The sequence below is a fragment of the Gardnerella washingtoni genome (genome assembly GCF_049262705.1).
GTDB lineage: Bacteria > Actinomycetota > Actinomycetes > Actinomycetales > Bifidobacteriaceae > Bifidobacterium > Bifidobacterium vaginale_D.
Window position 1 is genome coordinate 288,358 of the sequence record NZ_CP058398.1, and the last position, 115,343, is coordinate 403,700.

Here is a 115,343-nt window from a genome sequence, read left to right on the forward strand (position 1 = left end):
ACTACACTGCCTCGGTAGCTCAGTGGATAGAGCACCACTCTCCTAAAGTGGGTGTCGTCAGTTCGATTCTGATCCGGGGCACTTTTATGTGTGGACGTTGTGCAGTTTATATTTGTGCAATGATGTTGTTCGCTGTATATAGTTTGCTTGTTTTTGACAAATATTAGTTTCTTTTGTAAAACGAGTATGTGGTGAAGTCAGACTGTGTCTGGTTCGCGAAGAGCCAATCAAGCGATTGATTGGCTCTTTGTGCATCTAATAGCGGGGGATTGTGAATTTAATTAGCAGATTATTATTTATTCACTGCAAGTGTCATGTGTAATCCGAGTGCTTTTAAAATTTTTGAGATTGTTGCAAATGATGGGTTTCCTTCTTTAGAAAGTGATTTGTACAGTGATTCGCGATTAAGTTTCGTTTCTTGAGCTAGTTTGCTCATTCCGTGAGCTTTTGCTATATCTCTTAGAACAAGTTGGACTGTTTTAGTATCTCCATCTTCTAGTGCAATAGCAAGATATTCATCAATTGCTTCCTGTGTGTCTAAGTATTTACTTGCATCAAACGTTGAAAAAGTAACCTTGTCCATCTTATTGTTCCTCGTGTAATTGTTGTGCCAATTTATGAGCTGTATGTATGTCCCTAGATTGACTTGATTTGTCTCCGCCTGCTAAAAGAAAAACTGTAAGTGAGCCGATTTGTGTGTAATAAATACGATATCCTGCTCCAAAATGAAAACGCATTTCGCTTACTTTATTACCAACGGATTTTATATCGCCAATCATTTGTCCATGTGCCTCACATTTTGCAATTGCGTATAAAATTCGCTTTTGCGCGTGTTTGTCCTTAAGCTTTTTAAGCCAGGTGTCAAATAAATTACTTGATATAATTTCCATTTACATAATTGTAGTCTAAAAGCTACAAATGTCAATTTATATTAGCAAAGTTGCTAATGTTAGGGGATAGTGTTAGATTATTCCTAACTTAAGCGTTGATCCGTTATCGGCGGGGAGTTTTCGGAAGAACGGCGAGGATTCGTAAGATTCTCGCTTATTAGAACCGACGGGGTTGGCCCGCACAGCCAAACACGAGAGGCTATAAGAATAGTTCGATTGCGTTTCGTACTTGCGTTTCGTACTTGCGTTACGTACTTACGTTACGTAATCATCTTATAGCAAGCGAGGTGGTACCGCGGCAGTAACTGTCGTCCTCGCAGGGAAATATTCACCCTGTTGAGCGAGGAGAGCACAGTGAGCGAATCCACTAATCCAGCAGCAAACGCGTCCGCAAATCACGTATATCCAAAGGTAAGTGTTTCTGCATCAACGCAAGCAACCGCCGACGCGCAAGTTGCCCCAAATCCTTCTTTCCCAAAGCTTGAAGAATCCGTTCTCCAATACTGGGATGCAAACAATACTTTCCGCAAGTCAATCGAATACCGCCCGTCCGGCAAGGGTAGCCAAAACGAGTTCGTGTTCTTCGATGGCCCTCCATTCGCAAACGGTCTTCCTCACTACGGTCACCTTCTCACAGGCTATGCAAAAGACGTTGTTCCGCGCTATCAGACTATGCGCGGCCGCAAAGTAAACCGCGTTTTTGGTTGGGATACTCACGGACTTCCAGCAGAGTTGGAAGCGCAGAAGGAACTCGGCATCGAATCGGTTGAGCAAATCGAAAAAATGGGCATCGCGAAGTTCAACGACGCTTGCCGTGCTAGCGTTTTGAAGTACACGAAAGAGTGGCAAAACTACGTGCATCGTCAGGCTCGCTGGGTTGATTTCGAGCGCGGCTACAAAACGCTGAACATTCCATACATGGAATCCGTAATGTGGGCATTTAAGCAGCTTTACGATAAGGGCTTAGCTTACAAGGGCTACCGCGTGCTTCCGTACTGCCCAAAGGACCAGACTCCGCTCAGCGCTCACGAGCTTCGTATGGACGCGGACGTTTACCAAAATCGCCAGGATACTACCGTTTCCGTCGCCGTTAAGCTTCGCGACGAAGACGATGCTTACGCAGTCTTCTGGACCACTACTCCTTGGACTGTGCCAACCAACTTTGCAATCGTAGTCGGTGCAGACATTGACTACGTGGAAGTTCGCCCAACCGAAGGCAAGTTCGCAGGCAAAAAGTTCTACATTGGCAAGCCTTTGCTCGGCTCCTACGCTAAGGAACTTGGCGAAAACTACGAGGTTGTGCGCGAACTTAAGGGCGCTGAGATGGCTGGCTGGCGCTACTACCCAGTATTCCCATACTTTGCAAGCGATTCTGCGCTCGCAGAGGGTGGCACTCCTGGTCCTAACGCTTTTACGATTTTCACAGCAGATTATGTCGACACCGCTGAAGGTACTGGTCTTGTTCACCAGGCTCCTTACGGCGAGGACGATATGAACACGCTTAACGCACACGAAATTCGCAGCGTTGACGTGCTCGACGCAGGCTGCAAGTTTACAAGCGACTGCCCAGATTACGAAGGCTTGTACGTTTTCGACGCGAACTTGCCAATTTTGCGCAACTTGCGTGCAGGAGACGGTCCGCTTGCTCAAATGCCGGAAGATCAGCGCGCGTTGCTGTTCCAAGAAAAAAGCTACGTGCACAGCTATCCTCACTGCTGGCGTTGCGCAACTCCGCTTATTTACAAGCCTGTTTCTAGCTGGTTTGTGTCTGTTACAAAGATTAAGAAGCGTTTGCTTGAGCTCAATCAGGAGATTAATTGGATTCCTGGAAACGTTAAGGATGGCCAGTTTGGTAAGTGGCTTTCTAACGCTCGCGACTGGTCAATTAGCCGCAACCGCTTCTGGGGTTCGCCAATTCCAGTGTGGGTGAGCGACGATCCAAAGTATCCTCGCGTAGACGTGTACGGTTCGTTGGAAGAACTTAAGGCTGATTTTGGCGATTATCCTCGCGATGACGATGGCAATGTGAATATGCACCGTCCATATATTGATCGCCTTACCCGTCCAAATCCAGACGATCCTACCGGAAAGTCGCAAATGCACCGTATTACGGACGTTCTCGACTGCTGGTTTGAGTCTGGTTCTATGCCTTTCGCACAGTTCCATTATCCGTTTGAAAATAAGGACTTCTTCGAAGAGCACTTCCCATGCGATTACATCGTTGAGTATATTGGTCAGACTCGCGGTTGGTTCTACACGCTTCACATTATGGCTACGGCGCTTTTCGACCGCCCAGCTTTTAAGAACGTGATTTGCCACGGCATCGTGCTTGGTTCCGACGGCCAGAAGATGAGTAAGCATTTGCGCAATTACCCAGATGTTAATGGCGTTTTCAACGAGTACGGTTCGGACGCTATGCGCTGGTTCCTTATGTCTTCGCCAATCTTGCGCGGTGGCAATTTGATTGTGACTGCCGACGGCATTAGGGATACGGTTCGTCAGGTTATGCTTCCAGTTTGGAGCTCGTACTACTTCTTCACTTTGTATGCGAATGCTGCAAACGGTGGCAAGGGTTACGATGCTCGTCGTCTTCGTGCGGATGAGGTTGCAGGACTTTGCAACATGGATCGTTATTTGCTTGCTCGCACGCGTTTGCTTGTTGAGCGCGTTGAAAAGTGCTTGAACGAGTTTGCTATTAGTGACGCTTGCGCGGCAGTTGGCGATTTTATTGACGTGCTTACGAATTGGTATATTCGCGGCAGTCGCGACCGCTTCTGGAATGAAGACGAAACTGCTTTCAACACGCTTTACACGGTTTTGGAAGTGTTCATGCGCACGATTGCTCCTCTTGCTCCTATGGAAGCTGAGGCTGTGTGGCGCGGTCTTACCGGCGGAGAATCCGTGCATTTGGCTGATTGGCCTTATTTGGTAGAGCCTGAAATGCTTTCGGATGGCGAGAAGAACCCTAAGGTTGGCGAAGTAACCGAGCTTGGTGCTGTTCTTGCGCATGACGATGCTTTGGTTGCTGCTATGGATAAGGTTCGTGAGGTTGTGTCTTCTGCGCTTTCGTTGCGTAAGGCGGAACAGTTGCGCGTGCGCCAGCCGTTGGCAAACTTGACGGTTGTTGCAGAAAATACTGCTGCTGTTGAGCCTTATGAGCAGGTGCTTGAGCGTGAGCTTAACGTGAAGAACGTTACATTCTGCACTTTGGAAGATGCAAGCTCTCACGGTTTGAAGATTGTTCATGAGCTTAAGGTGAATGCGCGCGCTGCTGGTCCTCGTTTGGGTAAGCAAGTGCAATTTGCTATTAAGTCTTCTAAGAGTGGCGATTGGCGTGTTGACGAGTCTGGTGCTCCTGTTGTTCAGACTCCAAACGGCGAAGTTGCGCTTGTTGAGGGCGAGTATGAGCTTGTGAATCGCGTTGAGTCTTCGGATGCTCAAGCAGCTGCGAATACGGCTTCTGCTGCAATGCCAACTGGCGGTTTCGTTATGCTTGACACCGCTTTGACGGACGATTTGCTTGCGGAAGGTTATGCTCGCGACGCTATTCGCGCTGTTCAGGATGCTCGCAAGGAGAACGGTTTGGACGTTACTGACCGAATCGCTTTGACTTTGAGCGTACCTAGCGCGGACGTTGCTAAAGTTAATCAGTTCCGCGATTTGATTGCGGAGGAGACTTTGGCTACGAGCTTCGAGGTTGTTGAGGCTGATTCTAGCGCAACTGAGCTTAGCGTAAGTCTTAAGCGTGCGTAAATCACAACTAACAGCTAACTAAACATATAGCTAACTTAAACAAAAACGTGCCGGTGTATTTCAATACGTCGGCACGTTTTTTGTTATTGCTTCGCTTGTATTTTTGTTTTTGTTTCGCTTGTATATGTTGAGGCTCGCCATTACGATAGTAAGCGTTTTTAGGAGGTAGTTTATGGCATCGTCGGCAGCAATTGGCGTTTTTGATTCGGGGCTTGGAGGTATTTCCGTAGCTCGTCAGTTGCATGCTAGTCTTCCGCACGAGCGAATCATTTATTTTGGCGACTCTGCTAACGCTCCATACGGCATTAAAACGCCTGAGGAAGTTAAAAAGCTAAGTTTCGCAATTGTTGAGCGATTCGTTAGTCTAAATGTAAAAGCCATCGTAATTGCTTGCAATACTGCCACTTCTGCAGCTGTGAACGATTTGCGCGCGAACTACAGCATACCTATCATAGGTATGGAGCCGGCGCTTAAATTAGCTTGTGATTTAGGCAAAGGTAAGCCTCAGCGCGTAATCGTAGCGGCAACTCCTCTTACTCTTCGCGAGCGCAAGTTTGCGGATTTGCTGCAACGTTTTTCGCAAGATAACACGATTTTTTCGCAGCCTTGCCCTGACTTAGTGCGTATTGTTGAGCGGGGGGAGCTTCATAATCGTGATGTAGTTTTTGCTGCTCTTCACAAGTATTTCGACGAGTATGATTTAGACAGTATTGATTCGGTTGTGCTTGGTTGCACGCATTTTGTGTTTTATAGGGATTATTTCCGTGAGTTTTTGCCTGTGCGCACGAATATTGTTGACGGCAATGAGGGTACGATTAACCATTTACACAAAATATTGGAACTTAATAATGAGCTTGCAAGCGATTCTCAAGAAGGCAGCATAACTCTTACTAATTCGGATACAAGCGAGCGCATGCAAAATCTTGCGAAGAGCTTGTGCTGAAGAGCTTGTGTTGGAAAAAGTTCGCGTTAAGATCTTGCGTTAAGATTTTGCGTTACAAATCGCTCTTACTCAGCCAAAAAATACTTTAGAATATTGGCACAAAATCAAAGTAAGCAATGCCGCAACCCAAAGCGCGTCTATGAGCAAGTCGTATCGCAAACGGTAGTAGCTTTCAACCAAGCTAAAACGCTTAACAAGCAACTTTTGTGAACTTACGCTTGCGTGCGTTAGCGCCATAAATTGCACAGTTGTGGAGAACATAAGCATAATGCACCACGGGCACAACGCGTGAATCACGAACATAGATTGCGAAAACAGCCAATAAGCGTAGGCGAGTGCGCACAAGCCACCAAGCCAAGTGCAGATTGCAAACCATCGCGGCACACGTACGTGAATCATACCAATAACAGCAAGTGTTACGAACACGCTTTCTGCGGCAATTCCAAAGAATGCGTTTGGGAAGCTTAATTCGCCGAATTTCACCATTTCTGCCTGCCAAGTTTGTGCTACGCGCGAACAGGAAACTACACTGTTAAAATCACAACTCAAGAGCTTTTTAGGAGCACGCGCTAAAGCAAGGGTTTCAGCAGAAAGTATAAGCGAAGTTACGAGCGCTACAGCAGAGAAAAATAGCATCACGCCATAAGTCCATACTGCAGAGTGCCTCCAGCCGTGGAGTGTTGTTTTGCAGTTTTCTTCGACTTCATTTTGCTGCATGACTGCTCCTCACTAATGTATTTGCCTACTTTTGCGTTATACGTAACACGCTTTACAGACTACAGTCTACGATAATTATATGACTGTAACGAGTAACAACACGTACGCGCACTTTTCGCACGATCATCATCGTTGGGATTTGCACTGCCATACTGTGTATTCTGATGGCACTGCAACACCAACTGATTTAGTTACGCAAGCTAAAATCGCTGGTTTGCAAGGGGTTGCTATTACAGATCACGACACTACTGCCGGCTGGGATGATTTTCGTCAAGCTGCTCATGCTGTGAATATGCCAGCACTGTTTGGTTCGGAAATTACTGCGGAAGATGCTGGAGTTTATGTGCATATGCTCGCATATCAGTATCATCCGCAGGATGATTGCATAGTAAGTATGTTTGCGTTGACTCGTAAGCGTAGGTTTGAACGCACAAAGCGTATGGTTGAACAGATGTCGTGTGATTTTCCTATTACGTGGGATGATGTTTTAGCTCAAGCTAAGCTTGGTGATTTGACTACAATTGGACGACCACATATTGCTGATGCTCTAGTAAAAGCTGGTGTGTTCCAAACGCGCTCCGAGGCTTTTGCTGGTCCTGTTTCTCCGCAAAGTCCATACTATATTCCTACGCCTTCGCCGAATGTGCGCGATGTCATTGATGCTGTTAAGCACGCTGGTGGCGTGGTTGTTATTGCACATCCAGCTGATCCTAGCCGTAACCGCGTGCTACTTTCGGATGATCAGATTATTTCTTTTGCTCAATATGGTCTTGATGGGTTAGAAGTGTATCATCGCGGAAATTCTCAAGATCAGCGCCGTCGTTTGCTTGCTTTGGCGCGTAAATGTGATTTGCTTGTTACTGGTGGATCTGATTGGCATGGACTTGGTAAGCCAAACCGTTTGGGTGAGGAAACAACAAGTAGTGACGTAGTATCTGAAATATTGTCCCGCGGTTATAAGCTATAGACTATAAATTCCGGCAAATGTTTCCACAAACAGCAATATTGGCAACAAATGCCGGGAATTAAGCTGTTGTCTTTTTTAATTGAGAGCTCCGAATCCTACTGCGTGCTTTGGCGTGTCACCAATGAGAGCGTAAGACAATGATGAGGAGGAGATCATAATGGTGCGACCATTTACATCAGTAAACTCAAGCATCTCCTTGGAATCATTGATTATGTTGCGAACTTCTTCAGAGCTCTGATTGGTTTCAAAATTAATTGAATCGGAAACGTTTTTTATACCGAGCACTACTCGCATATGTGTCCTCCTGTTATACTTATTGCCTTATTTTTGCGTTATTGTATTTCGTTACTGTATGTCGTTATTCACTTATAATTTTCACTTATATTGTATGGCACCTACTTATGTAAGTCTGCTTGCGCATCACGCATAGCACGTTCCTCACGCTCAAGTAGAGGAATAATTACAGTTTCAGGTTTATCATTATCTACGTTGGTGCTCACTGTTGACTCGGCTTCGTGATCGGATTCAGACTTTGTGTAAGCTATACTCTGTGATTCAGAAGCGTTATTTATCATCGCGTGTTCTGAATCGTCTGTATTGTTTGTAGATTCTGTATGAGTATCGCCATTATTGTGCTCTATACCTGTTGTTTTTTGTGCAATTGTTTCTGCTGTCTCATGCTGTGCTTGAGTTGTTACATGTGTAATAACCTGTGTTGCAGTGTCATCTGCAAGCTGTGCCTTTTTTTCAAGATGAGCGCTTGATGTGTAAGTGCCAGTATATTGCACTGTGTGTTCATGTGTACTATCGTTTGCTGTAATCTCATGCTCATTGGTTACATCTTGACGATTACTGTGCGTGGAATCGCCTTCAATAGTAATGTCGCGTTCATGAGTTTCATCACTAGTGTCCGTATTCGTCATATTATGCGTATGATTCGTAGTATTGACAGTATGGGCAGTGCCATTGTGTGCAATTTGGCGACTTTGTGTATTATCGTTTTCAAGCAATGAACCAACAGTAATCGTGGAAGCAGGATTGTTATTGTGATGTCCATTTTTTACTGATTGTGCATTGCTAATGCGCGTTAATTCGTGGGCTAAGCGTTCAACTTGTGCTTTAAACCGCATAATGCTCGTGGTGTCAGCCCGCTGTAAAGCTTGGATAAAATCGCCAACTTGTTCCATTTGCAACCACAAGTTCGCTCGTAACATAATCAAACTATCAAGGCGAGATCCCATCATGCGACCATACGCAGAAAGTACAGCATTCCTGCGTTGCTCATTAAGCTTTGCAAAAATCCAAGCTAAATCGCGTGCAGGATCATTAATTTGCATATTTTGCCAATTTGTTACAGCAGTGATAGTTGATCCAGTAAAAAGAATATCGCCATCTACGAAACCACCGTGTACTGGACATGTTTCAAAAGACCATAAACCTTCGGTTTCTAAGACTCTGGACCAGCTGTCAGTAATTTCTGTTGGAATATGTCCCGCTTGACGAAGGCGTTTAATCCAACTGGTTAGCTGCGCGCGAATTTGACCAGTTGTAAAAGCAGGATATTTACCGCGTGTCACAAAAGTAGTATGTAAACGATGAATAGCACCAATTGCTGTACCAACGTTAGTGCAATCTTCAGTAGTAAGAAGACGTAAGTCGCGTGCGCTACCTTCAAGGTGTTCGCAAATAAGTACCGTAGCATCATCATCTTTGTTGATAACAAGACTTGACATATTACGCATAGGTTGCTGCGTGTTAGCAACTTGCGCATTGTCAGTATTCTGTTCGGTATTTTCACGTTTTCCTGGAACAAAGGTAAGCATAGTATCGTAAGCAAATCCCAGTGCTGCTAAATCTTTGCTATGTTGCAATGTCCATGCTGCACGTGCTCGATCGTGCAAACGTTTGCGACCCTTACTCTCGGCACTGATAAAAACGTCATAAAGGCGACCAGAAACATCTTGTACGACTGCGTGAGAAATCCCTGCTGCCGTATCAGTGGTATTAACCTGCTCACTTTGGCGTGTTCCTGCAAACTGTACTTCGGGCATGGCTGCAGATGCCAGTGCTGCCAACTTAAATCTACTGAGTTGTGTCACACTCCCACAGTAATACAAAGCACCGAAATTTCGCCAATTTGTTATGGATATGGTTGGCAGTTTACTATCTATTATCTTATTGTTTTGGTTTTTACTTTTTGATAAAGATATGTTTTCGTATCGTCGGTCAATGTTGACTCATATTTCAGATCATTACTGAGGAAGTTTGAGAATAAATTTCAGCATTGTGCATTCTATTGTTAGCTGACGCATCCCTTAAGCAACACACAGTATGCAGCAGTAAAAACGTGTAAATATGAACTACCTACTAGTGCTCAACAGTAAACATACAGATTATATTATCCAAATTATCCACATATCTTTGTTGCAATTGTACAAGCGTCGTGAATACTGCAACAATAGTAAGTATGAATTCTTCACCTGAAGCGCTTTTAAATGGTCTGGATAATGCGCAATGTGCTGCAGCTACCGCTGTAGAAGGTCCAGTTCGCATTATTGCTTGCGCTGGAGCTGGTAAAACGCGAACTATTACACATCGAATTGCATATGCTTGCGCTACAGGTAAGTGGGATCCTGAGCGAGTGTTGGCTGTTACCTTTTCTGTAAAAGCTGCATCTGAAATGCGCTCGCGTATTGAATCGCTTGGAATTAGCAATATTGGTTGTGTTGCAACATTTCATGCGGCTGCTTTGCAACAGATTCGTGATGTGTGGAGTGAAATTTGTTCTGCGACTTTTCCATCTATTATGGACGATTCTCAGCAAATAATATCTTCCGCGATGAAACGTTACCCAGATTTTGTGGATATGACGTTATTGCAAACTCGCGATATTTTAGCGGAAATCAATTGGTCTAAAGTTTCACTGATTGCTCCAGATGATTATATTCGCGTGTGTGCTGCAACGCATCGTATGCCTCCAGCAGGATTAGAGCCGCAACAATTTGTTGACTTATACGAAGCTTACGAAACTGAAAAAAATGCGCGTAACTGTATCGATTTTAACGATATTCTCCTTCTTGCATGTCATATTTTACGAAATTTTCCTGATGCTGCCAGTCGTATTCGTCAATCAATTGGTTGGATTACTGTCGATGAATATCAGGATGTGTCACCTTTGCAACATGAATTATTGCGATTGTGGATGGGGAAAAATCGTGATATTTGCGTAGTAGGAGATCCTGCGCAAACTATCTACTCATTTGCTGGCGCAAGTAGCTACTATTTGCTTACTTTCCCGCAAGAATTTGCCCCCGTAAGTGCCGACATTAGTTTGAATACGGATTATCGTTCTACTGAACGTATAGTGGGGCTTGCTAATCGTGTGCTCGCTGCTTCGCCTTATAAGCGTGATTATGTAAAAGTTAAGGCGTTAACTAGGGGTGGTACTCGTGTTTCACAGCAAGTTTTTGCTACGGATATTGAAGAAGCGTTGGGTGTAGTTGAGCAAATTGCAAAATTAGTAAAAACTGGTATTGCTAAGTTGGGGGATTGCGCAATACTTACGCGCACTAATGCTCAGCAGCAAGTTATTTGTAGAGCGTTAAAAGCAGCAAAAATGCCATATCGCGTGAGAAGAGACGTAGGTTGGCAGCGTAACGTGCTAGAAGATGTGCAACATTCACTTGCAGCAAATGGTAATGGTACCTCGAATATTGTTGATATTTCAACGGTTACCGTTTCCACAATTCACGCAGTGAAAGGTCTCGAATTTTCTCATGTTTATGTTATTGGTTGCGCAGAAGGTCTTATACCATTCGGTTCTGCTTTTACAGACGAAGATATAGAAGAAGAGCGTAGACTTATGTACGTTGCTGTAACTCGAGCAGAAAAAACCTTACATCTTTCGTATGCATTACGTAAAGAAAATGGCATGGGTATGAATCGTGTGCCGAGCCGTTTTTTGGCTTAAATGATAACCTTTTTGCAACAACTTGTTGAAGCAGTGTCTCATATTGATGTTGCAGATTGCTGTTGCGAAAATAATGTTCAACACTGTTTATTTGTTCATACTGCAGTTGTGTGACTGCAGTATGAACAAATAATACTGTTTTATAAGGTGAAGTTGATTATTCAGCTGAATTGTTGTCGCCAGAATCCTCTTTATTGCCAGAAGGCCCTTCGTTGTCAGCATCAGTGTTGTCAGCATCAGTGTTGTCAGCATCAGTGTTGTCAGCATCGGTGTTGTCAGCATCGGTGTTGTCAGCATCACTAGGATTGTCGTCAGAGTTGTTGTTTTGGTTCTTTTGGCGCGCATCTTCCTCAAGCAGTCTACTAAGATCAGCATCCCAATCATTTCCACTTGAGTAATCATCAGCAAACTTACTGGAACTTTTGCTGTTCGTAACTGCTGTATCACTTCCGCTGTTCGCGTTCTTGTTGCTATGTTCTGTGTTGCTTGCACTAGTGTGCAAATCTGCAGAAGAATTTTCGGAAGATTCTGCAGGCTTACTGTTTGGTTCAGTGCCATTTGTAGTCTGCTGATTATGTGAATTTGTAAGTTTGTTCTGTTGATCAGTATCGTCAGGTAGTGTTGGCAGCAAATCTGGGTGGCTCCATAAGTTATCTCGCTCTTCAACACCATGTTCACGAGTCAATTTTTCCCATAATTGCGCAGCTTCACGCATACGACGAGGGCGTAGATGTAAGCCAAGTAGCGACTCAAAGGTTACTTCTGCCGGTCCTCCTGCAGCTCGTTCACGACGCATCATTTCACGAAGTTGTTCAATATGCTCAATATGAGCCATGCCTGCCTGCCATGTAACGCAATCAACCCAACCTTCAACAAGTGCAAGTAACGTTTCCAAACTATGTAATGCTTGACGCTGTTCTTCGGAATCGTTGCTGCCAATATTAGATAAGTTTACGGCACCAGAAATAGTTTCCGGATTCATTGTTTCTATATCTCGAAGCTGATCTTCCATAGCTTCTAAATCAATATTGATGCCGTTTGCATATTTAATAATCAGTGCCTCAAATCGTGGCATAAGCCATGGTACAGCTGCGAATAATCTTGCATGAGCAGACTCACGTAGTGCCAAATAGTTCATAACTTCACTCATATCCAGCTCCCACACTTTTGCGTATTCAATGCAATTGTATGGAATTAATCCACCGGCTGGATTTTGTAGTAAAGCAAGTCCTTGATCAAAACTGCCATGAACTTCGTGAGATAACGCACCAGCAGCTTGTCCTAATTGCATAGCAAAGGAAGTGTTACCGAGCAGCTTCATTAATTGTGCTGGATTATTCATTCCTTCTGGCATTGGAATTGGCACAACGCCAGCAAATATTCCTTTTACTTCTGCGTCGTCCACATCATGGAATCGTTCTTCAATAACGGAACTCAGTGCTTTGTTTACTGAATTTGCTACCGGATTAGCGAATTTTACCCATGCTTCCAAGGTTCCTTCTACCCAATCTGCTCGAGACAGTACGGCAGGAGTTCCTGGAGCAGGATTGAATTTGCAAGTGATATCTAGCCACAAATTTGCTTGACTTAGTGCGCGGCGAGCAGAGTCAGCGACTTCGGCGTTTACTTTACCTTGATCACCGGTCGCGTGTTGTAATGCAATAGACTGCGCTAATTTGCGATTAATTGGTCCCTCTTCAAGCGTTGCTTCCATTTCGCTTGGATTATTGAGACCGCCTGCGCTAAAAGCTTGCATCATGCTGCGAACTTCGTCTGGTTTAGGAAGCTTGCCTGGATTTTGATTGAGAATCTGTTCACGCAGCTCAAAAGGAAGCTGCTCAAGCTGTTTCCATGCTTCTTCGCCTTGTACTGGCCCAAAGCATTCAATAAGCCATTGGTGAATTGCATCATCGTTCATGAGGTCATCCTTTATGCTACGTGCAACGCACTCGTTACGCGCAAATTCGCGTACCGCTCAATACAATACAGTAATACAGTATATTCTACTCGATTGTACAGTTTTGTGTTAAGTCGTATAAGAAAACTATAGAGGGCTTGTGTCATGATACAAGCATGTCTAGGTTTACATTGCCTCAATTATTTCGCGCATGCGTTCAACGTTTTTTCACACTGTTGCGCAAAGTAGCTACGCACACGAGTTTGCACTCTTTACGCTATTATGCTGGATGTTTTACAGTATTCGTAGCATTAGTTGCATTACTGTCTCCGAGTGCTTACGTTGTTGAACAACCGGGACCTACACAGGATGTGTTAACTTCAGTGTCGAAAATCCCCGTAATAGACATGTCTGGTTCGCGCGTGAAAGAACACCACGATACTGGCAAATTATTAATGCTGACTGTTACTACTTTAGGTGTTAGTTGCGAAATTCCAACTTTTTACGCATTGCTATCTTGGTTTAATCCTCAATGGAAAGTGGTGCCACGTGAAGCAGTGGTGCCAGTTGGTCAAAGTGCAGATGACTATGAGCAGGCATCAGTACGTGAGATGAATGATTCGCAGAATGTAGCTCAACGTGTAGCATTGCAGTATGCGGCTAAGAAGCTGGGCATCCATACTGATGGAGTAAAAGTTCGTTTGCATATTGAGGATATTGGTGGTCCTTCTGCAGGAATGATGTATGCGTTGGGTATTCTTGATAAACTTACTCCCGAAAATGAAACAGGCGGTAAGGTTGTAGCTGGCACAGGAACTATTGAAAAATCACAAAAAATTGGTGCTATCGGCGGTATTCGTCTAAAAATGATTGCAGCTCAACGCGATGGTGCTACTTGGTTTTTAGCTCCCCAAGATAATTGTGACGAAGTAGTAGGGCATGTGCCGCAAGGATTACGAGTAGTGCGTGTAAGCACGCTTGATGAGGCTTATACAGCATTGAGAACTATTGGTTCTGGTCACAATGTACGCTCATTGCCAACTTGTAGTGCAAAAAATGCAAATGCAAAATAAGCGAATACAAATAAGAGAATCTAAATAAGCGAATACAAAATAAGCGAACCTAAATAAATGAATCAAATCGAATAGAAAGTGGGCGATGAGGGACTCGAACCCCCGACATCCACCGTGTAAAGGTGGCGCTCTAGCCAGCTGAGCTAATCGCCCGTTCGCAACAAAGTAAAAACATACATGAAGGTATGTACGAATGCAACGTGTGGCGCGCGTCGCAACAATCGCGTACAGTATATTGAATAAGAACATGTGCTCAGGAGGTCGATATTCGATGGCTCAAAAACCTGATACCGCTCGTAATGCTTCAGGAATGGAGCGTGTTGGTAAGCGTAAGTTAGGATATAACGTCGCACAGGTGAATGCTTTTCTAGAGCGTGCGCATACGTTGTATGAAAGTGACGATGATCGACTCACACAGCAAGACATTCAGGATGTTTCTTTTGATTTAGAGCGCAATGGTTACATTATTGGTCAAGTTGACGCGGCTTTATCTCGTTTAGAGCGTGCTGTTGTTGATAAGTGTACTGCACGAGAACTTGCACAATGCGGCAGAGTCGTGTGGAAAGCGCGTGCTGATGCTTTGTATAAGAAGCTTTTACAGCATGCGCAGCGTGATTATCGTAATCGTTTTGAAGGTGGTGCACCGCATCGACCATCTTATGCTCGTAAGCAAGTTGACATTATGGTTGATCAAGCGCTCGATAAAATTGCAGTGATGCTTGATCACGAAATTGAGTGGGAAACTGATGAAACAACATTAGCTGCTATTGATGCTTCCTATGTTTCTAATGTAATTTTTACGCAGCGAACAGGCAAGCGTGGTTATGATGAGCGTCAGGTTGATTATTATTTGAATGCATGCATTCGCTTACTGAGTAGTTTGGAATCTTTTGGTAGGGTAGCGCAGTATGTTGATACAGATAAACGTGATGCATACTCGCACGTTGCGTCGCCAATTACGTCTGCTCCTGCTCTTGCACATACGTCGGCACCTACTTCAGTTTCAGTTATGCCTGTAGTTCAACCTGTTGTTTCTACTCCTGCTCCAGCAGCTTCTGAGGCTTCAGCAACTCCTGCTCCTGTTTCAGCTGCGCCATCGTTTGCTCCTTCGGTGCAGACTGCTTCTTCGCATATTCCTGCATCTTCAGTAGTTGAAGATATCGTCGATGAGACTGTGGCTGCGGATAGTGTTCCTCATTTAACGAATATTCCTGTGGTTCCTCCTCAAGTGCCAAATCACGACAAGCAGAGTATTTTTGCTCCTGTAGATTATGACCATCAACGTGCTGATGATTCATTTGAATCATTGCATCAATCTGAGCGTGCGATTTTTACGCCTCATGTAGCAGTAAGCAATTCTTCAAATATTGATGATACTGATAGTAATGATGAGCTTTTGCAAAGTGCTACTGTAATGCATAATTCAACTTCTTCTGCGCCAGTGCCTCCTTCGTTTACGCCTGCAGCAACTCGCCATGATAATCCAGCGCCTGCTGCACATACGTCTACTGCTGTTCCGTCATTCCCTCCTGCGGCGCCAACCCAGCGCACGCATCCAGTGCAGCAGATGCCGATTACGCACTTGGCTCCAAGCAAACCGTTAAATTTGGACATTCCAGATCTTTCTTTCCCGATTATTGGTCATATTGATGAGTCCAATGTTTTTGATGATGATACACATAGTGCTAAGGATGCAAACGATACTGATCATGAGTAAATATTGCGCTTGTATACGCAAATGAGCTTAGTTTGATTCATGCCATTATACCGTGATGAAGCTGTGGTTCTTCGCGCCTTTCCTCTAGGTGAGGCAGATAGAATTGTGGTGTTGCTAACGAAGCAGCATGGTAAAGTTCGTGCTGTTGCTAAGGGTGTTCGTCGCCTTAAGTCGCGTTTTGGTGGTCGTCTTGAGCCTCTTATGCGCGTTGACGTGCTTTTGGCGCAAGGAAAGTCTTTGGATGTTGTATCTCAGGCTGTTTCTATTACTGCGTATGCTGGTGAAATTTGTGCTGATTATGTGTCGTACGAATACGCTAACGTCATGCTGGAAGTTGCGGATGCCTTAGTTTCTCACGAATATCTTGACGAATATATTCCTGAATATCAAGATACCTCCGGGCAGTATCGTTTACTTATTGCTGCTTTATCTTCATTGTCTCACCATAAGCATGCGCCGGTTGCTATTGGTATGTCGTATGTATTGCGTGCATTATCGTTAGCTGGATGGTCGCCGCGTTTAACAGCTTGTGTTGTTTGTGGAAAGACCGAAGACTTATGCTACTTTTCACCTACTGCCGGTGGTGTTATGTGTGCAAGTGATCACACTCCTGAGTCAATTATTTGCTCTCATGAAACGCGATTGCAACTATGTGCGCTTGCACAAGGGAATTGGTCTGTAGTAGACGGTACGTCGATTGACAATTCTACCGTGTGTTGTATTCAACAATGGGTTGAATATTATCTGGAACGTCCAATTCGTTCGATGGGGTTGTTACATTCGTAAGTATGGCTTTTGAAAATGTAGATTATACGTCGCTTGATATTCCAGCGGCTCCTTTTAGTGACCCTTCTCGTATACCAGATTTTCCTAAGGGTAAAGTTCCTCGTCATATCGGTGTGATTATGGACGGCAATGGTCGTTGGGCAAAAACGCGAGGAATGATTCGGACCGAAGGTCACAAAGCCGCAGAACCAGTAGTTTTTGACGTTATTGCAGGAGCTATAGAAGCAGGAGTTCGCTACTTAAGCTTGTACACTTTTTCTACCGAAAATTGGAAACGATCTCCGCAAGAAGTGCGATTTTTAATGGGATTTTCTAGGGATATTATCCATAGGCGAGTTGCGCAAATGAACGAGTGGGGAGTGCGCGTTCGCTGGGCAGGTCGTCGCCCACGTTTGTGGAAGTCTGTTATTGACGAGTTAGAAAAAGCGCAAGAAATCACCAAAAATAATAAAACTATTGACGTTGTTTTTTGCATAAATTACGGCGGTCGTGCAGAAATTGCGGATGCGTGTGCGCAAATTGCAAAAGAAGTTCGCGACGGCAAAATTAAAGGCGATCGCGTAAGTGAAAAAATGATTGCGGATCATTTATACAATCCAGATATTCCAGATTGCGATTTGGTGATTCGCACTTCCGGCGAGCAGCGCACGAGCAACTTTTTGCCGTGGCAAGCATCCTACGCGGAGCTTGATTTTGTGCCAGAGCTCTTCCCGGATTACGGCCGCGAAGCGCTGTGGAGATCAATCGACCGTTATGCGCATCGCGACCGCAGATTTGGTGGCGTCAAAAACGCTTAATCTTCGTTGTTTTTGCGTTCGTCGAGAATCTTATCTACAAGCGCACTTTTTGCGTCAATTTGATTGCTAAAACCAGGGCGAATATCTAACTTTAAGAGTACTCCAGTGCGGTATCCTTTGTTGACTAAAGCCATCGTAGCATCTTTTACTACACGCATAACGTCATCAAATTCGCCCTCAATATTCGTAAACATTGCGTTAGTTTCGTTCTTTAACCCGGAATTACGAATTACTTGTACAGCATCCGCCACGTACTCGCTTAACTCGTCACCAACTCCGCTTGGAGCAATGCATAACGCAGCAACAGTGTTAGTTTTGTGCTCGTTCGCATAGTCGTTTGTATTCGCGCTATTATTCTCACTCATAGTAACAATTCCTTTAAAATCGTAATCTTACGCAAATTTAGCAAAAACAATGCAACGACAAATAATGCGTCAACAAACCTATAAATTTGCGTTACTGTAACAGTTACTTTACTAATTTTACAAGCGTCACAGGGTTTTTCTATAATAGCAACGTTTTCACCCGAATTTTCTAGTTTTACGAAAAGGTGTATTGTGGCTGTTTCAAAGCTTGATGAAGTCGTCTCCTTGGCTAAGCGTCGAGGATTTGTGTTCCCAGCCGGCGAAATTTACGGTGGTACGCGTTCTGCGTGGGATTATGGTCCGCTCGGTGTTGCGTTGAAAGATAATATCAAGCGCGAATGGTGGCGCTACATGGTAACCACGCGCGGCGATGTTGTTGGCGTGGATACTTCCGTTATTTTGCCTTCTCAAGTTTGGGTTGCTTCCGGCCACGTTTCCGTGTTTAACGATCCTTTGATTGAGTGCTTGAATTGCCATAAGCGTCATCGTGCAGATAAGTTGGAAGAGTCTTATGCTGAAAAGCATGGCGACAAAATGCCAGAAAACGGCTTAAAAGATATTGCTTGCCCAGATTGCGGAACTCGCGGAAACTGGACTGAGCCTCGTGACTTCAACATGATGCTTCGCACGCATTTAGGACCTGTTGAAGACGAAAACAGCTTGCACTATTTGCGCCCAGAAACAGCTCAGGGCATTTTCGTTGACTTTAAGAACGTTATGACTTCTACTCGTCAAAAGCCGCCTTTTGGTATTGCCAATATTGGTAAGTCGTTCCGCAACGAAATTACGCCTGGAAACTTCATCTTCCGAACTCGTGAGTTCGAGCAGATGGAAATGGAGTTCTTCGTTGAACCTGGAACCGACGAAGCTTGGCACCAGTATTGGATTGACACTCGCGTTCGCTGGTATGTGGATTTGGGTGTGAAACCAGAAAACTTGCGCATGTACGAGCATCCTAAGGAGAAGCTCAGCCACTATTCCAAGCGCACTGTCGATATTGAATACAAATTCGGCTTCCAAGGTTCGGATTGGGGAGAGCTTGAGGGTATTGCAAACCGTACTGACTACGATTTGTCTGCTCACGCTAAGCATTCCGGCGAGGATTTGAGCTACTTCAACCAGGCTACTGGTGAAAAGTACATTCCTTACGTTATTGAGCCTGCGGCTGGTCTTACGCGTTCGCTTATGGCATTTTTGGTTGATGCTTACGACGTTGATGAAGCTCCAAACACTAAGGGCGGCGTTGATAAGCGTACCGTTCTTCGACTTGACCCTCGTTTGGCTCCTGTTAAGGCTGCTGTTTTGCCTTTGAGCAAGAAGCCAGAATTGCAAGCTGTTGCTCAAGATTTGGCTGCGGATTTGCGTCAGCATGATTGGGTTATCGATTACGACGAAGCTGGTGCTATTGGTCGTCGCTATCGCCGTGAAGACGAAATTGGTACTCCTTTGTGCGTAACAGTTGACTTCGATACTTTGGAAGACCATGCTGTTACAATCCGCGAGCGCGATACTATGCAGCAGGAACGTGTTTCTATCAACAAAGTTGCAGATTACGTTGCTAGCCGCATTAACGAAAAGCGCGTTAAATATCCGCAAGGTCCTGTTGAAATCGTTGGTACTCGTGCTGCAGATGGCGCTACGGATATTACAAAAGAGGCAGGAGAGGATGAATCTCAGCCTGTACAAATCGCTACTGCTGGCGGATTGTACTAATACGCGTTTGAGTGTAGCTTAAGTATCGCGTAAATGTCGCTTAAGCATTAATAAGCAAAATTATTACTAAAGTGAACGGAGTTAAAGCAATATGAATTTTTCTATAAAACCAGTAGATTTAGGGAAAGTTCATATTGCTACTCCTGTTGTCCTTTCTCCAATGGCCGGTATTACTAACTGGCCTTTCCGCGTAATCTGCCGTGAATATGGTCCAGATGGGTTGTATGTGGCAGAAATGATTACTGCACGAGCATTAGTCGCAAGAAATCCAAAAGCCTTGCGTTTATGCCGTTTTGCACCTAGCGAAAAAGTGCGCTCTTTGCAACTTTATGGTGTAAATCCTTCTATTGTTGAACAAGCTGCTCGAATTGTTGTTGACGAAAACATGGCTGATCACGTTGACTTAAACTTCGGCTGCCCAGTGCCAAAAGTGACGCGACGCGGAGGAGGCTCTGCTCTTCCTTGGAAAACTGATTTGTTACAAGAAATTTTGCATCGCGTTGTTTCCGTTTGCGAGCCAGCAGGAATCCCTGTTACAGCTAAATTCCGTGTTGGTATCGACGAGAGTCACGAAACGTTTATGGAAGCTGGACATATTGCTCAGGAGGAAGGGTGTGCGGCTGTGACTTTGCATGCCCGCACAACTGCAGAATATTACGGTGGTCATTCAGATTGGCAGCGTATTGCTGAGCTTGTAGAAGCGCTTCATATTCCAGTTTTTGGTAACGGTGATATTTGGGGTGCGAATGATGCGCTCGCAATGTTTAAAGAAACAGGTTGTGCTGGCGTTGCTATTGGTCGCGGATGCCAGGGTAGACCGTGGTTATTTGCAGATATTCGTAGCGCTTGTGAAGGTAGTAGTAGTCGCGTGAATCCTACCTTGGCAGAAGTTGGTTCTGTGATTTTGCGTCACTTGAAGCTTTTAGTTGAGTTTTATGATGGCGATGAGCGTATGGCTGTTCATGATTTACGTAAGCATGTTGCATGGTATTTGAAGGGTTTCCCTGTCGGTGGAGGCACGCGTAAAGCGTTTATGGAGTGTGAGTCCGTTGAGGATGTTCAGCGCAATCTTGACATGCTTGATGGTTCTCTTCATCTGCCAGAACAAATCTTAGACACGCCGCGCGGACGTGTACGTTTTGCTAAGAAAGTTCATTTACCATACGGTTGGTTAGATTCGCGTACTACTAGTCATGAGGAGCGCGAAGTTTTGTTTGGTGACGACCCGATGGATGCTAGTTACTAAGTTTTTCTAAGCTTTTTACTATTTTTGCATGGTGAATATTTAGTGAATCTGCGAAGAAAATTGCGCGCCATCTTTATTTGCATATAGCCCGGTGTATTATCAAAGCAGTGACATTTTTTCAGTTTATTGTTAAAACGTCGTCAGTATCGAGCGTTTTGCGCTAAAATATGGTGTAAACGTGCGTGAGTGACAGGAGACAACGGTGAGCGAGATTGCCCAGACTGACAATTTCAATGACAAAACTATCATCAAGGTAGTCGGCGTTGGTGGTGCCGGCGGTAACGCTGTCAATCGGATGATCAGCGAGGGTCTACAGAATGTAGAATTTGTGGCCATTAATACTGACGCTAAAGATTTGCTGCGTTCTGATGCTGATGTAAAGATTTCATTGTCTGATGCTTCAAGTCGAGGATTAGGCGCTGGTGCAGACCCTGAGAAGGGTGCTAAAGCTGCGCAGGATCATCAGTCAGACATCGAGGAGGCACTTAAGGGTGCTGATATGGTGTTTGTGACCTGTGGTGAAGGTGGTGGAACCGGTACAGGTGCAAGCCCGATTGTGGCTCGTGCTGCACATCAGCAAGGGGCTTTAACTATTGCAGTGGTTACGCGACCATTTGGTTTTGAAGGTCCGCAGCGTGCTGCGTCAGCTAAACTTGGCATTGAGAATCTTCGTAAAGAAGTTGATGCGTTGATTGTGATTCCAAACGATCGTTTGTTGGAAATTTCTGATCGTACTATTGGAATTATTGAAGCTTTTAAGACTGCAGATACAGCATTACTTGCGGGTGTTCAAGGCATTACAGATTTGATTACCATGAATTCTTATATTCATGTTGATTTTTCTGATGTTACTGCTGTTCTTCGTGGTGCAGGTACCGCGCTTTTCGGTATTGGTGCTGCAAAAGGCGAGGATCGTGCTACGCAGGCAGCTGAAATTGCTATTAGTTCCCCATTGCTTGAGGAAAGTATTGAGGGTGCTCATGGTGCTTTGATTAATATTGCAGGTCCAAACGATTTGAAACTTCAGGAAGCTTCTGCTGCAACTGAACTCGTTCGTAAGGCTATTCATCCGGAGGCTCAAATTATTTGGGGTCTTTCGTTGGATGATTCTTATGGTGATGAAGTGCGCGTAACTGTTATTGCTGCAGGTTTTGATTCCCATCCTAAGGTTGATGATACATCTGCTAAAGCTGGTCAGTTTGTAGACATGCAAGCTGATGTTAAGCATGTTGCTCCAGCGCAGTCTACTTCAACCGTGAAGGAAGAACATCAAACTGCTCCGCAAGTAGTTGAACAACCTGCTGCTGTGCCTTCAATGTTTGATTCTGCCATGAGTCAGCAATATACATCTACTGCAGCTCCTATTCAGCAATCTGCATCTGAACCGGATGAACTAGATATTCCTGATTTTCTGCGTTAAGCGTCACGAGGGGAGGGTTACTTCATGGCTGGATTTATGAAGAATGTGATGTCATATGTAGGTATGGCGGACGTTCCAGAAGATGATGATTATGTTGAAGCTGATGTTCCAGAAACATCGTTTGACAATGATCGTTCGGTAACTCCTGCTGTGTCGCAGCGTAATGATGACTCGCGAGCTGGTAACGTTTCTGCGCGGTCGAATATTAATCGCATGAGTCGTATTACTACTATTCATCCGAAGTCTTATGATGATGCGCAGATGGTTGGTCGCGCTTTGCGTGATGGCGTACCGGTAGTTCTGAATTTGACTGGTGTAACTGAATCTGTGGCGTATCGTATTGTTGATTTCTCAGCAGGTGTAGTATTTGGCGTGCGCGGCTCTATTGAACGTGTAACTCCTCGCGTCTTTTTACTGAGTCCAGCTCAAGTAAATATTAAAGTAGAGGATGCTCCGAACGGTAGTGCTGCTCGCGATTTATTCTCCTAAAGATTATATTCGTCAATAAAGTTTAATTAAGCAGCGTTTGTTGAATAACTTTCGCTGCTTTTTTATACTTTTTGGTAGCATAAAAACGATGCATACAAGTATGACTAAAATCATGCGAATGTAAACTAAAGGCATGTAGTCCAAATAACGAAAGTAATCTCATGAGCAGTGAAAATGAAAACGAAAACACTATGCAAGCCAAACAACGCACTGTATTGTCGTTTGTGCGTCGTTCTGGACGCTTAGATGCGCGTTTACAGCACGCTCAGGAGCGTTATGCAAGTCAGTACCTACTAGACGTTACTCAAGCTCCTGGCTCCTTTAGATTGCGCGAAAATTTGTTCATTACGCCTGATTGGATCAAAGATAATTGGGGCAATGATAATCCGCTTATTGTTGAAATTGGTTCCGGACAGGGCGAAAACATTGTTGCTGCAGCTGAACGTTTGCCAGAAACTAATTTCTTGGCGCTTGAAGTTTATGATCCAGGCGTTGCTCACACCATGCTTCTTGCTGGAAAGCAAGGTTTAACTAATCTTCGTATTGCGCAAATTAACGCTCCTGATTTCTTTGCTGCATGCGATTTAGGAGTTTTAGAAGAGGTTTGGACTTTCTTCCCGGATCCATGGCCTAAAATGCGCCACCATAAGCGTCGTATCGTGCAGCCAGAGCTTGCTTCTGAAATCCACCATGCATTGCGTAAAGAGGGCGTGTGGCGCATTGCTACAGATATTGAGGATTATGCTTTGCATGTTCACGAGATTATGGATTCTCGTAAAGATTTTGCAAATATTGGTGAATTAAAAGTAAGCCTTCCAACTGAGCACGTTGGAAAAGGTACAGCCGATACTGCAGCAACTCTTCCACACGCAGATTTTAGCGAATCTGAGCGTTTTGCCGGTCGTGTTCTTACGAATTTTGAGCGCAAAGGTTTGGATGCTGGTCGCACTATTCACGACTTTACTTACATAACACAATAATGCTCTGCAGACATCGATTTTTCTGTTGATTAGTGAACACTAGCATTCGCGCTGCGAAGACACGCTCGCGTGGGTAACGCGCTCGCTACGAAACTCGCGTTGGAAGTCCACTGGACTTCCAACTTAAGCGACTTTCCGCTCCGAGTTGCTTTCGCGCGCGCTGTGCTGCGCTCAAGCAGGTCGTCAGCGCACACTAGTCACAACCTAGTTTCTAAAGTACATCCACACTAATCTGCCTTGCCTTCGTCAATCGAGACGAAGGCAGACCTCGCTTGCGTTGAAAGCACACTTTGCTTTCAACTCTGAGCAAGCTCGGCGCTCCGAATTGCTTTCGCGCGCTAAATCGCAGCGCTCAGGCAGGTCGTCAGCGCACACTAGTCACAACCTAGTTTCTAAAGCACAGCCACACTAACCTGCCCTGCCTTCGTCAATCGAGACGAAGGCAGACCTCGCTTGCGTTGAAAGCACACTGTGCTTTCAACCCTAAGCAAGCTCGGCGCTCCGAATTGCTTTCGCGCGCTAAATCGCAGCGCTCAGGCAGGTCGTCAGCGCACACTAGTCACAACCTAGTTTCTAAAGCACAGCCACACTAACCTGCCCTGCCTTCGTCAATCGAGACGAAGGCAGACCTCGCTTGCGTTGAAAGCACACTGTGCTTTCAACCCTAAGCAAGCTCGGCGCTCCGAATTGCTTTCGCGCGCTAAATCGCAGCGCTCAGGCAGGTCGTCAGCGCACACTAGTCACAACCTAGTTTCTAAAGCACAGCCACACTAACCTGCCCTGCCTTCGTCAATCGAGACGAAGGCAGACCTCGCTTGCGTTGAAAGCACACTGTGCTTTCAACCCTAAGCAAGCTCGGCGCTCCGAATTGCTTTCGCGCGCGCTACGCTTTGAGCGCGAAAGCAGGTCGTCGCGCACGCCAAGCACTCCTATCTACGCACACCACCGCAGCTTAATTGCGATACTTTAGTTGCACTTAGTAAACCACGTACTTTGCGTAACAAACTCATAGACAATACGCAAGAACATCGAAAGAAAAAATAAAGCTAATCCTACAAACACACACGCAATTAAGTTGTACTTAATCTCGACACGCCGTGAGTTGCACTTCGTTGTTTAGAGTGTTATTATCATATGGTTTGGTTCGAAGCCCCCTTCGTCTAACGGTTAGGACACCAGACTTTCAATCTGACAACAAGAGTTCGACTCTCTTAGGGGGTACAAGTTGTTACGCCGTTGATTTTTCAGCGGCGTTTTTTTTTATTTGTGGATCGGTGGCAAGCTGGGGTAAGCGGCAAAAAGTGTAAAGCTAAGCTGCTGAATATTCTGTGGCATAAACCATAGCCTCAGCACTGTTAAAACGCAGTCAAGTATCTGAGAAAGTAACGGTCATATGTTACTTACGCAGTAGCTGATCTGCGTTAGTAACGAATAATTGCGATTTAGCGTTATTCGCGCAGTACGTAATCTGCATTAGTAACAGAGTTTGACGATTTATTGTTAAATATTCAGCTAATACCTACTTTGAACGTTGCTTAGCATACGAAATAGCCCACATTCGATATATCGCAAGCCTTACTGTCATAAGGGTTATGAGCCTATTTTTACACAGTTTTGTCCGTGTGACGAATGTGCAGAAAATAGATTCGATTACCGCAAAACGCTTGTATCGCAAGGCCTAAGACATGATTTCTTACACACTTTTCGACCTACAGCCGCCGGGTTGCATGTTGTATTTTGACCTATAACCTTTGTATTTTTTATAGATTGTTATAAGTTTCGTAAATATTACAAATATCACAAAACGTATGTTGTACTCAACATGAGTGATAGACTTACTCGTTGGTGCTTCTGCCCGGGCTGCGCAGGTCAGGGAGTGCTATCTCAGTAATGTACAATGCGTGGCAGTAAGATAAGGATTTCTTATGAGTGATATTTTTAACACTAATATTGATAACGATTCATTACCATCATCTACCCCTATAACAGATAAGGCGGATGCACTATCTAATACTGAGCCTTCTGTTGTTACTAATATGCGCTGGCGTATTGCTGATATTGCTTTAGGATCTGCTCTTGCTGCTGTTTTTGGTGTTATTCTATGCGGATATGGTTTGGTATTTATTCCATTAATTCGTACTTTGAATGCCGCTGTTCTTCCTGGTTTTGCTAGCATTACTCACGGTGTGTGGTATTTATCGGGTACTCTTGCAGTACTTTTGATTCGTAAGCCTGGCTCTGCTGTATATGTGAATGTTGTTGGAGCACTTGTGCAAGTGTTGCTTGGTTCACCATTTTCGTTTAATAGCACAATTGTTGCGGCATTGATGCAGGGTGTGTTTGCAGAGATTCCGTTCTTAATTTTCCGCTTGCGTAAGTTTAATCTTACTTTGAGCATTATTTCTGGTTTGCTTGTAGCGCTTGAATATGGTGTGTTCTTGACGTTTACTAAGTATCAGGCTAAGACTCCTGCATATATTACGATTCATATGATTACGGAGCTTATAAGTGGTTTCTTGCTTTCTGGCGTACTTGTGTGGTTTGTGTACTTAGCGCTGCGAGCAACTGGTGCTCTTGATAACTTCGCATCTGGACGCTCTGACCGAGCTTGAAATCATTGGGATTTCAAGCTCCTTCAGAGCGTCGAGCTTGCTCAGGTTGAAAGCACGGTGTGCTTTCAACGCAAGCGAGGTCTGCCTCCGTCGTTATTGACGGAGGCAGATTTTGGTTGGTGTGGTTTTGTGGTGGGTTTTGTTTTTGTTTGTTTGGGTTTTGACCGAGCTTGAAATCATTGGGATTTCAAGCTCCTTCAGAGCGTCGAGCTTGCTCAGGTTGAAAGCACGGTGTGCTTTCAACGCAAGCGAGGTCTGCCTCCGTCGTTATTGACGGAGGCAGATTTTGGTTGGTGTGGTTTTGTGGTGGGTTTTGTTTTTGTTTGTTTGGGTTTTGACCGAGCTTGAAATCATTGGGATTTCAAGCTCAGTAATTCTAAGCAAGCTTAAAAATTCGACTCACTGAGTTGGCGACGTTTATGGGTATGTGCTAATCTAGTCGTTGCTAACTTTGTTAGCGTGGGGCTTTAGCTCAGTCGGTTAGAGCAGCGGACTCATAATCCGTCGGTCCAGGGTTCAAGCCCCTGAGGCCCCACGAACTAAATAACGCCACTTCATAGTTTATGGAGTGGCGTTATTGATTTTATGAGTTAAATTTTATTTTTTATTTTATTTTTATTTTCCGGCTTTTGCTAAATAATCCGGTATTTGCTTTGGATACTTAGGCCATGCTCCTTCTTGAGTGCATACGAATGCAGCGGTATTAACGGCTGCTCGATGCGCCTCTTGCAAGCTTTCGCCTTTAAGAATATGTGCTGCGAATGTTCCTGAGAACGAGTCCCCAGCACCAACTGTGTCAAGAACTTCAACGTGTGGCGTTGGTATAGTAGAGCTTTCTCCGGTGCTAGTAGTAATCGTACTAAAAGTAGAGCCGCCTGTAAGAATCACATAATCTAGTCCGTAACGAGCTTGGAACCACTTGCAAGCTTCCTCGTCTGAAGTGTCGCGAATATTGAACATATCGCGCAATAAGAATAGTTCCGAATCGTTAAGCTTAAATACTGTGGCTTCTTGAAGTAATGTGTCAATAAGATCCTTAGAGTAATGGTCGCTTCGAATGTTTATGTCGAAGAACTTCATTGCTCCAGGCTTAGTATGCTTTAACAATTGTAAAATTGTGTCGTGAGTTTCTTGAGAACGTAAGCTTAGAGTGCCAAAGCATACCGCATCTGCTCGTTCTACTAAATCAATGAGTTCTCGAGTGTAAAGAATATGATCCCATGCTATATTTCGCAGAATAGTGTACTCTGGTATTCCCTTTTTTAGCGTTACTTCCACAGTGCTTGTTGGCCACGCGTTGCGTTGAATAATTGAAGTGATTCCAGCTTTGTTCACTTTGTCAATCAGCTCATCGCCGAGTTGGTCTTGACCAACAGCACTAATCATGCAACTTTGTGCTCCGTGGCACTGTGCATGATATGCAAAATTTGCTGGCGCTCCGCCAACACGTTTTCCGTGTGGAAGTAAATCCCATAAAAGTTCGCCGAGTGAAAGAACAATTGGCTTAGACATAACATTCCTTTCGCGCGCGCCAGTGCAGCAAGTAGTGCGTGCCTAACGTAATACACGAGCTACTAACTTGATAAAAGCATTTCGTGCAAATTTTGCTTATAAAATTGCTATATAAACAATTATGGTGCGCCCTTGCGATAAGTAACATGCATAATGCGTGTTACGTTTTACGAGAACGCACCATAAGCACTACTTAAACATGCAAACTATCAGATTCCACTAATAGGACACTGATTGCATGAGTAGCATATTTTCTATTGTGTAATTATTTTAATGGTTAAAAATGTCGTTTTTGCCAGCTTGCTCAGCCATCCATGCTTCTACGTCATCGATTTGCTTTGGAATGTCAATAGAAAGCCATTCTGGACCGTTTTCAGTCATCAGAACATCGTCTTCAATACGAATTCCAATTCCGCGCATTTCTTCCGGCAACATTAAATCGTTAGCTGCAAAATACAATCCTGGCTCAATTGTAAAGATCATGCCTGGAGTAATTTTTGCACCTTGATAAGACTCGTAGCGTGCTTGAGCGCAGTCGTGTACGTCTAAGCCAAGATGGTGAGCTACGCCGCAAGCGTGCCAGCGGCGATGTTGCTGGCCTTCTGGTGAAAGTGATTCTTCAACGCTTACTTTCAAAATTCCCCATTCATGCAAGTGTTCAGCTAATACGCGCATGCAAGCATGGTGAATATCGGAGTAGGTGGCACCTGGTTTAGCGGCCTCAAAACCAGCTTGTTGAGCGTCAAGAACGCACTGGTAAAGCTTCTTTTGCAAGTCAGTAAATTTGCCGTTTGTTGGGAAAGTACGTGTAATGTCAGCAGTATAGAGGCTGTTAACTTCAACGCCAGCATCAATAAGCAACAAATCGCCGCTAGAAACCACACCAGTGTTGCGCATCCAATGCAAAATTGGAGCGTGCTTGCCAGAAGCAACAATGGTGTCGTAACCGACTTCGTTGCCTTCTTCGCGAGCAACAGAATTAAAAGCACCCTCAATCATGCGTTCGGAATGTTCTTTTCCAAGCGCTTGAGGCAATCTCGTAAGCATGCGGTCAAAACCAAGCTTTGTTGCAGTTATGGCTTTGCGCATTTCTCGAATTTCGTAATCATCTTTAAGCATACGTGCTTCTGCAGCGAATTCGTGCAGCTTGTCATCAGCAGAAGTGTTTGCGTCTTCGTCTGTAAATCCGCTTGCTTCGCGCATTGTTTCAACTTTTGCGGTAAGCTCCGGGTCGGTTTCTCGAATAATTCGAACGCGAACGCCTTCGCCATTTGCGTCGTCGCTTACATTCTTGGAAATAGCATCGTCAAGTTCTGCAATATCGCGCGTTTCAATGCCGGTCATGGCTTTAAGCTCTTTTAAGCCTGCGCGTGGACCAACCCAGTATTCGCCGTAGTGAGGATCCTTATAGAAAGCTGCAGTGCTGTTATCTGCACGTGGAGCCACAAAAAGCTCTGGAATATGATTTTTGCCAGCTTTAGCTTCCTCACTGTCTTCGCTTACAGGTTCCATAACAAGTACTGCACCAGCTTCATAATCTTGACCTAATCCAGTGTAGTAAGCGAAAGTAGTGTCTGGACGGAAGGCGTAATCGCAGTCGTTATTGCGTACTTTTGGTTGTCCTGCAGGAATAACTAAGCGTTCGCCTGGGAAACGTTTGCTAAGAGCTTCTAAGCGAGCTGGAATGTACTTGCTGGACTCAAGTGGTTTAACTTCCGGTTCCTGATTATCCCAGCTGCTTGTCATAAAATCTTTAAAAGAATTACTATTTGGACGAAGAGAACGATTATTTACTCGATCTTCTGCTTTTTGTGTTCCATCAGCTTTTAATTCTTCGCCATGCTCTGTTGGCGTATATTCTGCCATTATGAGACTCCTTAACTCTTCTTTTCGCATGCAAAAAGTCAATACATGAGACAATATAAACTAACATAGTCTTATTTGCTATTTTATGCGAGTTTTTCATGGTGAAAGCGCAAGATTTTATATGTAATTTACAAAGCAAGTTGTTTTTGCTTGAATGATGTGAATATTGTCACAGTATATTCATGTGTGCGTGTGTTGTTGGTATCAACTAATCTAGATAGTTGGGAAATGAGTAAGCGAGCGTCATAAAAGGGGAGTGTAGTTATGTCTATGGAACATCCAAATCGTAACAATGAGCGAATTATTGATATTGAGCGCAATATTATGAGCCGCGCTCCTGAGCATAATAAAACTAATCTCGATCTAGACAGGATGCGCTTAATTCTCGATATTCTTGGGCATCCTGAAAAGTCTATGCACGTTATTCATATTACTGGCACGAATGGCAAGGGTTCTACTGCTCGCATGGCTGAGTCGTTGTGCCGAGCATACGGTTTGCGCACGGGGCTTTATACCTCTCCGCATTTAGAGCGCATAAATGAGCGTATTATGATTGACGGCCAAGAAATCAGCGATGACGATTTTATTGACGTTTGGGATCAAATGAAAGATATTATCGACATGGTTGATGCTCGCATGGAAGCTGACGGTAAGCCAAAAATGAGCTTTTTTGAAGTGCTTACGGCCATGGCGATTTGGGCTTTTGTGGATGCTCCTGTTGACGTTGCTGTTATGGAAGTTGGCATGGGTGGCGAATGGGATGCTACGAATGTTATGAATGCTGATGCTGCAATTATTGGGCCTGTGGATATGGACCACATGCAGTGGCTTGGAAACACTGTTGAGGAGATTGCTCGCACAAAAGCTGGCATTATTAAGCCAAATTGCACTGTAATTTTAGGTCCTCAACCACATGAAGATGAAGTTTTGCCGATTATTAAGGAAGTTGCTGAGCGTAATCATGCTACATTATTGCGCGATTCTTCTTATGGTGACGGCGAGCTTGAAGTTGTGTCTCGTACTCCTGCAGTTGGTGGCCAGGTTGTTACTTTGCGCACGCCTCTTGGTACTTATGAGGATGTGCCAATTGATAAGTTTGGTAAACATCAAGCGCATAATGCTTTGGCGGCGCTTGCTGCTGCAGAGGTTGTGCTTCCTATAAATGGTGCTTTGGACGGTGATTTAGTTGCGGAAGCTTTAAGTCAGGTTAAGGTTCCGGGTCGTATTGAGCAGGTTCGTACTTCGCCGACGATTATTGTTGACGGTGGTCATAATGTGAATGCTGCTGAGTCTCTTCGTGAAACTATTGAAGAAAACTATCATTTTGAGCAGCTTATTGGCGTTGTTGCAATGATGGCAGATAAGCAGGTTGAAGAATACTTGGGTGTGCTCGAGCCTATTTTGACGAAGATTATTGTGACTCGTAATTCTTGGCGCGACCGTGTGATGGATCCAGAAGATCTTGAGAAGATTGCTGTAGGCGTATTTGGTAGGGATCGCGTGATTCGTGTCGATGAGCTTCCAGATGCTATTCAGACGGCTGTAAATCTGGTTGATGAAGACGATGAACTTGGCGTGGGTTATGGTCATGGTGTGCTTATTTGTGGTAGCTTTGTTACGGCAGGAGACGCTCGCACCATGCTTGTTGAACATGTGAATCCGGACTTACAAAAACCAAAAGATCAGCGCGACGCAATTTATCCGAATATTGACGAATCTGTAAATGAAAACAAGTCTGTAAATCACACAGTGCAATAAATAGTTCATCTATTCAAAGCATTGCCCCAATTTGAAATTCTCCACAAGAATTGCCCCCAAGATTATGAATGTAAATAATCAAAGGGGCAATTTGCTACTGAGTCACGTTACTTGTTTATTAACTCACTTACGCAAAGATTGAGCTTTCTCTACAGTATTCTTTACTAGTACTGCTTGCGCATCGACTAGCGGAATTTGTGGAAGTGGGAAAGCTTCGTTCAGTACGCTCAACTCTGTGCATCCCAAAATAAGTGCGTCACAATGGAAGCTTCCTACAGGGTCGAGCATTTCGCTTAATACCGATTCGTAACGGTGCAAGTCAAGGTCTCCTGTGCCTTTTACGTCGTCATAAATAAGTGAAGTAATACGATTTTGTAAATTATCGTCCGGTGCTACAAACGTGTATCCTGCTTCTTCAATAGCGCGTTGGTACACGCCTGCTTTACGTGATCCTGCAGTACCTAGGAATCCAATACGATTGCATTGAGACTTTGGGTAACGTTGAGCAACTTCAGCTACAGCACCACGTGGCATATGCATAATCGGCACAGTAGTAAGCGCTTGGAATTGGTCATAAAAGTAGTGTGCAGTATTGCACGTAAGTACAATAAAAGCAGCCCCCATTGCTGTTGCTTTAGCTATGTCATCCGCAAGAACAGGGAATGGGTTCTCTGCTGATTTGCCAATAATATATGCTGTTCTATCTGGCACAGAAGCGTCATTAAATACTACATAGTCTAAAAATTCTTGATCATTATGCGCATGTGTTTCTTTGTTCAGTAAACGAATATAGCTTTCTGTTGCAAGAGTTCCCATGCCGCCAAGTACAGCAAAAAACGGACGTTTCATTGTCTCATATTCCCTTCAAAGTTACGCAATAATTTTCACGCTTTATTGCGGAAAAATTCTGCGTAACGTTTTGTGTAAATTGAAAACATGTGGCGAATCATCAACCAACGTAGCAGATTCATATCCTTCTTATATTCTAGCGTAGTGCCCCAATCGCCTTGACGAATCATATGGAGACCGCGCGTTTTTTCATCGCCCTCTGCTACATAATCGCAAAAGATGGATCGCGGAATTTCCATCCACAACTTTTCTCCACGACCAAATACAGTATTTCCGTCAAAAGGCTTGTGATCAATTAAATCCTCAACAAAATATTGCGCAATATTAAATCCGTTTAAAGTGACGAAATAACTGGAACGTCCTTGTCGTAAGTTGATTTCAAAAAGCTTATACTTGCCGTCGCGCTCATCGTATTTCATATCGAAATTAGCTACACCAACGTAATGTATATCTTCCAAAAATGCTTTAATATTTTGGAAAACTTCCTCGTTATAATCTGGAATAATGGCTGCATAATTACCGATTGCTTCTGGAGTTGGATCCTCAAGCAGAGGGTGACCGAGGAACATCATGCGTACATGATGGTCACTGTCAACGTAAGCATTGAGCACACGCATGCGGCTATCGTCCCCAGGAATGAAGTCCTGCAAAATCATTTCGCCAGTGTATCCGGCTTGATATGAGCGCTGAATAAGTGTATCAAGATCTTCTGGATTATCAATAATAAACGCCTTTTTGCGTCCCTCAAAATCAACGTCAAGCCATTGCGTACTATTCGCTGGTTTCATAGCAATAGGGAAGTCGAATGGCAAATCTTTATATGCATGAGCTGCTACTTCTTCAGCGTTTACAACTTTAGTTTTTGGATGAGGAAGATTGTATTGTTCACAAGTTTTATAGAATGAGCTTTTAAGGCTAAGCTGGCGATTGAGTGAATTTGGCAATGTGTGGAAAGCAAAATATTGATGCAATTCGTCTCCGCATTGGCTTAAAAGATTCGCGTACACATCGCCGCAAGGAATAAGCAGCAGCTTGATATGAGGATGTTCATTCTGCCATGAGTGAGCAAAATCAAGCATTGTGCTGCGGAATGTAGGAAGTTCGCCGAAGCCAGGAACAATTCTTACATCGACAATTTTACTGAATTTTGTAGGCGAAAGCTGGAAGTGTGCAAAAGCAATGGAAGTAATACCGTATGCTTCATGGAATGCTCGAGCCATACCGTAAGCATTAATATCACTGCCGAGTAGTACAGGTTGAAATCGTTGATTCTTCATTTGTGTCTTCTTTATTTGTTTTTTAGTTTGTTACTTAGTTTGTTTTTAGTTTGTTACTTAGTTATGTAGTAATTGTATTTATGTTATTCGTATATTTTTCAGACTTTTGCATAAGTATATTACAAGCCGAAAAGACGTTTTATTACAAACGAATCACCCTCATATGGCACATGCTGTCGTTTGCTTTTAATCCAACGTTCGTCGCCTTTTCCAATAGCAAGAAGAATGTTTAATCTTCCATTTTTTTGTTCGCTGTTTGCCGCATCGTTGTAAGCGTATTCTATTGCTTCGGCTCTGTCGATAATAATGTGTGACAAAACATTTGGATTAGTGACGTAACTTTGCATACTGTCACAAATATGCCTTACGTCTTCAGTATCAGTGTCTTCAGTAGTGAAAATAAACTGTTCTATACGGTTTTGTGCGGCTTCAACAATCTCTTTGCGACGATCCACAGCTTTGTCTCCTGTTGAGCCTGTTATAAGCGTTATTCGTGGATTATATTGGCCATAGCGTTCTTCTACAAAATCAAGAACTGATTTCGTAGAAATATAATTGTGCGCATAGTCAACAACCGCAATCATATTTGAGTGAGTATCTTCAAAAACTTCCATGCGTCCAGAAATTTTTACGTTCTCAATAGCATGTAAAGCTTGTAGATCGGTGTCTTGATTAATGCCCAATTCTCCTGCAATAGCAATAGCAGCTAACGCATTTTCGTAATTAAAATCTCCTGCAATAGACAATGCGAATTCGTCAATAGGGCAGTAGTGCACGTCTTCTTCGTAGTCCCTATCTTCGTAGTCGTCGTCTTCGCTTGAGTCTCGCATAGCGATGCAATGTGATTCACTATGTTCTACTGGCATTGCAATGTAGTCAGGAGTAAGTAATTCTGTGTAATCGTCATCGTTAACAGATGTGCAATAATGTATGCGATCATCGTCAAGATCATCGAAATTGTCATTTTTGCAAGCGTTGCTGTCTATTTCATCTTTTTTAATGCGAGCAAACGTTGTTACAAGCACATCATTGCGCTCGGCATCTTGTAAAAGAAGATCTGCATGATCGGCATCAGAATTGAGTACTAAGTGCTTAGTATTTGCAATAATTTGTCGTTTGCAATACAAGTAATCTTCAAAAGTTGGGTGCTCAATAGGGCTAATGTGGTCTGGGCTGATATTCAGGAATGCAGCAACATCAAATTTAAGACCATAAACACGATTTACTTTGTATGCTTGCGAAGAAACCTCCATAACAAGGTATTTCATGCCATTATCTACCGCTTCACGCATCATTTGGAAAGCGTCGAAACTTTCTGGAGTAGTTAAATGAGATTCAACATAATTTTTTCCGTCTACGCAATTATCTACCGAAGAAAATAGTGCAGCTCTTCCATGAGAATGCGCACTAAGAATAGCGTGAGTAAAGTAAGCTGTAGTCGTTTTGCCTTTAGTTCCTGTAATGCCAACAACTGTAAGATCTTTTTGTGGATTTCCAAAGAATGCTGCTGCGAGTACACTCATTGCTTTACGAGCATCAGTAACAATCAATCCAACCGCATTAGTGTAATCAGCGTAACTTTGTTCAGCAACATATGCTGTGAGGCCTTTACTGTCAGCATGTAATAGATACTCTGGTTTAAAATTACCTTTGACAAACAGTAAAGTTCCGGGTTGAATATCGCGTGTATCGTATGTAGCGTGAGCAAAGGGCTCACTTGCATTAATACTGGCAAAACAAGATGTGTCTAAAGACCAAATTTCATTTCGTGCATGCGTAGGATCTGCACTATTTTCGTTGTTTGTAGCAATATTATTTGAATTATAGTGTTGAATCATTTCGCGCAATAAACCGTAATGTTGCAAAAGTTCACTTGCGCTTGTTAAAGACAACGTATTATGCATGCTCATACTTTACTTCTTTTCACCAAACATGAGGATTTCATCGTAGAAAATAACTACTACGAAATGAGATTTTGTTATATTACAAGAGACTTATAACCATGTTCCAGTAATCGGCTCACGTCCATGGGATTGCAACCACCGGTTGAAACTATCTCGCCACTGAAGATAAGCGGATCGTTGCCACTCCATGATAGTAGCTAATGTCATACTACTCACGCATTCGTAAAGTTGACTCATTGGCTCAATTAAATCAAGAGCTGCAACTGTGTCTGCAGTAGCATCATGAAAATCGCCGATTGGTTCAACTCCGTAAAATTGCGAAGTAACAGTAAGTGTACGTTTACCAGTTCGCTTAGAAATAGCGCGATCAATAACGAGTGGATCGACAGTAAGTACATCATGGTTATTCAGTGTGGATATTGAGCAAGCCGGGCGTTGATCTAATGAAGTAAGTTCCCAGCGTTGCAAATCATGACGCAACATTGCTACGTCAAAAGGTGCATTGTAAGCCAGTAATGGAATATTTTTCGCTTGGGCAGTACTTACTGCAAGTGCTAGCAATTCAAGTTCTTCTGCAGGCTCTCCACCGTGTTTTTGTAAATATTCGTCGGTAAATCCGTTTACTTCGCTTGCTTTAGGATTCATGGGTTGATGTGGATTAATCAGCCAAGTAGATACTGTGTCTCCTTTGTGACCTAATGCAGGATTGCGAAGTACGAGGGTTGCAGAAGCGATGGCATCTTTGCCAATATTTGCTCCAGTTGTTTCAGTATCGAAGCCAAGCAGCCACGACTCTGCAAGGGGAGTGTTTTCCTCTTGGAATGGTGCTGCATTTAAAGCATCTAACAATTCATTAATGTTCGTTGGCATAGTCATAATATTACCGCAACGTCATGTTATGGTACATGGCGATGGCATGTTGCTCAGTAATGCCATCGCATCTTAGCAAAAGTGTAGTGTAATAATTAAAAGCGTGATTGCTGTCTTATAACTTGTGCAAATAAGCATCGTTTAAGAGTATGATATTGCTTATGAGTAAGCAGCAACGAACAGGTAAGCAGTCTGTTCAAAAACATAGTGCGCTAAAACAGGATACTTTGAAGAAGCCGATTGCTGCGCTACGTTCGCGTATTATATCTCCTCAATATTGCGGTATGGGTTCTTGTCAGCGTCGTAAACAATTTGAACAATTAGTTACTCCTTGCGTAGATACGTTGTATGCGCAAGCAGTACGACTTACTCATAATGCGCAAGATGCCCAAGATTTAGTACAAGATACTTTTGAGCGTGCTTTGAAATCTTTTGCAACATTCCAAGAGGGTACGAATTTTGCAGCATGGATTAATAGGATTGAGAAAAATCTGTATTTTAATCAATACGCACAAGCAAAACGGCGCCCACAGCGAGCTAATGACGCCACTGGTGAATATGACGATTGGGATATTTATGAAGCTTCTAATCACTGCCCACAGGGCTTACTTTCTGCAGAACAAGAGTATTTAGAAAGATTTGCTCCTCAAGAAATTATGTCAGCCTTATGTGCTTTACCTTCTGACCGTAGAAAAGTTTTTATCGAAGCTGCCATTAATGGAAAATCGTATAAGCAAATTGCTCAAGAAGAGGGCATAAAAATTGGTACAGTTATGAGCCGACTTAATCGAGCACGTACGCAATTAAAGCGCGAACTTGCTAATTATGTCAGTGAATAAAACAAAAAGCCCACGATGAACGTGGGCTTTACAGTATGTATAAGCGAATTTATAGCTTAAGCATTTGGCCTTTTGCCGTGATTCGCTGCTTTTTTACGACGCGCCTTGCGCTTGCGGCCACGCATACCCATAATGCACTCCTTAACGATTAATGAACAACCTTAGGGATTATCGCACGTTGCCAAGACGTTATATTTGTCAACGTACTAATCTTGTGTGAGTAATCACTTGTTGGTAGCAATATTTGCAGTGATAAAGCTTATGTTGCTTATGCTGCAATATCTGCTACAGTTGCATTTAATAATGTTACGATGTCTTGAGGATTAAGCACTACATCCAAGCCGCGTTTTCCTCCAGAAACAAGAATCTCATTAAATTGCATAACGCTACTATCAAGCACTGTTTCATGATGCGTTTTTTGTCCGAATGGTGAAATGCCTCCAACTACGTAGCCGCTTTCGCGTTGTGCAACTTCTGGACTTGTCATACTTGCTTTCTTTGCGTGTACTGCGCCGGCGATTGCTTTCATATTGAGACGTCCGTTTACTGGAACAATTCCAACTACTCGCTTTTCACCAGTGTCAACCATAAGAGTTTTGCAAACTTGAGCTGCACTTACGCCTAGCTTCTCAGCAGCCTCAATTCCGTAGCCGTCGTCCATATGATCTGCGTCATGCTCGTACTCTGCTATGCGGAAGGTGATTCCTGCGTTTTCGAGTTGCGCAATAGCTGGTGTTGCTTTTCCGGTTGTCGCATGTTTTTTACTCATTGTGTTCCCCTTAGTGTTGCGTATTGTGATAGCAATTTTGTGTTACATGATATGCTATACCGACTATTGACTTAATGTAAATCTAAACAATAATCCCCTTGTGTAGCTTAGAAAGCAGCACAAGGGGATTATAATTCGCTATTAGCTTAGTTTTAACTTAAGTTAAGATTTAAGCTAATCTCACTCGGAGATTTCAGCGAAGTAAAGAAGGGTACGAATCATGTTAGCGGTGAAGCCGCACTCGTTATCGTAGAAGGTAACAGTACGAGCCAAAGTTACGCCGTCAACAGTGTTCACATCGGTCTGAGTTGGATCGAACACGCCACCGTGGGTGTCGCCGATAATGTCAGAAGACACGATGCTGTCAGCATTGTAGCCGAAGTATTCGCAGTTCTCAAAAGCCTTCTTGAAGGCTTCGTTGATTTCTTCAGTAGTGGCTGGCTTCTCAAGAACAGTGGTCAACTCGGTAACGGAACCATCTGGAACCTGAATACGCTGTGCGTGACCCTGGAGCTTGCCGTTCACTTCTGGCACAACCTTGCCGATTGCCTTAGCAGCGCCGGTGGAGTGCTCAATGGTGTTGCAAGCTGCAGAACGGTTGTTGCGTGGCTTGGAGCCGCGTGGACCGTCAAGAATCATCTGAGTTCCGGTGTAAGCGTGGATGGTGGTCATGAAGCCGGACTTAATTCCCCAGTTGTCTTGCAAAAGCTTCACCATGGCTGCCATGGAGTTGGTGGTGCAAGAACCAGCGGAAACGATGTTATCGGTTGGCTTCAAGATTTCGTGGTTTACGCCGAATACGACGGTTGGTGTGGTCTCGTCCTTAGCAGGAGCAGAGATAAGCACCTTCTTAGCGCCAGCGTTCAAATGAGCTTGAGACTTCTCAGCAGAAGTGTAGAAGCCGGTGCATTCGAGCACAAACTCAACGCCATCATTCTTAACCCATGGAATGTTGTTAGCGTCTTTCTCGGCGTACACTTTGTAGGTCTTGCCATCTACGACGATTGCATCTTCGGTGGAAGTCACCTCAACTGGGGTGCCGTCATCGTGACGGAAGGTGCCGTGGGTGCTGTCGTACTTGAGTAAGTAGGCAAGCATTGAAGGAGTGGTCAGATCGTTGATGGCTGCGACTTCGATATCACCGGCTTGACCGCCACGAGCTTGAAGCTCGAAGATGCGACGGAATGCAAGACGACCGATGCGACCGAAACCATTAATACCAATCTTGACTGTCATGTGGTTCTCCCTTGAGTGAGACCTCGTGCGCAACGTTTTAAGCCGCGCTATTTTCGCGATGAAAACTCACGCATTGTGGTCATCGTTATTTGAATTAACGGTGTTCATTTTAGTGTGCGGTATGTACGAAGATTTGTAACATAGCTCACTTTTGTTGTTATAGCATAGTGCATAAAGGGTGAGCGTTAACATACTGTGTTTTGTGAGTCTTTTTGTGCATTTTTTGGTAATTTATAGTCGTATTTTTTTCTTTATTCGTGCTGTTCGATTGAACATTCATTTTGTTATGTGTACAAAATAAGGCTGGCGAACATGTTAGTAAAACACTCGTCAGCCTTATTGAGGAATTACTTACATTTTTATTCGTTATATGTCATAGATTCAGCTGCTGCAGTAGTGGAATCTGTAGGAGTTATTTCATTTTCCAATGGCACAGCTAAAGCTTCGGATACAGAAGTGTCAATTTCGCCTAAATCACCAATTGGTCGTTTAAACCAACTGACTTGGGGCAGAGGTGCATTAATAGGGAAAGTAACAATAAGTGTACCTTCATGAACATCAATATGTGCCGGAATATTATCTAACAATTCGTTGCTTAAACCCTGAACCGCATCTCCGTGCATAATCGCATGCTGAAGTTGATACTTTAAGCCACGCTCATTGACATCTTTTGAAATAGGCGTATGCGAAAAAACCGATACAATACGTGAAGTGCTGCCGGTTGATGCAGGAAAATCGAGCGCTCCATCATGAATAGCAGTAACAACCTGCCCATCCCCGTACAGAAAACCGATACCGCCGCGTCGAGCTAATCTAACCATCAGCTGTATATTAGAAATAGTATGGTCAACGCGACCGCCTAAGCCGCCGAAAATATGAAACTCTCGAGATCCTTTAGACCAACCAACTTTTAATGCAGAAAGCAAATCAGGATCATCTTTTTCAGCGGGCAAACGCGTAATAATTGCATCGGTTGGTAATTTTAAGCGTACGGAATCAAAGTCGCCAATAAGCGCATCGACATGTAAACCTAGTTTACAAGCGTGATCCCAACCGCCATCTGCAGCAATAGTAAGAGCACGATCTGGCACATGCTCACGTGTGTGGTCGTAATAATCTCCTGCTGCCAATACTACGCAGCGTTGCAAAGGTTCCATAGCATCATAATAACGCTGCATTGGTACTGTTGTTATAGTTTTTCAACAAGAGTTTATAAGTGCTATGTTAATTAGTATTTTGTTAGGTTTCCTATTTATATTTTGCGTAGATTCTGCTCTCCATTGGTGTAACGCTGTTGATACGTTTATATAATCCCGTAAAACTAGTTCGTGTAATCCTGAAACCAGTTACTATTTCGCTGGCACGTCGAATAATTTTTGGATTAGTATTTCGATTACATAAAGTGCTTGATGTAATATTGCATAGCAAATTAGATTTTCCAATGAGAGTTTCAAACTATTATGGATTTTCTGCGATGTTTGCTAGTAGACAGCGTAGTGCTGTGTTGTGTATCCTATGAGGAGAAATAAATGTGCGGAATTGCTGGGTTCATTAATGACACCCCAATTAACGTCAAAAGCCAAATTATCAAAGACATGACGGATGTGATTGCTCATCGTGGACCTGACGAATATGGCACGATGATTGATGAGCATGCTGCACTTGGATTCCGTCGTCTCAGCATTATTGATCTTCACGGTGGATCTCAGCCGATGTATAACGAAGACGGCAATCTTGCGGTCACATTTAATGGAGAAATTTACAATTACAAGCCACTTCGCGAAGAGCTTATTCAAGCTGGTCATACCTTCCACACTGATTGTGATACAGAAGTATTAGTGCATGGTTATGAAGAGTGGGGCAAGAGTTTACTTAGTCGTTTACGTGGCATGTTTGCTTTTGTTATCTGGAATAAGAGTACTCGAGAATTGTTCGGCGCTCGCGATCATTTTGGTATTAAGCCTTTTTACTATGCGCTTATGAACGGTACGTTTATGTACGGTTCCGAGATTAAATCATTACTGCGTCATCCTGATTTTAAGAAGGAACTCAATGAAAATGCGCTTAAGCCGTTTATGACATTCCAATATCCTGCAATTAATGAAACTTTCTTCAAAGGCGTGTTTAAATTGCGTGAAGGCCATTGCTTTACCTATAAGAATGGCGAAATGAAGATTGAACAGTATTATGATCCTGATTTTCATGAAACGAAACAGCGTTTGAATGAGCTAGTTGATTCGATTGATAAGACGGTTTGTGATTCCGTTAAAGCTCACCAGATTGCAGATGTTGAAGTTGGTTCATTCCTTTCTTCTGGTGTAGATTCCAGTTATGTTGCAGCTGTTGCTCGTCCAGAGCACACATACTCTATCGGTTTCGCAGGTGGTCGTTACAACGAGTCTAAGCAGGCTGGTGAGCTAGCAAAGATTATTGGATTGAACAATAAATCTGAAATTATTGATGCTGCTGACGCATTCCGTTATTTCCCACAGATTCAATGGTATTTGGATGAGCCTGATTCTAACTTCTCTTGTGTTCCGCTGTTCTTCCTTGCAAAATTAGCTTCACAAGATTTACGCGTTGTGTTAAGCGGTGAGGGAGCAGATGAATTATTTGCAGGATACATTGATTACGGTGTTCACACGCGTTCCAAGCTTATTAAAGTTGTGACTCGTATGCTCGCAAAGTTGCCAAAAAAGTTACGTTATGCTATTGCTCACGCTGTTAAAGGCAAACATTTCCACGGTGCTTGGCATTTGTATGCTAATTTAGCGCCTGCGGAAGAACATTTTATTGGACAGTCAAAAGTATTCGATGAAGAAGATGCTGTAAAGCTTTTGAAACCTGAGTATCGTAAAGGTCCGAGTGTCTACAGTATTGTCGGTGCTATTTATAAGAAGATTGCTGGTAAAGGTCTTTCAGAAGTAAAGAAAAAGCAATATCTTGATATGCATCAATGGATGCCAGGAGATATTTTGCTTAAGGCAGATAAAATGACAATGGCTCACTCGTTAGAGTTGCGTGTGCCTTTGCTAGATCGCGTGCTTATGGATGTTGCAGAAAAAGTTCCTACTAAATACTTAATTACTGACGAAAATACGAAATTTGCATTCCGCCAGGCCGCAGCTCGCCATTTGCCGAAAGCGTGGTATGACCGTGAGAAACTTGGTTTCCCAGTGCCGGTCAAGGATTGGTTGCGTGAAGAACGTTTTTATAAGATTGTGCGTAAAACGTTTGAAAGTGATGATGCTGCCAAATTCTTCGATCAAGATGCTTTGCTTCATATGATTGACGATAATTATGCAAAGAAAAATGACGATCGTCGTAAGATTTGGACAGTTTACACATTCCTAACTTGGTATGATGTGTACTTCAACCATGAGGGGTTGAAGCCTGAACCAATGCAGTTAGCTTAAAAGTCACATAGTTTTGAGTTTAGATATGGGCAGTCATCACTACTTTTGGTGTGTTGGCTGCCTTTTTGTCAAGGCTTCTAGTAAAATGAATACTCGGCTTGAGTAATCAAGAAAGTGGGATGTCCCCACCTGGAAGCCTGTTGTGGTTTCGGGTTCATGACTTCGGTCACTTGGATAGCTGTTTGTGCTGCCCATTGCGTTTGTGTTGAAAAGCGCTTTGTTGATGTGAAGTGTGAATTTCCGCAACTCTTGGACTTCTTGGTGTATTGCATCTTACCAATATTTAGAAGGATTGGAGTCATCATTAGCGACGAACCACGCATTAACGAGGAGATTCGAGTCTCTCAGGTGCGCCTTATTGGTCCAAAAGGCGAGCAGGTGGGAGTTATTGCAACCTCGGTCGCGTTAAACCTTGCAAGAGAAGCGAACCTCGATCTTGTCGAGGTAGCGCCTACTGCTAAGCCTCCAGTAGCCAAGCTTATTGACTACGGCAAGTACAAGTACAATGAAAAAATTAAGGCTCGCGAGGCGCGCCGTAATCAGACCACTGCTGAGGTTAAGGAAATTCGTTTCCGTCTTAAGATTGATGATCATGATTTCGATGTGAAGAAGGGTCATGTACTTCGTTTCTTGAACGGTGGCGACAAAGTCAAGGTCACTATTATGTTGCGTGGCCGTGAGCAGTCTCGTCCGATTGGTGGCGTGGAACTGTTACGTCGACTTGCAGACGAAGTCTCTGAAAGTGGCACCGTTGAGTTTGCGCCGAAGCAAGAGGGTCGCAATATTATCATGACTCTCGCTCCAAAGGGCAAGAAGATTCATACACAGTCTGAACAGCGTCGCCGTGGCGCTGAATCGCGTGCTGAGCGTCAAGCTCGCCAAGCTGCACGTCTTGCTGCAAAGCAGGAAGTGCAAGCGCAGGCTGCAGCTGCAGCAAATGCTATGCAATCCGATCAACATCACAAGGAGGGCAGCAATGCCGAAGATGAAAACTAATTCCGCAGCGTCCAAGCGCGTTCGTCTTACCGGTACCGGTAAGGTGATGCACGATGGTAGCGCCATGCGCCACAACTTGGAGCACAAGTCGGCTCGTAAGCGTCGTGCTCTTTCTGAAGATAAGGTATTAGCAACTGCGCAGAGCAAGAAGCTTAAGGGCTTGCTCGTTAAGTAAGTAAACAAGTAGAAATTGCTTGTAGACGAATACGCAATCGAAAATTTTTAAGAAAGCTGAGGAATACTTATGGCACGAGTAAAGCGCGCAGTTAACGCTCACAAGAAGCGTCGCGTTGTTCTTGAGAGGGCTTCTGGCTATCGCGGTCAGCGTTCCCGTCTTTATCGCAAGGCAAAGGAACAGCTGCTCCACTCATTTACTTATAACTTCCGCGACCGCAAGGCTCGCAAGGGCGACTTCCGCAAGTTGTGGATTCAGCGCATCAACGCTGCAGTTCGCGCTGAGGGCATCACTTACAATCGTTTCATTCAGGGCTTGCACTTGGCTGGCATTGAATTGGATCGTCGTGCTCTTGCTGAACTTGCAGTTTCAGATATTGAAGCTTTTAAGGCTGTTGTAGAAGCTGCTAAGGCAGCTCTGCCAGCCGATGTAAACGCTCCAGTTGAAGCCTGATTTTGTTTCAATAGAGTTTGATGTGAAGCCCGTCGATTTCGGCGGGCTTTTTGTGTTCTGCTTCAAACTTGGAGCTTTTCTGTGTCTAGATTCTCTACTGTTGTTTGTTAATGCAAGCAAGAAATATTTATTTCACACGCGGAACTAGATTTATACAATACGTTTTAGTCAGCTATAATTACAACATGCATCCAAATCTTGATTCTGCAAATACTATAACCAATATTCCTAAAGAATTTGCACCTTATATTCAAGGCTTTATTGCGCATATTGATATTGAACGTGGTCTTTCTAAAAAAACGGTATCTGCATACGAATCTGATTTAAAAGATTACACGTCTTGGTTAGAATCAGCACGAAAAATAAGAAGTATTAAAGCAATTACTGAGCTAGATATCGAATCGTATGTGCGCTACTTGAGCGAATCAGGTTTAGGTGCTAGAACAGTTGCGCGCAGACTTGCAAGTATTCATGAATGGCATCGTTTTATGTTGGCGCATGAAGATATTAACATTGATGTTTCAACTTCAGTAAAAGCTCCAAAACAAGCGGATCATTTACCGGACGTACTGAGTATAGATGAGGTAAATCGTGTTATTGAAGCTGCTGGAAATTTTGGAAGCACTGACGCAATTTCTCTGAGAGATGCTGCACTACTTGAATTTTTATATGCTACAGGAGCGCGAATTTCTGAAGCTGTTGGAGTAAAATTTGAAGATCTTGATTTAGATGAGTTTGTAGTAAAACTTACAGGTAAGGGTGCGAAACAGCGTTTAGTTCCCATTGGCGGTTGCGCAATTAGGGCTATTCGTAGGTATATTGAAAAATCTCGCCCAATATTATCTGCAAAAAGTAAACGAGAATTGCATACTATTTTCTTAAATAAACGTGGCGATGCGTTATCTCGACAATCTGCATGGGGAATAGTAACGCAAGCTGGTGAGCGTGCAAAACTTGGTAGACAACTTCACCCACATACGTTACGTCATTCTCTTGCTACGCATTTAATCGCAGGTGGTGCTGATGTGCGAACAGTACAAGAGCTTCTTGGTCATGCTTCTGTAACAACAACGCAAATTTATACGCATATCAGTCCAGATGCTTTAGTTGAAGCATATGTTATGAGTCATCCTCGAGCTAGATGATTTTATACACAGAGTTTCGTGAGTATACCTGTTGATAGAGTGGGAAATATGCCTACTGATTTACTTGGACGCGAATATGAGACTTTTCACGCGCCGGAACCGCTAATTTCTCACGGTCCTGCGCGAATTATTGCTATGTGCAATCAAAAGGGTGGTGTTGGGAAAACAACGAGCTCTATTAATATTGCAGGTGCGCTCAGCCAGTACGGTCGTCGTGTATTAATTGTTGATTTCGATCCACAAGGTGCTGCAACTGTTGGACTTGGTATTAACGCTAATGCACTTGATAACACAGTGTATACTGCGTTATTTGACTCATCAGTAGATATTCATGATGTGATTCGTCATACTGATACGGAAAATATTGATATTATGCCGGCGAATATTGATTTGTCTGCAGCGGAAGTGCAGTTGGTTACAGAAGTTGGTCGTGAGCAGATTCTCGCAGGTGTGTTACGTAAAGTGCGTGACGAATATGACGTTATTATTATAGATTGTCAGCCTTCGCTTGGCTTACTTACAGTTAACGCACTAACAGCTGCAGATGGCGTGATTATTCCACTAGCAGCAGAATTCTTTGCTCTTCGTGGTGTGGCTCTTCTTATGCAATCTATTGAGAAAGTTCAATCGCGTATCAATCCTAATCTTAAAGTTTTTGGCGTTTTAGTTACTATGTATACGCGTACTTTACATAGTGAAGAGGTATTACAACGCATTTACGAAGCTTTCCAAGATCGTGTCTTGCATTCTGTGATCTCGCGCTCTATTAAATTGCCAGATTCTACAGTTGCTGCAGTACCTATTACTATTTTTGCTCCTGAACACAAGACGGCGAAGGAGTATCGTGAAGTTGCGCGCGAATTAATTGCTAAGGGTGTTGTTGCTTAAGTTTTTTACGGCTTGATTTGCGCGATTTTTCGCGCTTCACAGCATTTTTTCGTTATTCTTGGGTTTCGTCTATGAGTTTTGACTAATGTGTTTGGTTTCTTAGTGTTGTGAGGTCAAGGAAATTTCAGCATCGTGCGTTCCGTCGCTACGCTCCTCTTTTAGCACTCTACCCGAAATTTCCTTGACCTCTACTTCGTTACTCTTTAACACAAAACTCATAGACTCGTGCAGAAAGTTGCGTAAGTGCGTGGTTTACTCAGTGCAACTAAAGTCGAAAAATTAAGCTTCGGGTGGGTGCGTGGTAGGTGCGTTTGGTGTGGTGTGTGCAGCAGCAATAATGTTAGCGTTCTCTAGGCAATAAGTACTCAAAGTCAGCAGAGCAATACTGTTAAAGTTCCATGAATCAACAAGTAATCAACGTTAGCAAAGCATGACTGCAAAGCTACAGAATCAACGTTAGCAGAGTATGACTGCAAAGCTACAGAAGCAACGTCAGCAGAGCATTACTGCAAAGCTTCCGACGCAGCGTTAGCAAAGCATTACTGCAAAGCTTCTTACTCAGTGTGTTCTTGTAATGCTGTCTTAGCTCGCGAGTAAAATCGGTGAGGTTTGGCAGTTTGCCGGTTTTGGTTTTGCCAATAACGTATTGCAGCTATTTGATTGGCTTCAGCTTTAAGATAGTTGCTTGTAAATAATTACTTAAACGCGAAGAATGGAAGAGGTTTGTGATGACTGTTCGCGGTGATATTAGAAATGTGGCAATTGTGGCGCACGTAGACCACGGTAAGACCACTTTGGTAAACGCCATGCTTCAGCAGTCGCACGTATTTTCTGAGCGTGAAGAAGTTCCTGATCGCGTTATGGATTCCAATGATTTGGAACGCGAAAAGGGCATTACTATTCTTGCTAAGAACACGGCTGTGCAATATACCGGTCCGTTGGCTGAAAAATACGGTCATCCAGAAGGCATTACTATTAACGTGATTGATACACCTGGCCACGCCGACTTCGGCGGTGAGGTTGAGCGCGGTATTTCTATGGTTGACGGCGTTGTTCTGCTTGTTGATGCTTCTGAAGGCCCTCTTCCGCAGACTCGTTTTGTGCTCCGTAAGGCTTTGGAAGCTAAGCTTCCTGTTATTTTGTGCGTAAACAAAGTAGATCGTCCAGATGCTCGCATTGAAGAAGTTGTTGGTGAATCAACAGATTTGCTTCTTGGTTTGGCTCAAGATGTTGTTGAGGAAGGCATTGATCTTGATCTCGATGCTTTGCTTGATTTGCCAGTAATTTATTGCGCTGCTAAAGCCGGCTATGCTTCTGTAAATCAGCCAGAAAATGGTGGTTTGCCAGATAACGACAATTTGGAACCACTGTTTGATTCTATTATTTCCAACATTCCAGCTCCAGAATACGAAGAAGGTGCTCCTCTTCAGGCTCATGTTGCAAACATTGATTCCTCTGACTTCTTGGGTCGTCTTGGTTTGGTGCGTATCTATAACGGCATTTTGGAAAAGGGTAAGACCTACGGTCTTTCCCGCGTAGATGGTTCTATTGAAAACTTCCGTGTTTCTGAGCTTCTTCGCACGCAAGGTTTGGAGCGTACTCCTGTAGCTTCTGCAGGTCCTGGCGATATTGTGGCTGTTGCTGGCGTCAACGACATTATGATTGGTGAAACGATTGTTGATCAGAACGATCCAAAGCCACTTCCATTAATTCACGTTGACGATCCTGCAATTTCCATGACTTTCGGCGTAAACGATTCTCCTCTTGCTGGAACTGAAGGCAAAGATCATAAGCTTACTGCTCGCATGATTAAGGATCGTTTGGATCGTGAGCTTATTGGTAACGTTTCTATTAAGGTTCTTCCAACTGAGCGTCCAGACGCTTGGGAAGTTCAAGGTCGTGGCGAGCTTGCTTTGGCTGTTTTGGCTGAGCAGATGCGCCGCGAAGGCTACGAGCTTACGGTTGGTCGTCCTCAGGTTGTTACCAAGACTATTGATGGTCAAATTAATGAGCCTATGGAAAGCACAACTATTGACGTTCCAGAAGAGTACATGGGTACCGTCACTCAGCTTATGGCTGATCGCAAGGGTCGCATGGATTCTATGAGTAACCATGGTTCCGGTTGGGTTCGTTTGCAATTTACTGTTCCTTCTCGTGGTCTTATCGGTTTCCGTACAGCTTTGCTTTCTGCTACTCGTGGAACTGGTATTGCAAGCTCTATTTCCGCCGGTTATGCTCCATGGGCTGGTCAGATTGTGACTCGCCAGAACGGTTCTATGGTTTGCGATCGTAAGGGTGTTGCAACTCCTTACGCTATGCAGCGTTTGCAGGCTCGCGGTGTGTTCTTCGTTGATCCACAAAGCCCAGTTTACGAAGGCCAAATCGTTGGTATTAACAATAAGCCAGACGAGTTGGATGTAAATATTACGCTTGCTAAGCATATGACGAACATGCGTTCTTCAACCGCTGATGTTCTCGAAACTTTAACTCCGCCAATCAAGATGAGCTTGGAAGAGTCTCTTGACTTTGCTAACGAAGATGAGTGCGTAGAGGTAACTCCTGAAGCAATTCGCGTGCGCAAGATTATTTTAAGCCGTGACGAATGGTATAAGTGGCGTGCAAAGCAACGCCGTCAGAACAACAATGCTGCGTGATAATTTCTAGTATTACTTACTATTACGCAACATCGCTGTATTAATACGAAACGTTAGGTTTATGATGTCAGCAAAACCGTGGTCGCATCGCTTACCTTGGTGGGGTAGGTGTGCGACCACGTGTGTTTCTGCCGTATTATGTGCACTTATTGGCACTTTTGTGCATCGTGCAGGAGCAATGTACAATATGCCTTACGGTTTTGCTATTGCGATTATGTTACTTTTGCTTTCTGCATGGTGTGCCCGTTCTCGTAGTGGTTGGTTGGGTTTATTTGTTCATGCAATAGTTTTTACTGTGGTTGCTTGGATTCTTGCTTTAGGTTTTATCGGCAGTGCTGTGCTTGTTCCTGTTGGCTTCACTATCCCATTGCCATGGTGTGCGCAATATGTGGGATATTTGTGGCTTTATGGCGTTCTTGTTGCTCACGTAGTTTTGCTTTGTATGCCTCAAAAATTCTTTGTTATTTCTGGTGCTCAATAAACGTAAGTTAGTTTACGGGTGAGTTTGCTGTATGTTTGTGCAAGAATAGCATTATCGGATGAAACTTATTAAGGAATAATAATGAATGCTTGTGTGAACAATTTAAGCGAACTTAAATTATGTTATTTAGGACCTCAAGGTTCTTTTACTTATCAAGCAGCCTTGAAAGTTCAGCAACAGTGTCAGCTTTGGAATGCTTTACAAATTACGCCAACTGCGTGTGAACGTATTAGTGATATTGCTTATGAGATTGAAGAGCACAATAATTGGGGTGTTATTGCTTGGGAAAATAATATTGAAGGCGTGGTAATACCGAACTTAGATTTACTCATTGGTGCAAAAAATATGGTTGGCATTGCTCGCGTAGGCGTTAATATTAGTTTTGATGCCGTTATTTGCAAATCAGATTCAATCGATAACTGTTCTACAATTGTTGCTCACCCGCATGCGTTGGCACAATGCCGTAAGTTTGCTCAAGCGCATGGTTTAAAAGAGAAAACGTCTTCGTCAAACGCTGCTGCTTGTAGGGATTTACTTCCTGGTGAGGTTGCTTTAGGTCCTAAAATTTGTGCGGATTTGTATAATAGGCATATTGTGAGCGAGGGTGTTGAAGATTTTTCTGGCGCTCGCACAGAGTTTTTAGTATTAGCTCCTCGAGATGAGGCTTCAGATTTTGTTAATATTCAGCGCGAAAACTTTTCATCATTTTCATCAATTATTGCTTTTATTCCGCGTTGCACGGGCGCTGGCGTGTTAGCAAATTTGCTTGACGTTGTGCGCGATCATGGTCTTAATATGACTTCTTTTATGTCTAGGCCAATTAAAGGGCAGGATGGTTTATACAGTTTTATTGCAACTGTTGATTCTGCTCCTTGGGATTCTATGTGTAAAGATATGATTCAAGAGGTTGTTGAGCATGGAGATTGGGTTCGAGTTTTAGCAGTATATCCTTCGAGTGTGCGTGATAATCCAGTAATGAGCGAGTGGATGCTGCCAAATGGAGGAGTGTGCATTGAACCTTCAGTTGATGCTTTGCGCAATTTGAACGTAATGCAGGCAGAAAGAGAATTATTATGGTAGAAAACGCTGAATTTTCGCAAAATTTTTCTGTTGGTATTGTAGGTCTTGGTCTTATTGGTGGATCTCTTGCAAAAAGACTTGCAAAATTGCCTGAATGTAGCGTTTATGCGTGGAATCGTCATCATAATCCATACGAAGAAGCTGAAAATTTAGGAATTACTTGCGTAGAAAAAGTGCAAGATTTAGCAAAACTTCGCCCAGATGTGTTGATTTTATGCAATGCTTTGGCTGCTATGCCAAGTATTTTGCATGGAATTGCGCCTTATATTGACAAATCTTGCACAACTATTAGCGATGTTGGCAGTGTAAAAACTTTAGTTAGAGAGCAAGTAAGAGACGCAGGTTTGCAAGATTGCTACGTTGGCGCGCACCCTATGGCGGGTAGTGAATTTACTGGTTGGAAAGCTGCAAGTGCAGAACTTTTAGAAAACGCTTTGTGGGCATTAACTGTTGATAACAGTACGGAGTTTTGGCGTGTAGCAAATGTTTTACGAATGATTGTTGCTCTTTGTGGGAATCGTGCAATAGTTTTAGACGATGCAACGCATGATAATGCTGCAGCTCTTATTTCTCATATGCCTCACGTTGTTGCGACTTCTCTTGCAAATGTATTATGTGATCAGCCTAATCGTGCTATTGCTTTACAACTATCTGCAGGCTCTTGGCGAGATATGACTCGCGTTGCTCTTACAGATCCTCAACGCACGCGCGCAATGGTAAGCGAAAATCGGCATAATACTGCGAAATTATTGCGTTCTGTAATTTCTGAGCTAACTTTTGCTGCGGATATGCTGGATCAAGATGCGCAAGCTGCTGACGATAATGAGCAAGAGTTTTTTGCTAAAGCTCAATCGTGGCGAGAATACAAATACCAGCAGCGCAACCCGTCTAAAACTCATACGAATCAAAATGATGATGTAAATAGCAGATTATGGAAGTATGATTCCAGAAACGATTGGCAGAAAGATTTGCTGGATTCTGCTCGTTTAGGTGAGTCTATTGTTGAAATCTCCGGATTTAATACCAACGAATCTTCGCAACTACTATTGCGCTCAAATGCTTCCCTGAGCAATGTGTAATGCACGTTATGTATTAATGTGGCGAGTTTTAAGGTCTATATTTTGAGTGCCTTTTGGAATTTGCGTTCTGGAATTGGTTTTAATCGGTAAATAGTGTTGGCATCAATGAACATTTCTTCGGCAGCTCTAGTGCCGTTTGCTGCAGGATCTCGAAGTAAGTGAAGTATTATCCCATCCCACTCGAGTACGTGTCCAATCGCATCATGGTACTCGATTTTTTGTGTACCATCGTTATTGTCTTCTATAATTGTGTATGTTCTTACTACTATGCGCGCGCCTGCAGGTATTTGTTGCGGTAGTGTAGTTGATTTTATACGTGTGTTCATAAACAAGCTCCTTGTTGTATTATGCATGTGACTGAAGTATATGGCAAACGTTTTGTTTTAAACTTTTATGGAAGGGTGAGTTAAGCATGATCAACAATAAATCTGTTTCTGAAAATTTCTTAGGCTTACCTTCTGAATATATGAGTTTAATAGATGATTATGTTGATTATGTTCGTGCGAATAAGGGCTTGGGTGAGCGCACGCAGAAAGCTTATGCCAGTGATATTTTGCAATGTTTAGCATGGTGTAATCGGCACGGATTTAATAATATTGCGCAGCTTACTACGGATGATTTGCGTTCTTGGATGGCGAATACTTCTTACAATCATGCGCGCTCAAGCTTAGCTAGAAAAGTTGTTGCAGTACGTGGATTTTTTGCATGGTGCCAGCATGTTGGTCTTATAAGTAGTGATCCTGCAGAAATTCTCATGACTCCGAAAATTATGAATATGCTGCCGACTGTTTTAGATGAAGCGCAAGCGGAAGTGTTAATGAATAGTGTTGACAATCATGTTAAGAATGAATCCTCATGTTCTAGTAAACGGAAGGCGATTCAGCTGCGAGATGCTGCAATGTTGGAACTTTTATATGCAACTGGTATGCGCGTAGGAGAACTTACAGGCTTAAATATTCAGGATGTAAATTTTGATGTGCATACAGTGAAAGTTACTGGTAAAGGAAATAAACAACGTATTGTGCCGTTTGGGATTCCTGCTTATAAAGCTTTATCTGCTTGGATTTCTAAAGATGGACGAGAAATTTTATTGCGAAATTCTGTTGAAGAGGCGGTATTTCTTGGCGCTCGCGGAAAGCGTATTGATCAGCGTTTGGTAAGACAGATCGTGCATGACGAGGCTAAAAGTGCGCATATTCCGGATATTTCTCCTCATGCACTGCGTCATAGTGCTGCTACACATATGCTGAATGGAGGAGCAGATTTACGCGAAGTGCAAGAACTATTAGGTCATTCATCGCTTAATACTACTCAGCGCTACACTCATGTTTCTATTGAATCTTTAAAATGTAAGTATTCTCAAGCTTTTCCGCGTGCTTAATCCAAGGTATTTTAAATGCTTAGACGTTAGGCAATTAACAAAGCCTTTACAAAATATATTACATAATTTACATATATGTAATATATGCAAATTAGTAAAAAACAGTAAAAATTATTGATAAAATAGTAAAAATTTTGCTTTTATTTTTGATAATATCATTTTAATGGATGTTTTATTGGTAATAAACAGTAAATTTTCTGATTTAGCTACGCTCTTGCAATGTTTGCAAAAATACGTACTATTGAATTTTAATCAACGAAGAAGCCCTGTCATTGGCTTGAAGAAATCTATCTGACAATATGGATAGGTAGGTTTTATGCTTTGAGCTCATGACTTGGCTTTTTTGTATTGATATAGCATCCTGCCTACCAGACGTTAGGAGAATAAATATGAAGAATAAGGCTTTAGCTTTTGCTGCTGCGGCCTGCTCGCTGGCCATGTTACTGGGTGGCTGCGGCTCCTCTGCTTCAAAGACTGCGCAGACAAATGGTGGAAAAGTTATTATTACTGTCAATAACTCTGAGCCACAGAATGAATTAGTGCCTGGCAACATTAACGAAAACGCTGGTGCACGCCCTGCTATGTTAGTCAATTCCACATTGGTTACTTTTGATGAAAAGGGTAACCCAGTAAATGAGGATGCGAAGAGCGTTACTGCAAACGCTGATGCTACTCAGTACACTGTTAAGCTTAAGGAAGGTAAGAAGTTCAGCGATGGCACTCCTGTTACCGCTGAAAGCTTCACCAAGGCTTGGAGCTTTGTTGCTAACGCTAAGAATGCACAGAAGTGCGCTTCCTTCTTCCAGACTATTAAGGGTTATGACGAATTGCAGAAGGAAGGCTTGAAGGGTGATGAACAGCTTTCCGGTTTGAAGGTTGTTGATAAAAACACCTTTACCGTTGATTTGAAGCAGCCAGATTCTGTGTTCCCAATTAAGGTTGGTTACTTGGCATTCGCTCCACTTCCAGAATCCTTCTACAAGGATCCAAAGGCTTATGGTGAAAAGCCTGTTTCCTCTGGTCCATACTTGTTCAAGTCTTGGGATCACAATAGGCAGATTGAGGTTGTAAAGAACCCAGCTTATGAAGGTCCTCGTAAGGCTCAGAATGATGGTGTCACCTTCAAGATTTACACCGATGGTAATGCTGCTTACCGCGACGTACAGTCCGGCAACCTCGATATGACCGATAACATTCCAGATACTGAAACCAGCAACTTCCAGACTGATAGCACGATTACTGCTTACAACAAGCCTGGTTCTGTAATTCTTCAGTTCACCATTGCTTCCAACTTACCACACTTCGATGTGACTACTGAAGAAGGCCGTTTGCGCCGTCAGGCAGTTTCCATGTCTATCGACCGTAAGGCAATTGCTGAAAAGGTGTTGAATAAGACTGCTGCTCCTGCTAACGACTTTACTTCTCCAAAGACCCCAGGTTACGATCCTCATTTGAAGGGTAGCGAGCATTTGAAGTTCGATGCAAAGAAGGCTAAGGAATTGTGGGCTAAGGCAGATGCTCTTTCCAAGTATGATGGTCCTCTTACCTTCACCTACAATGCTGATAACGCTGTTGCTAAGTCCGTGTTCGATGCAGTTGTGAACTATGTGAAGAACAATTTGGGTGTTAAGGCAGAAACCACGCCAATCCCAACCTTCCAGGAGTTCCGCGATGCATGCACCAAGCGTAAGGTTAAGGGCGCATGGCGTGCAGGCTGGATGCCAGATTACCCAAGCCCAGAAAACTACTTGACTCAGCAGTTCGCTTCTGTTGCAGCTGATGGCAACGGTTCTAATGATGGCGATTACAAGAATCCAAAGTTTGATGAATTGCTTACCAAGGCTACTGCATCTTCCGATGCAAGCGAAGCAACTAAGCTTTATCATCAAGCTGGCGAGACCCTTCTTGAAGATCTTCCATCTGTACCACTGCTTTATATGAATGCTAAGGCTGTTATGAATCACAATTTGAAGGGATTCGTAATGGATTGGCAGAATATGCCACTTTACTACCAGCTTCATAAGTAAGATTTAAAACTTTATATGGAGTTGTATAAATTGATTTCATGATATTCAGAAGAATTAATTCTGATATCACCTCTCAATAATTTAATATCGCGCATAGCGAAATTGCTGCTCCAGTTGAAAGAATTAATTAAAAATTTCTTCTAACTGGAGTGGCACTTTGTTGTTTTTGCGAGTAATTGTTAACAATCCAAGGAGAAGTCGATGGGTAAGTACATTCTGCGTCGAATTTTGCAGATGATTCCTGTTGTTCTCGGCACAACGTTATTGGTTTATGCTTTAGTATTTGCTTTGCCGGGCGATCCGGTAACTGCGATGTTTGGTGATAAACCAGTTAATCCTGCTGTCGCAGCACAAATACGAGCTAATTATAATCTAGATAAACCATTTATTATTCAATATTTACTCTTCTTAAAGAATGCGCTTACTCTTGATTTCGGCCAAACATTTGCAGGTCAGCCTGTTATTGACGAAATTTCGCGCGCATTCCCTGTAACCATTCAGCTTGCTATTATGGCATTCGCGTTTGAAGCTTTGTTTGGTGTAACTTTTGGTATTATTTCTGGTCTTAAAAAAGGTAAATGGTACGACAGCGTAATTCTTGTTGTTTCGCTGCTTCTTATTTCTGTACCAACCTTCGTAACTGGTTATGCTATGCAATATTTGCTTGGTATTAAGTGGCATATCCTTCCTCCTAATGTAAGTAATGATCCTGGATTCTTAGATATGCTCACTCCGGCAATGGTTCTTGGATCTGTATCTATGGCATATGTAATTCGACTTACAAGATCTGAAGTTTCATCAAATATTGCACTTGATTATGTGAGAACTGCTCGCGCTAAAGGCTTAAAAGAAAGCGCGGTTATTCTTCGACACATTCTTAGGAATTCTTTAATTCCAGTGGTAACGTTCCTAGGTCAGGATTTGGGCGCTCTTATGGGCGGCGCTATGATTACAGAAACAATATTTAATATTCATGGTATTGGCTTCCTTACTTATCAAGGTATTTTGAAGGGTGAAAGTAACCTGGTAGTTTCTGTAGTTACCTTGCTTATGCTGATTTTCGTAGTCAGTAATTTACTTGTTGATATCTTGTACGCGGCTCTTGATCCGCGAATTCGTTACGCGTAAGGAGAAGCATAATTATGCAAGAAAAAGTTGAGGAAAATTTGACTGCTGCAGATATTGCTCTTCCAGGACAGGAACGTTACGTTGCGCCTTTGGACGATACTCCTTTACAAGAAGTTGATTCCGTTGACGAGTCTGCTCCTGCTACGAGCATGTGGGCTGATGCTTGGCGTACTTTGAGACGAAATCCTTTGTTTATTATTTCCGCAATATTGATTATTGCAATTTTCTTTATTGCATTATTCCCAGGATTGCTTGTTAAGCAAGATCCTATGTATTGCGTACTCAATAACTCTTTGATGCCAAGTTCTTCTGGTCATCCTCTTGGATTCGATAAGCAGGGATGCGATATTTACGCTCGAGTAATATATGGCACTCGTACTTCTGTAACAATCGGTATCATTGCTACAGTTTTGGTTGTTTTAGTTGGTTCTTTAATTGGTGCAATTGCTGGCTTCTTCGGAGGCTGGGTTGATGCTGTACTTAGCCGCATTACCGATATCTTCCTAGCCTTGCCTATGTTGCTTGGCGCTATAGTTGTTCTTCAAATGTTTAGAACCACAAAATCAATGTGGAAGATAATTCTAGTTATGGTTCTATTTGGCTGGGTAAGTGTTGCTCGAATAGCACGAAGTGCTGTTATGGAATCAAAGAATCTAGAGTTTAACACAGCTTCTACAGCCTTAGGATCGCGACCTATACGTAATCTTTTCCGACATATCATCCCAAATTCGTTGGCTCCAATCATTGTCGTCGGAACAACTTCGCTTGGTTCCTACATTGTGTTAGAAGCAACATTAAGCTTCTTGGGTATTGGCTTGCCAACTACTACTGTGAGCTGGGGTGGAGATATTGCTACTTACAGTAGGTACTTCAATAACAGTCCAGAAGTATTGTTCTACCCGTCTTTTGCACTTGCTATTACCGTTCTCGCTTTCATTATGATGGGCGATGCTGTAAAGGATGCGTTGGATCCAAAGAGCCGTAAGGCGTGAAGTTAGCGTGGAGGAATAGTAACTATGAGCATGACAACGCACAAAAATGTAGACGCTCTCGCTATGCAACGAGAGCAAGGTCCATTGCTTGAAGTGAAAAATCTTCAGGTTGATTTCACTACAGATTCCAAGAAAGCTGTTCACGCTGTTCGAGACGCAAGTTTTAGCGTCTATCCTGGTCAGTGGGTTGCAATTGTAGGTGAGTCTGGTTCTGGTAAGTCCACTTCTGCAATGGCTGTTTTGGGATTACTTCCTGGAACAGGGCACGTTACTGGTGGTTCCATTAAACTTAAGGGTCAAGAAATTAGCAACTTGAAACCAAAAGAGTTTGCTGCTTTGCGCGGTACGGCAATGGGCTTAGTTCCGCAGGATCCTATGAGTAATTTGAACCCTGTGTGGCGTATTGGTACGCAGGTTAAGGAAGCACTGCTTGCAAATGGTGTAGACGTAAGTCACGAGAAGCGTTCTGCTCTTGCAGAAGCTCTTGCAGGAGATGCGGTTCAAGTAAAAGGCAATGAGGATGAAACATTCCTTGGTTCTCAAGAATTACCGGAATTGATGGACGCTGCCACAAAAGAGTTGGCAGAAGTTGGGCTTGATAATCAACATAATGTTGAAAAGTTCAACGAAGCTATGGATTACTACAAAAAAGAATGGGTTCCAGGCTCCGAAACTCGCTGGCGCGTTGCAGATGATTTAATCAAATACGGTGTAAACGACGACAAAGCTTGGGAAATTGCCAAAAAGTATGTTGTTGGTGCAAGTGTTGAAGATCGTATCGCTGGCTTGCTTGACGAAGCTGGTTTGCCTGATGCTGCAACTCGTGCACGTCAATTCCCGCATGAGTTTTCTGGTGGTATGCGTCAGCGCGCATTGATTGCTATTGGCTTGGCTTGCCGTCCAGATTTGCTGATTGCAGATGAGCCAACTTCTGCACTCGACGTCACTGTGCAAAAGCGTATTCTCGACCATTTGCATACTCTTACCGATTCGCTTGGAACTTCTGTGCTGTTTATTACACACGATTTAGGTTTGGCTGCAGCTCGCGCACAGCATGTAGTCGTTATGTATAAGGGTCGTGTAGTGGAATCAGGTCCATCTCTGGACGTTTTGCAGCATCCGCAGCATCCGTATACTAAGCGACTTGTTGCTGCAGCTCCAAGCCTTGCTTCTCAGCGAATCATTTCCGTTAAGGAGCATGGTGGTAACGCGGATAATTTGCTTGAACATCACGTAGTAGGTGAGCAAACTCTTGAAAAGAGCGAGCATATTATTACAGTCGATCACTTAACTCGCGAGTTTAAGCTTCCGCGCAAGAAGGAACTTTTCAAAGCTGTTGATGACGTTTCATTCTCTATTAAGCGTGGAACAACATTGGCAATCGTAGGTGAATCAGGTTCCGGTAAGTCTACTGTTGCAAATATGGTTTTGCGTTTGCTTAATCCAACAAGTGGAACAGTTACTTACGAAGGTAAGAATATTGCTGATTTCAAGGGTGCGGATTTGCTTGATTTCCGCCGTCACGTACAGCCAGTATTCCAAAATCCTTACGGTTCTTTGGACCCAATGTATTCGATTTATCGTTCTATTGAAGAACCTTTGCGAATTCATAAGATTGGTGATAAAAAGAGTAGACAAAATCGTGTGCGTGAGCTTTTGGACATGGTTCGTATGCCTGCCTCTGTTATGACTCGTTTCCCAAACGAGCTTTCTGGTGGTCAGCGTCAGCGCATTGCTATTGCACGTGCTATGGCTTTAAATCCTGATGTCATTGTTTGTGATGAAGCTGTGTCTGCTTTGGATGTGCTTGTGCAAGATCAGGTTTTGCACTTGCTTAACGATTTGCAGGCAGAACGCGGCTTGAGCTACTTGTTCATTACGCACGATTTGGCTGTGGTTCGTCAGATTGCTGATGAGGTTGTTGTTATGCAACACGGAAAACTTGTTGAGCATGCTACAACCGACGAGGTATTTGAACATCCTCAGAAGGCGTACACGCGTGACTTGCTCGACGCCATTCCTGGTGGAAACTTGGAGCTTGGCTTGGATTAATGCATTTTGATTAAGTGAGATTAACGTGATCTCATAATATTTGTGTTAATCGAATCTCATAATATAAGGTGCGGGGTTTATGCGACCTTGCACCTTATATTTGTTTTGTGTAACGCGCATATTAGAGTTAGATTTATGATCACAATTACTACTTCAAACTTAAATGGTATTCGTGCGGCCGAGCGTAAGGGGATGCTTGACTGGTCCGATTCTCACACTCCTGACGTGTGGTGTATGCAAGAAGTGCGCGCTCCGCAGGATGCAATCGACCCAATTATGACAAAAATTGAAATGGGATATCGCGCGTCTGAAAATATCGCAAATCCTGTAGAAAATGATAATTTTACTTATGCAAACGAAGTTTGCCGCGTAAAGGGTCGAGCCGGTGTAGCTTTAGTCACCTCTCTTCCTGTAGTTGAAAAGCGTTACGGTTTGCCGGGTTTAAGTGAAGATGTTGATTCAGGACGTTGGGTTGAAACAGATGTTTGTACTCCGGATGGGTATGAAATTACTATTGCTTCCGTATATGTCCATGCTGGAAACGTGGACGATCCGCAAAAAATGCAACAAAAATTCCGATTTCTCGATACCATGCTTATTCGACTGGGTGAGCTTCGAGATATTGCTGCAAGCGGCGGAAATCAGGCTATTTTATGTGGTGATTTTAATATTGCACATACGCCGTTAGATATTAAAAACGCTAAAGCAAATGAAAAAAGTGCAGGATTTTTGCCGGAGGAACGCGCATATATTGACCGCTGGATTAACGAGTATGAATTTGTGGATGTTATGCGCATGCTTGCAGGTGACATTCAAGGTCCATACACTTGGTGGAGTCAGCGTGGCAAAGCCTTCGACAATAACGTTGGCTGGAGATTAGACTATCAGTTTGCAACGCCAGAAATTGCAGAAAGCGCTTGTGGTTTTGTGATTGATCGTGCGCCAAGCTATGAGACAAGATGGTCCGATCATGCGCCTTTGTCTATAAAGTATTCCATATGATTATCAATCTACATAGGTTGTAATAGTTAAAGTAGTCGCATTTACGCATATGCAGATTTTCAGTGCTTTGCTTGTGGTATTCTGGTGGAGTTAGGCAAGTTGCCATAACAAGTAGCAAGCGTGTTATTGTAGATTTGTTGTTTGAAGAAATGAGGAATAATGGGCTGGTTATTTGGCCAACATAAGAAGGTAGAATCTTCAAAAGTTTCAGATGAAGTCGAAGAAGTAAAAACTGGTCCATGGGATTTCAATGATGATAATGCACCAGATTTCAGCGACTATCTTGATTTTGGTTCAATATATATTCCATATTTCCAAGGTATTGAATTACGTGTAAAAAAGCAGCGTGAGACAGGGCAAGTTCTTGGGATGACTGTAACGTACGGTTCGTCGAGTGTAGAAGTTGAAGCATTTGCAGCACCTAAGACAACTGGTATTTGGCAGGATGTATGTAAAGATTTACTTGACGGTAATATTCAAGCTTGCACTGCACAAGGTGAATTTGGTACTGAACTTTTGCTTCCAGTAAAAGTTGGAGGAAAGAGTATTACAACTCGTATTGTAGGAGTTGATGGTCCTCGATGGATGCTTCGCGGCGTATTTTCTGGTCCTGCAGCAACAGAGCTTGCAGAAAATAATAATGAAGCAAAACAATTGGAGGAATGGTTTAAGGGGATTGTAGTAAACCGCGGTGAAGAGCCTCTTGTGCCTCGTGATTTAATTCCTATGCATGATCCTTTAACTCGAGAAGAAAAAGAAGCAGCAAGTCGCATTGGGAACAACCAGAATGAAGAAGATGGTGTATCTCAAGGAGAAGAAAACGATATCTTGCAGAAGGAAGATAAACCATTGGGGTATGATCAGCAGGTGGAAGTAAAAACTACGCTTACTCGAGGACCAATGTTTTCTGAGGTTAGATAAGCAAAGTAAATAGCTGATAGTAAACGGGAAAATAATAAAAACAAAAGCTATTATTTGCCAGTAGCAGAAAGTAAGTGTATGGGTTCGCAGGAAGCAATGGAGTCTCAGGAATTGTCTGAAGAAACACAAAAATCGCTCCAAGGGATGCGAGATAACAATTCTAGGCAAAACAAAAAACGTTCAGGATTAGCGTCTTTAGCTTCCATAGGATCCGACAGTAAGACATTTTCTGTGATTGATTCCATAGGCGGTGTTCGAGGCGTAATCGAATCCATGCTGCCAGGCTTGCTGTTTGTTATTTGTTTTGTTGTAACACGAAATGTGCAAACAACAGTTATTGCGTCGGCAGCTCTTGCAGTTTTGCAAGTTGTGGCGCGCCTTATTCAAAAGCAGTCGTTGATGGGTGCATTAAGCGGATTGGTTTCCGTAGGAATCTGCCTTATTTGGGTGTGGACGAGTCATCAAGCGCGCGACTACTACATGATGGGTTTTATTACAAATGCTGTATACGGTGCGCTTCTTGCTATTTCGCTGATTGTTCGCGTGCCTGCTTTAGGTCTTGTGATTGAGTCAATTCGCAAAATGCCTACGGAAAATTTTGGCTCGTGGCTGCACGAATGGCTTGATTACAGGCCACTTAAGCGTGCGTATATGTATGTTACCGGATTATGGATTGGTGTTTTTGCGCTGAGGCTCGTTTTGCAAGTGCCATTATATTTGACGAATCACGTTGTGTGGCTCGGCACAGTTCGATTGCTTATGGGTTTGCCGTTCTGGGCGCTCGCAATTTGGGTTTCTTACTTGATTATTGCAACGCCATTTATGTGTCTTCATCATAAAAATCGTGAAGACAATTATCATGAAGAAAAGCAGATTGACGAAGATCAAAATAATGTAAATTCAAGTGAAGTAAAATCAGCTTAACAAAAATCAGCGTTAGAGAATCAGTGTTAGAAAATCATCTTAACAAAACGCAAAAATAAGGGGTAGTTTATGCAAGTGACGATGCGAATCGAGAGATATGCGGATCAAGGAAGATGCGTAGGTCATCTTGACGGACGCGTTGTATTCGTGCGATTTGCGTTGCCTGGTGAGCTGGTTGTTGTGCGTATGGATGAGCCGATGCGTGCAAAAGCGCACTTTTTCACTGGCGAAGTTGTGGAAGTTTTGGAGCCTAGCGTGGATCGTGTGGAGCCTCGCTGGAAGCTCGCTGGTCCTTTGGCTCAGGGCGGCGGAGTTGGGGGAGTGGATTTAATTCACGTTTCTTTGCCTGGTCAGATTCGTTGGAAGGCTTCCGTAATTGCTAATCAATTCCAACGTTTAGCGCATATGGATGTTGCGGAAAGCGATGTTAGTGTTGAGCGCATTCCAGGGGACGAGGAGCTTAACGGATTTAATTGGCGTACGCGCATGGAGTTGGTTGCGGATGATGAAGGGCGATTGTCTATGCGAAAACGCGAGTCGCATGACCGCATTGCGATTGATACTATGCCGCTTGCATCGCGCGCGGTTTTGGCTGTTGCGGATTCTTTGGACTTGTGGAATCGCAAGTTTGATCCAAATTCGCAAATTCGCCTTGCTGTTCCAGAGCCTCGGGTTGATGGTTTAGATTTTAATGATAAGTCTGCGCTCCTTAGTGCGATTGGCGAAAATTATGCGCTTATAGTAAATGATGAGTTGGTTGCAGGATCGGCTTTGTTGCGAGAGCGCGTGCGCGTTGCGGTTGATGGTGATTCATCGCGTGCGCGTACTTTTGATTACGATGTTGACGCGCGCGGTTTTTGGCAGATTCATCACGCAGCTCCAGAGCATTTGGTGAACTACGTTTTGGGATTAGTTCGTTCTGCGTTTGGTGGGCGTAGCAGGAATACGGTTTTGTGGGATTTGTATTCTGGATCAGGTTTGTTTACGATTCCGCTTGCGACTTTGGCTAATATTGGCGGAGATTCTTCTGGTGCTGCTGGCGCTTTTGGTGCTGCAGAGCCAGCTCGCGTGCTTAGCATTGAGGGTGCGCCGATTGCTGTAAAGAATGCAAGGCGAAACATTGGGCGCGCAGGTCTTGGCAGGGATGTTGTTGAAGCGCTTGAAGGTGATGTTGCGCAAACGCTTGAATCGCAGGTGTTTAAGGCGAGTAAATCATCTAAGATTGTGCGCCGATTTGCGCATCCAGATGTTGTTGTATTGGATCCTCCGCGCGCTGGTGCTAAAGCTCAAGTTTGTAAGCAGATTGCGAAGTCTGAAGCAAGAAGCGTTGTGTATGTTGCTTGCGATCCTACTAGTCTTGCTCGCGATGTTGGCACGTTTAAGGAGCTTGGCTACAGCGTTCAGTCTTTGCGCGCGTTCGATATATATCCCAACACTCATCACGTCGAGAGTGTCGTATTGATGTCAAAGGCTTAATAGGTGGGTGCAAATTTGCCCTTGTGTAACAAGGCTTAGCGAGGGCTATCGTTAAAAGGTTTAATGCGTGCCTGTTCTAATCTGGGTTCTCGCGGTTTTTGAGTGCGATTTTGCTGTATAAGGAAACATGTCAACGCTCTAGGGTCGAGTGCACAGGATGTTAACGTTAAAAAGTGCACCCACTTTGCACCCACCTTGTGGAGTGGGAAAATTTACTCAGAAGGAAATGTACTGTATCATATGTGGGAGAAAAAATATACGAGTCTAGTAAACAGGTTTAATACCGTAGAAGCAAGGCTTAAAGAAGTCAAAGCTATTATTGTTGACAAGCAAGCAAGACATGATGAGGTTGAATATTTTATCGAGGATTTGAAAAAGCAGGACTTGTTAACAGCGTTCGATGAAAACGTCTGACTTAGCATGGTTTACTATCTAACTGTGCATCAAGATGGAAAGGTTGAGTTTACTTTCCTTGATGGGAGCAAGACAGAACTAAAGCGTTAATCTTACAGGGAAATGTGGCAAGGCAAAATAAAAGCACATCAACGGCTTGCTGATGTGCTTTTTTGCTATTAAAAAAGTTATATGTTGATTATAATAGAATTAGTTTAGTATCGATGGAGAGAATTTCCTATGAGTAATAGTAAAACTTTTAACCTATTTTTAATGGACGGTGAGGTTACTGGGCGCATTAAATGCACACTTCCTAGCTGGAGTGGTTTAGCTTATAAAGTTCCTAGAACCTATCTAGATAAATGTAAGAATAGAGCACAACTCAAGCAGTGTGGCGTTTATTTTTTGTTTGGCAAGAATGATGATGACGAGGATGAAGTATACATCGGGCAAGCTGGCATTAGAAAAAACGGTGAAGGTGTTCTTTTTAGAGTTAATGAACATCTAAAAGACGATTTTTACTTTAGTGAAGCGGTTATGTTTACGACGAGTGACAATTCGTGGGGACCAACGGAAATAAGCTATCTAGAAAACAAATTCACTAACCTTGCTATTGATACTGATCGTTATAAAGTAAGAAATGGAAATGATCCTAACCCCGGCAATGTGACGGAAGAAAAAGAAGCGGAGTTAGAGGTTTATGTTGATCAGTTTAAGATGATGCTTGGTGTTTTAGGATATAAGATTTTTGTGCCTTTGGTAAAAACACAAACACCTGCAGCTAAAGAACAAGATGATAATGAGCTGGTATTAAGTCTTTCTCGAAAGATTAAAAGGTCGCATAAAAGCATAGAAGCGCATTGCAAACGAACGAACGAGGGTTTTGTGGTATTGACGGGAAGTCAGATTGAAGAAACAGATTCTGATGCTATTCCAGATACCATCAAAGAGCTAAGACAGCGGTGCAAACAAAATAACGAAATTAAAGACGGCGTGCTCACTAAGAATTATTTGTTTAAGAGCCCGTCTTATGCTGCTTCATTTGTTTTAGGAATGACAACAAACGGTAAGACTGACTGGAAAACAGAAAATGGCATCTCACTGAAAATGCTAGAAGAACGAGAAATTTAAATATGTTGTGTATAAATAATTAAAACGGTAGTAATATCGCCTTTTTATGCATAAAAACAAAGATTTCAGAGCTCCAAGTCAAAGTTTCAGGATTCCTATAAATAGTTTCAGAGTTCAGAAGGAAAAGTTTCAGAGTTCAAGGGCAAGGTTTCATTTTATCCAAGATACCATGAAACTAGAAAGCTGAGTGATGTATTTAATTAAAAAGCGACCACTCAAAATGAGAGATCGCTTAAGATTTACATATCCTGCTTAAACTTAAAACCTTTATAGCTGCTCTTGGAAAGATTGAAGGTTCTTCCTTGTTTTCTACGGGTAACTAATTCCGTTATTTGGTCAACATCAGCTAATTTCATGTTTAAGTGTAAACATTCTTGTCTGACTTCTTCGGAAGTGACTGCTTCCCACCTTTTTGGACATTCCATAAGATCGGATTTTAGTTTATCGACTTCGTCACATTTCATACCTTGAGAATATCCATCAGCCATACCAGCGAGATAAGATAAGATGTCACTTATACCATTCTGTAATTTACCTAGTTCAAAATCACCAGAATCTGTATGCTTAATTATTTTTTATTGGGTAAAAGTATAACTGGCATAGCTTCTCTCACCCAATCTGGTATTTCATTCCATTCAATAACTGCTAGAGCATCCAATTTATAGTACTCTAATTCATTTAGTTTTTCTCGATTAGGCCATGCGTATAACACTCGTCCAGTAAGATTCCAGCCACTAGTTTTTCGCCACGTGTAGTGCTTAACATTTGCATTTTGTACTCGGCGTTCTATAGCTTTATTTTCAAAATACTTTCTAGGCGTTATTACAGTAATATCGCCACCAGATTGTTTGCATAGCCAAGTGATTGCTCTCTCAGATTGTTTTTCTCTAGTATCATCTTGATCGCCTAAGCGAGAAAGAGCAACTGGATAAGTATTTTCTATCACTACTATTACCTCACTATAATTTTGATACTAAATCGTTTAGTGCTTTGTCGAATTCAGACATTTTGTTCTCTTGATTAAAGAATGGAAGACCTATAATCTTGTATCCTCTTCCTAAAATATCGTTAACCTTGTAGTTGTTCTCAATCTGCCCTAAGAATTTTTCTTTCCACTCATCTTCAAATAAAAGTTGACTACCTTTAGGCTCAACATATGCTTGATATGTTTTAACATCCTCATACTCTTTCTCACGAATAAAGAGCAAGAAATCAGGCTCAAAACGTTCACCTGAATCAAACGAATAAATGGCAAGCTCAGGGATTCTTTCATTCCTAATAAGATAGTATTCAAGTCCTTTTGCTTTAAGCTTTGGCTCAATAGTTGACTTAAAATATTTTACTAACAGTTTTTCTTCGCTCGTACCATAATTGTCCGTAAAAACGTACCACGGTTCATCCACAAGATTCATGCGATAATCAGCGTTAGCGCAGTTGTTTTGCGAGTCACCATGACCACCGTCTGCAGTAATTGAATTAAGCGATATCTTTTTGTCATGTAAAACATTTTTAAGCATGTGCGGCTTAAACACAGTACTTCCAACAAACTCTTGTTTAATAGTGGCAATATATGATGCGATTTGCGAAAAAGCTTTCTTACAAGCTTCAAATAAATCTTTACCGCTTATACTATCTTGAGTTTGCGTAATCTCTAAAATAGAGTTTCCAAGATAACTATCCGAGGTTAAAAACTCTTTTAATGAAGTAACATTAGGATATTTATCTTTTATAACATTAAAACAGAGTTCTGGGTAGCAGGATGCTGCGCCAGATAAAATATTATAATCAATATCCTTAAAAGATTTCGATACTGGTTTTGCAGTTAAATTATTAACATTCTCAGTTTCACCAAAAAGGTTTACTACTTTTCCAGATACAGATTTTTGCGAGTAACGGTATATTTTTGTTTTCAAACTATCTTCAATAGTTGAAATATTCGCACGACCTCGAGGCAGTCGTTCATTAGAGTAGACGTATGATCTTTGGTAAAATTCAGAAGTCTTAAATTCTTCTTTAAGCGTATATTCACGAGTAATCGGGTTTTCTGCTTGCAAACCAGTAGCAACAAGCGCTTGTTTTAACTCGGTAATATAACGTGAATCGTTAAGACTATGGAAAAGCATTGTTTCCAGAATACGATAATCGTTCGTAAGATCACCATCAAACTTACGCTTATATTTAAGGTCTTTGTCGCCTTCATATACGAATGGACAGTAGCGTGCTCCACGACCAATCAGTTGAGCCTCTTTAATCGTATAGGAGCCAATCTGACCTGCTTTACCACTGCCTTGTCTACTATCATACAAGCGCACAATATCGAAGAGATTTAGAACATCCCATCCTTCGTTGAGCATGTCAACAGCAAAAATAAGGCGGATGTGATTATCCTTGTCTTCCAGCGAGTTTACTTTTATTTGATTCACATCATTGTTATCGCTGCCACCATTCATAATAATGGTGTTTTCTTCGGCAAAAGAGTTCTTAAGACTATGCTCTAGGTTTTCAAGGCTGTCGTCTTTTTCCTCAAAATAAGCTATAGCTTTTGAAAGAAGCGGAATATTAGCACTCTGTAAAGCCATAATCTCATAGCTCGTGAGCTGATTTAGCTTTTTGAAAAACTCGTCATGGAAAGCTTCAGACTCTTTAATCTTTTGCGACTTAAGCATAATAACTGGTTTAATATTCAGTTTTAAGTCCGCAAAAAGATAACGACGATATTCACTCAAGATAAGAGCTATAAGCGTACGATCCCAGAGATTCGTATCAGTCGCAAAATTCTGGAAGTCTTTAGTGTAACCACTTTCACGGAATCGCTCCAGTGGATAATTGTATACGATTTTATCAGCATATTTTGCAAGCACGTTTTTATCTTTAAGATCAGCCGTAGCTGTAAATTCCAGTAGTATATTGTCTTTATTAGAAGTAAAAGCATTATTAACTGTGTATTCCCAGCTTTTCTCAGCATCTTCTTCAGTACTAGTCTTTTTCTTCGTATAAGAATTAATATGATGGCTTTCGTCCGAAATAAAAACGATTTTATCATTCTCAAAATCAGTGTATGTTGGCGCGTTTTCTTTAGCAAACCACATGTCTGTATGTAACTTTTGAGTGGTAGTAAATAGCAGCTCAATATCATCATCTAGAACCGTGTCGCTAAATCGGTCTACTTTTTTCACTTTAATCTTCATACCAAGATAGGAAAGATTATCAGCAAAAAGATACTTTGATGAAAGCGCGTTCAAAAAGTTTTCTTCCGTCTTTTTCAAAATATTCGTTTGATTCACAAAGAAGAGGAACTTGCGATAACCTTTTGTGTAAAGATAGAGGATAAGCCCTGCCATCATCACCGTTTTACCGGAACCTGTTGCCATGTGAAAAAGAGTATGAATCTGCTTATTCTTACGCAAACCATCTTTTTCAAAATAGGTAACGAAATATTGGAAAGCCTCTTTTTGATACTCTCGCAAAACAATATTTTGAGATAAACTATGCTCAATAATATCGGGCATAGGTGCAAGCTCATTCATTTCTTTAAGTGTATCGAGTTTTTCGTATAAGAATGATTCAGCCATGGGTCAAGCCTCCTCATAGAAAGACTTCGTAAAGGCTTTATCAGCATCACTAATTTGATATGCTGCATCATCCATATCTGAAGCATTAACGTACAGCTTGTTCTTATCAACAAGCTTCATGAGTGCTTGCTTCTTTTCTTCTAATGTTAGATTCTCAAAGTCTTTATCAGCATCAGCGAGTTCCTGCTTGGTAAGATAAGGCACAATACGCTCATCTGCGTAAATGGAAGCTTTTACACTTTCAATAGTATCTTCAGTCGCATTTTGAATAGCAGTAATAAGCGTGTTAGCGTCTTCTTTAAGCTCGCAATAAACGAAAGAGCCACCACCATGCCAGTTTTGAGCTTTAGAAATACCGCCTTGTTCGCCTTCAAGAACTTTCTTCAAGCGCTCAACAGTTATGTCTTGAATGTAATCCATTTGTTCAACACCAATGTATCGTCGTCCCATTTTATGAGCAACTGCGGCAGTAGTGCCGGAGCCAAGATGGAAGTCAAGGACGAGGTCGGTGGGGTTACTGCTTATTTCTAAAATAGATCTTATTAACTCTTCAGGTTTCGCGTAATCAAATTCATCTCTAGAGAAAAGATTTGTAATTTCATTATTCCCATCTTTATTTTTTGACTTAGTTAGCAGGGTAGCTATAAATTCTTTAATCAAAAAATCACTGTTTACGGATGTTGGCTTTTCATTACAATCATCATCTTCTTTAAAAACTCTTCGGAATGGACGATTACCGGACATAAACTCATAGTCGTCTGGGAAACCAATTCCGCCAGAAGCATACCACTCATCAAACGTATCTTTTGTGACTGCCCATGAACGCTTAGGATTAACAGGATATTCCTTACCGGTTTTTGGATTTATCATCGTAAAATCAGAATTTGGACGTTCTTGAACTGTTCTCTGGCTTGTTAAATCTGCTGTTCGCCAAGGTTTACCGGGGAAATCATCTGTTTCATAATATTTGCGTTCAACTTGTCTACCAACAACCGCATCTGATTCGTTGGCTTTCGTATAAACTAATATCCAATCAAAATCTTGCGATAAATTAAAAGGCACATCTGATTTTCCATCTCTAGTTTTTCTAGGAATAGTTCCTACAAAATGTTCTTTGCCAAATACATCATCTGCCAAAACTTTAAGATAATGCATACCATCTTCACCCATATGAATCCAGATGCTTCCATGCGATGAAAGTAGCTTATTGGCAAGTTCCAGTCTATTTTTCATAAATGTCAGCCAAGTAGACATCTTAAAATTAGAATTATATTTAAAACTATCTTCACCTATAGTTTTGTTGAAGTAATAAGGTGGATCGATATATATGCACTTTACTTTGCCTTCGTAGCGTTTAAGAAGGCTTGCTAAGGCAATAAGATTGTTTCCTTTTATAATTAAATTATCATCATCGTTAAGCGTTATGCCTGTTTCTTCTTCAACATGAATAGTATTAGTGTCTAGTTCTCCAGTTAAATCTTTCTCACCAACGGCGGTGTAACGTTTAGTGTTCGTGAATACTTTAGGTGCAAGAATGCGCGAGATTTCATCACTTGCTATTGTTTCGTTATAGAAAATCTCACTGCGTTTTTGATCATCTTTATCTTGACCGCCTTCCAATACGCAATCCTTGTAAGGGAAGTCGAGCACAACATCGTTTGTTTGCGAGACGAAACTGCCATTATGGGTAAGCCCAATTTTGTTTGTATAAGCCGTGTAAGAGTCTGGCAAGAATTCCTTTGATTCCATGAACCAAGCGAACTTTTGCTTATCGAAAACGAGCGTACCTTGAACGTCTTTGAAGAATGTTTCTTTTACGTCTTCGTTTGAGAGGAGAAGGGTGAGCAAATCTTCACTCATTGCCATAACATCACTGTATACTACAGCTTTAAGAAGCTTACCATCTTCGGCTTTGTATTTGCTATTTGAAAGCAGGAGGTCTGCTACAGTGTCAAAAATGTTTTTCATTACTTCACCTCATTCTTATTCGTTTTATTATCTCTAATGGTTTCAACGATGTCGTTTAAATCGCAGCTTAGAACCTCACAAATTCTCAGTAAAATGTCCGTTGTAACGTTGTCGCCGCGATTGAGTTTTGCAAGTGTCGTGGAGCTAATCTTAGTTTTTTCTCGCAGATCTTCTTTTGTCCAGTTAAGATCGATTAGCCTTTTCCATAATTTGTTATAAGAGAGTTTCATATTGCCCCCATGTATGTTGATGTGTGCTGACGGCACTATTGCGTTTTTTCACTATTCTTCTTGTTTTTCTTGGTATTCCATGTGTATCCATATAAGGCTTTGGTCTCATCATCGAGATGAATGACACGTAACTCATCAGATAATTCAACCGCTTCTTGTCCATAGGCAGGGGAAGCATCAAAGGCAAAGAATACTTGTTTCGGATCTCCGCAACGATCATGTAATTTTGCTGTCTTCTCGTATAGCTCTAACATTTTAACAACTGGCAAATAAGCAATCTGCTTGATGACCGTAGAATCATGGATAACGAAAGGAAGTGCTGTCAATTCCAAAATCGCCATGTCAAACAAAATCAGATTCTTTGATTTTGCACCGGCTCCGTTATCGCCTTGGGAAGAAAAGCCATAGCCAAGTTTTCCTTCTCTTGATTCTTTGAAAGAGAAAGATGGTGCGAGGCGATCTTGATCCTGGTAAAGAAAGTCATTGTCCCTTTGAAATGCGGCATTCAAGTCGCTTGCTAGACTTTTGAGAATGGCAGGTCGTCTTTCCTTCAGTGCTTCTCCGGTTTCTTTTTTGAGCTTCTTCAGTTCCTGCGTCTTGTCAAACATAGATATTTGTTCCGCAAGACGCTTTATCTTTGCGACGGTCTCACCATTTTTCTCATAGGTTTCATCGTCCAGTTCAATTGATTCATTGAGCGAGTAAATTTTCTCCTTAATTTGTTTGATCGCCTCATTGACAAGTCCAAGCTCTTTTTTGTAAAGCTCTGCCTGTTCATCAATCTGATCATTTAATATTCCGATGAGAGAGCGATGATAATATTCGACTGTCTCTAATTTTTCTTTGTTCGCTTGAGGAAAGAACTCATAAAAAGCATTTAACTCCTCGCTGCTTATCCTGAGTTCTCCAGCCAACGTAGCCTCGACAAGTTTTAGTCTACTTTGAAGAGCCGTTCTTTTTTCTTCCAGTGGTCTTAAGCTCATGCGCAGTTTTGAAGCCTGCGATTTAATTTCTCTGGTCTTATCATATAAAGATAAATCGGCGGTCACCTTTAAGCTTGCGAGCTTCGTTTTTGTTTCGCTTAACTCTTCGGCTGCTTGTTTTCGTTCTTGTTGGGAACGCAGCTTTATATACGGACTAAGTCCGCTTTTTGCAATCGTCTCCAAGCTGGAATACTCACTGGAGGCTTTTGCCAGTTCGTCTTCTAAGGCTTTAAGCTCATCGTATTTTCCGAATAGCTTTTGAAGTGCTTTTACTCCCGCCTCATCAGGTTCTCGAGGAGCTGCAAGTAAAGGTTTAGTCAAATTGGCAAGAGGCTCTTCTCCGATGCGTACAAAGCGACCGATTAATTCACGCCATGTGGAATCATTGAAATCCAGGCCATATTGCTCGGCTAAAAATAATTTATAGTCATCGATCGTCCACTCTCCGGACTTCTTCTGATACGTGTCATCTGTATAAATACTGATAAACCCATGGCGCAACGTATCACGCGAAAGATAGTAGTAGTCTTCGCCGAATTTGAGCGTGAAGTAAATCGTATGGTGCCCTACAGCTTGCGGAAGTATAATGGTATCGGTTGACAAAAAATCCTTACCGGCAAAAACGAAATCAATGATATATAGCACCGTTGATTTTCCAATGGAATTTTCAGCTTTCGCACCACCTTCGATCATGTTGAGTCCACCGTGGAAAATAATGGGCGGTCTCTGCTTTTCATCTTCGATAAATTTATCTGACCAAATACTAATGAGCACGAAAGATCACCTCGCTTTTTTTGTCTATCGTTATTTCTTGAATTGAAAGAAGCAAAGCAAGCTCTTCAATAAGTTCAAGAACGCCACCGACCTCACCAGCAATTCTCTGGTATAAATCCGCTACAGAAATGCCATCTTTCCCAATAGCTCGTAAGATGATGGGGAAATTAGATAATGTGCTTTCTTCATAGGTATAAAGTTTATTCGGCAGTCTCATCAGAAATAGCCTCCTTGCGAGGCGAAAAGACCTCACATATTTGTATGAAATAACAAACTACAATGGCGCAGGTGTATTCACCTGATCCTGTTTCGTGACTCATCCATTCTGTTATCTTTTTGAAGGCTAAACGTTGCTCAACCTGCAGCCGCTTTAGTTCAAGCCACATGCCTTTTACTTGATTGCGCATTCTTTCAAAATCCAAAACGCCGGATGAGTCCAAGCTCTTCAGTTGTGTGTCAATAAAAGATTTGTAAATAGCCATCGCATCGCGGGCTTGGAGCATCAGCTCCTCGTCTGCGATTTTTGTTTTTAAAGGATAGGCATTATATTTGGGATCCGTTTGTTTTTTAGCTGAAGGAAGATCTTTCAAAGCGACCAGTAAGGCCGTAATTTCTTTGTCTAAATGCATGGGAACTGCCGCTTGTTCAAGTTTCTCTTGTTGCTTAAGCAGTGATTTTTTCTCATACAGATTTTTTTGTTGTTCCGGCGTATGGCTTAAGTTGTATTGAGCGGCGCACTCCGGGCATAAAACTGCAAAATCTTCAATGGTTGGATTTTCTTTGCTCTCATCAATCTGAATGATGTCATAGGCAGGAGCAGTCTTGGCATTGGATGAAATTTGTAAAGAGTTACCGCACTTAAGACAACCTCTGGATTGAAGCAACAACTCTTCTTTGTAGTCGGTTAAGGCTGCCCATTGATTGATTAGTATTTCGTATTCTTTATTTCGGTTTGTCTGTTTTGCTTTCTTTTGCAAAATCCTGACAAGTTCTAAGCTTGCCTGCTTAACGAGATCCTTAACCTCAACGTCAACATTATAGGTGGCGAAATTATCTGCTATTAGCTTTTTGGCGGGTAGATCTAGGCCTTTGATCAACCCCATCAAGTTTTTTAGGTTCAGACGTGATAAAAGCGCATTAGCAAATTTCATCGTAAAGGATGATGCTCTTGAAAACATCGACTCTAAAGTGGCATCGCTGGGTAGAACGGACGGATCTTTTCTGGTTGTCCACTCATCTTCCGATACCGTCGTGAACATGGAAATGAGTTCTCTCATATAAGAAGGTCCGCCGAGACCGCCCGGAACGAGCGGTTTCATAGCTTTACACCATTCATTAAATTCCAAGGCGGATCCTCCTTTCTTTTTTCTCAGGTTTTCTCATGTTTTTCTCTCAGGATTTCTCAAGGATTGAAATCAGTCACTTTGTATTCTAAAAGTGCAGTTCAGAAACCTATCTACTCAGATCCTCTGATTTGTTAATTATAGCATCTGAGGTTGCATCGAGTAAAGAAAAACTTTACGAAAGTGGAGGCTGTGAGTTGACATGAATTCAGAAAGAGAGGTGATGAAAATGCAAAAGAATACTAAGCAAACCTCGAAGCTTGTAGCTTCCAAGGCTAGCAAAGTTTTGCGTGACGGACGCTATAGCAAGACAGCTAAGTCTGTAGCTGGTAGTGCTCTCGCACAGACAAAGAAAAGTGGAAAGTAACCACTCTAAAAAATCTAAGTAATTGTAGATCTGATTATTCAATCAGGCCGCACAAGTAAATATCACGAAGCCTGATTAGCTATAGGGCGATGAGATACAGCATAGAGCTTCACGGATTTATTCCGTGGGGTGCTATGTGAAGTACCTCTATTTTCCTATGGCTATTTTCATGCCTTAAGAGCTGGTACTTCACAAAGCACCAGCTCTTTTTGTATGCGTCTTCTCATCGCTCCGACCGCTACAGGCGGAAAGGAGCGAGTATGAAGACTCGTAAAACTAATAGCAACAATCGAGCAACATATAAGTATACAAGTTGTGTTCGTAATGAAGATGGTAGTTATAGTGAAGAAACTATCGAGATTAAACCAGGCGAGAATGGTGTAACCGTTGCGGATATTAAGATGCTTCACTCAATGGATGACAGCGAGGTTTACTACAACAATAAGAACCTGCGTCCTAATAGAACTGCTGAAGAAAAAGCTGAAAGTAAGGCGTGGAAAGAGAAGTACGTCAAACGTTTCGAAGAAAGACACGGCTACAAACCCAACAAAGACGACGTTGACTACGCTGCTAACAAGCATTTCCTACCCAACTATAATTCCTCGATTGACTTTGATGCAGATGGCGAGCTTGAAGTAGATAAAAGTCATCTTGCTGAAGCTCTCAGTACTACTGATGATTATAGTTTTATTACCAACGATTATGGTTTTGAAATGTCAGAAGAAATGGAGAATGCGTTTTCAACGCTTACTGACAAGCAACGCCAGGTTATTCGTTTGATGTTTATTGGAGGATACACTCAGTCAGAGATTGCAAGCATGCTTGGTATCTCGTCTGCTGGCGTGAAAAAGCATCTGGATAAGGCTCTCGAAAAGCTGAGAACGACGCGTTAAAAGAATTCTAGAAATTTTATTTGGAGGAGGTTAAAAACTCCTCCTTTTTCTTTGCCTGTGATGTGTAAGGAAGAAACCCCTTACAGAAAGGAGGCAAAACTCGTGAAACACAAGATCGTTATTAACGTCACCGGTGAAAACGGTGAGAAGAAACAGGTTCTACGTGGAGCTGTGATGCGATTACCTCAACGGTTTATCCGCTGGCTGTTTGGTGATTACTCGCAAGTCTACCTATTAGATCCTGGGAAAAGTGTTCAGTCAGTTGATGTCAAAGAAGTTTAAGGAGGAAAACCGTGAACAAGGAAATATTGAGAGAAGTCATCAAAGACTTGGAAAACTTAACAGCTCATCTTAAAAAACTATTTGATGATGCCGGTGCTTCTGGTGCTGGTTGTAAAGAAACAGCTTCTAATAATAAGGAGTCTGTTAAAAAGGTGAGTTTAGAGGATGTGCGAGCGGTTTTAGCAAAACTTAGCCAACATGGTAAAACCGCGGAAGTAAAAGCGCTTATCGTCAAGTTCGGAGCTAACAAGCTTTCAGAACTTGATGAAAGTAAGTACGCTGAGCTTCTTGAAGAGGCGAAAGGTATGACAAGTGACTAAGCATGCTTTACTTTCCCCATCTTCTGCTCACAGGTGGATTAAGTGTACTCCTAGCGCTGTTTTAGAAGAAAAGTTTGAAAACACTACTTCTACAGCGGCTGAGGAAGGAACGGCGGCACACGCGTGGTGTGAGTACAAGCTGAATAAGCTTCTTAACCGTCCGTGTGAAAAACCGTCAACAGAGTATGACTCAAACGAGATGCAGGAATGCTCGGATGCTTACGTGGATTTCGTAATGGAAAAATACGAGCAGGCAAAACTTAACTGCCAAGATCCTATTCTTCTCATCGAGCAGAAGGTTGATTTTTCAGCTTACGTGCCGGACGGGTTTGGTACAGCGGACTGCATTATTGTAGGCGAAAAAACGCTGCAGGTTATCGACTTTAAGTACGGTCAAGGCGTGCTGGTTGATGCTTACGAGAATCCGCAGATGAAATGCTACGCTCTTGGAGCTTTAACGCTTTTCGACAGCTTGTACGAGATACAAAGCGTTGAGATGAGTATTTTTCAGCCAAGACGTGACAACGTATCAACTTTCACACTACCTGTCGCAGAGCTTATCTCTTGGGCTGAAAAAGTGCTTAAACCTAAAGCAGGGCTTGCTAACAAAGGCGAAGGCGAATTTTGTGCTGGTGACTGGTGCAGGTTTTGCAGGGCAAAAGCAGTATGCAGAAAGCGTGCCGAGGAAAATCTAAAGCTTGCAGAACTTGAGTTTAAACCGCCATCTGTTTTAACAGATAGTGAGATTGAGGAGGTTCTTAAAACTATTCCAACTCTTACGAAGTGGGCTGATGATGTTTTAGCGTACGCCACAGATTCCGCTATAAACCATGGTAAAGAGTGGAGCGGTTTCAAACTCGTGGAAGGACGTTCAGTTCGCAAGTTTAAGGATGAGACAGCTGTTATTGAGAAAGCGAAAGCTCATGGCTTTACCAACATTTTCAAAACTAGTCTTATCGGTTTAACAGAAATGCAAAAGCTGATGGGCAAGAAAAAATTTGAGGATATTCTGGGCGACCTCATTATCAAACCGTCCGGAAAACTTACGCTCGTACCCGATTCGGATAAGCGGGCAAAAGTCAATGTAACAAATGTAAACCAAGAATTCAAAAAGGAGAATTAGTACTATGTCTAAATTAAATAACACTAAGGTTATCACTGGTAAGAACACGCGTCTTTCCTATTTCAACGGTTGGGAGCCAAAGTCTATTAACGGCGGTCCTGAAAAGTACAGTGTTTCACTGCTTATCCCTAAAAGTGATGTTGAAACGATTACGGCTATTGAGAAAGCTATTGATGCTGCGATTGAGGAAGGTGTCGGCAAGTTTGGTGGTAAGAAACCAAACAAGGCTGCTCTTAAAACACCACTCAGGGACGGGGATATTGAGCGTGATGATGAAGCGTATAAAGGACATTATTTTATTAACGCGAACTCAACCACGGCTCCGCAGATTGTAGACAAGCAGGTAAAACCAATCATGGATCGCAGTGAAGTGTATTCAGGCTGCTATGCGAGGGTTTCCATCAACTTTTACGCGTTTAACTCTAACGGTAATAAGGGAGTTGCTTGCGGTCTTGGCAATATTCAAAAGATTCGAGACGGTGAGCCACTCGGCGGACGTAGTCTCGCAACCGATGATTTTACGACTTTAGAAGATGATGATTTTCTAGCATAAGGAGCGTGAGTTAATTATGGAAATTGTTATAGCGGTTTTTATTTCAGTGTTTATAGGAGTATTACTTCTTGATTTCACGGTAAAGAAACTCGTGAGTCTTTACGTTGATATTAAACACATTCTAAATAGGAATTAGAAGATTCCTGAAAAACAGGATTTAGAAGATTCTATAAGTGGGGTGGCAGGTTTTCTGTCACCTCTTTTATTAACTTGGAGGTGATGTAATTTGGAAAATTTGAGTGTGGATTTAGAGACGTTTTCGAGTGTGAATCTTGGTAAATGTGGGGTTTACAAGTACGCAGAATCGGATGATTTTGAAATACTGCTTTTTGGCTACAGTGTGGACGGTAGTGAAGTTCAGGTCGTTGATTTAGCGCAAGGTGAAACCATACCGGATGTTGTGCTTTCTGCTTTAACAGATGAAACGGTGACCAAGTGGGCGTTTAACGCTCAGTTTGAAAGAGTCTGCTTATCACGCTATTTGCGAGATAAAGGCATCAATGTTAACCCTGGTCAGACAGTGAAAAGTGAAGGCTTGTTTTTAAACCCAAGCTCGTGGCATTGCACAATGATCTGGTCAGCCACCCTGGGGCTTCCCATGTCTTTGGAAAGCGTGGGAGCAGTACTGGGTCTTGATAAGCAGAAGCTCACTGAGGGTAAGAATCTTATTAAATATTTCTGCCTGCCGTGTAATCCTACGAAAGTAAACGGTGGAAGAACAAGAAACAAGTATTTTCACGATAAGGAAAAGTGGGAGCTTTTCAAATCGTATAACAAGCGTGATGTGGAAGTTGAGATGAGTATTCAAGAAAAGCTCTCACGCTTTCCCGTGCCGGACTTTTTATGGCAGGAGTTTTATCTCGACCAAACCATAAACGACCGTGGGATAGAAATAGATTCTCTTTTCGTTGAATCAGCCATAAAACTCGACTTAGAGGTGAAAACGCATCTCATGAGTGAGCTTAAGCATATTACAGGTTTAGAAAACCCGAACTCCGTGTTACAAATGCGCTCTTGGCTTAAAAAGCATGGTCTTGAAATGGAGTCGCTTGGTAAAAAAGAAGTCGCTAAACAACTTAAAACAGTGGGTAAAGAGTTGGCGGAAGTGTTGCGGCTTCGTCAGCAGCTTGCTAAATCATCGGTGAAAAAGTATACGGCGATGAAAAACGCTGCATGCATGGATTATCGGGAGCGTGGCATGTTTCGCTTCTATGGTGCAAACCGTACAGGAAGATTTGCGGGAAGGCTCGTGCAATTACAAAACCTACCACAAAACCATTTGCCTGATCTAGCTGAGGCTAGAAGTCTTGTTAAACAGGGAAATGTTGAAGCTTTGGAAATGCTTTATGAGGATATTCCGGATACCTTATCCCAGCTTATTCGCACTGCTTTTATTCCACGCACTGGATTTAAGTTTATTGTCGCAGACTTTTCAGCAATCGAAGCGAGAGTCCTTGCCTGGCTTGCGGGTGAAAAATGGCGTATGCGAGTATTCGCGGAAGGTAAAGACATTTACTGCTCGTCAGCATCTCAAATGTTTAGCGTGCCTGTTGAAAAGCACGGAGTAAACGGGCACCTGCGGCAGAAAGGGAAGATCGCGGAACTCGCTTGTATTGCTGAAGGTGAACTTGTACTCACAAATGAAGGGCTAGTCCCAATTGAAGAAGTCACTACAAAACAAAAAGTGTGGGACGGAGAAAACTGGGTCAACCATAACGGAGTTGTTTTTAAGGGTGTAAAGGAGGTAATCGAGTATGAAGGACTTAGAGCAACACCAGACCATCTCGTCTGGGTTAAAGGGAAACCGAAGCCAATACGGTTTATTGAATCCGCCATCTGCAAAACACATCTCATACAAACCGGAGATGGTCGGAGAACAATACGGCTGGGTGAAAATCATAAGTGCAGAGAAACACTGGAATCAAAAGCAAAACCACTGTTATGTACTGACACAATGCGTAGGGTGTGGAAGCGTCCAATGGCAGGACTTAAACAGTCTAAAGTCGGGCAAATCAAAAGGGTGTCAAGCTTGCTCGCAGCCGAAACAAATACCAATATGGTTAGAAAAACGGCTAAGTGCCGCAAAACAGCGATGTATCAATCCAAGAGATCCAAATTACAAAAACTATGGTGCAAGAGGGATAAAGTGGTGCTTCCATTCTGTTTTAGAAGCAGGCTTGTGGATTTTACAAGAGGTAGACAATGTGCGAAAAGACTGGGAATTAGATCGGATAAATACAAACGGCAACTACGAAAAAGGAAATATCCGCTTTGTTCCAAGAATAGTCAATCAAAACAACAAGCAGAACGCTATCCTAACACGGTGGGAGCAACAATATTGGCCATACGCAAGATCGGTAGTTACAAGAATGCTATCGAAAGGAATATGCAGAGAAGAAATCATATCAAGAGCAAATACAGCTGTAGCACAACACAGAAAAAACTGGCGTTTAATCGAAGCAAGGCTCGAGTTTATGACATACGAAATGCCGGACCAAATCATCGTTTTACCGTATCGGGAAAGCTCGTGCATAACTGTGGCTACGGTGGTGCAGTAGGAGCATTAAAGGCAATGGGTGCTCTTGATATGGGTTTACATGAAGATGATTTGCAACAGTTGGTTAATGATTGGAGATCTGCTAATCCACATATTGTTTCATTGTGGTGGGATGTGGACGGAGCGGTAAAACAGTGTGTACACGAACACGTATCTGTTCAAACACACAATATCGTGTTCACTTATAAGAGTGGGTTTCTTATCATCAAACTGCCTTCGAAAAGATGCCTTTACTATGTGAAGCCACGTGTGGAAGAAAACAAGTACGGTGGTGAATCAGTCACCTATGAGGGTGTGGGATCTACTAAAAAATGGGAGCGGCTGGAAAGCTACGGGCCTAAATTCGTGGAAAACATTACGCAAGCTATAGCTCGTGACATTCTACTTTACGCCATGCAAACGCTGAAAGAATATCGCATCGTCGCGCACGTGCATGATGAAGCCATTATCGAAACCGATAAGAATGTGAGTGTTCAAAGCGTGTGTGAGCTCATGGGAAGAACACCACCTTGGGCAGAAGGTTTACTTCTTAGAGCTGACGGCTACGAGTGCGAGTTTTACAAAAAAGATTAAAAAAATTTTAGGAGCAGGGTTAAAAACCTGCTCTTTTTCTTTGCCTGTGATTTAGAAGGTAATACCGCCTTCAGAAAAAATCATAGGAGGTAATTTTATGAATGAATTACAAGTTTTTAAGAATGTAGAGCTTGGCTCTGTTCGCACAACAGTAGTAGATGGTATCCCATATTTCGTGGGCAAGGACGTGGCTGAGATTCTTGGTTATCGTGATACATCTGATGCACTGAAAAGGCATGTAGATGAAGATGATAAGCTGACTCGGTGTTTCACCGACTCAGGTCAGAACCGAGAAATGTATGTTATTAACGAGTCTGGTTTATACAGTCTTATTCTTAGAAGTCAGCTACCTAAAGCGTGTCAGTTTAAACGATGGGTTACATCACAGGTTCTTCCAAGTATCCGTAAGCACGGCATGTATGCGACAGATGAGCTTATCAACAATCCTGATATGGCTATCGCTGTTTTTAACGCATTGAAAGAAGAGCGTTCTAAAAGAGAAGCGTTAGAGCTTACGACTGCTGTGCAAAAACAGCAGATAGCTGAGCTTAAGCCAAAAGCCAGCTATTACGATGTTGTGCTTAAATGCAAAGACATAATCTCTATGCGTGTGATTGCAAAAGATTATGGCAAGTCAGCACAGTGGATGAATAACTTTTTGCATGAACTCGGTGTGCAATATAAGCAGTCTGATATCTGGCTTTTATATCAAAAGTATGCCAATCAGGAATATACGAAATCTCGCACAAATACATACGAGGATTCTAATGGTGTTACACACTCAAAAATGCATACTTATTGGACTCAGAAAGGCAGGCTTTTCATCTATCACCTCATGACACAACACGGTATCTACCCGTTGATTGAACAGGAGGCTAAAGATGAGTAAGTCTTATAAAAAACATTTAGAAACGACACCGAATTTTAAGCCTATCGTCTACATTTGTGCTCCCTACCGTGGAGATAAGGAGAAAAACGTGCAACATGCTATCCGGTGTGCGGCTTACGCGTATTTGCATGGAGCAATCCCTATCACTCCACACCTGCTTTTCCCGTTCATGGATGATGAGAATCAAAAGCATAGAGGGGATGCGATGTTTATGGACATTATCCTCTTAGGCAAGTGCAACGAGCTGTGGGTGTTCGGAGAAAAAATCACAGGCGGCATGCAAGTAGAAATCAATCTGGCAGAAAAACGAAAACAGCCGATTAAGTATTTTACAGATAAGGATTTAGGGGGTGAATGTTGATGCTTGAGTGCAAAATTTATACAGCTTCCTGTGTGGGAACCAGTAGTAACTGCTTGTATCCTAGCGAAATAAAAGTCTGTGATCGAGATAGTTTTAATAAGGCTATCTCTTTTGACCATGTCACAGCACAGTTTACTAACAGTTATCGGTCTAGAGATAATTTCATTTCATCTACCTGTATTCCGATGGACTGTGATAACGATCATTCTGATGTTGGTAAAGACTGGGTGACGCCTTTTGATGTTGCTTTAGCGTTTCCGAACGTGTGCTTTTATGCGTCTTATAGTAGAAACCACATGAAAGACAAGCATGGGAAGTGTGCAAGACCACGTTTTCACGTGTATTTTCCAATTGAAGAAGTAAGCGATGCTAAAGCTTATGTGGAGCTTAAAACAAGGATTCAATCAGTATTCCCGTATTTTGACAGTAATGCTCTTGATGCGGCACGTTTTCTCTACGGTGTTAAAACTCCGCTGGTAGAACTTTATGAGGGTGAAAAAACAGTCGTTGATTTTCTCTCGGAAGAAGCTTTTGGTGAATTTGATGCAGAAACAGAAGAAATACCATCAGGGCAGAGAAACTCTAGGCTTAGTCATATCGCAGGAAAACTCATCAAACGTTATGGGGCGACAGATGAAGCACATGAGAAGTTTTTGAGTGAAGCAGAACGGTGTAATCCTCCTTTGCCTGACGCAGAATTATCTAAAATCTGGTATTCGGCTAAAAAGTTCGGGCTTAAAGTAGCAAGTCAAGAAGGTTATATTCCGCCTAGCGAGTATGGCAAAAGCTATGAGGAGTATAAGCCTGATGATTTAACGGATATTGCGATGGCTGAGGTTTTTGCCAAACATAACAAGAATAAGGCTGTTTATACGATGTCTGCCGGCTGGCTTTACTGGACGGGCAAGAAGTGGGAAGCGTCTGAGCTTAAAGTTATGAAACTTTACATGCTTATTGCTAAAAAGGTTTTGAAAAATGCCGGTGTTGAGTTTAAGACAGCTTACGAAGAGTTCATTCAAGCTGAATCATCAGGTGATAAAGAGCAGGCGGATAAAGCAAAGAGTGAAGTGAATCAGGCAAAACAGTATCTTTCGTTTGCTAAGAAGATGAATGATCACAGTAAAGTGTCCGGGATATTAAAGCTTGCTAAATCCATGCTGGAAGTTGCAAACGAAGAACTGGACCGTGATGCTTTCATTCTAAACACGCCTTGCGGAATCGTGGATTTAAAGACTGGAGAGCTAAAAGCACATGATCCGTGTTTGTACTGCACGAAAATGACCGCTGTTTGCCCTTCACGGGACAACGTGGGATTGTGGCAGACAACTCTTGATATGGTTACCGCAGGTGATAAAGAGTTTCAAACATTTCTTCAAAGCCATGCGGGTAGTACGCTTATAGGTCAAGTGTTTGAAGAATCGCTTTTGCTAGTGTACGGGTCAGGCGGTAACGGTAAGTCGACCGTGTTTAATGCGGAAGCACATGTGCTTGGAGATTATGCTGGGAAAATACCTGCAGAGTCTTTAACCACTCGGGCTAAAAACGTGAAAGTGGATTTAGCGGAGCTTTGTGGTAAAAGGTTTATTCTTGCCTCGGAAACTGAGGAAGGGCAAAGGCTTTCTATTTCCATGCTGAAACAGATAGCAAGCGTGGATGATATTTCAGCTGAGAGGAAATATTATGCTCCTTTTACGTTTACACCAAGCCACTCAACTATTCTCTACACGAACCATCTGCCGAAAGTCGGTTCGAACGATAAGGGAACGTGGCGGAGAATCTTTGTCGCACCGTTTACGAAAGAAATCAAGAATCCGAAAACAGACTATGTTGATGAACTTTTGCAAAAAGCAGGTGGGGCAATACTTCAATGGATGATTGAAGGAGCCAAGCTTTATATCCAAAACAGTTATAAATTCCCTACTTGTAAGGTGGTAGAGCAGGCTAAGGACGCTTATCGGGCTGAAAACGACTGGATAGGTCATTTCATCACTGATTATTGCATTAAGGGCGTGAATGAAACGGAGATGAGTAGGAGTCTTTACTTGTCTTACCGCCAGTGGGCAAACCTTAACGGTGAATATGTTAGAAACGATAGGGATTTTTCTAAGGCTTTACTGTTAGCGGGTTATAGCAAAAAGCGGACGGGTAAAGGCTATCAGTGGTGCGGGCTTTCCATTAATCCTAATTTGCAGGCACAGGAGGATTTTCTTTGATGGAAAACACGGTAAAACTGAAAGATACTTCCTGAAAAATGTATTGGCGTGTAGGCAAATTTTTTACATGGTAAAAACCGGGTTCAGAGAAAAATGTTCTATAGGATTTTTTCATACACGAAAATAGTCTTTGCCTACACGCTACCATGCACGTTTTCAAGAAAGAAAAGCCTGATAAATAGGGGTTTTGTATTATAGTGTACCCTTTTTCTTTACTTTTTATATAAGAGAAAAAAAATAAAAGAAATATAAGTGTATATAGGGAAAAGTAAAAGATGGGTCTGAAGCATACATGGCTACACAAATAACATTCGCCTGATGTAAACGGGCAAAACCAACGAATGAAACAACACTATCCAATAAATGAAAAATAAGATTTGAGAAAGGTGGAATAAACCATGATTAACAAAAATGAGAGAACAGTAGAAACCTACAAGCAAGCAGGAGCAGCAATGCGACTTACTAAGAGTCTGATTAACCAATTAGTGGTCGATATTAGCCCGGTGCTTTTAGCGAAAGATCAAGACAGACTGTTAAAAGCCATGAACATGATTGATGAAGTATCTTCACATGCTGAGGACAACATGTTCAAAGATCACCCACAATTAAACAATCACTATATTGACGTGTTTTATGGCGATGTTTCTGATGAGCCTAGAAACGAAGTTGATAAGAAAATCATTGAGATGGCAAAAGAGGTATCTGATGGGCTTTTTACGAGAAAAGGAAACTGAGCGAAAACTCGTCCGTGAAGTCAAAGCTATGGGAGGACTTTGTTTAAAGCTTACGAGTCCTTCTGTTGACGGGCTTCCAGACAGGCTAGTTTTACTTAACGGCGGAAAGATTGGTTTTGTCGAGCTTAAAGCACCAGGTAAAAAGCCTAGAGTCTTACAGGTGAAACGGATGAAGGATTTACAGGCTTTAGGTTTTAAGGTTTTCGTGGTTGATGAGAAGAGTCAGATTGGAGGTGTGATTGATGCGATACGAGCCACATGAGTATCAAAAGTATGCGACTGATTTTATTATCACACACACAGCGTCAGCAGTTTTCCTTGAATGCGGTTTAGGTAAGAGTGTGATAAGTCTTACAGCGATTAACGACCTGATGCTTGACTCGTTCGATGTTTCTCGCACACTGGTTATCGCTCCTCTTAGGGTTGCAAACACTACGTGGCCTTTAGAGTTAGAAAAGTGGGAGCATTTAAAACACCTGACTTATTCTGTCGTGACGGGCACTGAGAAGGAGCGGATTCAAGCACTAAAAACCCCTGCTCACGTTTATATTATTAACCGTGAAAACGTGGAGTGGCTAATAATGAAAAGCGGCCTGCCGTTTAATTTCGACATGGTTGTGATAGATGAGCTTTCAAGTTTTAAATCGTATCAGGCGAAACGTTTCAAAGCATTACTGAAGGCTAGACCGAAAGTTAAAAGGATTGTAGGTCTTACAGGAACTCCTTCTTCTAACGGGCTAATGGATTTGTGGGCTGAGTTTAGGCTGCTTGATATGGGTCAAAGGCTAGGCCGCTATATTACGTATTATCGGCAGAACTTTTTTAATCCTGATAAGCGTAACCAGCACATGATTTTTTCCTATAAGCCTAAAGATGGTGCTGAGAGTTTAATCTATAAGCAGATAGCTGATATTACGATTTCGATGAAGTCGAAAGACTATTTGAAAATGCCCGCGTGTGTGATAAACGAGGTGAAAGTAGAGTTATCCGGTAAGGAGCGGAAACTTTATGATGAGCTGAAACAGGATATGGTGGTGTTGTTGGAGGGTAAAGAGATTGATGCGATTAACGCAGCGTCTCTTTCCAATAAGCTTCTTCAAATGGCAGGCGGCGCGGTTTATAACGAGAAAAAAGAAAGCTTTCATATTCATGATCGTAAGCTTGATGCTTTAGAGGATTTAATCGAGGCTGCTAACGGTAAACCGGTGCTTGTAGCTTACTGGTTTAAGCATGATCTTGAACGGATTAAGAAACGTTTTAACGTGCGTGAGATTAAAACGAGTGCTGATATTGCTGACTGGAATGCCGGCATGATTCCTGTAGCGTTGATTCACCCGGCTTCCGCGGGTCATGGTCTTAACCTACAGGCTGGCGGTTCTACTCTTATCTGGTTTTCCCTGACTTGGAGTTTGGAACTTTACCAGCAGACGAACGCTAGGCTTAACCGTCAGGGTCAAACCGGCACGGTTGTAATCCATCACATTATCACTAAGAACACGATTGATGAGGATGTGATGAGGGCTTTAAGTATGAAGGCTAAAGTGCAGGATGCCTTGATTGATTCGGTTAAGGCAAGACTATCAATTAACGAAGTGAGGGAAAGGGGTTCTAGAGAGAACTTACCTCAAAATGGAGGTAAGAATGAACAAAAAAGAATACTTACGGCAAGCCTATCTTCTTGATAAGCGGATTAAGGCTGACATGGATGAGGTGGTAAGACTGCGTGAGCTTGCTACAAGTGTTTCTTCATTAAGATACGACCGAGAGTATGTGCAGACGACTCGAAGTATAGAAGCTCCGTTTGTGAAAGCTCTTATAAGGGTTATGGATTTAGAAGCCAAGATTAACATGGAGATTACGATGCTTATCAGTTTGAAAGAGCAGATTTTGGATGTGATTTCTAAACTTGAAAGCGTGGATGAGCAGATGATTTTACGCTACCGCTACATGAGTAACATGACGTGGGAGGATATTGGTAACGAACTCCATGCTAGCAGAATGACGATTATCAGGTGGCATGGGAAAGCGTTAGAGCACATAGTTTTACCAGATAATCTAATCCAAATCTGAAAAAATGGTACGGTTTGGTACGCTCTGATACGAGATGTTACAGCCTTCTATATGGTAGTATATAGTTAGCAAAAACTGTAAATACTAAGCCTTGAAAGAGTAATCTTTCAGGGCTTTTTTCATGCCTAAAAGGAGGGCACAACATGGATCAGATGGTATTGCAAACACAGCAATGGTTAAACAAAACCTATGGTGATAAGCCTGGGTTTGGTTCAGTTATTACTGATGGGAATACTGGTTGGGATACAATTAATGGGCTTATTCGTGCTTTGCAGATTGAGCTTGGTATAACAGCAACAGCAAATAATTTTGGTGCTGATACAACACGGAAATTTAACGAACGTTATCCGCACGGTGTTAAACAACAAGATGATAGTGATGAGTCGAAAAGTAATGTTTACTCTATTATTCAGGGTGCTTTATGGTGTAAGGGTTATTCGACAAGTAATAATATTACGCAACACTTTTATAGTGGAACGGGGCGTGCTGTTAAAGAGTTGAAGAATGATATGGGTATTGGTGGTGATTCTACAGTCACAATTGATGTAATGAAAGCTCTTCTTTCTATGCAACAGTTTGTTTTACTAAATCGTTACGGTGGTACTGGCGTTGTTAGAATTATTCAACAAACTGTTAATCGAACCTATAAGGATTATACTGGTATCATTCCTTGTGACGGCTTGTATGGTCGAGAAATGAACACTGCACTTATTCAGATTTTACAGTCGTTAGAGGGTTATTCGCCTGATGATGCCACGGGCAATTTTGGACATGGTACACGACGTAATTTGAAAACTATTAGCAGGCAAAACGCTTCTTCCTATGGTAAGTGGGTGTGGTTAGCAAAAGCTGTACTTAATTGTATTAGATATGATTGTCTTCAAAATGAGAATTGGGATGATGATTTTGCTGAGCAACTCACCAAATTCCAGAAAGACTATAAGCTTCCAGTCAGCGGAGCACTTGATGTTAACACGTGGATGTCATTGTTAACTAGTAAAGGCAATCCAGACAGAAAAGCAAAAGCATGCGACACACGTTTTGAAATTACTTCGGAATTACTCAATACTCTTAAACGTGATGGATATGAAATTGTTGGACGTTATTTAACAGGTGGCTCGTTTAAAGAAATCCGTGAAGGTGAGCTGAAACGTATTGTTGACGGAGGCTTGAAATATTTCCCTATTTTCCAAGAAAATGGTCGTAACCTTAGCGACTTTACGTATCAAAAAGGTCTTGAACACGGTAAGAAAGCTAGTGAAGCAGCATTATCTAAAGGCGTACCAGCAACAGTAATCTATTTTGCGGTAGACATGGATATTTATGATTATCAGATTGATAGTAACATTATTCCTTATTTTAAAGGTATTAATGAAACTATTGATTCTCGTTACTCAGTGGGCATTTATGCGTCACGTAATGTGTGTACAAGGATATCTAATGTAGGGTTGTCTGTTTCTAGTTTCGTATCAGATATGTCTACTGGTTTTAGTGGCAATCTGGGATTCCCAATTCCTAAAAACTGGAACTATGATCAATTCCATGAAATCTCAGGATATGGCGGTAAATGGGACTTAGACAAAGTTGCTTACAATGGGAAAATACCAGCCTGTAATAGTGTGCTATCATCTCAGAAATATCAGCAAGACGAAACTCAATTTATTAAATGGGTGACTACAACAGAAAAAGAGTGTTTGAAAGCGTTTGAAGGTATTTTTAACCCATTGATTGCATATCGATTTGCGGTTGGCCAATATATTCTTGAATACCTGCGAAAACCAGAATATTGGGGTGACAAATACTTTGGATTGTGGAGGCTTTACACTCCAGAACCTAATATCGACAAAAACGATATGGAGTCTCGGTCTGTATGTCATGCTGTATGTTCAAAACAGCCTTCTATTAAGGACAAAGTATCAACTATAGATATTGCTCATATGGCTGCTACTGCCTTAGGCTATATTTGCTGGGGAATACCAGAAAATAAAGGTGATTACAGCTTAGGTGATTTAGGTGGATGGTCGTTAGATTTACTACAAATGTTTGGAAATTATAGGAGGGTTGCCAAAGATCAAGATTTATCGGAGTGGTTAAAGGAGCATTTGGGTAGCAAAACTGATGGACAAGGATTTGGTTACGATGACGTGGTTGCAGACGCAGATGCCTATCTCATTGTTTCTTCCATGAAGAAAGATAATAGTGATACAAGGTTTTCAAAATCTATATCACAGCTATATCAGCATAGTAAGCGTGAAAGAATCAAGATGTTTTATCAAGAACGATTTAATTCGTCTAAAGATAATGTCATTAGTGCCTTCAAGAAACTAGCTGATGGTATAGATTTTGGCCCGTTAAAAAATGTAAATAAAGACCTTTTGAAACAAGCTGCTAAAACTGATGTTTTGCCTACGGTGACGGAAGCCAAGATATTAGGTCAAATGTATGCGGAGTTTATGGCAAGCTAATTATCATATTTCTATAGGCAGAAGGAGTTCATAGCATTTTAATGCTGTGAACTCCTTCTTATTTTGAGTTACTTATTGCGGAGTATTAAAATCAACAACTAAAACTAGGAAGGAAAAGAAAGCAAATAATAAGGAGAAGGCAATTATGAGCAGTGTGAAAATGACTGCTACTACTTTTAATGAGATAAGTATGATCTTTATATATATTGGCTTGTTAGTTTGAGGCAGTTTCTTTGTTGATGTAGCGGTAACGATTTTAAGAACTAGTGATATGCCTAAAAGAAGATAGCCTATACAGCAAATGGATAGCGTTAGCGTATTGGATAGGTTAATTTGCTCTGTAGTTGTAGGCTTATGGACTGAGTATATGGGAAGAAAATGCGTAATGTTTCTTTCTTCTAAAATCACTAAAAGTAATGAGAAAACGCCTAATGCCCAAAGGATATTTGCTACGGTTTTACATTTTTTCATAACAACTACCTGTAAACTATTTTATTTTAACAATTGTATCACAAGTGTAAGCTTCCCGAAGGGAGGATGAGTCTTGCCAAGAAAACCTAAAAGACCGTGTTCTTATCAAGGCTGTCCGAACCTAACTGACGGCAGGTTTTGTGAGAAACACTTAAAACAAGAGAACCGGCGCTACGAAAAATACGAGCGTCCTTATGATGCTCACAAGCGTTACGGCAGAGCATGGCAGAAAGTCAGGGATTCTTATGTGAGAGAGCATCCTTTCTGTGAGCTTTGCTTTAAGAACCATATGCTTGTGCCTGTTGAGCAGGTTCATCATATTAAACCGATTGCTGAAGGCGGAACGCATGAGAGGAATAATCTTATTTCTCTATGCAAATCCTGTCATTCTAAAATTCACGCTAAGCGTGGAGATCGCTGGCATAACAAATAACCCACCCCCTAGGGGGGTTTAAATCTCTACGAGCCTACCCCATGGGGAACGGGCGCAGGGTATTTTGCGTAAAAACAGCGTATTCAAAAGGGTAATAGGCAAAATCAAACACAAAAATTTTTTAATAGTTAAAACTCACGTGGGAAGGAGGCGAAAAGTTTGCCTACAAAATCAAATAATATCGGCGGTCGTGGCGGCAGACGCGTAGGTGCCGGGCGGAAAAAGAAAGCGGTTGTTGAAAAAGCGAGTGAAGGAAACCCCGGTGGCAGGCCTTTAAGCATTCTTGATATTCCGGAGCTTGAAGGTGCTGAAATGCCTCAGCCTCACGAGTTTTTATCCGCCACGCAAAAAGACGGTACTCAGCTTCAGGCTAAAGAAATTTTCGCTGAAACATGGAAGTGGCTAAAAGACATTGGTGTTAGCAGTAAAGTGCCATCTCCTCTTATTGAACGGTATGCGATGAGTTGTGCTCGTTGGATTCAATGCGAGGAAGTAACCAGTAAACTCGGGTTTCTTTCCAAGCATCCAACCACGGGTAAACCGATACCATCGCCTTTTATCAACATTGGTATTAACTACATGAATCAGGCGGTCAGGCTTTGGAATGAGATTTTCCAAATTGTGAAAGAAAACTGTTCGACTGAGTTTGATGGCGTTTCACCTCAAAACGATTTAATGGAACGCCTGCTTATTACACGTAAAAACATTTAGGAGAAAAAATTATGATAGAAAAAGTAAATCCAAGTCACCCGGACAAGATTGCGGATCGTATTGCTGGAGCAATTGTTGATCTGGCTTACAAGCTGGATGAGAACCCGAAGATTGCTGTTGAAGTGATGCTCGGGCATGGTAAGTGTGCCGTGTTTATTGAAAGCACGGTGATGTTTAAGTTTAAGGATATTAAAAATATTATCCACCGTTTAAGCCCTGGGAAAGTAAAGATTGATATTACGGTTGTGCCGCAGGATAAGCATTTAAGCCGAAACCAGGATGGTATGGTTCGCTGCGCTGATAACGGGATTTTTAAAGGCATGCCACTAACAGGCGAGCAGAAGAAACTCTCGGCTATTGCTCGAAAGGTTTATGAAAAGTATCCGTATGACGGCAAGTATGTTCTTGATGGTGAAAAGCTTATCATCTGCCAGTCTCACGCTAAACGAGAAGACTTATTGAAAGACTATCCGAATGCGTTTGTTAATCCTTTAGGCGACTGGACGGGTGGTATCAGCGTGGATACGGGAGCGGTTAACCGAAAACTCGGGTCAGATATGGCTGATGCTGTTACGGGCGGCGGTCTTCATGGTAAGGATCTTACGAAAGCTGATGTGTCGGTTAATATTTACGCGTTTTTGAAAGCGCAGGAGACCGGTCGGGTGGTTGAGTTTTCTTGTGCTATCGGGGATGAAATGGTTGATGGTAAACCGTATGCGCAGATTGTGAAAATTGCGAAAGATTATATTGACTCGGTGGGTGGTTTTGAAAAGCTGGCTTGCTGGGGTCTTTTCTAACGGGAGGAAAGCTTATGGAAAAAGAAATGCAGTATTATTTGGCTGACGTAAGTGAGCTTATCCCGTATGTGAGAAACGCTCGCACTCACTCTGAGGCGCAGGTAGCTCAGATAGCGGCAAGTATTCGCGAGTTTGGTTTTCTATCCCCAATTCTAGTGGCGGAGGATAATACGATTCTCGCAGGCCACGGCAGGCTTGCCGCGGCATTAAAACTGGGTCTTAAAAAAGTTCCGTGTGTGAAAGAAAATCATTTAACTGAAACACAAAAGCGTGCTTATATTATTGCGGATAATAAGCTTTCACTTAACGCAGGCTGGGACAATGAGCTTTTAGCAGTCGAGTTGTCGGAGCTCGAAGGAGCTGATTTTAATCTTGATCTTCTCGGGTTTGACGAGGCGGAGCTTTCCAGTATTTTCGATGCTGATAAAGACGTGAGTGATGATGATTTTGATGTTGAAAAAGAGCTGGAAGAACCGTGTTTTTCTAAAACAGGTGACATATGGACGCTTGGCAGGCATCGTGTTATTTGCGGTGATGCTACTAAGTTAGAAACATATAAGACGCTTCTTGAGAATACTAAAGTGAATCTGGTGGTTACTGATCCGCCTTATAACGTGAACTATGAGGGTTCTGCTGGGAAAATCAAAAACGATAATATGGAGGATGATAAGTTTTACCAGTTTCTTTTCAACTCGTTCGTGAACATGGAGCAGGCGATGGCAGATGATGCATCTATCTACGTGTTTCATGCTGACACGGAGGGATTGAATTTTAGAAAAGCATTCCAGGACGCGGGGTTTTATCTTTCAGGTTGTTGTATTTGGAAGAAACCGTCGCTGGTGTTGGGTAGAAGCCCTTACCAGTGGCAGCATGAACCATGTTTGTATGGGTGGAAGAAAAAAGGTAAACACAAGTGGTACGCGGGTAGGAAAGAAACTTCAGTTTGGGAGTTTGAAAAGCCTAAGAAAAACGCTGATCATCCAACCATGAAACCAATAGCTCTTTTAGCGTATCCGATTAAAAACTCGAGTATGACGAACTCGCTTGTGTTAGATCCGTTTGCTGGAAGTGGTAGCACGCTTATAGCCTGCGAGCAGACTGGTAGAATCTGCTACGCTATCGAGCTTGACGAGAAATATTGTGACGTGATTGTGAAACGTTATATTGAGCAGATTGGAAATGATAAGAGTGTGAAAGTTTTAAGAGGCGGTAAAGAATACTCGTTTACTGAAGTATTTACTAACAAGTAAGACTCGTATTTTATATGAAAAATAGTTTACGACCGCTTGATAAAAACCTTCTTTAGAGTGATTTATATATGTACCCGAAAAAACCTAAAGGAGGCAAAATGGAATTAAAATACGGGTTAAAAGGAAAAGATAGGCAGCCGCTTATTAAAGCTATAGAGGATTCTACAGGAGTAAAGGCTGTTTACTTAAAAACTCCAAGTATGTCTTACAAGATAGGTGTTTTCAACATTAGTAAAGATGGTACGGTCACGTGTAGTAGTGAAGAAAATTTAGATGATTTAAAAAACATGTTAGACGCTGACTATGGTATAAGTCTTCCAGTCTGCGCGTGTGATGGTACGCAATATTTTAGTGTTGAGTTTCCTAAAGATAAGGCTGATGTGGTAAAGCTTAAGAAAATACTTGATAATAAGGGCGATCTTATTAAAAAAGCGTTAGGAGTGAACAGTCTTAATATTAAGGAAGAAGATGATAAGCTTATTTTTCCTTGGTTTGAGCAGGCTAACCAACCAGGCTTGGCATCCTATGCGAAGTTTATAAACAGTCTTTGTAAAATGAGCGTGGAAATTAAACGCGTAAATAATAGTAAGCGTGAGACAGTTAACGATAAGTATGCTTTCAGATGTTTCCTTCTTAGACTCGGGTTTATAGGAGACGAGTTTAAACAAGACAGGAAAATTATGCTTTCCCGTTTAGAAGGCTCCTGCGCTTTTAGAAACGGGGGTGAGCGTAATGCTGTATGCGAGTGAAGACCAGGCGTACGAGTTGAGTGAAGACTGTACTACAGGCTCTTTGGTTGAAGAAATTTTCGCGAATTTAGAGCAAGAGAACGAGGTTTTTGTAAAAGCATGTTTTACTGTAGTAGATGATTTTTGGGTGATTATTATTTCAGCATGATTTTAGAAACATTTTAACGGTTTTTAAGAGTAAAAAAATTAGCGAAAACTGGTGGGGAAAAACGTGTAAATACCCGGTGTTTCTTGGCTTAAAAGCTTGCTATTGCGCGCTTTTAGAGTGATATATAGTATCAGCAAAAAGCACAGAAACAAAGGAGAAACCTTATGAAAAAAGAAATCTTACAAAACCTTACAAACGAAGTTAAAACATGCAGACGCTACGCGCTAAACGCAATCAAAAAAGCTGAAGAAGGGAAAATTAGTTCGGCTATCAGCATGCTCGACATTGCACAAACAGCAAAAACCTGCGCCAGTAAAGCTCACGAGGAGCTTTGGAAGGTAAGCGGAGGAAAACTCAACGATACGGAGTTTGAACTGTTTGCGGATGCTGAAACCTTGGACAAGGATATTCAAAAAGCTTATCAAGCGATTCAACAAGCAAGAAGCTAAAAGAAAGGGGGATAGTCAGCCATAGGGTTGGAAGGCTGGAGAAAAATCGTGGAATTATCCGCGATTTTTTCTCGTTTACGGCTTGCTATTATGTGCTTTTAGAGTGATATATAGTACTAACAAAAAACACAGAAAAAGGAGAAAAATCATGTGGGAACAAGATACGCTTAGGGTTGAAGATCAGGTTGTAAGCTACAGTATGAAGGTTTTTGAAGAGCCAAGCGAATATGGGATTAACCAGGGGCGAATTTCCAAGCTTACTTTGAAAAACAATAACAAGGTTATCGCAAACTATGATAGAGGCTGGGATATTATGCCAACAGGCAAGCTTGCAAACGAGGCTTTAGAAATGATCCTTGACGCAAGAAACTAAAAACTTTAAGTCTAGTTAAAAGCAGCAGGGCTTTTTAAGGCCCTGTTTCTCGTAGGAAAGATAAGAAATGATGTGGACGCAAGTAAGCGTCTTTTTTTATGCCTAAAGAAAGGAGGAGCTTAAGTTGCAAAAATACGAGGTTACTAAGTTTAAAAAAGAAGATTCAACCTATAGTAAAGAGCTTGCGGATTATGCCGTGAGTTTTATCGAATGTTTAACACACACGAAAGGCACGTGGGCTGGTAAGCCTTTTAAGCTCCTAGCCTGGCAGGAACAGATTATCAGGGACTTGTTTGGCGTGGTGAAACCGAATGGTTACCGTCAGTTTAATACTGCTTATATTGAGATACCTAAGAAAATGGGTAAAAGTGAGCTTGCCGCGGCAGTAGCCTTGCTTTTATGCTGTGGGGATAATGAGGAGCGAGCGGAAGTTTATGGTTGTGCGGCGGACCGTCAGCAGGCAACAATCGTGTTTGACGTGGCCGCGGACATGGTTAGAATGTGTCCGGCTCTTAATCGTAGGGTTAAAATTTTAGCTTCGCAAAAACGTATTATTTTCCTACCAACTAACAGTTTCTACCAAGTGTTGTCGGCTGAAGCTTACTCTAAACACGGGTTTAACATTCACGGTGTCGTGTTTGATGAGCTTCACACGCAGCCAAACCGTAAACTTTTTGACGTGATGACTAAAGGCTCCGGGGATGCTCGCATGCAGCCACTATATTTTCTGATTACCACAGCCGGTACGGATACACATTCTATCTGCTATGAGACGCATCAGAAAGCAGTGGATATTCTCGAGGGTAGGAAAATTGATCCAACTTTCTACCCCGTGATTTATGGTGCAAAAGAAACGGATGATTGGACTGATCCGAAGGTGTGGAAGAAAGCTAATCCTTCTCTTGGGGTGACGGTTCAAATGGAGAAAGTTAAGGCTGCTTTCGAGTCAGCTCGGCAAAATCCTGGTGAAGAGAATGCTTTCCGTCAGCTTCGTCTTAACCAGTGGGTGAAACAGTCTATTCGTTGGATGCCGATGGAAAAGTGGGATGCTTGCGGTTTTCAGGTGAATGAGGAAGAACTCGAGGGCAGGGTCTGCTACGGGGGTCTTGACCTTTCAAGTACTACTGATCTTACGGCTTTTTCGCTTGTGTTTCCGCCTTTAGATGAGTCGGATAAGTTTCGTATCCTACCTTATTTTTGGGTGCCTGAAGAAACCTTGAGTTTGCGCGTGAAACGAGATCACGTGCCGTATGACGTGTGGGAAAAACAAGGGTTTATTAAGACTACGGAAGGAAACGTTGTTCACTATGGGTTTATTGAAAAATTCATCGAAACTTTAGGTGAACGTTTCAATATTCGTGAGATTGCTTTCGACCGTTGGGGCGCGGTGCAAATGGTGCAAAACCTTGAAAACATGGGGTTTACCGTGGTTCCGTTCGGACAGGGATTCAAGGATATGAGTCCGCCTACCAAGGAGCTTATGAAGCTTGTGCTCGAGCAGAAAATCGCACACTCCGGGCATCCAGTGCTCCGCTGGAACATGGACAACATATTTATTAGGACAGATCCTGCCGGGAACATTAAGGCAGATAAGGAAAAATCAACCGAGAAAATAGACGGTGCTATAGCCACCATCATGGCACTTGACCGTGCTATCAGATGCGGTAACGCGAACACTCAAAGCGTGTATGATGCTCGAGGAATCCTATTCATGTAAAAGGGAGGGTAATGAACATTTTCAGTAAGATTTTTAAGAGTAGAGATAAGCCTGAAAACAGGATGTTAGGTGGCGGTTATCGTTTCTTAATGGGCGCTTCCTCGTCCGGTAAGAGGGTGAATGAGCGTTCAGCGATGCAGATGACGGCTGTCTACTCGTGTGTGCGTATCCTGTCTGAAGCGGTGGCTAGTCTGCCGCTTCACGTGTATGAGCGGACGAGTACGGGTACGGCTAAAGCGGTTAAACATCCTTTATATAAGGTGCTTCATGATGAGCCGAATCTTGAAATGACAAGCTTCGTGTTTAGAGAAACACTGATGACACATCTACTGTTATGGGGTAATGCTTACGCGCAGATTATTCGAAACGGTAAAGGCGAAATATTAGGGCTTTATCCTTTGATGCCTGATCGTATGAGAGTTGACCGGGATGAGAGTGGTCAAATTTTTTACGAGTATACGTTAAATGATAGTGATGTTTTAGCGGGTAAAGAAACGAGTGTGAAACTTAAACCCTTTGACGTGCTTCATATTCCCGGTCTTGGTTTTGACGGGCTTGTTGGCTATTCGCCTATTGCGATGGCAAAAAACGCTATCGGTATGGCGATAGCTACGGAAGAGTATGGTGCATCGTTTTTCGCTAACGGTGCTACACCAAGCGGCATCTTGGAATACCCCGGTACAGTGAAAGATCCGTCTGGTATGAGGGATAGTTGGAATAAGGGGTTCTCGGGTTCTAACTCGCATAAGATAGCGATTTTAGAGGAAGGCATGAAGTATACGCCTATTTCTATTTCGCCTAACGAAGCACAGTTTTTAGAGACTCGTAAGTTTCAGATTAACGAGATCGCTCGTATTTTCAGAGTCCCACCACACATGGTTGGTGATTTAGAAAAATCAAGTTTTTCTAATATTGAACAGCAGTCGCTGGAGTTTGTGAAATACACGCTTGATCCTTGGGTGGCGCGTTTTGAACAGTCTATTACGAGACGGCTTTTTACTGATAAGGAGAAAGAAACCTATTATGTGAAGTTTAACGTGGATGGTCTTCTTCGAGGAGACTATCAGAGTCGTATGAATGGTTATGCTACCGCTCGTCAAAACGGTTGGATGAGCGCAAACGATATTAGACAGTTAGAAAACCTGGATAAGATTCCCGCCTGTGAGGGTGGTGACTTGTATTTGATTAACGGTAACATGCTCCCACTTAACCGTGCGGGAGCGTTCGCAAACAGTAGCGGAAAGGAGGAAAAAGGTAATGAGGAAGTTTTGGCAGTGGAAAAACCAGAAGGAAAATCAGGAGTCAAATGAAATATTGGAGAGGACACTGTTTCTTAACGGTACGATTGCTGAAGAATCATGGTTTGATGATGATATTACACCACAACTTTTTAAAGACGAGTTAAACGCTGGTAGTGGGAATATTACCGTGTGGATTAACTCGCCTGGCGGCGATTGTGTGGCTGCGGCACAAATCTATAACATGCTCATGGATTACAAGGGTTGTGTGACGGTCAAAATTGACGGTATTGCAGCATCGGCTGCATCGGTTATTGCGATGGCTGGCACAAAGGTTTATATGAGCCCGGTGTCAATGCTTATGATCCATAATCCTATGACTGTTGCTTTTGGAAACAGAAACGAAATGGAAAAAGCAATATCAATGCTTGATGAGGTCAAAGAGTCCATTATTAACGCTTACGAGATTAAAACAGGGCTTAACCGTGTGAAACTGTCGCATTTAATGGATTCGGAAACGTGGATGGATGCTAACAAGGCGGTAGAACTCGGGTTCGCGGACGGTGTTTTAACTAGAGGTGAAACCACTGATATTGGCATACCACAAGTTTCAACATTGTATTCAAAATTAAGCGTGCAAAACACGCTGTTGGAAAAAATATCTAAAGCCTGCCGGATAAGCGGTAAGGAAACAAACAATATTAGTGCAGACGATCTTATGGATCGTCTTTTTTTAATCAAAAATTGGAGGTAAACATGATGAACACTATTTCAAACATGGTTGAGAAACGTAACAAGGCCTGGCAGGGTGCAAAAGCTTTCCTTGAGTCTAAACGTGACAAGGACGGGCTTATTTCAGAAGAAGACGCGAAAACCTATGATGAGATGGAAGCGAAAGTGAAAGCTTACAGTACGGAAATTGATCGCTTGGAGCAGATGGAAGTGATGGATAAGGAGCTTTCAAAACCAACATCCGAGGCGATTGTTGCAAAACCTATGAAAACAGGCGTTAACCTTGAAAAACAAGGTCGTGCGCGTGACGAGTATAAGCAGGCGATGCTTACAGCTCTTAGAAGTAATTTTAAACGAGTCGATAACGTGTTGCAGGAAGGCGTGGACGCTGACGGCGGGTATCTTGTGCCGGAAGAATACGATAATCGCCTGATTGAAACGTTGAAAGAAGAAAACATTATTCGCTCTCTTGCTACCACGATTACCACTAGTGGCGAGCATAAGATTAATGTTGCGATGAGTGATCCTGCGGCGGCTTGGATTGAAGAAGGCGCAAGCCTTAACTTTGGGGATTCCAAGTTCGCGCAAATCCTGCTTGACGCTCATAAGCTTCACGTTGCGGTAAAAGTTACTGAAGAACTCTTGCATGATAATGCGTTTAACCTCGAGAATCATCTTCTCACATCCTTCGGCATGGCGTTGGCTAACGCGGAGGAAGACGCTTTTCTTAACGGGGATGGCGTGGGAAAACCAACTGGTATTTTCAACAAGAAAGACGGCGGCACGTTCCTTAAAGAAACTACCAGTATTAAAACTGATGATCTGATTGATCTTATTCACGCTTTGAGGCGACCATACCGTAAAAACGCGAGTTTTATTATGAACGATAAAACAGTCGCGAGCATACGAAAACTTAAAGACAATAACGGCGCGTACGTTTGGCAGCCTTCATACCAGGATGATGAGCCGAACAGGATTCTCGGATACCCGGTATACACGTCTGCTTACGCGCCTGAAAACATGGTGGCTTTTGGCGACTACTCGTACTACAACATTGGTGATCGTGGTTCACGCTCGTTTAAAGAGCTTACCGAACTTTTCGCTGGAAACGGCATGATAGGTTTCGTCGCTAAAGAGCGTGTAGACGGAAAACTCGTGCTTAAAGAAGCAGTACAGATTCTGCCTGTTAAAACAAGCGTAGCAGCTTAAAAGTTAAGGAGGGGTGTTGATGATAGTTACAGTTGAGGAAGCAAAAAACTATCTTAGGGTGGATAGTCGAGAAGATGATGAGCTTATCAACACCCTTATTCGTTCTGCTGAAAAACTCTGCCAGGGAGTAGCTCGTAAAAACGATAGTAGTTTGATTAGTGAAAACTTTGACGAGTATCGGCTCGCAGTCTTATACGCTACAGGCTACTTGTATGAGCATCGGGAAGAAGCCGACCACCACGCACTTATGCTCACTTTACGTTCGATGCTTTTTACTGTTAGAAAAACGGGGTTTTAAATGAGAATAAGTTTATTAAACGAGCGTATTACGCTGCTTAAAAACAGTGTTGAAGTTGATGAGGTTGGTAATCATAAGATTAAGTGGAGTAAATATTACGAGTGTTACGCCACGGTAAGTGCTGAAAGTCCCATAGAAGAGACTTCGGCGGGAAACGTGTGGGATGAGTCAAAAATAGATTTTACTATCCGATATTCGAAAGAAACAGCCGTAGTCTCATCGCTTGGTTACAGGATTATTTTCCGTGATACGGTTTACGAGATTTTAGGTGTTGACCACATGAATTATAAGAAGAAAAGCCTGAAACTTCACTGTAAGAGGTGTAAAAAGTGAGCAAAGTAAGTATTGGCAGCCTCTCTAAAGAAGTTATTAGAGAGCTTAAAACTTACGCGAAAGTTACAACCGGGAAAGTAAAAGAAGCAGTAAAAAACGCTGGTAAAACAGCAAAAGAAGAAATTAACATGACAGCTCCTAAACGAACTGGAGCGTATGCGAAAAGTTGGGCTGTTAAAACATTAAACGAAACAGGCAGCAGACTAGTTCTCGTAGTGCATTCTAGAAACAAGTATCAGCTTACACACTTGTTAGAGTACGGTCATGCTAAACGAGGCGGCGGACGCGTGGAAGCTAGAGCACACATTGCTGAGGCTGAAAGTAAAGCAGTACGAAGTTTTGAAAAAGAAATAGAGGAGGCGGTTAAAAATGGGTAATCTTTTAAACATTATGAGGGAGATAGGTTTTCCTTTCGCCTACCACCATTTTGCTGAAGGAGAATCCCCTAATCCGCCTTTTCTCCTGTTTCTTACGCCTGCGAGCAGTAATTTTGCGGCAGACGGGAAAACGTATTTTAAAGCAAACGAAGTTCATATTGAACTATACGCAGACTATAAGAATCCCGTGCTGGAAGAACAAGTTGAGGCCGTGCTTGATAGGCACGGCATTTTTTATAACAAAACAGAAGCGTTCATAGAGTCGGAAAAGCTTTATGAAACACTCTACATTTTTGAAATGGAGGTAACAATAAATGGGAAACAAGGTTAAATACAATCTGAAAAACGTGTATGCTGCAAAACTTAAAAAGATTCGAGTGGTTTCTCCTACGATGAGCCTAAGCCGATTCCGGGGGCGGTGAGTATAAGCCTTGAGGCTGAGGGTGAATCCTCACCGTTTTACGCTGACGGGATTGTTTACTTCAGGTCGACTGCTAACAACGGTTACAGTGGCGACTTGGAAATTGCTCTTATACCTGAATGGTTTAGGACGCAAATACTACGAGAAGAACTAGATAAAAACGGTGTGCTGGTTGAAAACGCGAAGATTAGTGAAACAGAAAAATTCGCGCTCCTGTTTGAGTTTGATGGTGACGTGAACGCTATCAGACACGTTTTATATAACTGTTCAGCAACACGACCGTCTATCGAGTCAGAAACTAAGGAAGACACTATAGAACCGGGTACGGAAACTTTGTCGCTTACTGCTGATCCTAGAGAAGATGGTTTGGTGAAATCTAGGAGTGGTGACACTACTTCAAAAGAAACCTATGAGAAATGGTATAAGAGCGTGTACGTTCCGTAAGCTAACGCGGAAAACAAATAAGTTTTAAAGGGGGTAAACGTGTTAGAAAAAACAGTAAAAGTAAATGGTAAAGACGTGAAGTTTCGTTCTTCCGCCACTATTCCAAGACTGTATCGTATTAAATTCAAGCGTGATATTTTCAAAGACCTGTCAAAATTAGAGCAGTCTTTCAAAATCAACGAGGGTGTTTTTGAAATAGCAGATCTTGAAATTTTTGAAAACGTGGCTTATATCATGGCTTATCACGCGGATAATAGTATTCCAGCGAGTATTGATGAGTGGCTTGACGAGTTTGAAATGTTTTCTATCTACGAGATTCTTCCTGAAATTCTAGAACTTTGGGGAGCAAACTTGGAAACTGAAGTAAAATCTAAAAAAAATTTAAAACAACAACACGGCAAATGACAACCGCGTTGTTTCTTCTTAGATGCACCGAAATCGGGATTAGTATTTGCGAACTGGATCTTTTAACCATCGGCATGGTTTTAGACATGTGGACGGAGAAAGCAAACGATAGTGTGAAATACGATAAGCTCGCAAGCCAAACAGAATTTGACAGGTTCTAAGCAAGAACCAAGCATTCTTATACCTGACGTTAAAATATCTATTTTTTCACGCGTAAATTTAAGAGTAAAGGGAGGTGAAGTTATGGCAAACAGGATTAAAGGTATTACCGTTGAAATCGGTGGAGATACTACGGGCTTGGATAAAGCGTTAAAAGACGTGAATACGACTATTAGATCCACGCAAGCTCAGCTTCGTGACGTAAACAGGCTGTTAAAACTCGATCCGTCCAACGCTAAACTTTTAGCGCAAAAACAGCAGTTGTTGCAGCAGGAAATCTCTGAAACCAGTGAAAAGCTCAATGCCTTAAAACAGGCGGATAAGCAGGCTAAAGTACAGTTGGAAAACGGGGAGCTTGGTAAAGACAAGTATGATGCATTACAGCGTGAGATTGTTGAGACAGAAAATAATCTTGATAGTTTAAAAGAAAAATTAAAACAGGTAGGTAGTGTTAGTTTAACCAAGCTTAGTAGCCAGTTTGATAGTACGAGTAAAAAGATAAAGAAACTAGGAGATGGTATGTCATCTCTTGGTCAAAGTTTAAGCACGAAAGTTACGCTGCCGATTGCTGCTATTGGTACTGCTGGTTTTACTGCTGCAGCAGACTTACAGGATGCTATGGGTGCGACAGAGCAGATTTACGGTAAGTCTGCTAACAAGATGCTTAAATGGTCAGGAAGTTTGAAATCCTATTATGGTATTGCTCAAGGTCAAGCTTTAGAGTATGCGAATACTATGGGCGCGATGTTGAAAAATATTGGTGGGAAAAGTGATGCTGAAGCAGCCGAGATGAGTCAGAAGCTGGTTGCTCTTGCAGGCGACTTGTCTGCTATGTTTGGTGGCACAACCGAGTCTGCTGTTCTTGCTTTAACAGGCGCGCTTAAAGGTAATAATGCGATGCTTGACAATTATGGTATGGGTGTTAACGAGGCGACTATTAAAGCTAAAGCTCTTGCCATGGGTTTGCATGATGGTAGAGGCGCGATGAGCTTGCAAGCGAAACAGGCTGCTACTTTGGCTCTTATTATGGAGCAGACTGCTGACGCTCAAGGGCAGGCTGGGCGTGAAGCTGCGGGCGCTTCGGGTTCTATGAAGATTCTAAAAACAGAGTTGCAGAATATTGCTGCGACTATTGGTAATGTTTTACTTCCCGTCATAACACCATTAATGCAGAAAATATCAGCATGGCTTTCTAAATTTAAACAGCTTTCTCCAGAAAGCCAAAAACTTATAGTGACACTTGGGCTGATTGCTGCGGCAGTCGGCCCTTTTTTAGTGGTTCTTGGAACGTGTATTTCTAAAATAGGTGTTGCTATACAAGGGTTTTCTAAACTAGCTTTGTTTATAGGTAAAATGTTCGCAAGTTTTACTTCCGGCTCTAGTATTCTTGAAGGGTTAGGCGCTGTTTTAGGTGGAGTATCCGCGCCAATACTCGCGGTTGTTGCGGTTATTGGTGTTCTGGTAGCAGCTTTTGTAACCTTATGGAACACTAACGAAGAGTTTAGAAACAGTGTTATTGCTGTTTGGAAGAAAATTAAGGAAACTTTCACCGGTTTTGTTAATGGTGTTAAAGAAAAACTGTCAAGCCTTGGTATTGATTTCACTAGTATTGTTGAAGGGCTTAAAACAGTGTGGAATGGTTTGTGTGCTATTCTAGCTCCACTGTTTGAAGGCGCTTTAAATTTAAGTTTTACTAGTTTCAAAACCGTTCTTGATTTAATCACAGGCGTTTTAGACGTTTTTATAGGCTTGTTTACCGGTAACTGGTCTCAGCTTTGGAATGGTGTAAAAGAAATTTTTACTGCTGTTTGGAACGCGGTTAAAAACACGTTCATAACAGTATTTAACACGTTAAAAAACGTTTTTAACGTGTTTTTGTCTTTCTTTGGCACTAGTTGGAACAAACTGTGGTCGAGTGTGAAAAACTTTTTCATGAATGTTTGGAATAGTATCGTATCGTTTTTCACTAACGTTTTAAACGGTATTAAAAACACGGCAACAAGTGTTTGGAATGGTATTAAAACTGCGATCATGAGCGTGGTAAACGGTATTAAAACAAGCATTTCAACAGTGTTTAATTCAGTAGCAAACATGGTTAAGTCTGTGTTTAACGGTATTAAAAACACGGTTGTGTCAGTTTGGAATGGTATTAAAAACGCTATCATCACTCCGATAGAAGCGGCGAAAAACAAGGTTAAAGCAGTAATCGACGCTATAACAGGGTTTTTCTCTGGCATAAAACTCAGTCTTCCTCATATTAAACTGCCTCATTTTAGTATTAAAGGACAATTCTCTCTTACGCCACCGTCTGTACCGTATCTTGCTATCGACTGGTATAAGAAAGCAATGAACAAGCCAATGCTGTTAAACGGGGCGACTATTTTCGGTGAGAAAAACGGGCGTATGCTTGGCGGCGGTGAAAAAGGTCCCGAAGTGATTATGGGGCTTGATACTTTGCAGAATATGAGCGCGGGAGCGAACACGCAAATGCTTAATGTTATGAACCAGATTCTAACGATTATGGACGCGTATTTCCCACAGTTTTCCAACCAGAGTATTGTGCTCGACACTGGCGAACTAGTGGGTGGTATCGCGCACAGGATGGACAGTGAGCTTTTCAAGCTTCAAACAAGAAAAGCAAGGGGGTGGTAAAAGTGTATGGGATGCTAATAAACGGGTTGCATAGTTTTAACGATCTAGGGCTGGTTGCTACAAGCCGTCCACTAGTTCAACTTCCAGAACCTAAATTAGAGTATTTGCAAATACCAGGCAGGCAGGAAAGTATTGATATTAGTGAAAGTCTTGCCGGTGAAGTGTTATACGAGATGCGTGAAGGCTGTTTCGAATTCATTGTCGCAAACAAAAACAAGTGGAGTGAAACATGCCATAGTGTTAAAACGTTAATCCACGGCAAGAGTGTGAAACTGTCTCTTGATGATGAACCATTGTTCTACTATCAGGGTCGAATGTGGGTTAGTGATTTTAAATCGGATAAAAACTATTCAACTCTCACACTCAACTATAAGCTGCAACCATATAAGTATAGTGTAGATGATTCGGATGGTGTTCACACAATATGGGGTGTGCAAGTAGATGATAAGCGTGAAATAACACTCGTTCACGATTTTGACATGACACTGATTCCAGAATTTAACAACCTGTCATCTAACAGTATGCTACTGGATTCTAATGGTAAAAACTATGAGATTAAAACAGGCGTTAACCGTTTCCCACAGCTTCGTTCAAAAATAAACATGAGTTTAACATTCGTTGGAAACGGGATGGTAAATATTTCCTATAAAAGGGGGTGGTTGTGAGTGTACAGGATCATGCTTGACGGTAATACGATTTACTATCCAAATGATGACAAAGCGGTACTTGATGATATTACGTTAAACTTGGAGCTTAACACTGCAGGAACGTTAACGTTTACTTGCCCTAGTCAAAACCCTTGCTATGAGCTTATTAAAAACCGGAAATCAATAGTAAGCGTGTGGCGTGACGATGAGGAGATTTTCTTCGGCGAGGTTAGAGAACAAGTAAAAGACTTGTATGGTAGTAAGAAAGTAACTTGCGTAGGGTTGTTAACTTACTTAGCGGATAGTATTCAACCTCAGAAAGAATATCATGATCAGAGTTCCTACCAGCTTTTAGAAAAACTTTTACAAGCTCATAACAGTCAGGTAGATGATTATAAGAAAATAAGAATTGGTTTCGTCGCAGTATCTGACTCGAATGATTCACTCTACAGGTTTACTAATTTTGAAACCACGCTTGAAGCGATCATGGGTAAAATGGTTGAAAAGCTTGGCGGATATTTGCGTCTTAGAAAAGAAGACGGGAAACTTTACTTAGACTACCTACGTTTAGAAGAAATAGGTAAAGCTACAAGCCAGCATATTAGTTTCGGCTTGAACCTGCTTGAATACGCGGAAAACCTTTCAGCAGAGGATGTTACTACAGCGGTTATTCCTCTCGGCAAAGAGTTGGAAAACGAGAATGGTGAAAACGAGGTTCTTAAAAAGCATGTTGATATTACTTCAATAAACAATGGGAAAAACTATATAGTATCTCGTGAAGCGCAAAAAACATTCGGCTGGGTTTGTAAAGTTGTTAATTTCAATAATGTGACAGTTCCAACTAATCTTATGCGTAAAGCTACTAAATGGTTACAGGATAACCAGTTTGAGCATGTAGAAATAAGCCTTAGCGCGGTTGACTTATCCGCGTTAGGTTTACATTATGCGACGATTGAGTGTGGGGATAGGGTTCGTTGTCTCGCTCCACAATTTGGCATGGACCGAGTGTTTCCTGTAGTAAAACAGACTATACCGATTCAAAAACCAGGCGAAATGAGAATCGTGCTTGCGAGCAGGATTTCTAAAGGGTATGTGCAAAACGTGTCGCATGCTGTTCAAACGTTAAAAGAAGAAGCGGTTGAGGCTAGAAAAATTGATAACGAGCGTGTTAAAGCTGCGATAGATAATATTAAAGCGCAAATGGGTAATTCTCAAAGCGGCTATAAGATAAGCGAATACGATAGTAAAGGCATGTGGGTTCGTGACCTTTACATGGATACGCCTGATAAGAACACTGCTACGAAAGTGTTACAGGTTAACATGAATGGTATTGCTGGAAGCCATAACGGTTTTTCAGGCCCTTACAGTACTGCGATGACTCTTGACGGCATGGTGTATGGTGACAGGATTATCGGGCATTCGATTGACGCGGAAAAACTTTCAGTTTCTTACACTTCGCAGGTAGAAAAGCAGATTAGTAAAGCAAAAAACGAGGCTATAAAAGACACTGGTAGGAGGCTTGAAAACTATTACACGATAAGTGAAATCAACACGAAACTAAATGTTACAGACGGTAAGATTGAGGCTGGTGTTGAAAGCGTTAACCATAGTCTTAAACAGAAAAACGGTAACTATTACGGTTCGTATACTCCAAGCCAGTTTAACGCTCCTATGAGCTTGTGGCTGACTGATAGTGAAAAAATGCAGCATGTTGGTGATTTTTTCTACGACACGTCAACCGGCTACGCTTACAGGCTTATTGTTAAGCAGGAAAGTTTAGCCGTAAAATTTAATGAGAAGTCGCATACGGAATCAGCTTTTGATGATTTTGTAGACATTTTTTACAAATATGAGGATAAAATTTACGCTATACCGGGTTTAACTGGTGAAAAAATTTCTGGCGCAACAGTGTTTGTTCCATCAAACGAGTTTTGGCTACATTTTAGAACTAACTGGTCTCCGTTTGACAATTATGGTTTTAAGATTGATAGCATTAAAAAAGAGTATTCAGGAGAAATTTCAGGATACGTGTCTAAACTGCCTGAAGATATTAACATTATTGAGGTTGAAGGTGAAAATTATCCTGAGTCTGAACACCCGTATAAAGGTGGAACAAGCAAACTATGGCATTACGTTTCAGCTGACAGTATAAGTAGTTTTAGAACGTTCGATTGGATCAGAGTTAAAGATAAAGACATTGAGGCTGCTAAATTCACGGCTGATAAGGCTATTTCTAAACTAACCATAGTAGAAGATTCCATATCTTCAATGGTTAAAAAAGGTGATTTTGGTAGTTTCATGCAGCAAAACTATAACAGTTTCCTTCTCGGGTTTAACCATTCGAGTAAATACGTGCAAATAACACCCGGGCAGATAGAGCTTTACGATGGTGAAGTTGATGAGGATCATAAAAGAGCTGTTTTTGATAAAAATGGGAACAACTTCTACCGTAACGGCGTGTATATTGGCTATGTTGGAACCGGCGAGTGGGAAGAAGATAATTCTCACAAGGGTCTAGTTTTTCATCTTACTAGCGACGGAAAGTATATGGCTTTCGCGCAGCGTAAATCAGCTGATGAAGAAACATACGCTACTATGCTGTGTTTTTCACGTTCGCAAAGCATTTATAAAGAGTATGGTATTCACGCTGGATGCAACTTTTACATGCATGGTAACAAGATTATAGATCCTGTTTGGCAAGACGGTGCAGGAGTAGACGCGGATATTAACTATGTGCAGATTATTGAAATGAACCAGGATGGGAAAGCTTCAAAATGGGGTTCTAATGCTCACATGGTGTTTAAAAACGGGATACTCATGAAAGTTAAATACTATTAAACAACGCGGAAGTGAAGCGCGGAAGTGAACTTGAAAGAAGAATAAAGGGAGAATTTGTTATGGAAAAACTAATTATTCACACAAACAAAATAGTGGCTAATAAGGGCACGCGCTTAAAAGATGTGACAGAAAGTATTACAACACCTGTAGTTGATAATACGAAAATTTTATGCGAAATCAGCCACAAGCTGGATATTATTCTAAAAAGATTGGAGGAGAGTAGTGGTAAAACCGACAATTAGCTACGCGGTAGCTGTGCAAAAATATAAGGCTGAGTTAAACGAAAAAATAGTCGAGTTGAATAAGCAAATACCAATACCTACTTACATGATAGAAGGCATTGTTGCAAGCGTATTATCTGATATGCGTTCGGCAGTGATTGCGGAAAACTCGATGGAATATGAAGTGTATGTGAAACAGTTAGAAGACTATTTTAATTCTAGAGAACGCGAACTTAACGACGAGATTTTGAAAATAAAAGCCGAAAAAGCCGAAAAAGACGAAAAAGATGAAGCGGCTGGGAAAAGTGTAAAAGATGAAATGGTTGATGAAGGTGAAAAAGATGGTAAGGAGTAGTCATGTGTTGAAAAATAATATCAGTTGAAATGCTGAAATGTTGAAATGTTAGGGCAGGTGTGGTTTAAACCATGCCTGTCCTTTTTTATTACTTTTTACTTTTTACTTTTTGTTTTTTGTTTTTATAAGAGTACTGGCAAATGTTAGGAAAACTTGTAAGGAGAATTATGAGAGGATTTTGGAATATTGCTCAACTGGCTTTCACACTGGTAGGCGGCTGGCTGGGATACTTTTTAGGCGGGTGCGACGGGCTTATCCTCGCGCTCGTTTTATTTGTGGTTGCGGATTATATTACAGGCGTGATGTGTGCGGTCACGGATAAGAAACTGTCTAGCAGCATTGGTTTTAAGGGCATTTTTAGAAAGGTGCTCATTTTTATGCTTGTTGGTATAGCAAACATTATAGATTTTCATGTTTTGAAGCAAGGAAGCGTGATTAGAACCGCGGTAATTTTCTTCTACCTATCTAACGAAGGATTATCTTTAACCGAAAACGCGGCTCACCTGGGGCTTCCCGTGCCTGAGAAATTAAAAAACGTTTTAGAACAATTACATGACAAGAATAGGAAGGACAATACTCATGAGTAAAAAAGGAATAGACGTATCAGTTTGGCAGGGTGACATTGATTTCAACGCGGTGAAAGCATCCGGTGTTGAGTTTGTGATCATTCGAGCAGGATACGGTATCGGATGCAAAGACAAGTGGTTTGAACAGAACTATCGTAAAGCAAAAACATGCGGTCTTGATGTTGGAGCCTACTGGTATTCGTACGCAAACTCCAGTTCTGAGGCAGCTGAGGAAGCTCAAAGCTGTGCGAACATGCTTTCAGGTAAGAGTTTTGAGTACCCAGTTTACTTTGATTTAGAAGAAAAAAGCCAGCTTAACCGTGGGCGAGCTTTCTGCGATTCGCTGATTACCAGTTTTTGCAGCAAACTGGAAACTTGCGGGTATTATGCAGGTTTTTACACTTCGCTTTCAACCGCTAATAATCTTGTGTCATCTCATGTTAGAAACCGTTACGCTTTGTGGATCGCACAGTGGAACACGCACTGCAGTTATCAAGGCTCGTATGGTCTTTGGCAATACTCGTCAAACGGCAGCGTTCCTGGAGTAGCCGGCAGAGTTGACATGGATTATGCTTACAAGGATTATCCGAGCATTATTAAAAACGCTGGATTAAACGGATGTAAAAACGGCGGCTCTGACCAAGCTGCGCGCACGTCAAGTATTGATGAGGTGGCGCGAGAAGTTATTAACGGCGCTTGGGGTAACGGAAATGAGCGTAAACAGCGTTTAACTCAAGCCGGATACGATTATGCGAGCGTGCAAAATAAAGTTAATAAGCTTCTTGGTGTTAAAGCCTGTAGAAAGTCAGTTGATGAGCTTGCGCGTGAAGTAATCCGAGGCACGTGGGGTAACGGAAATGAGCGTAAAAACCGTTTAACTCAAGCCGGATACGATTATGATACGGTACAAAAACGAGTAAACGAACTCTTGTAAAACAGTTTGAAACTTGTAAAGCCCGAGGCTTGTTCCTACATTGGAGCAATCCTCGGGCTTTTTTTATTTTTAAGGTTAAATTATCAAGCCAAGAGGTTAAAAAACACTGTTTTTTCTTTGCCTGTGATGTAAGGAGGCACAGGCAAATGAATGTGGAAGAAAAAAGTAAGATTGGAAAACTAAGAAACATGGGGTTTGGCTATACGAAAATAGCTAAACAGTTAAATCTTTCAGTTGATACGGTTAAAAGCTACTGTAAGCGCAACAATCTTGGCGGCGTAAATGTTGGCAATAGCGTTCAATTATGTGATTTATGCGCTAAGCCTGTTAAACAGAATGCTGGTCGTAAAGTTAAACGTTTCTGCTCTGACGCGTGTAGAAACACGTGGTGGAGTAAGCATACACAGTTGGTAAAAAGACAGGCAAACTATGAGTGTGCTTGTCTTAACTGCAAAAATTCTTTTATCTCTTACGGTAATAAGACTCGAAAATACTGCTGCCACGCCTGCTATATAGAACATCGTTTTGGAGGTGAGCATCATGCAAATAAGTAATGATGCTCACGGGCTAAAGGATGTTAAAGCTAGAGCTTGGACAAAAGAGAGTATGCAGGCGGATTTTCGTTTTGAAATAGCCGAAAAACTTACCGCTTCACTCTTTGAAAAAGGGCTTATCAGCGAGCAAGAAAAAGAAAAAATAAGCCGTCTTAACAGGGAAAAATTTCACCCGTTTTACAAGGAATTATTGGGCTAAAAGCTTGATAAACACTGCTTTTAGAGTGATGAATAGTATTAGCTGAAAGTGAGGGGGAATAGTGAAAGAGATAATAAAAATAGACTCTACAATGCGAAAAACTGGTTTTGAGAAAAAGACGCGGGTTGCAGCGTATGCGAGAGTTTCTAGTGATAGTGATGAGCAGCTTCTCAGTCTAGAAGTGCAGAAGGAGCATTACGAAAACTATATTAAGTCTAATCCATGCTGGGAGTATGCGGGGCTTTACTTTGACGAGGGTATTAGCGGCACGAAAATCGGTAAGCGTGAAAGTCTTAAACAACTGCTTAAAGACTGTCAGAGCGGTCAGATAGACAGGATTATTACAAAGTCTATTAGTAGGCTTGCAAGAAACACGGTTGACTGTCTTGAAATAGTTAGAAAACTTACCGGTCTTGGTATTTATTTGTATTTTGAGAAAGAAAACATTGATACCGAGCATATGAGTTCAGAGCTTATGCTTTCTATCCTGAGTTCTATTGCGCAAAGCGAGTCAAGATCTATCTCGGAAAACAGCATGTGGGCAATTCAAAAAAGGTTCGAAAATGGAAGCTTCATCATTTCCTGCCCTGCGTATGGGTATAAAAACGAGAATAAGAAAATGATTATAGTTCCAGAGCAAGCCAGGGTAGTAAAAGAAATTTTCAACATGGCTCTTTCCGGCATGGGTGGAGAAGCAATAGCACGAGTATTGACCGATAAAAAGATTCCTGCGAAAAGAGGAGCTAAATGGTCTTCAACTACCGTGAATGCTATTTTGAACAATAAAACATACACAGGGGATGTGATTTTTCAGAAAACATTTACAGACGATAATTTTAACCGCCATAAAAACTGTGGCGAGAAAAAACAGTATGTTATTGAAAACCATCACGAGGCTATCATCAGTCATGAAACTTTTAATCTTGTAAAAGAGATTATCGCGTGGAGAAGAAATGAAAATAACATAGTATGTGGTAGTGGTAAGTACAATAAGCTTTATGCGTTTTCAGGTAAAATTCGTTGTGGTGAGTGTGGAAGCAAGTGTAAAAGACGAATAATTTATCAACATAATAAGGCGTATGGCATATGGGTTTGTATAACGCATCTTGAAGATATTCATGCTTGTTCACAAAAGTCTGTTATGGAAAGTTATCTTAAAATTTCCTTCCTGCAAATGTTAAACAAGTTAAAAGCAGGATACGTTCAAATGTTGACTCCTCTCGTAGAAAGTTTGAGAGGTGTGAATAATAAAGACGGTTTGAACAAAGTTATCGAACTCGAAGAAAAAAAGCTTAAGCTGCAAGAACAAGAGCAAGTACTCAGTAAGCTTTTCGCCGGTGGATACATTGAGATGGATTCCTACTATCTAGAAAGCAATCAGCTTAAAACGGAAATAGATACTTGTCTTAAGGAAAAACTTAAGCTTTCCAACAGTTTAAACGGTAACTTAACGCACTTAAACGAGGCACAAAAACTTCAACGGTTCGTAAGCGTCACAGAAGTATTTAGCGAGTTTAAGGATGAGGATTTTCTGGATTTTGTAGACGATGTCGTAGTTAAAAGCAGAACAGAATTTATTTTTCATTTGAAATGCGGATTGGAATTAGAAGAAGAGGTGAAAGAAACATGGCACGCATCCCATATGGTTACAGAATAGTAGACGGTAAAGCGGTTATAGATGAAGTAAAAGCTCAAGAAGTAAGAGAGTTTTTTCGTTTCTATCTTGAATTTAAAAATATTTCTCAAGCTGCTAAAAAATCAGGTATAAAAAGGGATTGGCCAGTCACGGGCAAAATTCTTAGCAAGAAATTGTATTTAGGAACAGAGTTTTATCCTCAGATTATCGATGAGGATATGTTTAGACAAGTGCAACAAATAAGGCATGAGAATGCTATCAGGAATCATCGTTATAAAGAGCCTAAGCCAATAAAGGAAATTCGGCTTATTACAAGCTACCAGTTAGAAAAGGTAGAAAAGAAATACGATGATCCTTATCTGCAAGCAGTATACGCTTACAGTCAAATCAAGGAGGTGTAAAATGAATGCCAACGTTACAATTATTCCACCAAGAAAAATAGCGGGGAATACGGTAGATAAGCATGAAGATAAGCCGAAGTTAAGAGTAGTAGCGTATTGTCGTGTCAGTACTGACAGTGAAGAACAGGCAACAAGTTATGACACGCAAGTTCAGCATTATACGGATTATATTTCAAGAAATCCTCTCTGGGAGTTTGCCGGCATTTACGCTGATGACGGTATTTCAGGAACCAGCACGAAAAAACGTGTCGGTTTCAACGACATGATCCACGATTGCATGAGTGGCAAAGTAGACATGGTTATCACTAAGTCGATTAGCCGTTTTGCGAGAAACACTATCGACTGTTTAAAGTTTGTTAGACAGTTGAAAGACAAAAACATTCCGATCATTTTTGAAAAAGAAAACATCAACACCATGGAAGCAAGCGGAGAACTATTGCTTACTATCATGGCTTCTTTAGCTCAACAGGAATCCGCGTCGCTTTCTCAGAATGTGAAGCTTGGACTTAAGTTTCGCTACCAGGAAGGCAAAGTGCAAATCAACCATAACTGGTTTTTAGGATACACAAAAGACGATGAGGGGAATCTTGTAATTCTTGAACAGGAAGCAAAAGTTGTAAGAAGAATTTATAGAGAATATTTAGAAGGAGCAAGTCTTAGAGACATAGCGGAGGGCCTTGAAAAAGACGGCATTAAAAACGGTGCCGGGCATTTAAAATGGAATTTATCTAATATTAAAGGCATCTTGCAAAACGAAAAATATATTGGTGATGCTCTTTTACAAAAAACCATCACGACAGATTTTATCAACCATGTTCGTATAAAAAATGATGGAACAGAACCACAGTATTATGTAAAAGATAGCCACACTCCTATTATTCCAAGAGATATTTTCTTTAAAGTTCAAGAAGAAATTGTAAGACGAGCCAACATGTTTAGCGGTGAGGAGAACAAAAAAGAAGAGTCTATTCCAGCAAGTACGCTCTATCCAGCCTATGTGTTTGTGCTAAATGCGGGGATGTTTACAGAAGAATTGCTTGGAACAACCGAGGAGTGCATTCTGTTGTCTGGCGTTGTTGCACCAGAGTGGAAAACGGTCCTAGTGCTTGTGACGCTCTGACAGTACAAGAGAACGAACTGCAGTCTGCCATAGTGAAAGCCATAAACAAGGTGTTTAGTATACCGGATGAAGTATTGGATACGTTGAAGAATAATATTAGAGAAATTATCGCGGGCAATAACTTAAACGAGATTGAAACGGTTGATAAAAGAATTGCAGACAAACAAGCGACACTACTAACCTTGCTTAAAGCTAAAAAAGACTACACGAAAATAGCTGATGAGATTGATGAGCTTAAAGGTAAGAAACAGCAGCTTCTTATAGAAAAAGCAGGTCAAGAAGATGCTAAAAGACGAATCAGAGAAATGGAAGATTTTCTGAAAAATGAACGTCACGATATTAGTGAGTATGATGAGAAGCTGGTAAGAAAGTACATCAAGAAAATAAAAGTTTACGAGGACAGGTTCAGCGTAACTTTTAAATCAGAGATTAGTGTTGATGTTGAAAGGGCATCGTAAAAGTCAAAAGAATGTGAGCGTTTGAAATGTTACAAAAGTCAGCCTATGGGGAATCCTCTCTAGGCTGTTTTTATGCTAAACTCAAGCTATTAAGCAAACGTAAACCTTTTAACGATAGCCTTTTCCTATCGTTAAAAAGTGCACCCACTATCCATAGTGTGCACTCAAAAAAGTGTAGCTATACTTGGAGTTCTCTCAATCCACGTCGAGAGTGTCGTATTGATGTCAAAGGCTTAATAGGTGGGTGCAAATTTGCCCTTGTGTAGCAGGGCTTAGCGAGGGCTATCGTTAAAAGGTTTAATGTGCGGCGGCTTTAAGCTGGGTTCTCGTGATTTTTGAGTGCAGTTTGGCTGTTTGAGGGAAGATGTCGACGCTCTAGGGTTGAGTGCACAGGATGTTAACGTTAAAAGGTGCACACACTTTGCACCCACCCTGTGAAGTGGGAAAATATAGCTCAAAAGGTAAAATGAAACCTGATTATTAGTATGTGCACGAGGAGGTGCTTAAGGAATGGATAATAAGAAGTTTATCGCAGAGACGAAAGATGTTCGTTTAACGGTGAAACGTGCTGATACCTTTGGTGTGAGCTTTGTTAACTGTGAACAAGATATATTGAGGGTTGAGGAAGCGCAAAATGTTATAAGGCTTATTCAAACTAAAAAAGTCTCAGCTTCGAATTGGGTGAGGTGGCTTACTCAGGGTATGCCTGAAATTGTTGTGAGTTTGCCACATGATGTGGAAGTTTGTGAGGTTGAATCTGATTCTAATC

The 115,343-nt window shown here is 42.1% G+C and carries 108 protein-coding genes, 4 tRNA genes and 3 pseudogenes (1 of these 115 running past the window's edge); 87 read left to right on the forward strand and 28 right to left on the reverse strand.

Annotated elements, in window-relative coordinates; all coding sequences use genetic code 11:
• Positions 1-8: 8 nt before the first annotated feature.
• Positions 9-81: transfer RNA gene (locus HXT28_RS00880), tRNA-Arg, on the forward strand.
• Between the two features lie 211 nt (positions 82-292).
• Here the strand turns inward: HXT28_RS00880 and HXT28_RS00885 are convergent.
• Complete coding sequence (locus HXT28_RS00885; RefSeq protein WP_016636961.1) at positions 293-583, reverse strand: addiction module antidote protein; 291 nt, start codon at positions 581-583, stop codon at positions 293-295.
• Position 584: 1 nt separating this feature from the next.
• The gene (locus HXT28_RS00890; protein WP_016636960.1) at positions 585-890 is read right to left on the reverse strand and encodes a type II toxin-antitoxin system RelE/ParE family toxin; all 306 of its coding nucleotides are present in this window, start codon (positions 888-890) and stop codon (positions 585-587) included.
• 354 nt (positions 891-1,244) lie between these two features.
• Between HXT28_RS00890 and ileS the strand changes: the two genes are divergently transcribed.
• A complete protein-coding gene (ileS, locus tag HXT28_RS00895; RefSeq protein ID WP_422113509.1) occupies positions 1,245-4,643 on the forward strand; it encodes a mupirocin-resistant isoleucine--tRNA ligase in 3,399 nt (1,132 codons plus the stop codon).
• 172 nt (positions 4,644-4,815) lie between these two features.
• Entirely contained in the window at positions 4,816-5,586 is a 771-nt protein-coding gene (gene murI / locus HXT28_RS00900; RefSeq protein ID WP_064347248.1) for a glutamate racemase, read from the forward strand.
• A gap of 69 nt (positions 5,587-5,655) precedes the next feature.
• Here murI and HXT28_RS00905 read toward each other — a convergent pair whose 3' ends face one another.
• Positions 5,656-6,303: a vitamin K epoxide reductase family protein gene (locus tag HXT28_RS00905; RefSeq protein ID WP_016636956.1), complete on the reverse strand. Its 648-nt coding sequence runs from the start codon at positions 6,301-6,303 to the stop codon at positions 5,656-5,658.
• A 79-nt stretch (positions 6,304-6,382) separates the two neighbouring features.
• Between HXT28_RS00905 and HXT28_RS00910 the strand changes: the two genes are divergently transcribed.
• Complete coding sequence (locus HXT28_RS00910; RefSeq protein WP_032814550.1) at positions 6,383-7,270, forward strand: PHP domain-containing protein; 888 nt, start codon at positions 6,383-6,385, stop codon at positions 7,268-7,270.
• Positions 7,271-7,345: 75 nt separating this feature from the next.
• Here the strand turns inward: HXT28_RS00910 and HXT28_RS00915 are convergent, their stop codons facing one another.
• Both HXT28_RS00915 and HXT28_RS00920 read right to left on the reverse strand, forming a co-directional pair.
• Positions 7,346-7,564, reverse strand: a complete 219-nt coding sequence (locus HXT28_RS00915) for a DUF3107 domain-containing protein (protein WP_016636954.1) — start codon at positions 7,562-7,564, stop codon at positions 7,346-7,348.
• Between the two features lie 101 nt (positions 7,565-7,665).
• Positions 7,666-9,321 carry a phosphotransferase gene (locus HXT28_RS00920; protein ID WP_422113677.1) on the reverse strand — a complete coding sequence of 552 codons (1,656 nt, stop codon included), beginning with the start codon at positions 9,319-9,321 and terminating at the stop codon, positions 7,666-7,668.
• 416 nt (positions 9,322-9,737) lie between these two features.
• Here HXT28_RS00920 and HXT28_RS00925 point away from each other — a divergent pair, with 416 nt between their 5' ends.
• Positions 9,738-11,240, forward strand: a complete 1,503-nt coding sequence (locus HXT28_RS00925; RefSeq protein WP_422113510.1) for an ATP-dependent helicase — start codon at positions 9,738-9,740, stop codon at positions 11,238-11,240.
• A gap of 157 nt (positions 11,241-11,397) precedes the next feature.
• On the opposite strand, the gene HXT28_RS00930 is transcribed toward HXT28_RS00925, so the two are convergent.
• Positions 11,398-13,158 (reverse strand): zinc-dependent metalloprotease, encoded by a 1,761-nt coding sequence (locus HXT28_RS00930; protein WP_422113511.1) that lies wholly within the window; start codon positions 13,156-13,158, stop codon positions 11,398-11,400.
• Between the two features lie 155 nt (positions 13,159-13,313).
• On the opposite strand from HXT28_RS00930, the gene HXT28_RS00935 reads away from it, so the two are divergent.
• Complete coding sequence (locus tag HXT28_RS00935; RefSeq protein WP_050567768.1) at positions 13,314-14,210, forward strand: YlbL family protein; 897 nt, start codon at positions 13,314-13,316, stop codon at positions 14,208-14,210.
• Between the two features lie 79 nt (positions 14,211-14,289).
• On the opposite strand, the gene HXT28_RS00940 is transcribed toward HXT28_RS00935, so the two are convergent.
• A tRNA-Val gene (locus HXT28_RS00940) sits at positions 14,290-14,363 on the reverse strand.
• Between the two features lie 118 nt (positions 14,364-14,481).
• On the opposite strand from HXT28_RS00940, the gene HXT28_RS00945 reads away from it, so the two are divergent.
• The 3 genes from HXT28_RS00945 to HXT28_RS00955 are packed head-to-tail and all read left to right on the forward strand — an operon-like array spanning position 14,482 to position 17,510.
• A complete protein-coding gene (locus HXT28_RS00945; RefSeq protein ID WP_016636949.1) occupies positions 14,482-15,927 on the forward strand; it encodes a DivIVA domain-containing protein in 1,446 nt (481 codons plus the stop codon).
• Between the two features lie 39 nt (positions 15,928-15,966).
• Entirely contained in the window at positions 15,967-16,713 is a 747-nt protein-coding gene (gene recO, locus HXT28_RS00950) for a DNA repair protein RecO (RefSeq protein ID WP_016636948.1), read from the forward strand.
• A gap of 2 nt (positions 16,714-16,715) precedes the next feature.
• Complete coding sequence (locus HXT28_RS00955) at positions 16,716-17,510, forward strand: isoprenyl transferase (RefSeq protein ID WP_016636947.1); 795 nt, start codon at positions 16,716-16,718, stop codon at positions 17,508-17,510.
• Here HXT28_RS00955 and HXT28_RS00960 read toward each other — a convergent pair.
• A complete protein-coding gene (locus HXT28_RS00960) occupies positions 17,507-17,875 on the reverse strand; it encodes an MTH1187 family thiamine-binding protein (protein ID WP_016636946.1) in 369 nt (122 codons plus the stop codon). The genes HXT28_RS00955 and HXT28_RS00960 overlap by 4 nt on opposite strands.
• Before the next feature lie 192 nt (positions 17,876-18,067).
• Here HXT28_RS00960 and HXT28_RS00965 point away from each other — a divergent pair, with 192 nt between their 5' ends.
• The 9 genes from HXT28_RS00965 (at position 18,068) to HXT28_RS01005 (ending at position 26,870) form a co-directional block, all read left to right on the forward strand.
• On the forward strand, positions 18,068-19,588 hold the full coding sequence (locus HXT28_RS00965) for a glycine--tRNA ligase (RefSeq protein ID WP_016636945.1): 1,521 nt from the start codon (positions 18,068-18,070) through the stop codon (positions 19,586-19,588).
• A gap of 91 nt (positions 19,589-19,679) precedes the next feature.
• Positions 19,680-20,834, forward strand: a complete 1,155-nt coding sequence (dusB, locus tag HXT28_RS00970; RefSeq protein WP_016636944.1) for a tRNA dihydrouridine synthase DusB — start codon at positions 19,680-19,682, stop codon at positions 20,832-20,834.
• 202 nt (positions 20,835-21,036) lie between these two features.
• Positions 21,037-22,254 carry a cell division protein FtsZ gene (gene ftsZ, locus HXT28_RS00975; RefSeq protein ID WP_422113512.1) on the forward strand — a complete coding sequence of 406 codons (1,218 nt, stop codon included), beginning with the start codon at positions 21,037-21,039 and terminating at the stop codon, positions 22,252-22,254.
• A gap of 24 nt (positions 22,255-22,278) precedes the next feature.
• Positions 22,279-22,743: a cell division protein SepF gene (locus HXT28_RS00980; RefSeq protein ID WP_016636942.1), complete on the forward strand. Its 465-nt coding sequence runs from the start codon at positions 22,279-22,281 to the stop codon at positions 22,741-22,743.
• 161 nt (positions 22,744-22,904) lie between these two features.
• A complete protein-coding gene (gene trmB / locus HXT28_RS00985; protein WP_016636941.1) occupies positions 22,905-23,723 on the forward strand; it encodes a tRNA (guanosine(46)-N7)-methyltransferase TrmB in 819 nt (272 codons plus the stop codon).
• Positions 23,724-24,136: 413 nt separating this feature from the next.
• Positions 24,137-24,316, forward strand: a complete 180-nt coding sequence (locus tag HXT28_RS00990; RefSeq protein WP_422113678.1) for a hypothetical protein — start codon at positions 24,137-24,139, stop codon at positions 24,314-24,316.
• Positions 24,317-24,872: 556 nt separating this feature from the next.
• Positions 24,873-24,944, forward strand: a tRNA-Glu gene (locus HXT28_RS00995).
• 704 nt (positions 24,945-25,648) lie between these two features.
• Positions 25,649-26,335, forward strand: coding sequence for an ECF transporter S component (locus HXT28_RS01000; protein WP_016637747.1), 687 nt, complete (start codon positions 25,649-25,651; stop codon positions 26,333-26,335).
• Positions 26,336-26,796: 461 nt separating this feature from the next.
• A tRNA-Ile gene (locus HXT28_RS01005) sits at positions 26,797-26,870 on the forward strand.
• Between the two features lie 80 nt (positions 26,871-26,950).
• On the opposite strand, the gene HXT28_RS01010 is transcribed toward HXT28_RS01005, so the two are convergent.
• Entirely contained in the window at positions 26,951-27,847 is an 897-nt protein-coding gene (locus HXT28_RS01010) for a carbohydrate kinase family protein (RefSeq protein WP_016637748.1), read from the reverse strand.
• A 270-nt stretch (positions 27,848-28,117) separates the two neighbouring features.
• Positions 28,118-29,713 carry an aminopeptidase P family protein gene (locus HXT28_RS01015; RefSeq protein WP_422113513.1) on the reverse strand — a complete coding sequence of 532 codons (1,596 nt, stop codon included), beginning with the start codon at positions 29,711-29,713 and terminating at the stop codon, positions 28,118-28,120.
• Positions 29,714-29,977: 264 nt separating this feature from the next.
• Between HXT28_RS01015 and HXT28_RS01020 the strand changes: the two genes are divergently transcribed.
• The gene (locus tag HXT28_RS01020) at positions 29,978-31,471 is read left to right on the forward strand and encodes a bifunctional folylpolyglutamate synthase/dihydrofolate synthase (RefSeq protein WP_422113514.1); all 1,494 of its coding nucleotides are present in this window, start codon (positions 29,978-29,980) and stop codon (positions 31,469-31,471) included.
• A gap of 123 nt (positions 31,472-31,594) precedes the next feature.
• Here the strand turns inward: HXT28_RS01020 and HXT28_RS01025 are convergent, their stop codons facing one another.
• From HXT28_RS01025 to HXT28_RS01040, 4 genes are all read right to left on the reverse strand, one after another.
• The gene (locus tag HXT28_RS01025) at positions 31,595-32,320 is read right to left on the reverse strand and encodes an aspartate/glutamate racemase family protein (RefSeq protein WP_016637751.1); all 726 of its coding nucleotides are present in this window, start codon (positions 32,318-32,320) and stop codon (positions 31,595-31,597) included.
• 35 nt (positions 32,321-32,355) lie between these two features.
• Complete coding sequence (locus HXT28_RS01030) at positions 32,356-33,597, reverse strand: hypothetical protein (RefSeq protein WP_016637752.1); 1,242 nt, start codon at positions 33,595-33,597, stop codon at positions 32,356-32,358.
• A gap of 119 nt (positions 33,598-33,716) precedes the next feature.
• Positions 33,717-35,507: a UDP-N-acetylmuramoyl-L-alanyl-D-glutamate--2,6-diaminopimelate ligase gene (locus tag HXT28_RS01035; RefSeq protein ID WP_016638075.1), complete on the reverse strand. Its 1,791-nt coding sequence runs from the start codon at positions 35,505-35,507 to the stop codon at positions 33,717-33,719.
• A gap of 84 nt (positions 35,508-35,591) precedes the next feature.
• Complete coding sequence (locus tag HXT28_RS01040; protein ID WP_032814884.1) at positions 35,592-36,371, reverse strand: exonuclease domain-containing protein; 780 nt, start codon at positions 36,369-36,371, stop codon at positions 35,592-35,594.
• A 284-nt stretch (positions 36,372-36,655) separates the two neighbouring features.
• Between HXT28_RS01040 and HXT28_RS01045 the strand changes: the two genes are divergently transcribed.
• Positions 36,656-37,210, forward strand: a complete 555-nt coding sequence (locus tag HXT28_RS01045; RefSeq protein ID WP_032814882.1) for a sigma-70 family RNA polymerase sigma factor — start codon at positions 36,656-36,658, stop codon at positions 37,208-37,210.
• A 56-nt stretch (positions 37,211-37,266) separates the two neighbouring features.
• On the opposite strand, the gene HXT28_RS01050 is transcribed toward HXT28_RS01045, so the two are convergent.
• The 4 genes from HXT28_RS01050 to HXT28_RS01065 all read right to left on the reverse strand — a co-directional run bounded on the left by HXT28_RS01050 (position 37,267) and on the right by HXT28_RS01065 (position 40,372).
• Entirely contained in the window at positions 37,267-37,341 is a 75-nt protein-coding gene (locus HXT28_RS01050) for a 50S ribosomal protein bL37 (RefSeq protein WP_369803150.1), read from the reverse strand.
• A gap of 137 nt (positions 37,342-37,478) precedes the next feature.
• Positions 37,479-37,979, reverse strand: a complete 501-nt coding sequence (gene ybaK, locus HXT28_RS01055; RefSeq protein ID WP_016637756.1) for a Cys-tRNA(Pro) deacylase — start codon at positions 37,977-37,979, stop codon at positions 37,479-37,481.
• Between the two features lie 180 nt (positions 37,980-38,159).
• Positions 38,160-39,215: a type I glyceraldehyde-3-phosphate dehydrogenase gene (gene gap, locus HXT28_RS01060; RefSeq protein ID WP_016638074.1), complete on the reverse strand. Its 1,056-nt coding sequence runs from the start codon at positions 39,213-39,215 to the stop codon at positions 38,160-38,162.
• Positions 39,216-39,574: 359 nt separating this feature from the next.
• On the reverse strand, positions 39,575-40,372 hold the full coding sequence (locus HXT28_RS01065) for a thiamine diphosphokinase (protein ID WP_032814880.1): 798 nt from the start codon (positions 40,370-40,372) through the stop codon (positions 39,575-39,577).
• Between the two features lie 372 nt (positions 40,373-40,744).
• Between HXT28_RS01065 and asnB the strand changes: the two genes are divergently transcribed.
• The 10 genes from asnB (at position 40,745) to HXT28_RS01115 (ending at position 51,582) form a co-directional block, all read left to right on the forward strand.
• On the forward strand, positions 40,745-42,631 hold the full coding sequence (asnB, locus tag HXT28_RS01070) for an asparagine synthase (glutamine-hydrolyzing) (protein WP_016637000.1): 1,887 nt from the start codon (positions 40,745-40,747) through the stop codon (positions 42,629-42,631).
• 258 nt (positions 42,632-42,889) lie between these two features.
• The gene (gene infC, locus HXT28_RS01075; RefSeq protein WP_196227891.1) at positions 42,890-43,627 is read left to right on the forward strand and encodes a translation initiation factor IF-3; all 738 of its coding nucleotides are present in this window, start codon (positions 42,890-42,892) and stop codon (positions 43,625-43,627) included.
• Positions 43,608-43,802 carry a 50S ribosomal protein L35 gene (gene rpmI / locus HXT28_RS01080; RefSeq protein WP_004128670.1) on the forward strand — a complete coding sequence of 65 codons (195 nt, stop codon included), beginning with the start codon at positions 43,608-43,610 and terminating at the stop codon, positions 43,800-43,802. The genes infC and rpmI overlap by 20 nt, the downstream gene beginning before the upstream one ends.
• Positions 43,803-43,871: 69 nt before the next feature.
• Positions 43,872-44,255, forward strand: a complete 384-nt coding sequence (gene rplT / locus HXT28_RS01085) for a 50S ribosomal protein L20 (RefSeq protein WP_004105106.1) — start codon at positions 43,872-43,874, stop codon at positions 44,253-44,255.
• Positions 44,256-44,440: 185 nt separating this feature from the next.
• Positions 44,441-45,400, forward strand: a complete 960-nt coding sequence (xerD, locus tag HXT28_RS01090; protein WP_032814870.1) for a site-specific tyrosine recombinase XerD — start codon at positions 44,441-44,443, stop codon at positions 45,398-45,400.
• A gap of 48 nt (positions 45,401-45,448) precedes the next feature.
• Positions 45,449-46,288 (forward strand): ParA family protein, encoded by an 840-nt coding sequence (locus HXT28_RS01095; RefSeq protein WP_016636996.1) that lies wholly within the window; start codon positions 45,449-45,451, stop codon positions 46,286-46,288.
• A gap of 728 nt (positions 46,289-47,016) precedes the next feature.
• Positions 47,017-48,942, forward strand: coding sequence for a translational GTPase TypA (gene typA, locus HXT28_RS01100; protein ID WP_016637415.1), 1,926 nt, complete (start codon positions 47,017-47,019; stop codon positions 48,940-48,942).
• Between the two features lie 64 nt (positions 48,943-49,006).
• Positions 49,007-49,423 carry an alcohol dehydrogenase gene (locus HXT28_RS01105; RefSeq protein WP_422113679.1) on the forward strand — a complete coding sequence of 139 codons (417 nt, stop codon included), beginning with the start codon at positions 49,007-49,009 and terminating at the stop codon, positions 49,421-49,423.
• Positions 49,424-49,504: 81 nt separating this feature from the next.
• Complete coding sequence (locus tag HXT28_RS01110) at positions 49,505-50,503, forward strand: prephenate dehydratase (RefSeq protein WP_422113515.1); 999 nt, start codon at positions 49,505-49,507, stop codon at positions 50,501-50,503.
• On the forward strand, positions 50,497-51,582 hold the full coding sequence (locus HXT28_RS01115) for a prephenate dehydrogenase (protein ID WP_422113516.1): 1,086 nt from the start codon (positions 50,497-50,499) through the stop codon (positions 51,580-51,582). The genes HXT28_RS01110 and HXT28_RS01115 overlap by 7 nt, the downstream gene beginning before the upstream one ends.
• 35 nt (positions 51,583-51,617) lie before the next feature.
• Here HXT28_RS01115 and HXT28_RS01120 read toward each other — a convergent pair whose 3' ends face one another.
• Entirely contained in the window at positions 51,618-51,908 is a 291-nt protein-coding gene (locus HXT28_RS01120) for a DUF6725 family protein (RefSeq protein ID WP_016637419.1), read from the reverse strand.
• Between the two features lie 86 nt (positions 51,909-51,994).
• Here HXT28_RS01120 and HXT28_RS01125 point away from each other — a divergent pair, with 86 nt between their 5' ends.
• The 11 genes and pseudogenes from HXT28_RS01125 (at position 51,995) to HXT28_RS01175 (ending at position 65,009) form a co-directional block, all read left to right on the forward strand.
• The gene (locus tag HXT28_RS01125; protein WP_016637420.1) at positions 51,995-52,963 is read left to right on the forward strand and encodes a tyrosine recombinase XerC; all 969 of its coding nucleotides are present in this window, start codon (positions 51,995-51,997) and stop codon (positions 52,961-52,963) included.
• Between the two features lie 389 nt (positions 52,964-53,352).
• Positions 53,353-54,990 carry a peptide ABC transporter substrate-binding protein gene (locus HXT28_RS01130; RefSeq protein WP_032814695.1) on the forward strand — a complete coding sequence of 546 codons (1,638 nt, stop codon included), beginning with the start codon at positions 53,353-53,355 and terminating at the stop codon, positions 54,988-54,990.
• A 201-nt stretch (positions 54,991-55,191) separates the two neighbouring features.
• Positions 55,192-56,118, forward strand: a complete 927-nt coding sequence (locus tag HXT28_RS01135) for an ABC transporter permease (RefSeq protein ID WP_016637423.1) — start codon at positions 55,192-55,194, stop codon at positions 56,116-56,118.
• Between the two features lie 14 nt (positions 56,119-56,132).
• Positions 56,133-57,110: an ABC transporter permease gene (locus HXT28_RS01140; RefSeq protein ID WP_016637424.1), complete on the forward strand. Its 978-nt coding sequence runs from the start codon at positions 56,133-56,135 to the stop codon at positions 57,108-57,110.
• Positions 57,111-57,134: 24 nt separating this feature from the next.
• Positions 57,135-59,162: a dipeptide ABC transporter ATP-binding protein gene (locus tag HXT28_RS01145; protein ID WP_016637425.1), complete on the forward strand. Its 2,028-nt coding sequence runs from the start codon at positions 57,135-57,137 to the stop codon at positions 59,160-59,162.
• Positions 59,163-59,354: 192 nt separating this feature from the next.
• Positions 59,355-60,164 carry an exodeoxyribonuclease III gene (locus HXT28_RS01150; RefSeq protein ID WP_422113680.1) on the forward strand — a complete coding sequence of 270 codons (810 nt, stop codon included), beginning with the start codon at positions 59,355-59,357 and terminating at the stop codon, positions 60,162-60,164.
• Positions 60,165-60,323: 159 nt separating this feature from the next.
• Positions 60,324-61,085: a DUF3710 domain-containing protein gene (locus tag HXT28_RS01155; RefSeq protein WP_064347481.1), complete on the forward strand. Its 762-nt coding sequence runs from the start codon at positions 60,324-60,326 to the stop codon at positions 61,083-61,085.
• Between the two features lie 144 nt (positions 61,086-61,229).
• Positions 61,230-62,009, forward strand: a complete 780-nt coding sequence (locus tag HXT28_RS01160) for a DUF3159 domain-containing protein (RefSeq protein WP_422113681.1) — start codon at positions 61,230-61,232, stop codon at positions 62,007-62,009.
• A 69-nt stretch (positions 62,010-62,078) separates the two neighbouring features.
• Positions 62,079-63,485 carry a class I SAM-dependent RNA methyltransferase gene (locus tag HXT28_RS01165; protein WP_422113517.1) on the forward strand — a complete coding sequence of 469 codons (1,407 nt, stop codon included), beginning with the start codon at positions 62,079-62,081 and terminating at the stop codon, positions 63,483-63,485.
• Between the two features lie 240 nt (positions 63,486-63,725).
• A pseudogene (locus HXT28_RS01170) lies at positions 63,726-63,989 on the forward strand (hypothetical protein).
• 129 nt (positions 63,990-64,118) lie between these two features.
• Entirely contained in the window at positions 64,119-65,009 is an 891-nt protein-coding gene (locus HXT28_RS01175; protein ID WP_422113518.1) for a GIY-YIG nuclease family protein, read from the forward strand.
• A gap of 239 nt (positions 65,010-65,248) precedes the next feature.
• Here HXT28_RS01175 and HXT28_RS01180 read toward each other — a convergent pair whose 3' ends face one another.
• From HXT28_RS01180 to HXT28_RS01215, 8 genes are all read right to left on the reverse strand, one after another.
• Positions 65,249-65,497, reverse strand: a complete 249-nt coding sequence (locus HXT28_RS01180; protein ID WP_422113519.1) for a hypothetical protein — start codon at positions 65,495-65,497, stop codon at positions 65,249-65,251.
• An 80-nt stretch (positions 65,498-65,577) separates the two neighbouring features.
• Entirely contained in the window at positions 65,578-65,955 is a 378-nt protein-coding gene (locus HXT28_RS01185; protein WP_422113520.1) for a hypothetical protein, read from the reverse strand.
• Positions 65,956-65,968: 13 nt separating this feature from the next.
• A complete protein-coding gene (locus HXT28_RS01190) occupies positions 65,969-68,581 on the reverse strand; it encodes a DEAD/DEAH box helicase family protein (protein ID WP_422113521.1) in 2,613 nt (870 codons plus the stop codon).
• Positions 68,582-68,584: 3 nt separating this feature from the next.
• Positions 68,585-70,549, reverse strand: a complete 1,965-nt coding sequence (locus HXT28_RS01195; RefSeq protein ID WP_422113522.1) for a DNA methyltransferase — start codon at positions 70,547-70,549, stop codon at positions 68,585-68,587.
• Positions 70,549-70,779, reverse strand: a complete 231-nt coding sequence (locus HXT28_RS01200; protein ID WP_422113523.1) for a helix-turn-helix domain-containing protein — start codon at positions 70,777-70,779, stop codon at positions 70,549-70,551. Before HXT28_RS01200 ends, HXT28_RS01195 begins: the two co-directional genes overlap by 1 nt.
• Before the next feature lie 35 nt (positions 70,780-70,814).
• Complete coding sequence (locus tag HXT28_RS01205) at positions 70,815-72,536, reverse strand: DUF2326 domain-containing protein (protein ID WP_422113524.1); 1,722 nt, start codon at positions 72,534-72,536, stop codon at positions 70,815-70,817.
• Complete coding sequence (locus HXT28_RS01210; RefSeq protein WP_422113525.1) at positions 72,526-72,753, reverse strand: ABC-three component system middle component 7; 228 nt, start codon at positions 72,751-72,753, stop codon at positions 72,526-72,528. The genes HXT28_RS01205 and HXT28_RS01210 overlap by 11 nt, the downstream gene beginning before the upstream one ends.
• Positions 72,737-73,882, reverse strand: coding sequence for an ABC-three component system protein (locus tag HXT28_RS01215; protein WP_422113526.1), 1,146 nt, complete (start codon positions 73,880-73,882; stop codon positions 72,737-72,739). The genes HXT28_RS01210 and HXT28_RS01215 overlap by 17 nt, the downstream gene beginning before the upstream one ends.
• 226 nt (positions 73,883-74,108) lie before the next feature.
• Here HXT28_RS01215 and HXT28_RS01220 point away from each other — a divergent pair, with 226 nt between their 5' ends.
• The 15 genes from HXT28_RS01220 (at position 74,109) to HXT28_RS01290 (ending at position 89,279) form a co-directional block, all read left to right on the forward strand.
• The gene (locus tag HXT28_RS01220; protein ID WP_422113527.1) at positions 74,109-74,246 is read left to right on the forward strand and encodes a hypothetical protein; all 138 of its coding nucleotides are present in this window, start codon (positions 74,109-74,111) and stop codon (positions 74,244-74,246) included.
• A gap of 260 nt (positions 74,247-74,506) precedes the next feature.
• Positions 74,507-75,139, forward strand: a complete 633-nt coding sequence (locus tag HXT28_RS01225; RefSeq protein ID WP_422113528.1) for an RNA polymerase sigma factor — start codon at positions 74,507-74,509, stop codon at positions 75,137-75,139.
• Between the two features lie 60 nt (positions 75,140-75,199).
• Positions 75,200-75,421, forward strand: coding sequence for a hypothetical protein (locus tag HXT28_RS01230; protein ID WP_016815920.1), 222 nt, complete (start codon positions 75,200-75,202; stop codon positions 75,419-75,421).
• 11 nt (positions 75,422-75,432) lie between these two features.
• Positions 75,433-75,741, forward strand: a complete 309-nt coding sequence (locus tag HXT28_RS01235) for a hypothetical protein (protein ID WP_422113529.1) — start codon at positions 75,433-75,435, stop codon at positions 75,739-75,741.
• Positions 75,734-76,864, forward strand: coding sequence for a DUF2800 domain-containing protein (locus HXT28_RS01240; RefSeq protein WP_422113530.1), 1,131 nt, complete (start codon positions 75,734-75,736; stop codon positions 76,862-76,864). The genes HXT28_RS01235 and HXT28_RS01240 overlap by 8 nt, the downstream gene beginning before the upstream one ends.
• Positions 76,865-76,868: 4 nt before the next feature.
• A complete protein-coding gene (locus tag HXT28_RS01245) occupies positions 76,869-77,417 on the forward strand; it encodes a DUF2815 family protein (RefSeq protein ID WP_103084946.1) in 549 nt (182 codons plus the stop codon).
• Between the two features lie 226 nt (positions 77,418-77,643).
• Entirely contained in the window at positions 77,644-80,547 is a 2,904-nt protein-coding gene (locus tag HXT28_RS01250; RefSeq protein ID WP_422113531.1) for a DNA polymerase, read from the forward strand.
• A gap of 97 nt (positions 80,548-80,644) precedes the next feature.
• Positions 80,645-81,436 carry a phage antirepressor gene (locus tag HXT28_RS01255; protein ID WP_065189430.1) on the forward strand — a complete coding sequence of 264 codons (792 nt, stop codon included), beginning with the start codon at positions 80,645-80,647 and terminating at the stop codon, positions 81,434-81,436.
• Complete coding sequence (locus tag HXT28_RS01260; protein WP_065189429.1) at positions 81,429-81,797, forward strand: DUF4406 domain-containing protein; 369 nt, start codon at positions 81,429-81,431, stop codon at positions 81,795-81,797. Before HXT28_RS01255 ends, HXT28_RS01260 begins: the two co-directional genes overlap by 8 nt.
• Positions 81,791-84,010 carry a phage/plasmid primase, P4 family gene (locus tag HXT28_RS01265; protein WP_422113532.1) on the forward strand — a complete coding sequence of 740 codons (2,220 nt, stop codon included), beginning with the start codon at positions 81,791-81,793 and terminating at the stop codon, positions 84,008-84,010. The genes HXT28_RS01260 and HXT28_RS01265 overlap by 7 nt, the downstream gene beginning before the upstream one ends.
• A gap of 398 nt (positions 84,011-84,408) precedes the next feature.
• The gene (locus tag HXT28_RS01270; protein ID WP_422113533.1) at positions 84,409-84,744 is read left to right on the forward strand and encodes a hypothetical protein; all 336 of its coding nucleotides are present in this window, start codon (positions 84,409-84,411) and stop codon (positions 84,742-84,744) included.
• Entirely contained in the window at positions 84,716-85,006 is a 291-nt protein-coding gene (locus HXT28_RS01275; protein WP_422113534.1) for a VRR-NUC domain-containing protein, read from the forward strand. The genes HXT28_RS01270 and HXT28_RS01275 overlap by 29 nt, the downstream gene beginning before the upstream one ends.
• Positions 84,987-86,426: an SNF2-related protein gene (locus tag HXT28_RS01280; protein WP_422113535.1), complete on the forward strand. Its 1,440-nt coding sequence runs from the start codon at positions 84,987-84,989 to the stop codon at positions 86,424-86,426. The genes HXT28_RS01275 and HXT28_RS01280 overlap by 20 nt, the downstream gene beginning before the upstream one ends.
• Complete coding sequence (locus tag HXT28_RS01285) at positions 86,386-86,814, forward strand: sigma factor-like helix-turn-helix DNA-binding protein (RefSeq protein ID WP_422113682.1); 429 nt, start codon at positions 86,386-86,388, stop codon at positions 86,812-86,814. Before HXT28_RS01280 ends, HXT28_RS01285 begins: the two co-directional genes overlap by 41 nt.
• A gap of 143 nt (positions 86,815-86,957) precedes the next feature.
• Positions 86,958-89,279, forward strand: a complete 2,322-nt coding sequence (locus HXT28_RS01290; RefSeq protein ID WP_421779292.1) for a glycoside hydrolase domain-containing protein — start codon at positions 86,958-86,960, stop codon at positions 89,277-89,279.
• Positions 89,280-89,351: 72 nt separating this feature from the next.
• On the opposite strand, the gene HXT28_RS01295 is transcribed toward HXT28_RS01290, so the two are convergent.
• Positions 89,352-89,750 carry a hypothetical protein gene (locus tag HXT28_RS01295; protein ID WP_032842297.1) on the reverse strand — a complete coding sequence of 133 codons (399 nt, stop codon included), beginning with the start codon at positions 89,748-89,750 and terminating at the stop codon, positions 89,352-89,354.
• Between the two features lie 73 nt (positions 89,751-89,823).
• On the opposite strand from HXT28_RS01295, the gene HXT28_RS01300 reads away from it, so the two are divergent.
• From HXT28_RS01300 to HXT28_RS01450, 31 genes and pseudogenes are all read left to right on the forward strand, one after another.
• Positions 89,824-90,183 carry an HNH endonuclease gene (locus HXT28_RS01300; RefSeq protein ID WP_033888731.1) on the forward strand — a complete coding sequence of 120 codons (360 nt, stop codon included), beginning with the start codon at positions 89,824-89,826 and terminating at the stop codon, positions 90,181-90,183.
• 159 nt (positions 90,184-90,342) lie between these two features.
• Entirely contained in the window at positions 90,343-90,894 is a 552-nt protein-coding gene (locus HXT28_RS01305; RefSeq protein WP_192382088.1) for a P27 family phage terminase small subunit, read from the forward strand.
• An 11-nt stretch (positions 90,895-90,905) separates the two neighbouring features.
• A complete protein-coding gene (locus HXT28_RS01310; RefSeq protein ID WP_103014062.1) occupies positions 90,906-91,691 on the forward strand; it encodes an S-adenosylmethionine synthetase N-terminal domain-containing protein in 786 nt (261 codons plus the stop codon).
• 14 nt (positions 91,692-91,705) lie between these two features.
• A complete protein-coding gene (locus tag HXT28_RS01315; protein ID WP_421781530.1) occupies positions 91,706-92,941 on the forward strand; it encodes a site-specific DNA-methyltransferase in 1,236 nt (411 codons plus the stop codon).
• A 98-nt stretch (positions 92,942-93,039) separates the two neighbouring features.
• Positions 93,040-93,690: a virulence protein gene (locus tag HXT28_RS01320; RefSeq protein ID WP_065189400.1), complete on the forward strand. Its 651-nt coding sequence runs from the start codon at positions 93,040-93,042 to the stop codon at positions 93,688-93,690.
• A complete protein-coding gene (locus HXT28_RS01325) occupies positions 93,674-93,838 on the forward strand; it encodes a hypothetical protein (protein ID WP_180946780.1) in 165 nt (54 codons plus the stop codon). Before HXT28_RS01320 ends, HXT28_RS01325 begins: the two co-directional genes overlap by 17 nt.
• A 164-nt stretch (positions 93,839-94,002) precedes the next feature.
• Positions 94,003-94,287 carry a transcriptional regulator gene (locus HXT28_RS01330; protein WP_065189401.1) on the forward strand — a complete coding sequence of 95 codons (285 nt, stop codon included), beginning with the start codon at positions 94,003-94,005 and terminating at the stop codon, positions 94,285-94,287.
• A gap of 148 nt (positions 94,288-94,435) precedes the next feature.
• Entirely contained in the window at positions 94,436-94,660 is a 225-nt protein-coding gene (locus HXT28_RS01335) for a DUF7678 domain-containing protein (protein ID WP_065189402.1), read from the forward strand.
• A 124-nt stretch (positions 94,661-94,784) separates the two neighbouring features.
• Positions 94,785-96,377: a terminase large subunit gene (locus tag HXT28_RS01340; protein ID WP_422113536.1), complete on the forward strand. Its 1,593-nt coding sequence runs from the start codon at positions 94,785-94,787 to the stop codon at positions 96,375-96,377.
• A gap of 11 nt (positions 96,378-96,388) precedes the next feature.
• Entirely contained in the window at positions 96,389-97,687 is a 1,299-nt protein-coding gene (locus HXT28_RS01345; RefSeq protein WP_422113537.1) for a phage portal protein, read from the forward strand.
• The gene (locus tag HXT28_RS01350) at positions 97,635-98,369 is read left to right on the forward strand and encodes a head maturation protease, ClpP-related (protein ID WP_410295953.1); all 735 of its coding nucleotides are present in this window, start codon (positions 97,635-97,637) and stop codon (positions 98,367-98,369) included. Before HXT28_RS01345 ends, HXT28_RS01350 begins: the two co-directional genes overlap by 53 nt.
• A gap of 2 nt (positions 98,370-98,371) precedes the next feature.
• Complete coding sequence (locus HXT28_RS01355) at positions 98,372-99,556, forward strand: phage major capsid protein (RefSeq protein ID WP_422113538.1); 1,185 nt, start codon at positions 98,372-98,374, stop codon at positions 99,554-99,556.
• Between the two features lie 19 nt (positions 99,557-99,575).
• Entirely contained in the window at positions 99,576-99,854 is a 279-nt protein-coding gene (locus HXT28_RS01360; protein WP_020760694.1) for a head-tail connector protein, read from the forward strand.
• The gene (locus tag HXT28_RS01365; protein WP_422113539.1) at positions 99,855-100,187 is read left to right on the forward strand and encodes a phage head closure protein; all 333 of its coding nucleotides are present in this window, start codon (positions 99,855-99,857) and stop codon (positions 100,185-100,187) included.
• Entirely contained in the window at positions 100,184-100,564 is a 381-nt protein-coding gene (locus tag HXT28_RS01370) for an HK97 gp10 family phage protein (RefSeq protein ID WP_004104983.1), read from the forward strand. The genes HXT28_RS01365 and HXT28_RS01370 overlap by 4 nt, the downstream gene beginning before the upstream one ends.
• Entirely contained in the window at positions 100,557-100,895 is a 339-nt protein-coding gene (locus HXT28_RS01375) for a hypothetical protein (RefSeq protein WP_103014107.1), read from the forward strand. Before HXT28_RS01370 ends, HXT28_RS01375 begins: the two co-directional genes overlap by 8 nt.
• A pseudogene (locus HXT28_RS01380) lies at positions 100,879-101,429 on the forward strand (major tail protein). Before HXT28_RS01375 ends, HXT28_RS01380 begins: the two are co-directional and overlap by 17 nt.
• Before the next feature lie 39 nt (positions 101,430-101,468).
• On the forward strand, positions 101,469-101,834 hold the full coding sequence (locus tag HXT28_RS01385) for a hypothetical protein (protein ID WP_014554474.1): 366 nt from the start codon (positions 101,469-101,471) through the stop codon (positions 101,832-101,834).
• A 243-nt stretch (positions 101,835-102,077) separates the two neighbouring features.
• Positions 102,078-104,645, forward strand: coding sequence for a hypothetical protein (locus HXT28_RS01390; RefSeq protein WP_422113540.1), 2,568 nt, complete (start codon positions 102,078-102,080; stop codon positions 104,643-104,645).
• A gap of 11 nt (positions 104,646-104,656) precedes the next feature.
• Complete coding sequence (locus HXT28_RS01395) at positions 104,657-105,310, forward strand: hypothetical protein (protein ID WP_421777187.1); 654 nt, start codon at positions 104,657-104,659, stop codon at positions 105,308-105,310.
• A 12-nt stretch (positions 105,311-105,322) separates the two neighbouring features.
• On the forward strand, positions 105,323-108,130 hold the full coding sequence (locus HXT28_RS01400; protein WP_422113683.1) for a phage tail spike protein: 2,808 nt from the start codon (positions 105,323-105,325) through the stop codon (positions 108,128-108,130).
• Between the two features lie 59 nt (positions 108,131-108,189).
• Entirely contained in the window at positions 108,190-108,372 is a 183-nt protein-coding gene (locus tag HXT28_RS01405) for a hypothetical protein (RefSeq protein WP_076002854.1), read from the forward strand.
• The gene (locus HXT28_RS01410; protein WP_422113541.1) at positions 108,353-108,706 is read left to right on the forward strand and encodes a toxin; all 354 of its coding nucleotides are present in this window, start codon (positions 108,353-108,355) and stop codon (positions 108,704-108,706) included. Before HXT28_RS01405 ends, HXT28_RS01410 begins: the two co-directional genes overlap by 20 nt.
• A 167-nt stretch (positions 108,707-108,873) precedes the next feature.
• On the forward strand, positions 108,874-109,293 hold the full coding sequence (locus tag HXT28_RS01415; protein WP_004118368.1) for a phage holin family protein: 420 nt from the start codon (positions 108,874-108,876) through the stop codon (positions 109,291-109,293).
• Positions 109,286-110,206, forward strand: a complete 921-nt coding sequence (locus tag HXT28_RS01420) for a GH25 family lysozyme (protein WP_422113542.1) — start codon at positions 109,286-109,288, stop codon at positions 110,204-110,206. Before HXT28_RS01415 ends, HXT28_RS01420 begins: the two co-directional genes overlap by 8 nt.
• 146 nt (positions 110,207-110,352) lie before the next feature.
• The gene (locus tag HXT28_RS01425) at positions 110,353-110,760 is read left to right on the forward strand and encodes a hypothetical protein (RefSeq protein ID WP_020760683.1); all 408 of its coding nucleotides are present in this window, start codon (positions 110,353-110,355) and stop codon (positions 110,758-110,760) included.
• Entirely contained in the window at positions 110,747-110,959 is a 213-nt protein-coding gene (locus HXT28_RS01430) for an SHOCT domain-containing protein (RefSeq protein ID WP_111822612.1), read from the forward strand. The genes HXT28_RS01425 and HXT28_RS01430 overlap by 14 nt, the downstream gene beginning before the upstream one ends.
• Positions 110,960-111,020: 61 nt before the next feature.
• Positions 111,021-112,616, forward strand: a complete 1,596-nt coding sequence (locus HXT28_RS01435; RefSeq protein ID WP_422113543.1) for a recombinase family protein — start codon at positions 111,021-111,023, stop codon at positions 112,614-112,616.
• The gene (locus HXT28_RS01440; protein WP_422113544.1) at positions 112,586-112,996 is read left to right on the forward strand and encodes a DNA recombinase; all 411 of its coding nucleotides are present in this window, start codon (positions 112,586-112,588) and stop codon (positions 112,994-112,996) included. The genes HXT28_RS01435 and HXT28_RS01440 overlap by 31 nt, the downstream gene beginning before the upstream one ends.
• Position 112,997: 1 nt before the next feature.
• Positions 112,998-114,574 (forward strand): annotated as a pseudogene (locus HXT28_RS01445) (recombinase family protein).
• Between the two features lie 510 nt (positions 114,575-115,084).
• A protein-coding gene (locus HXT28_RS01450; protein WP_422113545.1) for a DUF4097 family beta strand repeat-containing protein crosses the window boundary here: on the forward strand, positions 115,085-115,343 show its 5' end (the start). Its footprint extends 335 nt past the window's final position; only the first 259 of its 594 coding nucleotides appear in the window; the start codon lies at positions 115,085-115,087; the stop codon falls past the right edge of the window.

Coding starts and splice junctions, on each gene's coding strand:
- HXT28_RS01425 (WP_020760683.1), top strand. CDS start 110,353: ATGAATGTGGAAGAAAAAAGTAAGATTGGAAAACTAAGAAACATGGGG.
- dusB (WP_016636944.1), top strand. CDS start 19,680: ATGAATTTTTCTATAAAACCAGTAGATTTAGGGAAAGTTCATATTGCT.
- HXT28_RS01230 (WP_016815920.1), top strand. CDS start 75,200: ATGTGTAAGGAAGAAACCCCTTACAGAAAGGAGGCAAAACTCGTGAAA.
- HXT28_RS01360 (WP_020760694.1), top strand. CDS start 99,576: ATGATAGTTACAGTTGAGGAAGCAAAAAACTATCTTAGGGTGGATAGT.
- HXT28_RS01400 (WP_422113683.1), top strand. CDS start 105,323: ATGCTTGACGGTAATACGATTTACTATCCAAATGATGACAAAGCGGTA.
- HXT28_RS01105 (WP_422113679.1), top strand. CDS start 49,007: ATGTCAGCAAAACCGTGGTCGCATCGCTTACCTTGGTGGGGTAGGTGT.
- HXT28_RS01275 (WP_422113534.1), top strand. CDS start 84,716: ATGGGCTTTTTACGAGAAAAGGAAACTGAGCGAAAACTCGTCCGTGAA.
- HXT28_RS01285 (WP_422113682.1), top strand. CDS start 86,386: ATGAACAAAAAAGAATACTTACGGCAAGCCTATCTTCTTGATAAGCGG.
- HXT28_RS01025 (WP_016637751.1), bottom strand. CDS start 32,320: ATGAAACGTCCGTTTTTTGCTGTACTTGGCGGCATGGGAACTCTTGCA.
- rpmI (WP_004128670.1), top strand. CDS start 43,608: ATGCCGAAGATGAAAACTAATTCCGCAGCGTCCAAGCGCGTTCGTCTT.
- HXT28_RS01295 (WP_032842297.1), bottom strand. CDS start 89,750: ATGAAAAAATGTAAAACCGTAGCAAATATCCTTTGGGCATTAGGCGTT.
- HXT28_RS01390 (WP_422113540.1), top strand. CDS start 102,078: ATGGCAAACAGGATTAAAGGTATTACCGTTGAAATCGGTGGAGATACT.
- HXT28_RS01265 (WP_422113532.1), top strand. CDS start 81,791: ATGTTGATGCTTGAGTGCAAAATTTATACAGCTTCCTGTGTGGGAACC.
- HXT28_RS01065 (WP_032814880.1), bottom strand. CDS start 40,372: ATGGAACCTTTGCAACGCTGCGTAGTATTGGCAGCAGGAGATTATTAC.
- HXT28_RS01045 (WP_032814882.1), top strand. CDS start 36,656: ATGGGTTCTTGTCAGCGTCGTAAACAATTTGAACAATTAGTTACTCCT.
- HXT28_RS01290 (WP_421779292.1), top strand. CDS start 86,958: ATGGATCAGATGGTATTGCAAACACAGCAATGGTTAAACAAAACCTAT.
- HXT28_RS00945 (WP_016636949.1), top strand. CDS start 14,482: ATGGCTCAAAAACCTGATACCGCTCGTAATGCTTCAGGAATGGAGCGT.
- HXT28_RS01030 (WP_016637752.1), bottom strand. CDS start 33,597: ATGAAGAATCAACGATTTCAACCTGTACTACTCGGCAGTGATATTAAT.
- HXT28_RS01245 (WP_103084946.1), top strand. CDS start 76,869: ATGTCTAAATTAAATAACACTAAGGTTATCACTGGTAAGAACACGCGT.
- HXT28_RS01125 (WP_016637420.1), top strand. CDS start 51,995: ATGATCAACAATAAATCTGTTTCTGAAAATTTCTTAGGCTTACCTTCT.
- HXT28_RS01225 (WP_422113528.1), top strand. CDS start 74,507: ATGAAGACTCGTAAAACTAATAGCAACAATCGAGCAACATATAAGTAT.
- ybaK (WP_016637756.1), bottom strand. CDS start 37,979: ATGAGTAAAAAACATGCGACAACCGGAAAAGCAACACCAGCTATTGCG.
- recO (WP_016636948.1), top strand. CDS start 15,967: ATGCCATTATACCGTGATGAAGCTGTGGTTCTTCGCGCCTTTCCTCTA.
- HXT28_RS01035 (WP_016638075.1), bottom strand. CDS start 35,507: ATGAGCATGCATAATACGTTGTCTTTAACAAGCGCAAGTGAACTTTTG.
- HXT28_RS01310 (WP_103014062.1), top strand. CDS start 90,906: ATGATAGAAAAAGTAAATCCAAGTCACCCGGACAAGATTGCGGATCGT.
- HXT28_RS01355 (WP_422113538.1), top strand. CDS start 98,372: ATGATGAACACTATTTCAAACATGGTTGAGAAACGTAACAAGGCCTGG.
- HXT28_RS01430 (WP_111822612.1), top strand. CDS start 110,747: ATGCAAATAAGTAATGATGCTCACGGGCTAAAGGATGTTAAAGCTAGA.
- HXT28_RS01155 (WP_064347481.1), top strand. CDS start 60,324: ATGGGCTGGTTATTTGGCCAACATAAGAAGGTAGAATCTTCAAAAGTT.
- HXT28_RS00915 (WP_016636954.1), bottom strand. CDS start 7,564: ATGCGAGTAGTGCTCGGTATAAAAAACGTTTCCGATTCAATTAATTTT.
- HXT28_RS01175 (WP_422113518.1), top strand. CDS start 64,119: ATGAGTAATAGTAAAACTTTTAACCTATTTTTAATGGACGGTGAGGTT.
- HXT28_RS00960 (WP_016636946.1), bottom strand. CDS start 17,875: ATGAGTGAGAATAATAGCGCGAATACAAACGACTATGCGAACGAGCAC.
- HXT28_RS01095 (WP_016636996.1), top strand. CDS start 45,449: ATGCCTACTGATTTACTTGGACGCGAATATGAGACTTTTCACGCGCCG.
- HXT28_RS00890 (WP_016636960.1), bottom strand. CDS start 890: ATGGAAATTATATCAAGTAATTTATTTGACACCTGGCTTAAAAAGCTT.
- HXT28_RS01150 (WP_422113680.1), top strand. CDS start 59,355: ATGCTTGACTGGTCCGATTCTCACACTCCTGACGTGTGGTGTATGCAA.
- HXT28_RS01165 (WP_422113517.1), top strand. CDS start 62,079: ATGCAAGTGACGATGCGAATCGAGAGATATGCGGATCAAGGAAGATGC.
- HXT28_RS01020 (WP_422113514.1), top strand. CDS start 29,978: ATGTCTATGGAACATCCAAATCGTAACAATGAGCGAATTATTGATATT.
- HXT28_RS01200 (WP_422113523.1), bottom strand. CDS start 70,779: ATGAAACTCTCTTATAACAAATTATGGAAAAGGCTAATCGATCTTAAC.
- HXT28_RS01405 (WP_076002854.1), top strand. CDS start 108,190: ATGGAAAAACTAATTATTCACACAAACAAAATAGTGGCTAATAAGGGC.
- HXT28_RS01110 (WP_422113515.1), top strand. CDS start 49,505: ATGAATGCTTGTGTGAACAATTTAAGCGAACTTAAATTATGTTATTTA.
- HXT28_RS01375 (WP_103014107.1), top strand. CDS start 100,557: ATGGGTAATCTTTTAAACATTATGAGGGAGATAGGTTTTCCTTTCGCC.
- HXT28_RS01345 (WP_422113537.1), top strand. CDS start 96,389: ATGAACATTTTCAGTAAGATTTTTAAGAGTAGAGATAAGCCTGAAAAC.
- HXT28_RS01010 (WP_016637748.1), bottom strand. CDS start 27,847: ATGTCTAAGCCAATTGTTCTTTCACTCGGCGAACTTTTATGGGATTTA.
- HXT28_RS00910 (WP_032814550.1), top strand. CDS start 6,383: ATGACTGTAACGAGTAACAACACGTACGCGCACTTTTCGCACGATCAT.
- murI (WP_064347248.1), top strand. CDS start 4,816: ATGGCATCGTCGGCAGCAATTGGCGTTTTTGATTCGGGGCTTGGAGGT.
- HXT28_RS00925 (WP_422113510.1), top strand. CDS start 9,738: ATGAATTCTTCACCTGAAGCGCTTTTAAATGGTCTGGATAATGCGCAA.
- HXT28_RS01120 (WP_016637419.1), bottom strand. CDS start 51,908: ATGAACACACGTATAAAATCAACTACACTACCGCAACAAATACCTGCA.
- HXT28_RS01325 (WP_180946780.1), top strand. CDS start 93,674: ATGCTGTATGCGAGTGAAGACCAGGCGTACGAGTTGAGTGAAGACTGT.
- HXT28_RS01420 (WP_422113542.1), top strand. CDS start 109,286: ATGAGTAAAAAAGGAATAGACGTATCAGTTTGGCAGGGTGACATTGAT.
- HXT28_RS01220 (WP_422113527.1), top strand. CDS start 74,109: ATGCAAAAGAATACTAAGCAAACCTCGAAGCTTGTAGCTTCCAAGGCT.
- gap (WP_016638074.1), bottom strand. CDS start 39,215: ATGACAGTCAAGATTGGTATTAATGGTTTCGGTCGCATCGGTCGTCTT.
- HXT28_RS01270 (WP_422113533.1), top strand. CDS start 84,409: ATGATTAACAAAAATGAGAGAACAGTAGAAACCTACAAGCAAGCAGGA.
- HXT28_RS01115 (WP_422113516.1), top strand. CDS start 50,497: ATGGTAGAAAACGCTGAATTTTCGCAAAATTTTTCTGTTGGTATTGTA.
- HXT28_RS01335 (WP_065189402.1), top strand. CDS start 94,436: ATGTGGGAACAAGATACGCTTAGGGTTGAAGATCAGGTTGTAAGCTAC.
- typA (WP_016637415.1), top strand. CDS start 47,017: ATGACTGTTCGCGGTGATATTAGAAATGTGGCAATTGTGGCGCACGTA.
- HXT28_RS01350 (WP_410295953.1), top strand. CDS start 97,635: ATGAGGAAGTTTTGGCAGTGGAAAAACCAGAAGGAAAATCAGGAGTCA.
- asnB (WP_016637000.1), top strand. CDS start 40,745: ATGTGCGGAATTGCTGGGTTCATTAATGACACCCCAATTAACGTCAAA.
- HXT28_RS01145 (WP_016637425.1), top strand. CDS start 57,135: ATGAGCATGACAACGCACAAAAATGTAGACGCTCTCGCTATGCAACGA.
- HXT28_RS01365 (WP_422113539.1), top strand. CDS start 99,855: ATGAGAATAAGTTTATTAAACGAGCGTATTACGCTGCTTAAAAACAGT.
- HXT28_RS00980 (WP_016636942.1), top strand. CDS start 22,279: ATGGCTGGATTTATGAAGAATGTGATGTCATATGTAGGTATGGCGGAC.
- HXT28_RS01040 (WP_032814884.1), bottom strand. CDS start 36,371: ATGCCAACGAACATTAATGAATTGTTAGATGCTTTAAATGCAGCACCA.
- HXT28_RS01260 (WP_065189429.1), top strand. CDS start 81,429: ATGAGTAAGTCTTATAAAAAACATTTAGAAACGACACCGAATTTTAAG.
- HXT28_RS01195 (WP_422113522.1), bottom strand. CDS start 70,549: ATGAAAAACATTTTTGACACTGTAGCAGACCTCCTGCTTTCAAATAGC.
- HXT28_RS00930 (WP_422113511.1), bottom strand. CDS start 13,158: ATGAACGATGATGCAATTCACCAATGGCTTATTGAATGCTTTGGGCCA.
- HXT28_RS00905 (WP_016636956.1), bottom strand. CDS start 6,303: ATGCAGCAAAATGAAGTCGAAGAAAACTGCAAAACAACACTCCACGGC.
- HXT28_RS01190 (WP_422113521.1), bottom strand. CDS start 68,581: ATGGCTGAATCATTCTTATACGAAAAACTCGATACACTTAAAGAAATG.
- HXT28_RS01320 (WP_065189400.1), top strand. CDS start 93,040: ATGGAATTAAAATACGGGTTAAAAGGAAAAGATAGGCAGCCGCTTATT.
- HXT28_RS01255 (WP_065189430.1), top strand. CDS start 80,645: ATGAATGAATTACAAGTTTTTAAGAATGTAGAGCTTGGCTCTGTTCGC.
- HXT28_RS01160 (WP_422113681.1), top strand. CDS start 61,230: ATGCGAGATAACAATTCTAGGCAAAACAAAAAACGTTCAGGATTAGCG.
- HXT28_RS01440 (WP_422113544.1), top strand. CDS start 112,586: ATGGCACGCATCCCATATGGTTACAGAATAGTAGACGGTAAAGCGGTT.
- HXT28_RS01180 (WP_422113519.1), bottom strand. CDS start 65,497: ATGGCTGATGGATATTCTCAAGGTATGAAATGTGACGAAGTCGATAAA.
- HXT28_RS00935 (WP_050567768.1), top strand. CDS start 13,314: ATGTCTAGGTTTACATTGCCTCAATTATTTCGCGCATGCGTTCAACGT.
- HXT28_RS00955 (WP_016636947.1), top strand. CDS start 16,716: ATGGCTTTTGAAAATGTAGATTATACGTCGCTTGATATTCCAGCGGCT.
- HXT28_RS01000 (WP_016637747.1), top strand. CDS start 25,649: ATGAGTGATATTTTTAACACTAATATTGATAACGATTCATTACCATCA.
- HXT28_RS01135 (WP_016637423.1), top strand. CDS start 55,192: ATGGGTAAGTACATTCTGCGTCGAATTTTGCAGATGATTCCTGTTGTT.
- HXT28_RS00885 (WP_016636961.1), bottom strand. CDS start 583: ATGGACAAGGTTACTTTTTCAACGTTTGATGCAAGTAAATACTTAGAC.
- HXT28_RS01315 (WP_421781530.1), top strand. CDS start 91,706: ATGGAAAAAGAAATGCAGTATTATTTGGCTGACGTAAGTGAGCTTATC.
- HXT28_RS01015 (WP_422113513.1), bottom strand. CDS start 29,713: ATGGCAGAATATACGCCAACAGAGCATGGCGAAGAATTAAAAGCTGAT.
- HXT28_RS01330 (WP_065189401.1), top strand. CDS start 94,003: ATGAAAAAAGAAATCTTACAAAACCTTACAAACGAAGTTAAAACATGC.
- HXT28_RS01130 (WP_032814695.1), top strand. CDS start 53,353: ATGAAGAATAAGGCTTTAGCTTTTGCTGCTGCGGCCTGCTCGCTGGCC.
- xerD (WP_032814870.1), top strand. CDS start 44,441: ATGCATCCAAATCTTGATTCTGCAAATACTATAACCAATATTCCTAAA.
- HXT28_RS01210 (WP_422113525.1), bottom strand. CDS start 72,753: ATGAGACTGCCGAATAAACTTTATACCTATGAAGAAAGCACATTATCT.
- trmB (WP_016636941.1), top strand. CDS start 22,905: ATGAGCAGTGAAAATGAAAACGAAAACACTATGCAAGCCAAACAACGC.
- HXT28_RS00920 (WP_422113677.1), bottom strand. CDS start 9,321: ATGCCCGAAGTACAGTTTGCAGGAACACGCCAAAGTGAGCAGGTTAAT.
- HXT28_RS01140 (WP_016637424.1), top strand. CDS start 56,133: ATGCAAGAAAAAGTTGAGGAAAATTTGACTGCTGCAGATATTGCTCTT.
- HXT28_RS01280 (WP_422113535.1), top strand. CDS start 84,987: ATGCGATACGAGCCACATGAGTATCAAAAGTATGCGACTGATTTTATT.
- HXT28_RS01395 (WP_421777187.1), top strand. CDS start 104,657: ATGCTAATAAACGGGTTGCATAGTTTTAACGATCTAGGGCTGGTTGCT.
- rplT (WP_004105106.1), top strand. CDS start 43,872: ATGGCACGAGTAAAGCGCGCAGTTAACGCTCACAAGAAGCGTCGCGTT.
- HXT28_RS01415 (WP_004118368.1), top strand. CDS start 108,874: ATGAGAGGATTTTGGAATATTGCTCAACTGGCTTTCACACTGGTAGGC.